We start from the raw sequence: 112,817 nt of genomic DNA, 5'->3' as shown, positions 1-112,817 counted from the left end.
GAAAATAATGGCAGAATCGGGATCTTCCATCTCTAAAATGGGACGCAGGGCGCGGGACTTGTTCCAGCCACGGGGCAGCACATAGGCGACCTGATTGATCCGAGTAGGAGCTGCTTTGGGCTGCTCAACGGTGACGGTGATGGGCGATCGCAGAAACTTAGCGGCCAGTTCCCGTACGGCAGTCTCCATCGTGGCGGAGAAAAAGGCGGTTTGGCGCTCCGAAGGCGCCTGGTTCAAAATTTTCTCAACGTCTTGAATAAAGCCCATGTTGAGCATTTCGTCGGCTTCATCCAGTACTAGCCAGTTAAGCTGGTTAAGCTGCAGCGATCCCCGCTGCAGCAGGTCTAAAACCCGCCCTGGGGTACCCACGACAATCTGGCAGCCTTTGCGCAGACGGGAAATTTGGCGATCGATAGACTGACCGCCATAGATTGCCAAAGTGTAGACCCGTCGATCTTCGCTGAAGTTGCGAATAGCCTGACAGACCTGAACGGCTAGCTCGCGCGTGGGCGTCAAAATCAGAGCCTGAACCGCTGAATTTTTGGGATCAACCTGCTCTAGAATAGGCAGCGAAAACGCAGCGGTCTTACCCGTACCGGTATGGGCCTGACCCACAACGTCCCGGCCTGCTAGCAGATGGGGAATAGCCTGAGCTTGAATCGGCGTCGGGGTCGTAAAGCCGATCTTTTCAAGTTTGTTAACTTGCGTCTCAGATAGGCCGAGGCTTGTAAAAGAAAGGGTCATTGAATCTCCTTGTGAATCGGTAATAATTTTTGAGGACAAAAGCGTTTGAGTTAGGGGACGACAGAGCCAAACAAGTCGTAGGTATCCGCTGCTTGAATTGCCACAGACGTTAGCTGCCCTAATGCCGCTGCGCCTTTGACATAAACTAGACCGTCCACATCAGGAGCAAAACGAGCCGATCGCCCGATTAGCTCACCCGTTGCGGGATTTTCTTGCTCAATGAGAACATCGACAACTTTGCCAATTTCGGCCTGATTGCGCCGAAATGAAACTTCTTGCTGAGCCAGCATCAGTCGCTGACGACGCTCATCCATCACCGCCTGGGGGATCTGGTTGGGCAAACTGTAGGCAGGCGTCCCCGCTTCTGGTGAAAAGGTAAACACACCCACATGGTCAAACTGATGCCGCTCTACAAACTGCAGCAGGTGCTGAAAATGGGCCTCAGTTTCTCCCGGAAAGCCAACGATGAAAGTCGTCCGCATCACCGCGTTGGGCAGGGCCGTTTTCAGTCGCTCAATCAGGGTGTCATTCACCCGTCCCTGCCAGGGACGATTCATTGCCCGCAGCATGTCTGGATGAGAGTGCTGCAGCGGCAGGTCTAAATAGGGGAGGACGTTGGGCGTTTCCTGAATAGCGGCAATCACCGCCGGAGTCAGCCCCGTGGGATAGGCATAGTGCATCCGAATCCAAGGTACGTCCACTTTGCCCAATGCCCGCAGCAGCTCAGCTAGCTTTGACTCTCCGTAGATGTCGGCCCCATAATTAGTCGTGATTTGGGAGATCAGAACAATTTCCTGAACCCCTTCTGCCGCTAGCTGCTCAGCTTCAGCCACGATAGACTCAATCGGACGCGATCGCTGATCCCCGCGCAGATGAGGAATGATGCAAAAAGCGCAGCGATAGTTACAGCCCTCAGCCACGCGCACGTAGGCCACGCCCTCTGAGGTCGTGCGATAGCGGGGTACGGTTTCGTCAGCAATGTAGGTGGGTTCTGCCGAAACAACTTTGACCCGCTCTCCAGCTTCGGCCCGCTCAATCACTTCCACGATACGGTGGTAGTCGCCTGTGCCCACGAGGGCCACGGCTTCCGGCAGTTCCTCTAGCAGATCATCCTTGAAATGCTGAGCCAAACAGCCCGTAATCACTACTTTTTTATCGGCTTCAGCTAGCTCTACTAAAGTCCGCACGGACTCTTCGCGGGCGGATTCAATAAAGCTGCAGGTATTGACAATAACGTAGTCGGCTAGCTCCTCACTTGTATCGACGCCGTAGCCCGCTTTCACTAGCAGACCTAGCATATGTTCAGTATCCACTCGATTTTTCTCACAGCCCAAGTGAGCAACCGCAATCGTCGGCTTATGACCCATAAAAGAACCAATACAATAATCGAATTCTTGATCCCAGCGCTGCCCCAAATCAGCCAATATCTGAAACAAAATCTTGGCCGAGTTTGAGACTCAGAAGCGGATAGCGCCTTGCAGAAGTGTTTGATACCCTTTGGTTCAACACTCTATTTATAAAATGCGGCAGTGTTTGCCGGCGCCTTAAGCTGCCTCGAAGCCAGTTAAAACTGCTTCACAAGCATAGAAGGCAAGACTATCCAGCCTTGGTGCTTCATCATAACATATCTAAACATTATCGCGGCGCGAGTGAACTGAATTTGTTGACTACTGGGCGGCCAAACGAAAGCTTCTGGGGATTGAGCAGTTGCAGAAATTAGAGTCTACCGTTGTTAAGGTAAATTGAGATTGAGAGAAAAAGGCGCTTTTTGCCCTTCTTCTTTGTTTATGTCATTAAGATTCAGTGCCAAGTCCGAAATTTGAAGACACCAGTGGACTTAAACCAGATTTTTTATACTCCCAACCCAATCATTGGCGTCGTTCACCTTTTGCCGCTGCCAACCTCGGCGCGCTGGCAGGGAAATTTGCAGACCGTCATTGCTCGCGCTGAGCAGGAGGCAACTGCTCTGGCCTCCGGCGGGGTTGATGGCTTAGTCATCGAGAATTTCTTTGATGCTCCTTTTACAAAAGAGCAGGTTGATCCCGCCATTGTCAGCGCCATGAGCCTGATTGTGCAACGGCTGATGCAAATTGTGGCCCTACCTGTGGGAATCAACGTGCTGCGCAACGATGCCCGCAGCGCGCTGGCGATCGCTACCTGTGTTGAAGCAGCCTTTATTCGGGTCAATGTTTTGACCGGGGTAATGGCCACCGACCAGGGACTGATCGAAGGACAGGCCCATCAGATCATGCGCTACCGGCGAGAGCTGGGGAGCGATGTCAAGATTTTAGCTGACGTTCTCGTAAAACATGCCCGGCCACTGGGGTCGCCAAATTTGACCACGGCTGTGCAAGAAACGATTGAGCGAGGGCTAGCCGATGGCGTAATTTTATCGGGCTGGGCCACGGGCAGTCCGCCCAGCCTCGAAGACTTAGAACTCGCTAAAGCGGCGGCGGGTGATACGCCCGTCCTGATTGGCAGCGGGGCTGACTGGGAGAATATTCCCAAGCTGATGCAGGCCGCAGACGGCGTGATTGTTTCGAGTTCTCTGAAGCGCCACGGCAAAATTGATCAGCCGATCGATCCAATTCGGGTGAGTCAGTTTGTGGAAGCTACTCACCGCAGCATTGCCATGAAGCAGGAGACGAATACGCTATCGGCTGTGCCAATTGGTTCTGAGCTTTAGCAGGTGGGAGAGTTTGCTAATCTTTGGAGAACTGGCAAAACCCTATTTTTCCGGCCTAAACTGGTTAAGGCAGAATAGAAACAGTCAATATAGAGTGCTACTTTGATGGCTCAGGGTTCAATTGAATTTGCTCCCGCAGATTCAAGCCGCTGCCGCCGTTTCAGACTGAAATTTATCGGATAGGACGCTAAATTTTTTAGGTGATTTTGATATGAGACGCCGCCGTCAGGAAGATCGCTGGATACACCGCTGGGCTAGACCCCTAATCGCTACGATCGCCGCGATTGGCGCTACGGGAACAGCCTATTTAACCGTCGTTAAATTTATGGGCGGCGAGGCAGCCTGCCCGACCGCAGGCTGCGATCGCGTTCTCTCTAGTCCCTACGCAGAGATTTTCGGCCTGCCGCTGACGCTTTTTGGCTTTGCCGCCTACTTGAGCATGGCGATTCTGGCGATCGCGCCTTTGGTCATCAATCCAGAGTCGAATAAGGAACTCCGGCAAAAAGTCCATGACTGGACTCGCTTCTTGCTTTTTGTCGGTGCTGTCGGCATGGTAATTTTCAGCGGCTACCTGATGTACCTGCTGGCCTTTGAAATTAAAGCCTTGTGTCTGTACTGCCTCACCTCTGCCGTATTTACGGTTTTGATGCTAGGACTGACGCTGTTGGGGCACCGCTGGGAAGATACCGGGCAGCTCATGTTTACCGGGCTAATTGTGGCGGTAGTGGCCTTGGTCGGAACCCTGGGAGTTTATGCACCCGTCAACGGTGGCGGCACTACGGCTTCTGCAGCCGGAGAAGCAGGCCCCGCTGTCACCACCACTTCTGGCGAGGCAGAGCTAGGCTTAGCCCGTCACCTGACGGCGATTGGAGCCAAGAAATACGGTGCCTGGTGGTGCCCGCACTGTCACGACCAAAAGCAGCTCTTTGGTAAAGAGGCAGCCGCAGAAATTCCCTATGTTGAGTGCGATCCCCAAGGGGTGAATCCCCAAACTGATCTTTGCCAGTCAGTTTCGCAGATCCAAGGATTTCCCACCTGGGAAATCAACGGTGAGTTCTATTCGGGTACTCAGAGTCTAGAAACGCTGGCCGATGCCTCCGGCTATGAAGGCCCTCGGGACTTCAGAAACCAGAGATAGCGGTTCTAGGCTGTGACTGATATCTGCGTGGCTGTGATCTTGATTACGCTAAACTTTCTGGCTGATCACGGGAATGCTTTTCCATCTGAGGCATAACTGGGGGAGATTCCTCTAGCGGCAGCTTTCATGGCAAAACTTCACAGCCTGCGCTTTACAACCATCCTTCATGCGATCGCCTTTACTGCCATCTTCTACTTTCTTTCTAGCTATCTACAGACTGACTTTTTTGAGCTAGGCGAGCCGCTGACGTCAGACCTACAGACTCTGGAGTGGCCTTTGCCCTAAGCCGGTAAATCAGGCGCTATCGGCTCAGAGCGCCAATAGCGATCGCCTTGAACCAGCGTATGTGCTTGCCAGTCTGGGGCTGCCTGCGGAAAGTCACAGCGATAGTGACCGCCCCGGCTTTCAGTCCGAAAAGCGGCGCTGCGCAGAATTAGCCAGGCAATATCTAGCAGATTACGCAGTTCGCCCCACTGCCGCAAAAGCTGCCCCGCTTCGGCTGAGAGCTTGAGGCCCTCGCCCGGCTGGAGCTGGGCCATGAAGTGACTTAGCTCGGAATGGATAAGCTGCTGGCGCCAGTCTTGCACCTGGGCGATCGCCGCCGCTAGGGTTTCCTGCTCGCGCGAAATTCCGGCGCTTTGCCAAATGAGGGCGGGCAGAGCCTGACGCCAGTGCTGTAGCTGTTCGGCCTGGGCCTGAAAATGCTGAGGCAATTTTTGATAGCTGGGCTGGGGGCGATCGCCTAGCTGGCTTGGTAGCTGGAGGTTTCGGAGCTGCGCCCCAAAGACAAGGCATTCCAGTAAAGAGTTACTGGCAAGGCGATTGGCCCCGTGAACCCCCGTGCTGGCATTTTCTCCCACCGCATAGAGACCAGTCAAAGTCGTGCGGCTATCCAGGTGAGTAAAGATGCCCCCCATCCAGTAGTGGGCCGCTGGGGAAACCGGAACTGGCTGCTCAAACACGTTGATATCCCAGTGCTGGCAGACCTGAATGATGTTGGGAAAACGATGGCGAATACGCTCAGCCTCAATCGGTCGTAGATCTAGCCAAACCACTGCTTCTGCTGGCTGCGCTTCGGTTTGCTGCAGATGACTAAAAATGGCGCGACTGACCACGTCGCGCGGGGCTAGTTCCCCTTTGGGATGATAGTCAAAAGCAAAGCGATGACCTGTTTTATCGACTAAATGCGCCCCTTCTCCTCGTACGGCTTCGCTGATCAGGAATCGAGGTGCTCCGGCTTTGGTCAGCGCCGTCGGATGAAACTGGACAAACTCCAGATCCCGCAGCAGCGCCGCCGCCCGCCACGCCATTGCTACGCCATCGCCGGTACTGGCTGAGGGATTAGTGGTTTGGGCAAATACCTGGCCGCCGCCCCCGGTTGCTAAGACCACAGCCCGGGCGGCAATCCAGCACACCTGGTCCTGCAGCAAAACGCTGACGCCCCGGCATGTACCGCTTTCAGTCCACAGGTCTAAGACAAAAGTTTCTGAAAAAATTTGAATGTTAGGCCGCTTAATCACCTGCTCAGTCAGCGTCGAGACTACAGCCCGGCCTGTAGTGTCGGCAGCGTGGAGGACGCGGTGCCGGGAATGGGCTGCCTCTAAGGTCAGCGCTGGCCGACCCTCTTTCATATCAAAGGCGACCCCCATCTGCAGGAGTGCCTGAATACAGTCAGCCGCTTCGGCCACTAGCAAATTGACCGCGGCTAGATCGCACAGTCCAGCGCCTGCTCGCAGCGTATCTTGAACATGAAGCGTAGGCGAATCCTCGGGAGCGATCGCGGCAGCAATGCCTCCCTGCGCCCAATCACTAGCCGACAGGGACAACGTATCTTTGGTAATCAAGCCGACCTTGTAGTGGGCTGGCAGACACAGCGATGCATAGAGTCCCGCGGCCCCACCACCAACGACCAGCACATCAAACTCATCTATACATAACGAATTAGCAGAATCGTAAGACAAGAAACGCTCCTCAGGGTAGGTCAGATGGCATGGCTGCCTTTGATTTAACCTACTCCATAAAGAGCGTTCTGGCTGGAGATTTTAGAGACGAATCAGTTTAGACGGCGGCTCTGTTACTTGTAAACGCCGTTATTGAAGCGATCGGCACCTTCCACTAGAGCCGGATCTGGGGGCGTCACGGTGAAGTTGTCTAGGTTAGCTTTAAGCCGATCAATTTCGCGATCGCTAAGTCCCGGCATATCCAGCACGTCTTCAACCGTATCAAAAGGCGAATTGGCTAAAATTTTGCGGGCAATTGTGGGATACAGGCCCGGATACTTAGTAAATGCAGTGATATTGGCATTATTAAGATCGATTTTGGAGCCATATTCAGTCCGCAGCTTATCGTCTACTGCATTGCGCGGATTGCCCTTAACGGCATCTCGAAAGATTTGAGCTAACAGCGGTGCTGGAGCAGAAACTGTCGCATTAAACTCAGCAGCCAAAGCCGCTTGGGTTGTGCCCAAGCCCATCCAGCCGCTTACTAAAATACCCAGTGCCATCAGCACGCCTAATAGTCGTTTCATCAACCCATTCCTCTCGTCAAATTAAACGAAGATTTATACACAGCATCTATTAGAGACTACCATTTTCGCTGTCACAGATGGGCTTCGATTAAATTCGATTAAAACAGGAGCTGCGAGCCTGTCTGCAACAGAACCAGCCGAGCGCAGCTATTGACAGTTCTTATGAGAGAGCCTGACTGTGCAGCTTCAAGAATCTATCTAAATCGGAGAACGTCCCAGCATGGGTTTGAATCGGATCGTCGTATCCCTTCATGCTGACCGTGTAGCGCTTAAAAACCTGTTCGTTGGCGCTGCTGCCAGAGAGGTATTCGTAGGTTGTTTCTCCCAAAGCAATGTCAAGACCTAGCTGCTTAGTGGAAGATTCAAACCGAAAAGCGGCATTGACCGTATCGCCTAGCGCCGTATAGTCAGGGCGGTCACCCGTTCCCGTATTGCCCACCATTGCATAACCCGTGTTTAAACCTGCCCCAATTCGAATGGGAAAAGGGAGCGGATAGCGCTCATGCAGATGGCTAGTCATTTTATGGAGGGCGCTAATAGCACGGGCAATTTGCAGCATTTCTTCTGAATCAACGCCCTGAGTGCCATGAATCCAAACGGCCATGACCGCATCACCAATGTATTTATCTACCCAGCTACCGTACTCGCCGATAATTTCCCCCGCACAGCGAAACCAGGTGCCAATCACTTCTGAAAGCACTTTTTCGTCAAGCTGCCGCGTCATGATCGTAAAGTCACGGATGTCTACGACCATAACTGAGATCAGGCGGCGAACGTGCAGCGTGGCTGTAGCCGTGAAGTCTTGAGAGTCTAAGCTATTGATGCCAGAAGTCGGCTGGGGTTCTACGGCAGGACAGAAAAATTTTAGCTCGGTTTGGCCGAAAGTTAGCGAATCCCCGTTGTGTAGAGTCACAGGGACGCTGACTCGTCGCCCATTGACGAAAGACCCATTCCGGCTGCCTAAATCGATCAGGTAGAACTCTCCTGTTTCCATGCACTGCAGCATGGCATGGTTACGAGAAATCCAGCGATCGGGGAGCACAAAGTTATTGTCATCGCTGCGGCCAATCGTCCAACAGTTACTACCAATCAAAGACAGGTGACGACTACCTGACTCGGTTTGTAACACCAGATAAGGACCAGGTTGTGTAGTCACCACGGGCTTGGAACTATTCATCGACTGCTGGAGAGGGCTACTTAGATCGATAATGCACTCTCACATCCTTTAATGAAAGCTAGGGCAATCATACTCTCTTAAGCATTGAATTTCTGCACCTATTATGCCAAAGAAACTTGTGAAAGTTACTGAGCATTATTGCTAGCTTAAATCTAATCGAATCCTGAGCCTTTTCAAAGTTGCTGAGCAGTCTTCTTCATCATCCTTTCGCATTTAGCCTGCATGAAGCAAAGCCCCACAGGACAAACGACAGCAGACCTATGCGATCGCGGCTACCAGCAAAAATAGGCTATCCACAATAATAGTGCTGAAGACAGCGCCGCCAAAGGCCCACCAGTGAATACTGCGGCTGGTGGCTAAAGGCAGACAGCCACAAACAACCAGCACACACAAAAGCAGTAAGGCATGGCCGAGTCCACCACTGCTCTGCAGCTGTACCAGCGCCCTATGCAGAATGTCAGCCGCCTGATCGGAGGGTAGCTGCATGAGCTGACGCCAATAGGGAATTAAATTAGTCCAATAAAAATAAAGATCTGTCAGCGCTGTGCCGAAGAGAGATCCCAAATAAAAATAGCTGCCAACCAAGCCGCGTCCAGCCAGCAAACAAGCAATGACAATGGGCAGGCCAATCGCTTCAATGGGTAAATGAATTAGGGGTTCCCAGCGAAACCAGCCCCAATAAATAGATCCTGCTAGCCAAGTCCAGGTGAAACCGACCAGCAAATCACCCCACGGCCTAGCGTAAGACAGCTTGCTCATCGCTAAGCTCAACCCGGCAAAGAACCAGCCGCCAGAAAGCAGCAGGCTCAGCCAGGGCAGCGATCGCACCAACGGTGCCTGAAAGAAAACCGGCACTACAACTAAAAATATCGCCGCTGCCAAAACCTGCCAGCGCTGCGGAATTTTGATGAGCCGCTGCAGGAAAGGGGAGGCTGTCGTCAGCGGGCGATAAGACGTTGAAGTGCTGTAGTAAGACAAAAGCTTTCCTGAGAAAAAATTAACTATTTTTAACAATAACACACTTTTATCCCCTGGGGGGGGATACGGAAGCGTTCATAATCATAGTTTAATTTTTCAGATTCAGCTACAGGCTGGCGGCTTATCTCATCCGGTTACTTTGCTAGAAGTTCAAAAACTTTTATTTATCTGGCAAACATAGAAGCAGCGGCAGCGACGCGGTTCAGTCAGTTTGCGATAATGTCGATGACATTTTGACAGATGGCCCTTTATTAGCAGTTGCCAGTTATTTATGGATCAGCTATTCCTTGAATTGATGTCTGGCCTTGATTGCCTGCCAATGGCGCAGGCAGTGCCATCTCAGGAGCTAGGACAGCTCAACTTTTGGCAGGCGATTGTGGTGGGTATTGTGCAGGGACTGACGGAATTTCTGCCCATCAGCAGTACGGCCCACGTCAAGATTGTGCCGGTGGCTTTGGGCTGGGGCGATCCGGGGATCGCGTTTACGGCGGTGGTTCAGTTGGGCAGCATCGGCGCTATTTTGGGCTATTTTTGGGCAGATGTGCGCCAGGTCTGTGTTGGGACGGTGCAGGCGCTCAATAAGGGCGACTATCAAAGCAGTGATTTACGGATGGGGGTGGGGATCCTGCTAGGGACTCTGCCGCTGGTATTGCTGGGCCTGTTGGTTAAGCTGTTTTTTGCGGCAGAGTACGACGCTTTTGGTCGCAGCTCATTGACCATTGCAATTACCTCAATCGGTTTGGCCCTGCTATTGGGACTGGCGGAAGCGGTTGGCAAACGGCAGCGGGGTTATGAAGCAGTTGGCCTCTGGGACGGCATTCTGGTGGGGCTGGCTCAGGCGCTGGCCTTGATTCCGGGTGTTTCCCGTTCTGGCTCTACGATTACCGCCGGATTGTTCATTGGGCTTGATCGGCCAACAGCAGCTCGCTTTTCGCTGCTGTTGGGTATTCCGGCGATTCTAATTTCAGGGCTGGTGGAAGCGACCGATCTGCTAGAAGTTGAGGCGGGAGATGTGGGCTTACTGGCGATCGCGGCGGGCGTGATTGCTTCAGCCATCTCCTCTTACCTAGCGATTTACTGGCTGATTCGCTTTTTGCGTGACCATACAACCTGGGTGTTTGTGTTCTACCGCATTGGCTTTGGTCTGGCAATCTTGTGGGCGATCGCCACTGGGCGAATGCCGAATATTTGAGAAATGATTCATCATGGGATTGGCGTCATTGCGTATCTCTTGTGAGCAAGTCTGCGATTCAGCCAGCGACCATTACCCGCGTGCTGCCCGGATCAATTGCGGCGGAAATTGGCTTTGAACCGGGCGATCGCCTGGTTTCGATTAACGGTCAGTCACCCCGCGACCTGATTGACTATCAGTTTCTCTGTGCTGACGAAGTACTGGAGTTGGCGGTGCTAGACGCGGCCGGTAAGCTGCACCAGGTTGAAATTGAAAAAGACTTTGATCAGGCTTTAGGTCTGGAATTTGAATCGGCCCTGTTTGACGGGCTAATTCAGTGCAATAATCGCTGCCCCTTCTGCTTTATTGACCAGCAGCCGCCCGGCAAGCGACAGACCCTTTATCTCAAAGATGACGACTATCGCCTCAGCTTTCTCTACGGCAGCTATCTCACCCTGACCAACTTACCGCCTGCCGAATGGGAACGCATTGCCCAAATGCGGCTTTCGCCGCTGTATGTCTCAGTTCACGCCACGGAACCAGCGATCCGCAGCCACTTACTCAAAAATCCGCGAGCCGGGCAGCTTTTGCAGCAGCTCCAGTGGTTTCAGGAACATCGGCTGCAAATTCATGCTCAGGTAGTGGTGTGCCCCGGCATCAATGATGGAGTTCATTTAGAGCGCACCCTGAGAGATTTGGCCCGCTTCCATACCGGGGAGATTCCAGCTGTGGCCTCGGTGGCGGTGGTGCCGGTGGGCTTGACTCGGTTTCGGCCTGACGCCGATGAGCTGGTGCCGGTGTCTACCGCGAAGGCCCGTGAGGTGATTGCGCAGGTGCAGGCTTTGCAGCAGGAGTTCGAGCAGCGCTTTGGCTCTATATTTGCTTGGCTAGCCGATGAATGGTTTTTAATTGCGCGGCAGCCCCTACCCCCAGAATCTCATTACGAAGACTATCCCCAAATTGGCAACGGGGTGGGGTCGATTCGTCAGTTTCTCAGACAGTTTGAGGACTGCGCTCAGACCCTGCTGCCGCCGAGGGTGCAGCCTCGCAGACACTTAACCTGGGTGGTTGGCAATGCTGTAGAGGCGGCCTTTGACCCTGTTGTCAATCGGCTAAACCAGGTGGAAGGGCTGACGGTAGATTTAGCGGCGATCGCCAGCGACTACTGGGGTCAGGCAATCACCGTCACGGGTTTATTAACCGGTCAGGACTTGCTGGCGAATCTGGCAGAACGGGACTTAGGCGATGGCTTGCTGCTGCCGACGCTGATGCTCAAGCAGGGCGATCAGAAACTTCCTGCAGATAGCTACTTCTTAGATGATATGAGTGTGGCAGAATTGGAGCGGCAGCTAGGCCGCAAAATTTGGCTGGTAGAAGATATTCCAGCTTTGATCAGCGCCTGCATTCAATCTGAGCGACCTGCTTCCCTGGAAACCGCCGATTTAACCCAGCGTTAGCTCTAGGTTCCAGTATTCTAGAGTTGCTGTAGGCTGGGCCTAAGCCCACCTCTCCATACAGCGCTTTTGGCAGAATCCCTAATTTTGTAAGCAAGTTTGTATGCGCATACTTTATCTCTACCGAGTTGCTTCAGTCTGTTTGAGCGTGGGAACTGTGATCAGCCTGTCTCCCAGTACAGCTACGGCAATTGACGAGACGACTCATACAACCGCCGGAGCTAACTCAGTAGCGATCGAGCCGCTGAATCCTGCCACCGCAGCGAATGCTGTGCTGACAGAGAAGGCAGCGATCGCTGCCAGCAAAAATCAGGCATCTACTCCAGAGGCTTCTAGGCTATTACCTGAGTCACCGCCGCTCTCAGAGGGAACACAGCCGCGACCAGCCGCCTCAGTGATGGCGCAGAGTGAACCTGAGTTTTCATCTCCGGCGGCAGTAGCTGATATCGCCGCGAACCAGTTACCTTCTCCGGCGGCAGCTCAGCCAGACTCCGCCGATTCCAGTTTCTCAACAATTCCCCAAACAGCGGCTCTACCAGCCCCAACTGACGAAAATACGACAACCGTAGACGCAGACGAGGCGGCGCCAGCAGCGGTGACTTCGGCTGTAGACCCTGACAGCCACAGCGCCCCCACAGTGGCCCAGAATCTTCCAGAGCTTGAGCCTGTGCCGTCTGAGCCAATCGACGGCGAGATTGAGCCAGAAATTGTGCCAATTGAAGGTGATTTGCTACCGGATGAGCCATCTATAGCCGAGCCGGGTGAAGCGCCTGAAGCCCTCTATGCCGATCCCAATCCGCTGCTGTATCCCACTCAAACCGACGAGGTTGAGATTATTGGCACCCAGCCAATCACCCTAGATCAGGCTATTGAACTGGCTTACCGAAATAACGAAGATCTGCAAATCGCCCTTTTAGAGCTAGAGCGAAGTCAGGCAGCGCTGCGGGAAGCACAAGCAGCTCTTTATCCAACAGTGAGTGCCAGCGGCGATATCACCTCGCGTCAGGCCACAACAACTTCTTTAGGCTCCACAGGTACCACAGGTGGGGTCATTGGAGGAGGTCAATTTTCTACCGACGAGGAACTGCAAACCACAGTCAGTGGCAACCTAGATGTCAACTACAATCTCTACACGTCAGGACGCCGCGCCGCCAACATTCGTGCAGCAGAACAACAACTGCGCTTTAATCAGCTAGAAGTTGAGCGCCGCCGGGCCGAGCTGCGGCTAAATACTGCTACTGACTACTACGACTTGCAAGAAGCTGATGAGCAAATTCGGATTAATCGCTCGTTTCTAGAAGAAACCCAGCGCAACCTGCAGGATACTCAGCTACGGGAGGAAGTCGGAGTCGGCACTCGCTTCGATGTGCTGCGAGCTGAGGTACAGGCGGCCAATGCTCGCCAAAATTTGATCCAGTCGCTCAGTCAAAAAGAAATTGCTCAGCGTCAGCTAGCTAGACGACTCAATCTGCCGCCTGTGCTAGAAGTTGACTCGGTTCCCCCAGAGCTAGCGAATGTCTGGCCTTTGTCTCTAGAAGAGAGCATTATTCTAGCCTTTCGCAATCGAGCTGAGCTAGAGCAGCAGCTTGCGCAGCGCGAAATTAGCGAGCAGCAACGCCGCATTGCCCTCTCTCAGCTAGGGCCTCAGGTCAGCTTGTTTGCCAACTACAACCTGCGTAATACCCTAGACGAGGGCGAAGGCTTTGATGATACCTACTCCCTGGGAGCAAGAGTCAGCATTGACTTGTATGAAGGAGGGCAGGCCGTGGCTCAGGCAGCTCAGCGGCAGCGAGACATTGAAATTGCGGAAACTCGCTTTTCAGAAACCCGCAATTTAATTCGCTTTCAGGTGGAGCAGGCATACTTCACTCTAGAAGCCAATCTGTCTAATATTCGTACGGCTGAGCTGGCTGTGGAGCAGGCGGAAGAAGCCCTTGAGTTAGCTCAGCTACGCTTTAACGCTGGGGTAGGAACCCAGCTTGACGTACTCAGTGCGCAGTCAGAGCTAACTGAAGCCAGAGCTAACTTAGTGACAGCCGTTTTGGGCTACAACCGGGCTTTGGCTTCTATAGAGCGGGCTGTAACCAACTTATCGGAATCAGCCAGCCCGGATGAGCTGTTTTAGAATCGACTTTTAGAAAGACGCTAAACCGCCCGTGAAACGGCCTGGAACTCTCTCAAAGTTAGCTACGAAGAGGGCGGCGATGGTCAATGACACAAAAAGCCGGAAGGGGGGAACAACGCCAGGAGATAATCCCACACGTACCAGGTCTCAGGCTTAGAAGCTTCTGGGGCTGAACTGACTACCTGGGGTTCAGCCGTTTAACCCTGGGTCGGCAGCAGGTGGGGCGATCGCTGCTTTATTCTGTATCTTTAAGATTGGCGAGGGTTTCTGCATCGCACAGACGAGCGATCGCCTGTTCTGCTGAGATTAGCCGCTTGAGTACCACCTGTCCAATCGATTGATGATGATTGGCGTCAGTGGGTCTAACTTCTACCATTAGTACAGCTTCTTCCACCTGATAGAGCCACAATTTTTCTTGTTGCTCTTCAATAAAGAGCGCCAAGCGTTGAATGTGGGGCCGGCGCTGCCAGGCAAGCTCATCCCACAGACCGCCGAACTCCCAAACTCTTGCGACTCTCCAGCCGTCTGATAGAAAAAAATACTTCACAGAGCTGCATAATATTTCAACCTATGAAATTATCCACTGTCTTGACTGATTTAACAGGACAACGGACTTTTTCTTATTTTTGAAATAAATTTCTGAGAAAAGATAGGGATGTGCCCTGAAGCACATCCCTTAGCAGAGGCTGAAAGAACATAATTAAAGCCGTTAGGCTCTTGAGGGCTAGCCAATCCGCAGCAGCTCAACGTCAAAAAGCAGGGTGGAATTGGGCGGAATAACGCCGCCAGCGCCCCGGCTGCCATAGCCTAGCTCAGGCGGAATAATGAGCTGACGCCGACCGCCAACATGCATGTCCATCACGCCTTCGTCCCAGCCTTTGATCACCTGTCCCACGCCAATGGTGAAGCTGAAAGGCCGATTGCGATCGCGGGAGCTGTCAAATTTAGTCCCGTCTTCTAAGGTGCCCGTGTAATGAACCGTCACTCGCTGGCCCGGCTGGGGCGAAGCGCCCGTACCTTCAACCAGTTCAACGTACTTTAAGCCGGATTCCGTGGTGACAACGTCGTCGTTGGTGGGAGCAGTCTCTTCTGAAGGCATATTGAGGGTTAAATCGTCGGCAGATTGAGCAAGTCTAGTCTCTTCGGGCTGAGCAATGGCGGGGGAGCTGGCTTGGAGATTGGCGGCGATCGCCTCACTGCGGCCAGAGGTAACCTGGGCCGTAATCAGCACCACACAGCAAACCACCAGAACACCAAAGCTAATTAAGATTTCTCGCACAGCTTTTTTCCTAAATAGCAACGATTTGAGCATACTATTTCCATAGCTGATTTTCGATTTCTCTCAGCTTACGCTCCAAGCGATCCAACCGGCCCCGCAGCTCATCCATTTCTGACTGCTGCGGTACGCCTAAATCCTGCATGGCATTGCGCAGCTGCCTTTGCATCTGCTCTTCAAACTTGCCCTGCTCGGTATTAAGCTGCCCCATCAGGTCATCTACAAACCGTCGGGCCTGATCAGAATTGAGCCGACCATCTCGGACCCACTCATCGGTAACTTCTTTGAGCTTTTCGGCCACGAGAGAGGTCGTGCCCACGCCGATCATAATTAGCTGCCTAAGCAGATTGTTGGTGTCCATCCTGTTTTCCCGCTGCGAACTTAGAAGCGCCTGTGGCCGATGCTCAGACCCAGCCTACCGCTTTATTCTGACAAAAGATGGAGCAGCCCGCAGAAATTTATAGGCGCGGAAGTCCGAACCTGCCGCGCCTGCTAGTAAATGCTATGGCCCAATCGCAGCTATCGGCGGCGATCGCCTCGCCGCTTGCCCACTACCGGGTCTGCTGCGTCGGCAGAGCGCCCGGTCGAGCCGTGATTGTAACTTCGCGGCCACCCCGGCGGATATTCAAGCGGAGGTCATCTCCAACCTGCACGGCAGATACCTGCTTTTGAACAGCCTCGGAATCGACGACCCCTTCACCGTTCACCCGGCGAATCACATCGCCAGCCCGTAGTCCGGCTCTAGCAGCAGGTGAATCTGGCACAACGCTGACAATCAGAATACCTGTCTCCTCGTCAACGCTAAAGCCGACATTAGGATTAGCGTCAATTTCGGCCTTGGTTTCTGGATTTAAGGTGACCATCTGAATCCCCAGGTAAGGATGCTCTACTTTGCCATTGGCAATCAGTTGATCCGCAATCTCCTTAGCAGTGTTGATGGGTACGGCAAAACCAATCCCCTGCGCCCCTTGAATAATGGCGGTGTTTACGCCAATCACTTGACCTTGCTCATCTAGCAGCGGGCCGCCGGAGTTGCCGGGGTTGATGGCCGTATCAGTCTGGATAAAGTCTACGCGCTTGTCTGAAATGCCGACGTCGCCGCTAGAGCGTCCGGTAGCACTGATAATACCGGCGGTAACGGTATTGTCCAGGCCGAGGGGATTGCCAATGGCGATCGCCCACTGTCCCGGTCTAATTTGGTCAGAATCGGCAAGCTGCACCGTGGGTAGATCGGCCCCTTCGACGCGAATCACGGCAATGTCTGTCACCGGATCGCTACCTAAAACTTCTCCGGCCAAAGAGCGTCCGTCTTTGAGCGTTACCTGCACCTTGTCCGCGCCGTCAACCACGTGGGCGTTAGTCAGCACGTGTCCCTGATTATCCAGGATAAAGCCGGAACCAACGCCGCGCTGAATCCGCTCGGAGGGCTGCATGGGAATTTGATCACCGAAGAAACGGCGCAAGAAAGGATCGTTAAAGGCTTCCGGCACTTCTTGTCGCACAGTTCGGGAAGCATTGATCCGCACCACGGCAGGCCCGGCAGCATCGACTACCTGACTGACAAAGTTACCTCCGCTGCTAGAACCCCCTGGAATAGCCTGAGCAACGGCGGCAGATTCAGTTGAGGTGATGGCTGTTTGAGCAACGGCCTGCTGGTTTAGAGGCGACTGCGGACTCCAGGCAAAGTAGCCTCCCGTAGCGGCCAGTCCTGCACCCAGCAGAACACAGGAACTGCGGGATAGCCATTGTTGCCAGCCGGACTGAACTGTTTGAGAAGAATTGTCTAACTGCATTCTATTATTCACCTCTATCTGCGATAAGCTGTCTGGTTTTTCTAATCACTTTGCTTATAGTCCTTACTCTAATGAGCGGATATGGCGGCCATGTGGAGCTAGTGTGAAAATACTGCAACGGGGAAAATCTATGAGAGGATCAGCTACAGCAGCAAGCGATCGCAGCAGATATGGTAATTGAGTGGCTTAAATTTCGCGTCCCGGCGGAGCAGCGGGAAAAGTACGTGCAGATCGATGCCGAAATTTGGAATTCAGCTTTAGAAAAATATGATGGCTTTATGGGCAAGGAAGTTTGGATCTCGCCAGACGATACCTCTGAGCTGATCTTGGTGATCCGCTGGGCCAGCCGAGAGCAGTGGAAAGCAATTGATCAAGTTGGGCTAGACAAGATTACCCGCGCATTTGATCAGGCTCTGGGCTTTGAATACGAGATGCTGGAGTCTAAAGAGTATCAGGTGCGTCGCTTTCTCAGTAGCTGAAAGCGGTAAGGTCTAAAATCTCGCTAGGATAGCAGTACGCCTACTCTGAAGTTACTATGCCAGCCTGTCCTCGCTGCCAGCAGCCTGTTCAAGCTAATGATTTGCAATGTCCACGCTGTAGGCTAAAGCTGAAAGCTTACGGTCATCCGGGCATTGAACTTTACAGAGCGGAGGAAGGTACTTATTTATGCTCGGACTGTGTTTATGACGCAGACGATACCTGCAACTTTCCTCAACGTCCGTTTGCCCAGTCCTGTACCCTCTATCAGTCCAAGGCGGCTCCTGTGGCAGACTCTGTCACCCAGCCTGCTGTCTTCCCCAATCGAGCCTGGTTAAGACGTAACTTACCCTGGCTGACCCTGGTGGGATTGTTGCTTATTAGCCTGCTGATTGCAATATAGGGGAGGTTGACTGGGCCCCTTCTGAACTGCTGGTAGCGGCTGTTCCCTCGTTTTCGATCGCAGCGGTATACAGGTTGAGGTCAAACCAGAAAGTGGTGCCTGTTCCCACTTCGCTGACCAGATTGACGCGGCTGCTGTGCTTTTCCACAATGTTTTTGACAATGGACAGCCCTAAACCCGTCCCCTCCAAGGTGTGAACCCGGTTTTCTACTCTAAAAAAGCGATCGAAAATAGCGGCCTGATCCTCAGGAGCAATACCAATGCCCGTATCGGCAATTTCAATGCGCACGGCGCTGACGGTATTGTGTGCAGCTGGCTGCGGCGATCGATAGGCTCGAATCATAATCTGGCCGCCCGCCGTAGTAAATTTCAAAGCGTTACCGACGAGGTTGACTAAAACCTGAAGCAGTAAGTCATAGTTGCTTAATACCAAGGGCAAGTTAGTCTCAATATCAGACAGCAGTTCAATCTGCTTATCGCGGGCATTAAGCTGATAGGTGCGCAGGGTCTGTTCAATCGGCTGCGTCACGTCCACGCCGCTGAGCTGATAGCGACGATTCGACTCTAAGCGCGATAGGTCAAGCACGTCGTTGACCAAGCGGGTGAGGCGATCGGTTTCGTGATTGGCGGTTTCTAAAAATTCGCGGCGTTCTGGCTCGCTGAGATCTTCGCCGTATTCGTGCAGCGTTTCAATAAACGACTTGATGTTGAATAGCGGCGTTCTCAGCTCGTGGGAAACATTGCTGATGAACTGGCTTTTAGCTTCGTTTAGAGCCACTTCGCGGGTAATGTCTTGAACGGTTATGGCAATGCCTTTGACATTTTCCCTGGCCTGATCGAGCACTGTGTTGAGCAAAATTCGCACGGTGCGACTAGAAGGCTCTGGCAAAATCAGGCGAAATTCCATCACCTCAGCGTCTCCCGCAGCCGCTTCGTAAAGGGGACGGGTGAGCTGAATAGCGACAGAACTGGGCAAATGCTCTAGAACAGTCTCCGTCTCTAGGAATCTATTTTCCCAACCAAAAAGACGCCGGGCGGCAGGATTGACCAAAACAATCCGCATTTCTGTGTCTAGCAGAATAGCCCCGTCAGCAATGGTTGAAACCAGAGTTTCCAGCTTGGCTTTTTCTGCCGTCAGTTCTTCAATATTTTGTTCTTCATAGCGCTCTAGGCGCTCGGCCATGTCGTTAAAGCTGTGAATCAGCTCGCCTAGCTCTCCGCCCAAAGGAAGATCAATTCGCTGCTGAAAGTTACCGGCGGCAATGTTTTTAACGCCGACCAGGAGTTCTTTGATGGGCTGGGTAATGGTGAGGGCATTGAAAACCGCGCCTAAGATGACCATTACCCAGATGGAGACAAAGACGGCGACGGTAACGTCGCGGGTGAGATGGGAGGAGGTGACAACCGTGGGATTGGGGTTGATACCCAAGGCAAGGACACCGAGATATTCGCCTTCATAGTTGAGGGGTACAAAGACATCGGTGACTTCGCCCAAGGGCGTGATGTGCTGTCGTACTAGCGGCAGATCAGCGCTGCGAACGTAGTTTTCCGGGAGCTGCATCCGCCGCCGAATGGCTAGGGAATTTTGCACCGCCGGCTCAGAGTAAGGAATGCCAAAGAAAATGTCGCCATCTTCGTCGGCATAGAGCATATAGCGCACGCTGGAGGTGCTTTGGTAAAAGCTATAGGAAAAGCGGGCTAGCTCAGTGCGATCGCCCTCATAGACCAGCGGTGCTACATTAGCCGCCAGTAGCAGCCCTAAGTCGCGGCCAAAGCGAGTGTCATTCAGCCGTGCATCCTGCTGAATTGTGTTGACCGCCCAAAAGGTCAGACCGCTCATGATCAAGGAAACTACCAGCGTTGCCCCTGCCATGAGCCGCGTCTGGAGGGTAAAATCGCCCCACCAGCGAACAATCAGTTCTCTGAGCTTGCCTAAAATCTTAATCAAAGCCGATTTATGCCGTAAGCCTTATTGCATTGGTTCAATAATATATGCCTATTTTCGCACGAACATTCCCCAGCAAGCGGGTTGCTTCACAGACTGCCTCATTGAGCCTATTTCGAGCCGCTTAGACCTGAACCAGCTGATAGCCGCCACCGAGGCCAGCGCTAATTTCATCAGGGGTGACTTTACCGTCATGATCGCGATCGAGGGCGTCAAACACCGCATCGGTGCCCATCCACTCTTCGCGGGTGATGAAGCCATCGCCATCTAGATCGTAGGCTTGAAAGACCTCTTCAGCCGCCTGATTGACCAGCTGTTCCCCTTGTAGCCGCAGGCGCAGGCGATCGGCCAGCATGGTTTCTAAAGTTTCTAGCGCCTTGCTAAAACCACGAATCCCTTCATCTAGCTTCTCTGAGGCCATGCGATCGCTCTGGTGCATTTTGTCAAAAGTCGCTTTGTCCATCGTGATTTTGGCAATGTCAGCCTTAGCGGCCTTTTCGGGCGTGAGCTGGCGGGGCAGGTCTGCTTCAGTGCTATCTAGCTGCGCCAGGAGCTTGGGTGAAATCGTCAGCAAGTCGCAGCCGGCAAGCTGGGTGATTTCGCCAATGTTGCGGAAGCTGGCCCCCATAACTTCGGTGCTGTAGCCAAACTTTTTGTAGTAGTTGTAGATTTCGGTGACGGACTGAACGCCGGGGTCTTCCTCAGGCGGATAGTCCTCGCGGCCTGTTTCCTTTTTGTACCAGTCGAGGATGCGACCGACAAAGGGCGAAATCAGGGTGACGCCGGACTCGGCGCAGGCGATCGCCTGATGCAGGCCAAACAGCAGCGTCAGGTTGCAGTGAATGCCTTCGGTTTCTAGCACCTTGGCGGCCTGAATCCCTTCCCAGGTGGAGGCAATTTTGATCAAGACGCGATCGCGGGAGACCCCAGCCGCTTCGTACTGAGCAATCAAATCTCGCGCCGTTTCAAGGGTAGCTTCGGTGTCGTAAGAGAGGCGAGCGTCTACCTCAGTAGAAACTCGTCCGGGAATAATCTGCAAAATCTTGAGGCCAAAGGCAACCGCCAGCCGCTTGAATGCCAGGTTGGCAATATCTTTATCACTAGCTCCAGAGCCAGCATCAGCCTTGGCTTTTAGCAGCGTCTCGTCCACAATTTCCTGATACTGAGGCATCTGGGCAGCAGCGGTAATCAGCGACGGATTAGTAGTCGCATCGCGCGGTTTAAACTGCTCGATCGCCTGAATATCGCCAGTATCAGCGACCACAATGGTCATTTCCCGTAGCTGCTCTAGCAAACTCTGCGCCATGACTGTTCCTCAGCGGTGCCGTGATTGCTTTTATTGTAGTCAGCCTGGCCTGATTTACTGTTAATCGGAGATTAAAATCGAGAGGGCAAGATTACATCCGGGTCAAAGCCTTTACCTTGGCTAGCTTGGCTTCGTCTAGACCCGCCAGCTCATTGACCTGTAGCCAGCCTTCTTTAACCAGTTGGGAAAATACAAAAACGAGAGAGGATTCCCTATCGTCGTACTTGCCGTCAATCTCGTACCTTTTGGTGCTTAAAAGGTCATGAAGCTGCCAAATATCTTCCAGCGCTGTAATATCGCCCGCCCTTGCTCGAACTGTTGAGATTAAAGCCTGAACCTCTCGGTCATAGGCGCTTTTTAGGGCCGCTTGAGCAATTTCCTTTTCAGCCAGCGACCACTCAGTATTACTCACCTGCATTATTCAAATCTGATATTCTCGAAATTTTTGCCTTACATATCTTAACAAAATGTCTCATTTTCTGACGCTGAAAGCGCTCTGAGTCTCCAGAGCGCTTTCAGTTAAGGGGTAACTTTTCGGCCTACAGAAATTGGCTGGTTGGGCTTATCGGGCGAGATTCAGCAATTCCTTCGGGGACGCCAGCAGGTCAATTGCCACAAAGAAAATCTTGTTTTCAGAGTTCAGCAAGAAGCGCCAGGCCATGTTCATGCCGACGTTGGCCCCGAACCAGGGTGTCTGCACTTTTCCGGTGACCTTAATTTGGGTGTAGTCGGCCTCTGCTTGCTCTGAAACGCCGCGCTCAGGCATCAGCTTCAGATTTTGGCACTCTTCCCGGAAGAATCGCAGAATGGCTTCTTTACCAACGATTGGCCGCTGAAAAGGTGGCTGCAGTGCTCCATCAGCCGCAAACAGTTCGATCAGGGCATCAAAGTCATTGGCATTCAGGTTGTTCATGTAGCTCAGCACCGTGGAGTTGCTGACGCCTTCAATCGAAACCTGAGTCCGCTGAGCAATTGATGTGGGGGGTACCACAGGCTCAGCTACGCGCTTGTAGCTGCCCAGTTTGCTGGTATCGAAGCCCATATCCACTACGGCATTGCGCAGAACCGTAATTTGCTGACCAGAATCTAAGTTCTTGATGGCCTGCAAGACGGCTGAAGCATTGGCAGAAAGCTGATACCCTTCAGGAATGGGGGCGACGCTTCCCTGATCCATCCACTGACCAAGCTGGTACCAGAAGCCCAGCTTCAGGTTAGGTGTCCAAGTGGCATAAGTCCGGCAGATGGGCGTATCCGCGTGATTGGCCAGATCGCACATGGTCTGGGACTGCTCTTGCGGCGACATCTTCTGAATTTCTTCTAAGGTTCTCTCCGCAAACTGCATATTCGCTGCTCCAGGAGCCGCCACGGTAATTGTGTTACCCATTTCTAGATAAGCGAACCAAATCAGGGCTAGCTGATCTTCGGCGCTGAGCTGGTTGAACCTGGCAACCGTTGCGGGTACGGCATCAGCCGTTAGAGTACTCGGAAAGATGCCGCGAGCCGAATCAATCGTAAATGGCATAAAAATCCCTCAGTAAAATTATTAATTTAGAAAACGCTGGGTCAGACATGGCAAAAACCTGTAGACATTGCCGCTGCCCAAGCTCACATTGTTTTTATGGAAAACGTAACAATGTAAAACAATATTACAAAAAGTTGACTTTTATTTCAATCTTTCATTTGCGCTGAAGGATAGGCATTGCTAATGCCCTTGATTAGTAAGTTGTTGGGCGCTGCTGTCTAGGTTTATCTGTATGGCGGGGAGGGAGGAGCGGCTGGTTCTGAGAAGAGACCTAGCAAAGGGCCGAGGACAATGCCAAAGATGAAGCCGCCCGCATGGGCCCAGTAGGCCACGCCGCCCGTACCCATATCAGCCGTTGCCCCCAAGCTGGCAATGCCGTAGAGGGCCTGCTGCACAAACCAGAAGCCCAGGAAGAACAGAGCAGGAATGCGAATCGTGGTGATGAAAAAGAAAAGCGGAATCAGGGTGAGGATACGGGCCTGGGGAAATTTGAGGATGTAAGCGCCCATCACCCCGGCGATCGCGCCGCTAGCGCCCACCGTGGGTACGGTAGAGCCAGGTTCAAAGATCCACTGGCTCAGGGCGGCTAAAATACCGCAGCCTAGATAGAAAATAATGAATTTGACCTTGCCCAAGCGGTCTTCAATGTTGTTGCCAAATACCCACAGGTAGAGCATATTGCCGCCTAAGTGCAGAAATCCCCCGTGCAAAAACTGAGACGAAATCAGGGTGAACCATTCCTGTAGCGGGTTGGGACCAGCCCCCTGAAAGCTGGTGCTGAGCTGAGCTGGAACAACCGCCCAGCGATCGAAAAATAGCTCTAGTGCCTGGGGCGATAGGCCAATTTCAAACAGAAAAATAGCAATATTTAGACCGATGAGGCCGTAGGTAATATACGGCGTGCTGCGAATCGGATTCTCATCACGTAAGGGAACCACAGGCGCTGCTGGCGAAGGAGTACGTTTTTGATTGTAGGCGCTTATTGCGGGCGGGTGCTGTAGGGCTGTAGCGATTCAGCAGCAGGCTCTCTATGCGGCAGGCAAAATTGTCAAGACGCCCTGATCGCCGTCGATTCTGGCCGGAACGCCCACCGGTAGCGCCGCATTAACCCCGTCATGCCCAAAGGGTAAATCCGACACGATCGGAAGGCCCAAATCGCCCAGGCGATCGCGCAGCACCTCAGTCACGTTAAAGCTGGGCAGCTTTTTGGCTTCGCACTGGCTAAAACGCCCCAAGGCAATTCCCCGAACGGCTTGAAGCCGGCCCATCATGCGCCAGTGAGTCAACATCCGATCGATGCGGTAGGGCGCTTCCGACACGTCTTCAAAAGCCAAAATCACGTTGTCTAAAGCCGGTTCGGCTGATGTCCCTAGCAGACACGTTGCCACCGTCAGATTGGCAGGCATCAGCTTGCCCTCGGCGCTGCCGCCGCCCCAGCCGTTACCGTGCAGTGGCCCAATGCCGCGACCTTCTATCCAATTAAACAGGCGCTGCACTGAGCCGTCAGGTTCATCCGCCAGCGTGGTCAGCAGCGGCCCGTGTATGCCCGCAATGCCGCGCTGACTCAGGCTCCACAGCAGGCTAGTGACATCAGAAAAACCCACCAGCCACTTATTAACGTCCGGCCACTGCCAGTCTTCTAGCAGCCGGGTGCCGCCATAGCCGCCTCTGGCACAGAGAATGCCTTTGCAGTCGGGATCTTGCAGCGCTTTGTAGAGCTGCTGGCGGCGATCGCCGTCACTGCCTGCCAGATAGCCCCACTGAGCGTCATAGCCAGGAATCAGCTCAATTTCGTAGCCCCGCGATCGCCAAACATCGACTCCCTGCTGAAATTTTTCTAGTTCCCGCAGCGCTCCACTGGGGGCAACAACGCAGAGGCGATCGCCTGGCGTTAGCGGCGGTGGTGGTTGGCAAAAAGCAAGTTGCATAAGCGACGGTCACGAAGTATGAAGCGATAACTGGGACCCCCGTGGGGATTCTTATCCTAGCTGAAACCTCGGTGCTGTCAGCCGATCTTAAGCTGTTGTAATGACATCAACTGCGCTAGCGTAAACGTATCTTCCCTGTTTGGATACGAATAATGTGGGCGTGGTTATTTAGGTTTAAGACTCGTTTAGCTGGGCCAATTTTTATTCTGCTGGTGGCAACTGGCTGTGCGGGCGGGCCGCTGAGTCAACTGTTTGAGCGATCGCTAGAGGCCGATCCGCAGCTCAGCCAAAATCCCCCGTTTGGCACCGAGGCCAGTACACCTAATACCGAGGCAGACCCCAGCGACTCAGAATCGACTGCTGTAGACGAACCAATGGCAGAGGCACCGCAGCCGGGCGAGCCTGACTTCATTGGCCCAATGCCGCCGGAGACGGCTACGGCTCCTGAGGAAACAGCGGCGCGATCGCCCGTTCGTAGCCGTCAAAGCTTTAGCGATTTAGATCAGGCCCCAGCAGAATTACAGTCCTATGTAGAAGATCTGGCTCAGGTAGGACTGATTGATACCGCTCCCAGCGAATCAGGTGAGGCCACCAATCAGTTTCAGCCGAATCAGGCTATTACCCGCCGCAACTATGCCCGCTGGCTGTTTAATGCCAACAATCAGTTTTATAGCGATCAGGCCAGCAAAAAAATTCGTCAGGGCGTTGCTAGCGCCCAGCCCGCGTTTCAGGACGTGCCTACTGCCGATCCAGACTTTGCTGCCATTCAAGGACTGGCAGAAGCCGGACTGATTCCCAGCGCCCTCACGGGCAACTCTACTGCCGTCAATTTTCGCCCCGATGCCCCCCTGACGCGCGAAGATCTGATTTTGTGGAAGGTGCCTTTGGATACGCGGCAGGCTTTGCCCAATGCCTCGATTGAGGCGGTGCAGGAAGCCTGGGGCTTTCAGGATGCGGCTAAAGTTGAGCCGCTGGCGCTGAAAGCGGTGCTGGCAGACTATCAAAATGGCGAATTTTCCAATATTCGCCGCGCCTTTGGCTATACGACGCTGCTGCTGCCGAAGAAGGCGACCACTCGCGCCGAAGCGGCGGCGGCCCTCTGGCGCTTTGGTACTCAGACTGAGGGCATTTCAGCTTCGGATCTAGCAGCGGGGAAACCGCCTGCCAGAACAACACCTGATGCTTCTGCACCGGAAGAGGCGGATGAGTCTTAGCTCAGAAACTTTTCGCAGACTAGAGCGCGGCTCACGGTAAATGTTCACCAGGCAGACTCATCCTGTCTTCTACGTAAGTTCTGACTGAGACTAAGCCCTATTCCAGCCGCACGCGCTTGACTAGCAGGCCCATCACCTCACCCGGAACGGGGGTGATGATGACGCGGCCGTCGGGAATTTCAATCGGGTGCGTCCAGCTGCAGGTTTCGGCGTAGCGGGCCTGGTGAAGCTGGTGAATGGTACGCTTGACCAAAGCGGGAGAACCGATCAGGATATGGCGGATGGTTTGGGAGTCGTCGGAGCTGTCGGCGGCGATTTCGGTAAGTGAGGATCGCGCTAACGCCTGCAATCACCGGGCCGCGACGAGTGATTGTCCATTTGAAAACGCCCGACTTCGCGGCTCCGGTGCATTGCTTTGTTATGCCACTATTTGCGGTGTCGTTCGATTTTCGATCTGAGTTCGGCAATCGAAAGCGGAGGGAATTGAAGGTGAACTATACGGTGACAGTTAGCGCACACAATTGCCAAATCGTCGAGCGTTGTTTCAGTATCTTCGGTCAAGTCGGCCAACGGAGTTAGGTGATGAACTTCGCAATAGTCGTCGCCGTAGTATTCCACAAAGCAGAAGCCACAAGCTTCGCATTTCGGAATATCAACAGAGGTCTTTTTTTGTTTTACTAGTTCGCGGTTCCGTTCTCGGACAAGGTGAATTACCAGTTTACGTCGGCCTTCGACGGCAGAAAAAGTTGATGCGTGAATGTCAACGTCTGGCACCAACGCCAAACCATCAGTTTCAGGTTGTACGATTCCGGTTTCGATCAGCGCATTAGCCAATTCAGGCCGCATGATCCAAATAAAGTGCTCTCCGGTTCCGTCGCCCGTTGATAACGACTTCCAATAGCGTGTGCGGGCTGAACCTTTTGGTTCGGTTTCCATCGGCAAAGCGGTTGCAAACTTGTTACCGAGTTTCCCATAGAGAAGGTTTGAAGCGCCGATTCCGCCATATGAGAAATGGTCTCGGATATCTTGCGATGTTACTGACCGACCCGGTGATTGAAACTGGAATCGTAGAACGTCGAGGTCACGTTCTCCCAATTCGTCACGGATTGCATTGATGGCCGCAACGTAATCATGTCGTTTCGGTGGATCAGCAGGCGTAAACATTTAGTGGCATAACGGTGAAGTGCAGCGGCGGCCAGTAATTTTCATCACGGCATCAAGTCTCTATTCCGTCCGCTGCAAGGGGGTTGTTATGCAGCCTTTCAGATGTGATTACAGCAATGCTAAATCACTAAAGCACCGACGTGTAATTTCCATTCGAGCAGCAGCATCTTCTCCACTACGAATCTCTATATTTGTGGCAAAGTAGTAAACATTACCTTCCTTTTCCAAATACCCAACTAACCAGCCGATTTGAGGACTGGCATCATCGCCAAACCCAACCCAACCTGACTTTCCTCGGATGGTGTATTCTGGGGTTTGCTCTAGAAGCATGATGTCTTTGACGATAGAGATCGAGCGCTCAGAGAAGGGTAAATCACCCTCGTAAAAACGCCGAAGAAATTGAATTTGCTCTTGAGGTGTAATCCGCAATTCTCCCTGTAACCAAAACTGATCAATGTCTTCGCTACTACCAATCTGTTGGTTGCCGTATCCTACCTGAGCCACCCAGTCTCGCATCCGTTCATGACCTATTCTACGGGCGAGAACCTGATAAAACCACACAGCAGAAAGCCTAATGGCCTCTTTCATGTTCAGATCTCGGTTCCACTGTGGTACCGTTCTCTGAATGCCGTCCCACGTCAGAACAGCAATTTCATCTGAAATGACACCTGTTTCTAGCGCAATTAGGGAATTTAAGATTTTGTAGGTAGAAGCTGGAAGGAAGCCAGTTGTATTGCGTTCTGGGTTGTGCTGAAAGGTACGATCGTTCTTCGAGTCGTATATCATAATTGAGCCTTCGACTCCCAAATCTTGGAAGTGTCGCCCAAAATCTAAATTTTGAGCAATGTTTGCAGCGGACGAAGCCTCAATTGTTGACTGCGAGAAGGACAATACAGGTTGTGTTGTTTGAAATAGGGTGAAAACAATGCAACTTAACGAAACCAAAGTGATGCTTGTAAAACGAATTGCTCGGTTCATAGCCTTCTACAGCGTAGTGAATTTCTAAGCAGCTATAAGATACAGTAGAAAACTCATGAATTCCAGAACCTGAGATTTAATTCAATCTCTAGAGTATGAGTGACAACATATAAACTCCAAAGTACTTCACGAATTATCAGCTTTGCGGCATAACATTCCGGTTCGGCGGCGGCACGCCGTCCGCTACAAACGGTTGTTATGCTTCGCATACATCCTTGAAAAGCTGGAGTGCTTGAGACCACACGTTCATCATTTCTTCAAAAGCCTCATCAGCTAGCATGACAACATCAAGCGTCGTAACATCATCTCCTTCTCTCTTGAAGTAATAATCTTCTCGCGAACCGATCCACTTTCGCATCATCTCGTCAGTTAGTGCCACTTCAATATTCTGAGGATTGACCATAGCCACATGTTTCATCCTGATAGTCTCATTGGGCACAACATGTTCGACTAATGCCTTTGTGCCACCTTGAGTTTCGTCAAAAAATGAAATGTGCTGCCCCTCTTTCCACTCTCCCTCACAGGTCATACCTTCACCCCAGGCTTTTGCCCAAAGTGGGTACACCGATTTGTCCGTAAGTTTTGTGAATACGAAATTGACAGGCTTATTGATCGTAATTGAATAAGTTAATTTCTTCATGACGTTTCCTCCAGTATTCTAGGCTGCACAACATTCACTACGAAGCTTATTGCAGATGGGCTCATGAATCATTGAAGGCAGCCTCTAGAGCTTTGATATCGATCTTCGACATTTTCAACATTGCCTGAAATACCCGATCAGCAGCTAGTCGATCAGTCGCACCTAAGAGCTTCGGCAAGATCTGCGGAACAATTTGCCAGGATACGCCAAAGCGATCCTTTAGCCAGGCGCATCGACCTTCTGAACCACCATCAGCTGTGAGTGCGCTCCAGAGTCGATCAGTGTCTTCCTGGGTCCTAGTGCTTACGACGATTGATGATGCTTCGGTAGGTTTGAACTGTGGCCCACCATTCAACGCCTGAAACGGCACCCCATCAAGCGTAAAAGTCACCATCACGGGTGAGATGTTCGTGACTTCAGAGTTGGGGATTAGTGACGTGTAGAGCCGTGCCGCTTCTTCGGCGTTGCCATCGTACCAAAGGCAAACAGATACTGTAGATGGAATACTCATTTTGTTGAACTTCCTATGCTTGGTTTTGCCGCATAACGGCTAAGTTGAGCGGCGGCTAGTATCCTTTGTATCCTCATTAAGATCTCTCGCCCGCCCGCTCCAACGTGTTGTTAGACCGCGCTTCCGCGACAAATTCACAACTTTTCTGCCGCTCTCAGCTTGTTGCTTTTGCAGATCAGCGAAAAGTACTTTCAAGTTATGGTTGAATGATCGTGAATACTCTTCACGAATTCTGTGAATTTCTTCCACAATTGCATCTTGATACATAGTTAACCTCCAAGCAGTTCATAGGGTGTACAAAGAATCGGCAACTCATACCCAGAATCGAAACTAATCTCTGCCAATTTCTTCTGAATTTGGGCATTAGCTATGTGCTTGCAGTTCCACGTGAGTAGATAATTCATTCCATGAATTGTTGCGGCTGCGATATGAACAGCGTCAACATCGGCTTTTGAGGGAAGACTGCTACGTTCTAAGAATTGCTCTGCTAAGTCAAGGACAGATTGATTCAGTTCGAGCAATTCAAAGTCGCGGATGATTTCAAGCCGCTGGGTTGCAATTTGAGCATCGCCTTGAGAAGTTTCTCTTACGACTGCTTGAGATGTATAAAGTCGAAAGTCACTGCGACGTGTATCCCACCACTCTCTGGTTATCTCACTATTGGCAGCCACAACAAGGTCTCTGCTGGGGCGAGCAGTGAGGTAGCCTAAAATACTCGTTTCTATGTAAACAGTTTCACTCATGCAAACACTAGGCAGCATTTTATGTATCTTAGCTTGCCCTTTAGCTTGCCAACTTTCAGGCTAGGTCAGACCGCTTCCACAAAACTCTGATTATTTCCTCCCACCAAAGCCAATTTCACTCTTTGTCCGATTCGATTTCATCGTATCCATAGTCAGAAGTCAGATGAGTAGACGAAAATCGGTCTGCAGGGGTTCACTTCACCCCCCAACCGGGAGCAAAGCCCACACCCTCTGAACTGGTGTTTAGACTAATTCATGGTTGTCACTTACAATCGCCAGCACCTGTTCCAGAGTGACAAAACCGTTCAGCTACTCCGGCAAGCAATCCACACCGTCAAACAACGCTATCCGTTTGATATTGATGCCATTGTCCTTTTACCGGATCATCTCCATTGCATTTGGACATTACCCGAGGGAGATGCTAATTTCTCTACGCGCTGGCGGCTTATCAAAACTGATTTTAGTCGTCATTGTCCAGAAAACTATAAATGCCAGCGCTCACTAGCTCGCTACAAGAAAAAGGAGCAGGCTATCTGGCAACGACGTTTTTGGGAACATCAAATCCGCGATCAAGAAGATTTTGAACGGCATGTTGACTATATTCATTACAATCCCGTCCGTCATCAATTAGTGGATGCTCCTCGAAAATGGCCTCATCCGAGTTTTCATCGTTATGTTGAGCAGGGTTGCTATTCAGATGATTGAGGAGCTGATAGGGAAATGATATTTTCGGACAAGGTGGGTTGGGAGTAAGAAGGTCTTTACTGTTGGGTTTCGCTTTGCTCAACCCAACCTACGGGAGATCGGCGATCGTACTGACATTGCAAAGTCGGAGGATTGCTAACGCTCGCAATCACCGGACTTAGATAACCTTCGCAGCAAACCAACCATATTGAGATGTTCCGGTGCATTGCGGTTGTTAGGCAGAAGTCATACACATCTTAGAAAGATACCAAACAATACTAGACCTTAAACTTCTCTAATAGATATGGTCGGGAGTCAACTATTTTTTTGATCTTTTCAATGGGCCAGTATTCAATTCTTAGCGCGGAAGAAGATTGATTGTGGTTTTCCATAAACCTCACTGAATCAGAAGAAAAATATCCTGTTGTTGCAATGATTAATACATCCACTCTGGGTGGCTCCCATAGCTGAAGCTGATCCTTCAGATAGCTTATATCTTTTACAGATAAACTCTTATCTGGCCGATGCTTACACTGTATGATTACTCTATGTCGGATTGAGCCAAAGAAACTATCCTGATAGACTCTCCATACTGAAATATCTCTACCACAGTCAGGAGCATTTGTCCGCATTAAAAATTCTGCATTCTCATAAGTGATATCTGGAGATGAAACCACCTGAAAAATTAATCTTTCAAATTCTTCTGAGCTAAGTTCTTTCCAGCTAAATTGATTCCGATTCGCTACATGCTTAACTAGGCTTCTCAATTCACTGATACTTTCCCCATCTAAAGAAGCTATATCTCTCAATCGAAAGAAACTCCTTAAGATACCTTGCCTTACACTTGGCCAGTCGCAATTTACAATATCATCCAAATCATGAATTTCACCAAAAGCAAGGTGCCGGTTTAGATCTGTCCATCTTTGAGGCTGAGAAATACTCTTTCCGAAACATGTTTCAATGTCTGAAACTTGCTCTTTTAATTTAGGAAGACTGGAATCTTCAATTTTTTGGGAACTAGGTAAGTTTTTCCCAAGATAAATATCTTGTAATCTAGCTAATAAATCTTCAATTTCCTCAATTATATTTAGCAAAAAGGGTGGCGTAATCTTCATTCTTTTTGTGTAAATTATTAAACTATATTCTTCTAAAATTTTTTGTACAGCATCCAACTGTTGATCAAGATCCAAAATCAAATTATTTGAACTAGCCTCAAGCGAAGAAAAGCTTGGCGTGTAGTTTCCTATGATGGGCAAAAGAGTCGCCTCTTTGATGCATCTGCTTCTAGTTTCCTCAATGTCAATATATTTACTTTCTGCTATCAGTTCCCTTGCCTGGTTGATAAATTCTTGAACTTCCGAAACTTTATTCTCGGCAGAATTGAGGATTAGTAAATCATCCTTGATTGATTTGGTGCTCATTCTCTCAAATGAAGTACGGTACAAAAGGATTCTAAGTTTAGCAGTATTAAAACTAAAGTCAAAGAGCTATTCTGCCTAACGTTCGCAATCACCGGACGCGATAACCTTTACTACTAAACGACCAAATTAAACCGTTCCGGTGCATTGCGGTTATTATGCTGCGTAAATTTCGATTTCTTATGTTCTTATTACCTTGTTTTTCTGCCCTGAGTCTTGGACTTGAAGATTTTCATATATTAATCTGTTAGCGTATATTTGATTCCCCACGCCACTCAGATTCAATACAATAAAACTTCCGTATGGGACAGTCAATGTTTTTGAGGAGTCCATACCGCTTATAGAAATAAATCTACTGCTTACCGGGACGTTTCCGTAGACTAGAGTAATCTTATTGTCCATTCCGCTGATGGAAATGCGAAAAGGTTGTTTAGAGTTGTCAGGGATAAAGCGGTGTGAACTAGAAGATGAATAATCTTTGTTCGAAGATTCAATTAATTGAGCGGGATTAAAAGAATAAACTAGAATGAACAACGCTATAGCACCTCCTGCTCTAATTACGATTCCTGCAAAGTCGGTGGTGATCGATAAAAAGCCTGGAATAGTTGCTCCAACTCCCGCTGCTGACAAAGCAAACACTGTACGAAACACAAATAGCTGATAGGGAGTAGGATTAGGAAACTTAATTGCTAAAAGAATTGAGGAAACAAAAAATACAGTCCCAAACACCGATACCCAGATAATATTCCAGTCCATAGTTGCCCTAGCGATAGTTTAAGCATCTTTATCCGGTCGAAATAATATTCTACAAACGCCCACCCAAATTACGAGCAATTTCACTGGTTAAGTCTCTTGAATAGTAAACTTATATCCTTTAAAACCACAAAAAATAGTTGGTAGTCCACTAATGTAAAGGATAGAGAATAAAGGTGACCTATCTACCGTGTTCTGAGGCATGAGCGCGATGGCGATCGAGATGACCTGCCCCACCTGCGGCTCCCACGACATCTCAAAGAACGGTACAACGCGCCGGGGCAAGCAAAACTACAAGTGCCGAGACTGTGGACGTCAGTTCGTCGAAGACCCGCAATGGAAACCCAAAGACAAAGACACTATCGGTCTCGTCACCTTACTTCTATTGGAGAAGATTCCCTTAGCCGGTATTGCCCGAGTCACTCAGGTCTGCCAGAGGTGGCTCCAGGAGCACGTCAACAACGCTTATGCCCAGGTGGTCCGAACCGCGCCGGTTATCCCTAAGGCCAAGGGTAAGCTGACGGTACAGATGGATGAGTTGTGGTCGTTTGTCGATGACAAGGGCAATAAGCAGTGGGTCTGGTTAGCCATCGATGCAGACACCCGAGAAATTATCGCCTGTCATGTCGGCGACCGTTCGAGAGTATCAGCCCGGCAGTTATGGCAGTCGCTACCGGCGGTCTACCGACAATGCGCCAAAGTCTACACCGACTATTGGGAGGCCTATGAAACCGTTATTCCGAGCAAGCGCCACGTGGTAGTCGGCAAAGAGAGCGGGTTGACGAGCTATATCGAGCGGTTGAACAACACGATGCGACAGCGGGTATCGCGATTAGTCAGAAAGACCCTGTCGTTCTCAAAGAAGCTAGAAAACCATATTGGCGCGATCTGGACGTTCATCCACGAATACAATCGCTTAATCAGAAAACGACTCATCGAATCGGGCCATCCAGCTATTTCCTCTGTCCTTTACTAAAAGGCACTACCAAATAGTTTACTCATTTGAGCAACGGGTCTAGCTCCAAGACTAGCGGCATAACTATTATTAGAGGGAAAGTTTCCATCTAAGATCCTGATATGGGATCTTAGGTGGAAATATGTCTGCCTAAGATCCTTTCTGAGGTAAATAGGTAGAATTACGTCCGCCTAAGATCCCTATATAGGTAAATGGGTGGAATGATTCAGTATAATAATCCCCCCGATTCCAGGTTGAATCTGTTTAGAGTTTATTCATTATCTCTTTTCAGACGATCTATGCCAGCAGAGCTTCGTCTTAGAGAATTACTCGACCAGGTTAAAAACGCTGTTCGTTGTAAAGCATGATTCCTTGGACGCATAGCTTCACACCACTGTTGACGCCGATCGCCCGATATTCTAAACTCACTCATTAAGCTGTTGCGATGCAATCGTTACAGCCGTTCACACAGACTCAAAAACCTAGCGGCCCCTGAAGGTGCTGACAACACCGACAGGAGCCTAAACCCCCCAAACTGGACCGCAGTTCGGGCAGGTCTAGGGGCGATTTTACCCTTAGCCACCCTATTTTGCGCTGCAATCTTGTGGGGTGGCTATGTTTTTGGGTTCTGGGGATAGGGGAAAGGCAGGAGAAAAGTCAGAGGGCAGAAGGCAAAGGGCAGAAATTACAGGGTGAGGGGATAGAGGCTGAGCGCCTTTCACTTCATCGTTCTGCCTTCATCCTTCCTCCTTTACTTCCGCCTTTCCCTTCCCAGATACCAACCCAAAAGAGGAAAGATCATGTTTCAAGCAAACCATGCCAGCGATCGCCCTTCCCCCGCGATCGCCGTTCCCAACCGCGAACAATCCAGCAGCGGCGACCAAGTGCGCATTCTCATGTTTGGCCCCCTGCCCTGCATCCGGTTAGAAATCCATCGGCTACACGTCCTGGGCTATGCCGAAGCCAACGCCTGGAGCAAACCCATGCCCACCGACCAGCCTAATGAAGTCATGGTGATTTTGACCAAGCGTTGTCGGCTGGAGTAGGAACAGAGATAGGGAAATAGGGGCGGCAGGTTGATGGGCGATCGCCTGCCTCTGCTGCCCCTGAAGCAGTCTGAATCCAAATAAGAACGCTGCCGGTTTGCCTATCAGGGTTGGGCGATCGCCCCTCCTCAAAAAAGTCCATCACGAGATACAAGCCTGAAATAGAGCGATCGCATAAACTTGAGCAGAATTCAATCAGCCCTGCGGTTCGGATACGCGATCGAATTAGTGACAACGCTCAAGTTTTAGCCATGCCCTTTAAGAAAACGCTCATTGCAGCAGGCGCACTGCTTACCCCACTGCTCACCCCTTTAGCAGCTCCGGCGGCGACCTTTTCGCAAATGTTCGTCTTTGGCGATAGCCTGTCGGATACGGGCAATCTCTACGCTCAGACCAACGCTTTGATTCCGTTCGTGCCCTCCGGTATCCCGGCTTCGCCGCCCTATGCCCAGAGGTTTTCCAACGATGACCTGTGGGTGGAATATTTGGCCGACGAATTCATCCCCGGCCCCGACGCCCTCACCGTCAGCAACTTTGCCGTCGGCGGTGCCACCACCAGCGACTTGAATATCATCAACAACTTTGATGATGTTTTGCCATTCCCGGTGGCGCCTGATTTTGACGGCTTAGAGGAGCAGGTTGAGGACTATCTGGGCCTGAGTCCTATGATCGATCCAGATGCGCTTTACACCCTTTGGGCCGGGGCCAATGACTACCTCGGCGGCGGCATCACCGATCCAACAATTCCAGTCGGCAATCTGGCAGAAGCGATCAATGCCTTCGTCAGCGCCGGGGTGCAAAATCTCTTGGTTTTGAACCTGCCTGATTTAGGCCGCGTCCCTGCCAATGCGGGCAATCCGGCTCAGTCAGCCGCACTGAGCGCGATCGCCAATCAGCACAACACGCTGCTGGCTCAGACGGTGCAGGGGATTGAAGAGGTGACGCTGTTTGATGTCAAATCCCTCTTTGATCAGGCGCTTGCAGGCGGCTTTGGCTTTACCAATACGACCAGCCCTTGTCTGCAAGGTTTCGTCGCCCCCATTCCCGGCCTCGCGGGCGTACCCTGCAGCAATCCTGATGAAACGCTTTTTTGGGATGATATTCACCCCACCACCAGAGCGCACGCAGAAATTGCTCAGGCCGTTTTTGTGAAACTGCATGAGAAAGAGCCGGTTGCCAGTACGCCAGAACCAGGTTCTGTACTGAGCTTGCTAGCGTTAGGGGCGATCGCCGCTGTGATTGAGCTGAAGCGACGACAACGTCCGGCCCAGCCCGTCAGGATTCCAGTAGAGCCGTTAGGATAGAAGGCTAGTGATCATAGCTCTATCCTATGGATACTTTCGATCGCCTGTTTGACACGATCTCAGAGCTGGTGCTTTGCCACTCTCCCAGCGGCGCTGAAACCGAAATTAACCAGTGGCTAAGCCAGTATTTAGACTCCTTGGGCGTCAACTACTGGCAGGATCGGGCCGACAACTTGATCATCAAGATTGCGGGGAAAAGTGCGGAGCGGGCGATCGCCATTACGGCCCACAAAGATGAAATTGGCGCCATCGTCAAAACCATCAACAAGCAGGGGCAGGTATCGGTTCGCAAGCTGGGAGGCGCTTTTCCCTGGGTGTACGGGGAAGGGGTAGTTGACCTGCTGGGCGATCGCGCTACGATTAGCGGCGTTTTGTCATTTGGCTCGCGCCACGTTTCCCACGAATCCCCCCAGAAGGTGCAGCAGGATAACCGGCCGGTCTACTGGGAAGCAGCTTGGGTAGAAACGAAGCGATCGCCGGAAGATCTGGCAGCGGCAGGTATCCGTCCCGGTACCCGCGTGGTGGTAGGCAAACACCGCAAACGGCCCTTTCGCCTGGGCGAGCATATCGCCAGCTACACCCTGGACAACAAAGCCTCGATCGCCATTTTGCTATCTCTGGCCGAGCAGCTCAAAGAGCCGCCCATCGATATCTATTTAGTTGCCTCTGCCAAGGAAGAAGTCGGCGCGGTGGGAGCGCTCTATTTCAGCCAGCGCCAGACGTTAGACGCTCTGATTGCCCTAGAGATTTGTCCCCTGGCCCGTGAGTATCCGATTCAAGACGGCCCGGCTCCGGTGCTGCTCTCCCAGGATGGCTACGGCATTTACGACGAAGACCTCAACTGGCAGATTCGCCAAGCCGCCGCCGCTGCTGAAGTGCCCCTTCAGATTGCCGCTATTTCCGGCTTTGGCAGCGATGGCTCCATCGCCATGAAATTCGGCCACATTCCCCGCGCCGCCTGCCTGGCTTTTCCCACGGAGAACACGCATGGTTACGAAATTGCGCATCTAGGGGCGATCGCCAACTGCATTCAAGTTCTAAAGCAATACTGCCTAGAGCACACCGCCAAAGACTAAAACCCGCCCCAACTTCCCTATCTCCCCCAACTCCCCCATCTCCCCTATCTCTCCCATCTCCCCTATCTCCCCCATCTTCCCTAACTCCCCCACCTCCCCCACCTGCCCCAGACCGTGCGTGTAACAACCTATAAAACCCCAACCGCCCAAGCTGCCTAAATTCCCTACAATGAAAGCAATATCACTGTAATAGCCGTGCTTGCAGCACGCGACAAGGAGAAAATTATGGCGACAACGGTAGCTGACGTGATGACTCGCGAGCTGTTGACTGTTCGCCCAGATACCCCCGTGCAGGAGGCTGTGCAGCTTTTAGCCGAGAAGCGGATCAGCGGCCTACCTGTCATTGACGAGCAGCAGCGGCTGGTTGGCGTTCTGTCTGAAACTGACCTGATGTGGCAGGTGACTGGAGCGCAAGTTCCGGCCTACATCACGCTGCTTGACAGCGTTATTTATCTAGAAAATCCTGCTCGCTACAACCAAGAACTGCACAAGGCTTTAGGCCAAACCGTCAGCGAACTGATGACCAACAAGCCCATCACCGTTGCCCCTGATGAGTCGATTCGCAAGGCAGCGCAAATCATGCACGATAAGCAAATTCGACGGCTAGTAGTGATCGATGAGGCTAAGACCGTCGTTGGCGTGCTGACGCGGGGCGACATCGTGCGGGAAATGGCAAAAAACTATAGCGAGCGCAGTCAAACTGCTTAGCAGTTCGTTAACTAAGCCGCTCCCCCTTTACTGATAAATTGAAACAAATCCTTTAATTTGCGATCCCTGACATTGCCTAGGCTGTTTAGGGATATGAAAAAGCTGTGTTGAGAAAATTCAAAAGCAAAGCCTCATGGATACTACTCCCGATAGCGTCAAGCAGCTCTTAGCCTCTGAAGACTACGGCGATCGCATTAGCGCCGTTAATCAGATGCGACAGCTTGAGCCAGCCGCAGCCTTTGAGCTGCTTTGTCAGGCCGCAGAAGACAGCCATGCCAGAGTGAGATATGCCGCAGTCAGCCAAATCTCCAACGTGGGCGATCAAGATCGAGAGCGGGTTTTGGCGCTGCTGAAAAAGGCATTGCTCACCGACTCAGAAGTAGACGTTCGCGCCGCGGCGGCTGACTCCTTAGGTGCGCTCAAATTCACCGAAGCCTTTGCAGAACTTAAAACGGTCTATGAGCAAACCTCAGACTGGCTGCTGCAGTTCAGCATCTTAGCGGCCCTGGGTGAACTGGGCGAGCCGCGCAGCTTTGAGCTGCTAAAGGATGCCCTCAGCAAGGACAATCCCCTGTTTAGGACAGCCGCCATTGGGGCCTTGGGTGAACTGGGCAACGAAGAGGCTATTCCCCTGCTGCTTCCCTTTGTAGATGATCCAGACTGGCAAACCCGGCACCGTCTAGCTCAGGCACTCAGCCACTTTAGCCAGCATCCGGAAGTGAAGCAGGCCATGCAAAAGCTGGCCGATGATGACACTGAAGCGGTGGCCCAGGTAGCTCAAGCTCATCTTTAGGATAGATTCTTGTGGGGCAGCAGCAGGTTATCGGCATTGATTTAGGCGGCACCGCCATCAAGCTGGGGCGGTTTACGGCTGAGGGCGATCGCCTGCAAACTTTGACTATCCCCACACCGCAGCCTGCCTCTCCCCCAGCGGTCGCGGCGGCTATGGTGGAAGCGATCGCCCAGCTTGACCCCCACCGAGAAGCCCTAGCCCTGGGGGTAGGTACACCGGGGCCTGCCGATAGGACCGGGCGGGTAGCGAGGGTGGCAATCAATTTAGCGGGCTGGCGGGACGTGCCGCTGGCGGACTGGCTGGAGACGGCCACCGGGCGACCGACAGTGCTGGCTAATGATGCTAACTGTGCCGGGCTGGGGGAAGCCTGGCTGGGGGCCGGGCGGTCGTTTAGCGACCTGATTTTGCTGACCTTAGGTACCGGCGTCGGCGGCGCGATTATTTTTAACGGTAAGCTGTTTGTCGGGCGAGAAGGCACTGCCGGAGAGCTGGGGCTGATCACCCTAAATCCGGAGGGGCCACCCTGCAACAGCGGCAACCGGGGTTCTTTAGAGCAGCACTGCTCAGTGCAGGCTATTCGCCGAGCGGCGGGCTGCGAGCCGAGCGAGCTAGCCCAGCGGGCCGCCGCCGGAGAAGCGGAAGCGATCGCCTTTTGGCAGCAGTATGGCCGTCATCTAGGGGCGGGGCTGGCTAGCTTAATCTATGTCCTGACACCGGAGGCTATTGTGATTGGCGGCGGCATCAGCGCCGGAGCCAAGCTGTTTTTACCCAGCGCGATCGCTGAAATTGAAACCCGCGTTTTGCCCAGTTCTCGCAGCAACCTGCAGATTTTGCTAGCTGAGTTAGGCAACCAGGCTGGCATGGTGGGGGCGGCGAAGCTAGCCCTGCAGCAACTGGGGCTGTAGTGGTCTGTCAGCTTTAATTTTGCGAGAGATTGTAGATTAGGTTGAACGGAGTTAAACCCAACAGCGGCAAGGGTTTTGTTAGGTTACGCTATCGCTAACCCAGCCTACAAATTCAAGCTTGACGCTGCAGTAAGCGCGGCTATTTCGGGCTGGCAGGTTGTCTGGCTTTTAGGGTGGCAATCGCGGCCCCGCCGATAATCAAAAGACAGGCGATCGCCACGTTCCAGGTCAGCTCCGCCAAGCCACAGAGAATCAGCATCAGCGTCGAGAGCAGCGGCGCGGCATAGGACAGTACGCCCAAAACTTTAATATCTCCATGCTTGACCCCGTAGTCCCAGGTGAAAAAGGCCAGCCCCACTGGGCCAAGCCCCAGCCCTAAAACCGCCAACCACGCCTGGCCCGTCGGCCAAACCGTCGGCTCTAGGGCGAAATGGCACAGCCAGGCCAACCCCGCCGTTACGCCGCAAAAGCCACCTACTGCGTTAGTGGGAATCGTTCCCCACCGCCGGGACAAAACCGAGTAGCCAGACCAGGTAAAGGCGCATAGCAGCGCTAGCAGATAGCCGAGGCTGTACTGGCTCTGCAGCGTGAAGCCCTGGCCGCCCGTGACCAGCAACCCCGCGCCGATGAAGCCGAGAGCCGACCCTAGCAGGTGCGATCGCTGTAGTTGCTCACCCGGCAGCAGCGATGACAGCAAGACAATCAGCAGCGGCCACAGGTAGGCAATCAGGCTAGCTTCAACCGGCGGAGCGTGGCGCAGAGCCATAAAGTACAAAAAATGATAGCCAAATAGCCCGGTAATCCCTAGCATCCAGACCGGCCAAGGCAGCTTGAGGTAGCCCAGAATATTGCCGCCGTCTCGCAGCCAGAGGGCAACGCCGATGCCAAAGGCGAGGGTGAAGGACAGGGCTGTGAGCTGAAAAGGGGGAATCGCGCCGCTGAGGGTGGTGAGGACGGCTAGGGTACCCCACATCAGAACCGCGCTGAAGCCGATGAGCGTAGCCGAGAAGTGGCGAGTAGACATAGCTTGAACAGAGCCATTAAAGAGATGTTCAAATATTGAGCCTAGCGAAAATTGGCGATCGCCCCTAGACTGACTAAACGTTTCGCCTTCTGTAGCGGCCCCGTTCATGTATCTCAAAACGCTTCACCTGAGGCACTTTCGCAACTATGGCGATCAGCACGTCGAGTTTTGTGCGCCTAAAACTATCCTGGTGGGAGACAATGCCCAGGGCAAATCAAATTTGCTAGAGGCGGTGGAGCTGTTGGCAACGCTGAAATCTCATCGCACCAGCCGCGATCGCGACCTGATTCAAGACAGCGAAGCCCTGGGGCAAATCAATGCCGCCCTAGAACGCGAACTGGGTCTGGCGGAAATGGCCCTTATCTTGCGCAACGGCAGTCGGCGGACAGCCGTGCTCAACGGCGAAAAGCTGCGGCGGCAGATGGATTTTCTCGGCACGCTCAACGCCGTCCAGTTCTCTAGCCTAGATTTAGACCTGGTGCGCGGCGGCCCCGGTGAGCGGCGCATTTGGGTAGATACGCTGCTGATTCAGCTAGAACCGATCTACGCCTATATTCTGCAGCAGTATACAACCGTCTTGAAGCAGCGCAACGCCTTGCTGCGGCAGTGGGGTGAAGAAAACGGCGGCACCGTCGATACTGCCCAACTGGCAATTTGGGATGCCCAGCTTGCCACTTTGGGGTCGCGGGTAATTCGGCGGCGATCGCGGGTGCTGAAGCGCCTGACTCCAATCGCTCAGGAATGGCACACGGCTATCAGCGGCGGCACCGAAGAACTGCAGATTCGCTATGCCCCCAGCGTCCCTCTCACTGCCGCTGACCCGGCCACGGTGCAGCAAGCCTTTCTAGCCAAAATTCAGCAGCGGGCGATCGCGGAGCAGCACCAGCACACGACCCTGGTTGGCCCCCACCGCGACGACATCGACTTTACGATCAATGACACCCCAGCACGCCAGTACGGCTCTCAGGGCCAGCAGCGTACCCTGGTTTTATCGCTAAAGCTAGCTGAGCTAAAGCTGATTGAGTCTGTTGTTGGGGAGCCGCCGCTGCTGCTGCTAGATGACGTACTGGCTGAACTCGATCTCAACCGTCAAAACCAGCTCCTCGACGCCATTCAAGATCGGTTTCAAACTCTGATCACCACCACCCATCTGGGCTCTTTCGACGCCCAGTGGCTCAACTCATCGCAGATTTTACAGGTAAAAGCAGGTCGGGTGGCAGCAGATTGACCGCAACTTTGACAGCCTGTCTTTTGACAAGTTTGGGCTGGATCTCTAAAGTGGGACAGCTATCTCATGCTTGAATACAGTGGACTCTGCCGAAAAGCTTAAAAAAAGAAAGTGGCTCTCTGTTGGAATTGAGGCCCACGGGCGCGTAGCTATTGGCGTTTCCGCCCACGGACTGGTGGCTATTGGGATTTCTACTCATGGCATTATTTCAGTAGGCGTCATTTCAATGGGTGTTTTTTCTATTGGCCTGGTTTCGATGGGCGTTACAACTCTGGGGCTAGTTTCGATGGGCGTTGCCAGCTTCGGTCAGCAAACAATGGGTCTATTGCGTCCTCACGCTCATACCCTAGAGGTACCCAACTCAGAAATGTCGCCCGACATGCCAATGGATCACTAATTTCAGATTTTCGCGCGGTCTTTGACTCATGGCTCCCCTTCCTTCCCGCCAGCCCAAGCGGCTGTCTCTAGGCTCTCTGGAAACCGAAATTTTAGAAATCCTCTGGCAGCGGGGACAGGCGACCGCTCGTGAAATTCATGAGCAGATTCTGGCCGATCCCGATCGCGAGCTAGCCTGTGCCTCGGTCACCACTGTTCTCAACCGCTTAACTGAGAAAGGCTGGCTGGCAAAGCAGCGACGGCAGCGCTCCTTTGTCTGGCAGCCCATCATCTCTCAGCAAGAGGCGACAGCGCTGCAGGCCCACCATCAGCTCAAAGCCTTTTTAGCGGTGGGCAATCCTGATACGGTAGCTGCTTTTGCCGATGAATTGGACGCCACCAGCATCAGCCAGCTCGAAGCGATTATGCAGCGGCTTAAAACTGTTCGCCAAGACCGGGAGGCTCGCTAAATGCACTGCTTGCTTTTGTTACTGGCGATCGCGTTTGCTTGGCTTCTGCGTCAGGGCATCTCCTACGGCATGGGGCTGAACACCGGACAGCCGCCAACCTGGAGTTTTCGCTGGCAGCTAACGCTAGCTAATTTCCTGCTGCCGCCGCTGGCGATCGCCTTTACTGCCCTAGCCGTTCTCTACATGGGCAGCCACGGGCACATGCTGGGCGCTCCCGTAGGCAGACTGGGCTATGGACTGGCAATATCTCTGCTGGGGGGAACGACCGTCCTGTTTGCCTACCTGAGCTGGCAGAGTCTGCAATCGCAGCGGCAGATACAGGCACTGCCGACAGTAGTTTTACAGCAAAGTCAGGTTAGACAGCTGGAAACAGCGGTTCCCTTTGCAGCTCAGATTGGCCTGTGGCATTCAGAACTCGTGGTAAGCCAGGGACTGACTGAAACGCTGACGCCTGACCAGATAAAAGCGGTACTTGCCCATGAAGCCGCTCATCGCTACTACCGAGACACCTTTTACTTTTTCTGGCTGGGAGGGCTGCGTCGCCTCACCGCCTGGCTGCCTCACACCGAAACGCTGTGGCAGGAGCTAATTTTTCTCCGGGAGCTACGAGCCGATCGCTGGGCGGCCAGCCGCGTCGATCCATTGCTATTGGCTGAGTCCTTAGTGCAGGTGGCGCAGGCGGCTGTTACGCCGCCGAGTGACTGCTGGGCCATGCTGACCGATCGCACCCAGGTTGAGCGATTGGAAGAGCGCATAGAAGCATTGATTGCTCACGCCCCCACTGAAAGCTCATCCCATCTCCAGTGGCTCTGGCTCAGCGGCCTAGCCGTTGGCCTACCGCTGCTGACCATTCCGTTTCACACGTTCTAGGCTTGAGAATACAGGGGTCTGACAGGCTTTAGCTTGGCCTTGAGTAAGTCAATAAAGGCAAAAGCAGCCGGAGTCAGCATGGCATCGGCAAAAATGGTGACGCTGATATGACGCCAGAGGGGCACAGGGAGACTGTGCACTTGAACTGCGGCTGGAATTGGCTCTGCGGCTAGACGCGGACTGATAGCGGCTCCTAACCCCTGAGCCACCATGTTGACAATCGTGGCATCTGAGCGGATCTGATAGGTGGGCTGCAGGGCAATGCCATACTGAGCGCAATGAGCATACACAATAGCGTCGCAGACATCTCCGGCTGGAGCCATAATCAGCGGATATTGGGTCAGGGTTTGCCAGTCTAGGGGATGGGCTGACTCAAACTGCGGCGGCATCAGCACCACAAACTCATCCTGCAGCAAATCCCAATGTTCAAACTCTGGCTCCGTCGGCAAGTAAGTAATGCCAATGTCAGCCCGCCCTTTGCGTAAGTCCTCTTCGACTTGAGGGCTGTCATCATATTCAGTCAGCCGCACCGCGATCGCCGGATAGCGGCGACAGTATTCCGCAATCACCTCCGGTAGCAGATGGGTAGCAGCACTGCGAAAAGCCGAAATGCGAATTTGGCCGCCGCGTAGTCCCTTCGCCAAATTGGCCTGATTGGCAATATCGTCCATCAGGTAGGTAATCTGGCGCGAGCGGTTGACCACCTGCTCTCCCACCGGAGTCAGATGGGCACCATAGCGCCCCCGTGACACCAAAATCACGCCCAGTTCAGTTTCGAGAGTAGCGATCGCGTAGCTGATGGCCGACTGAGACAGATTGAGCTGCAGAGCCGCCTCGCTAAAGCTGCCGCTGTCGGCTACTGCAATGAGTGCCTGGAGCTGAGAAAACTTCAGATTTTGATGGTTGTAACCCACAGCCCTAGTCTCACTCTGTCTGTGGTTAAGATTAGCGAGAAATTCTGTCCCCATCCATCAGGTTATTCGATAGATGCGATGTAAGCGCCTGCTGGTTTAGCGACATCAGCCCGATTAGGGTTAAGAAAAAAGAGGATTCCACCATGAAAACGCCCTTAACTTCTCGGGAATATCAGCGCCTAGAGCTGGTTAATCCCGCCAAAGCGTGGCGACAGGTAGCGATCGCCAGGCTGCAAGCTTTAGCTCAGCAACTAGCGCAAGCCTGGCAGGGCGGCCTGTCTTCCTCCTCGCAATTACAGGTTTGGCAGCGCCGCGATCGCCGTGGTCAAGTTTGGTGGTATGCCCGCGATTTAACCACCGGGCATGTCCTCAACCACGCCACTGAAACTGAAATGCGCCGCTGGCTGGAGCAGCGCTATTCGCTCTAGCCAGCGGCTGCCCGCTAAAATTAGAGGGGTCAGCGAGCGACACAAACTGAGTTCATGCAGCGCAGTCACCTGCGACATCAGCTTCACAGAGCCTTACAGGTTTCTAGACTAACCAGCCTTTGGGGCAAGCTGGCGATCGCTCAGCTCGTGATTATAGGGCTGCTCTACTGGACGTGGGCACCCGTATCGCTAACGCTGGTAGTCCCGGCAGCGGAAATTCCCTACTGGTCAGACGTGGTTGTCGCCTTTGAGGCCGAGCATCCTGATATTCGCCTGCGCCCCATCGGCCTCAACAATCCGCAGGGGGATATCACCGTCAACCTGAAAGAGCTGTGTACTTTAGAAGTCACGCGGCGATCGCTCTGCGACATTGTCTACTTAGACGTCATTTGGGTGCCAGAACTGGCGGCGCGGGGCTGGCTGCAAACTTTAGATGACAAGGTATCTGCTGCCGAGCTGGCCCAGTTTGTCCAGAGCGACGTGGCCGCTGGGCGCTATGAAAATCAGCTTTATCGCCTGCCCTTCCGCGCCGACTTTGGCATGTTGTACTACCGGAGTGACCTGCTGCAGGCAGCCCCCCCACCCAGCACTTTTCAAGCGCTACTCAATATCTCGCAGTCGCTTCAGGCTGAGAATGATCTGCCCTGGGGCTATCTCTGGCCGTCCCAGCGAGAGGGGTTAGTAACGACCTTTGTAGAAGTGCTACAGGGCTATGGCGGCTTCTGGATTGATCCGGCAACTCAAACGGTGGGGCTAGATCAGCCAGCAGCGATCGCCGCCGCTGAGTTTTTGCGTCGAACCATTGAGCTAGGCGTCTCTCCTCCCCTAGAAACCTACACGGATGACGAAATGCTGGCCGCTTTTCAGCGGGGAGAGGCCGTGTTTATGCGCAACTGGCCTTACGTGCTGCGTCAAATTGAGGCGACATCTTCGCTGGCGATCGCTTGGCAACCGATGCAGTTCCATACCGCCGGAGAAGCAGGAGCCGCCTGCAAAGGCAGTTGGGGATTTGGCATTGCGCAGCGATCGCGGCATCCCCGGCAGGCATGGCGAGCCATTCAGTACCTCACCAGCGAATTAGCGCAGCGCCAGTTTATGCAAAAGACGAGCTATATTCCCAGCCGTAGATCTCTGCTCTCCGAGCCGACCCTCACCCAGGCCGCCGAAGCAGCTATTCTGCGACCTTCAATTGCTCAGTATGCAGATGCCTCCTTGATTTTACAGACGTACCTGAGTAAAACCTTGGGTCAACAGCTTTCTGCTGAGGCAGCAATGACAGCCGCTGCCGAGCAAACGCGAGAGCTACTACAAGGTGATTGAGCGCTGGCAGCAACAGATCCAAGGCACTAACTCAACCGCAATCAGCAAAATAGCCAATCAAGGACTGGTTTTCAATTTCCAAAGATCTACAGCAGCTCTAGAGATGATTTTTAACTGACCTAACTGATTTCAATCTGGGCAAAATTACTGAAATTAACGTTTCCAATTTTTTACTCTCAAAAAATTAAGATTATTTTCTATCTTTGGAAAGAGGTAAAAACGCTACAGAAGTATTCCTCAAAGTTTTTTAGATTTAGCTAGTCTGCGATCTCGGTAATGTATAAGTACTTTATTGATCCCCGACAATGAGGATTTAATCGCTTTTAGTAAAGCAAACTTACGGAAAGATAAAGAAACTATAAAGGCAAGGCTGGGATCTAAGGCTATGAAAGCACTTCAGCCATAAAGGTTTAGGGCTATTGATCTAGATAAATAGAGTTTGCCATCTTAGTTGAGAATAGCGTTCAGAACTCATCTTTATAGGTGTCATATGAGAACCGCAAGGATTGGAACTTCTAGTTGCTGCTGCTGTCAGTTTTATACGCCTGAAGGGCGTCGCGGCGGCCAGTGCAGCAAGCTCAGCGTTCCTGTACGCAGTTCTTGGAAAGCCTGCTGCTTAGCGATCCCAGCTTTTGCCGCAGAAATTCCCTTGAAGCGACAAATTGAGATCTGGTCACAGGACTTTTTGATGCCTCCGGCTGAGATCCCCGATTTAGAAACATCAGATAATGCCTATTCATCGGCTCGCTGATAACTGATGCAAATTTTTGATCCCAGCGTTTAATAGCGCTGGGAATTTTGCTGACAACAAACAATTTAGGAGATTCTACGGTAGCCAAGGATACTGACTAAAGTCTGGGGAGCGTTTCTCTAAAAAAGCCTGTTTCCCTTCGGCACCTTCTTCACTGAGGTAATACAGTAAGGTGGCATTGCCAGCCAGTTCTTGTAAACCAGCTTGACCATCGCAGTCAGCATTAAAAGCTGACTTTAAGCAGCGAATTGCCAGAGGACTTTTCTGCAGAATTTCTTGTGCCCATTGCACTCCTTCTGACTCAAGCTGCTCTACTGGAACAACGTGATTAATTAAACCCATTTCTAGAGCCGCTTGAGCCGAATATTGGCGGCAAAGAAACCAAATTTCTCTCGCTTTCTTCTGCCCGACAATTCGAGCCAAATAGCTAGCGCCAAACCCACCATCAAAGCTGCCTACTTTGGGACCTGTTTGACCAAAAACGGCGTTGTCTGCGGCAATCGTTAGATCACAAACGAGGTGTAAAACATGCCCGCCGCCAATGGCATAGCCTGCCACTAGAGCAATTACAACTTTAGGCATAGAGCGGATGAGACGCTGCAAATCTAGCACATTCAGCCGAGGCACGCCATCTTCGCCGACATAGCCTGCCTTGCCGCGCACGCTCTGATCGCCGCCAGCACAGAAAGCATACTTACCATCAGTGTGGGGGCCTGCTCCAGTCAGCAGCACAACGCCAATGCGCGTATCTTCTCTGGCATCAGAGAAAGCATCATACATTTCAAACACGGTTTTAGGCCGGAAAGCATTGCGCTTGTGGGGACGATTAATCGTAATTTTGGCGATGCCTTCTGTCTTCTCATAGAGAATATCTTCGTAGGATTTAGCGGTCTGCCACTGAGCGTTCATAGAATTGCGATCGCAAATTGAGTTGCATAAATAATGTTGATAGCGGCAACGGATGACTTGCTGATAGGCGGTGCTGCTGTATCCGGCTCTCTCAAGAACTCACCGTCACGCTGTCCCATAGGTTACATCACTGCTGCGGATAGTTAACCTAGTCGCTCTCTGATTTACCGGGCTCAGCCCTGTTGCCGATTACGGGGCTGCCGCTAGAAAAGCTCAAAAAGGCTAGGATCTAAAGCGGAGACAACTGCTGCTAAACGTTAAGATCCACTTCAAATCAGCTCAGGACTGTCTCAGAATAGACAAAGCTTCTTAGTCGTTAATCCTTGTTACAGCACCCAAAGCAAATACTCATGGCTTACTACTGGTTTAAGGCGTTTCATCTCATTGGCGTTGTCGTTTGGTTCGCTGGGCTGTTCTATCTAGTCCGTCTCTTCATTTATCACGTTGAGGCCGAAGCCGAACCTGAACCAGCCCAAAGCATCCTCAAGCAGCAGTATCAGCTCATGGAAAAGCGGCTGTACCACATCATCACCATGCCCGGCATGGTTGTAACGGTTGCTATGGCGGTAGGAATGCTGGTGCTGCAGCCAGCCCTGCTGCATGACGGTTGGCTCCATGCCAAGCTGGGACTCGTGGGCCTGCTGCTGATCTACCATTTCTACTGCGGCCGCTTAATGAAGCAGCTTGAACGCGGCGAGTGCCGCTGGTCTGGGCAACAGCTTAGGGGCCTGAACGAAGCGCCCACCCTGCTGCTGGTGCTGATTGTGATGCTGGCTGTCTTTAAAAATAGTTTTCCAACCAGTGTGGCCCCCTGGCTGATCTTCGGACTGATTGTTCTAATGCTGGCGACGATTCAGCTCTATGCCAAGAAGCGCCGTTTAGACAAAGAAAGAGAGCAGTCTGCAGCGATCGCCTCCCAAGGCGATCAGGCCCTGCAAAACTAAGATCTAGCCAATTATTTACCAGACAAACTGCTGTGGCTAGCAGTAAGCTGCCTATTGCCCCTAGCCCTTAATCCATTTTTCTCAGGATCCATCTTGCTGCAGACTGATTGCGTCTTCAAAAAATTTTAGTTACGATTTATTTACAAGGACTTGACTGAAGTCCGAGCGAATGAAGTAACAGAGGTCACAGTCATGGAAGAACAGCAAAAGTTTGGTTTTACTCGCTTTGCCGAAAACTGGAACGGTCGTCTAGCAATGCTAGGCTTCACCATCGGCATCATCACTGAGCTGATTACGGGTCAAGGTATTTTGTCTCAGATTGGCTTGATGTAGCTTCAGCAGATAAGCGCTGCTGGTTTCGCTTAGTGTCCAGCGGCGTCATCCTGCCTATGTATGAGCGTGTTTTAGGCGCGCTCATTTTTCAAGTTAAGGCTAACGTTCAAGGTGGGCAATGCTCACCTTTTTTGTTTAAGCCAATCCGGAGCCAGGTCACGAGGCTGAACTTTGCCAGGTTGAGACTGTTCGCAAGGCGGCTGGAATCTCAGCGTCAGGCGGAAATTCTAAAGTGGTTTCTCGGTAGCCCAAATAGCCCGACTCAGTAAACGAAGTCAGCATACGCACTAGGGCAATCCAGACCTGCTCCTCGTATTCCCAGTCTTTACCCCGATAGGCTCGATCGGCAATGGAGCGCAGCGCCCAAAAATAAGTATTGCGAACAACACCCCCTTGGCGGCTGTACTGCGGCACATCATCCTGATGTAGATAAATAACTTGGTTGTTAATCCTGGCTCTCATGTCCGTTTGCGGTCACGGTTTTGGCGGCGTCAAGGCAAGCTAGCTGAAAAAGACCTCAAATTTATGCTCTGATCGAAGGACTGCTACATCAAAACTGCTATGGTCGCCGCTGTTTCACTGCAAAATGTGCACAAGGTCTACAACAATATTCACGTAGTGAATGATTTGTCACTGACCATTCATTCCGGCGAAATTTTTGGTCTGCTAGGCCCCAACGGTGCTGGGAAATCGACTACGCTTCGTATGTTAACAACCCTAACGCAGCCGACGCAGGGGGATGTGGTGGTAGCAGGTTATGATGTCTGCCGGCAGCCTCAAGAAGTGCGGCGGCAGATTGGGGTGGTTTTACAGCAAACCAGCGTCGATGGCGATCTCTCGGTTTGGGAGAATATGGAGTTTCACGGACGTATGCACCATATTCCCAATGCTCAGCGTCGTCAGGGGATCCGGCAGTGGCTGGACTATGTTGAACTGAGCGATCGCCGCGATAGTAAGGTCAAAACCCTTTCTGGCGGCATGAAGCGTCGCCTCCAGATTGCGCGGGCGCTGCTGCACCAGCCTAAAATCCTGTTTTTGGATGAGCCGACTGTGGGGCTAGATCCGCAAGCCCGCAGGCGACTCTGGGAAATTATTAAAGGGCTAAATAGCCAGCAGGGTATGACCCTATTGCTGACTACTCACTACATGGAAGAGGTCGAGTATCTCTGCGATCGCATCAGCATTATGGACAGTGGTTGTCTAATTGAAACGGGTACCCTCAGCGAACTGCGTCACCGCCACGGCCAGGGCATTGTGATGAAAAAAGAGGGCGATCGCTGGCGGTATCAGTTTTTTGCCACGCTGGAGGCCGCTAACCAGCACCTCAACCAGCAGGAAGATAAGACTGACATGATGGCCAGAGCGTCTAACTTAGAAGATATCTTTGTAGAGCTAACCGGCCATAACCTGGACTAGCTCTGATAAAGTTAGAAGTTACGCCGTTCAAAATTCAAGACACTAGGGGTAGTGATAAGCTTCCCCCTGTCCTTATCATCAATAAGGGGGGCGGCGACAGCCGGGGGGATCTTGCAGTTAGTTAAAACCTCGTCAAGTGCGTAAGCCCTGAAAGTCTTACTCACTCAATTTAATATCTTGGCGCTATGTCCCGGCTTGCTAGCAAAATTGAAGCCATTCTCTATCTCAAAGGCCAGCCCCTCTCAGTCCCTCAGATTGCCGAATATGCTGGCTGCGAAAAAGGTGAAGCTGAGGAAGGACTAATTGAGCTGATCACAGACTATGCTCACCGCGATAGCGCCTTAGAAATTACCGAAACCCAATCGGGCTACAGTCTCCAGCTCCGGCAAAGCTTCAAGTACTTGGTAGATACCTTAATTCCGCTCGACATTGGGGTCGGGGCGCTGAGAACTCTAGCCGCGATCGCGCTCAAGGGGCCGCTAAGTCAGACCGATCTGGTCGATCTCAGGGGGTCGGGGATCTATCAGCAAGTGTCCGACTTAGTGGAGCTAGGCCTAGTGCGTAAACGTCGTCAGACAGATGGACGTTCTTTCTGGCTACAGGTGACCGATAAGTTTTATCGCTACTTTGAAATTGATCAGCTACCCCAAATTCAGCCGCGAAATCCGCTGTCCGATCCGTCAGACGATGAGCCGATTGAGGCAGGTGAGCCACCAGACTCCTGAGGATCTGTCACACTTCACCCCGCCCTCACTAAATGATTAAGCTATGATTAATCTCCAAAGACATGGGCAAACGTCTGCCGGATTTTGACCCACCCTGAAAAAAGCAGCCATTGCCCTCGACAGGTTTTTAGCTGAAAAGTGGATCAAAACCCCGCATCGGATCTAAGGTAGAAAAGGAAGTTAACCTAAGTTTCTATGGTCTTCAACCCTGAAAACGCCGATTTCATGAGCGTCAACGCCGAAAGCGCCCAGGCTAATCAACTGTTGAAGTATCTTCAACATCAGTCACCGGAAGTTTTAACCCGGGTGGCGCAGTCGGTCAGCTCAGAAATCAAGCAAATTATTTCTCAGAATGTTCAGGGCTTGGTGGGCGTTTTGCCAGCCGATGGCTTCAACGTTCAGGTAACTACCGATCGGGAAAACCTGGCAGGGCTATTGGCCTCAGCCATGATGACCGGCTATTTTCTCCGCCAGATGGAGCAGCGCATGGAGCTAGAGGAAAGCCTAGCCTCTTCTCTATCTATTGGTGAGTTTGAAAACGATTAGTCAAGCTTTAATCTCGCAGGTCTTGAGGCAGTGAAGTCGGCTTAACTTCAATCGTCTCTTCTTCGCCCGCGCGATCAATTTCTACAGAGAGGGTTTTGCCAATTTCGCTGGCCTCAACCTGAGCCTGTACCTCAGCCGCGTTACTGACCGGCTGCTGGTTAACCTGCTTAATGATATCGCCTCGCCTGAGTCCTGCCGCCTCGGCCGGTGTACCCTCCATGACGCGGACAATAATTACCCCTTCGTCCTGGTTTACCTCTATTCCCAGTTCTGGGTCTTCGTTGATGCGCTGCCGCATCTCCGGCGTAAGGTTGACCATCTGTACGCCCAAATAGGGATGCTGGACTTCACCTGTATTAAATAGCTCATCGGCGATCCGCTTGGCGGTCTCAATGGGAATCGCAAAGCCTAAGCCCTGAGCATTGGCCCGAATCGCCGTGTTGATGCCAATGACCTGACCGCGATCGTTGAGCAGTGGCCCGCCGGAGTTACCCGGATTGATCGCCGCATCGGTTTGGATGAACTGCACCCGCTTACCGGGAACCCCTACCTGGTAGCTACTGCGGCCAATGGCGCTAATGATGCCCGCCGTCACCGTGTTGTCTAAGCCTAAGGGATTGCCAATCGCGATCGCCCACTGCCCTGGCACCAAATCCTCAGTACTGCCCAGCGTGACTTTTGGCAGATCGGTCGCCTCAATTTTAATCACGGCCACATCGGTAACTGAATCGGTGCCAATCACCTCCCCCTCAAAAGTACGACCGTCCTTGAGCGTGACAGTGACTTCTGTCGCCCCATCGACAACGTGAGCATTGGTGATGATCTTGCCGTTAGCATCTAGGATAAAGCCCGACCCCGTTCCCTGCTCGATTCGCTCTGGTAAAGACGACGGTGGCGGCATGTCATCGCCAAAAAATCGCTTAAAGAGGGGATGCTGAAACGCACCCGATAGCTCATCAGTGACCGGACGAGCCGCATCAATACGCACAACAGCAGGGCCAATTTTTTCTACGGCCTCAGCAATAAAGTTAGGATCGCTCTGAGCGGGAACTAACGGAACTGCTGCCTGAACCGCCGTCTCCAAAGGCGTCTGCAGCGCTGCAGAAACTGTCCCCGAAGAGTTACCAGCAGATTGCTCTGGCCCAGCCTCCTGCGCTAGGTAGTAGTGCCCTGCAAAACCAACTCCGCAGCCTACCCCCAAAAGGACGGTATACAGTCCCAACCGTTGAAATGAGAAACTCATGTCAATTCCCTATGGCAAAAGAGCAACTCTATATAGACGCCTGTTTAGCAGCGCTCATCTTTACTGTAGCGAATCGGCTTGAACAATTTTGCTTCCCCTGCGTCTTCATTGAGAAACAGCCGTTCAATTGTGCGGAAAGCCAGATTCAGTGGATGAATCTTTAAGAGCACGCTTAGATCATTGTAGAGGAGCAAACGTTTTCAATTCACTGATAGACCTGTGCAAATTTTGAGATTAGCTGTTCCTACCCCTAGAAGTTATCGCCGATGGGTTTTCATAATGGCTGGCCTGCTGCTGGCTGGCCCGCTTTGGGTAATCCCAGCGATCGCCCAAAGTAGCGCCTCCTTGTGCCGTCCCCCGGCAACTGAGCGATTTGAGCGTCACCGCGTTGTTGCGGACGACACCCTAGAAAGTATTGCCCAGCAGTACAACTTAGTTCCTGCGACCCTCCTGGGCTTAAATCCGGCGTTGCGCCAGGGCGGCTTGACCCCTGGCACCGATATTTTGATTCCGCCTTTCAACGGCATTCAGGTGCAGGTCGCCGCTGGTCAAACCTGGCAGGACGTGGCTGCAGCCTATGGAGTCCGCGCCGATGTGCTGTTTGAGGTCAATGGCTGCCAGGCTCAAGTGCCCCCAACTATTTTTGTGCCAGGGATCAACTGGTTTCCGGGACTCGCGACAACCAGTTCTGCAGCAAGAGCCCCTAGCCCAAATCATGATTTACGCGGTTATCCTCTCCCCAGTCAGGCAGCCCTAATCATGAACTACGGCTGGCAGCCTGACGCCAACCGGGAAAAGCTGGCTTTTAGCAACGGTATTGCCCTCGCGGCGGCCCCGGATACCCCTGTCCTCGCGGTAGGAGATGGCGTTGTTGCTTTCGTGGGTCAGCAGCCAAGCTACGGCAATCTGGTGGTCATCAATCACCGCCAAGGTCTGCAGACCCGTTACGCCCACCTCAATACGCTTTCAGTCTCTGTCGGCCAGCAGATTCGCCAGGGAGATGAAATTGCTACTATTGCCGCAGCTGAGGTAGCCAATGAGACTTCTTATCTGTACTTTGAAGTTCGCCTAAATTCCCAGTCGGGCTGGGTGGCCCAAGATCCTAGCCGTTACCTCTCATTGGTTGATCTACGGCAATAAAAATGTGCCGCTTTTAGCAGAAGCGCCTACAATTTTTGTAGCCGTTGTCTGTGGCAGCGCTGCTGGGCCTAGAAAATGTTATGACACAGAATCAGCGTCACGACTCAACCTATTCTAATCTCAACCTGTTTCCGTCAGAGGCTGTAAAGACAACGACTGAGAGTGCCTCTGATACAACCAGAATTCATCGTTTAGGCCAGCTCGCGCTGCGCTATCCCCTGTTTTTATTAGGGGGTATCTGGCTCATCTCCGTGCTGATTGCTGTCTCGGCTTTTGGGGGTCTGATGGATCCCGGCGTTGATCGCTCGTCCCAGGTAACTGCGCCCCCAACTCAGCAGCCGAGCAAATCGCAGAACTCAAAGCCATCGCCGTCTGCCACTGACACAGACGCTCCTGCAGGGTCTGCCGCTGCATCATCAACCAGCGCGATCGCAGCCACCGCTCAATCTTCAGCCGCAGAGCTGCCTGGGTGGTCACTACTGTTCTTGGTAGGCACCTGTGCCGCGGGCTGTTTTGTCTTGTCCCGGCTGCTGCAGCGTCCCGTCTCTAAAAGCACTGCACCTCAGCCCCGCCGCTCCCAGCGTCAACCCACTCCGCCTAAACCGCCCGTCCCTGCCGCAGGGCCTAAGCGGCTTAAACCATTTTCGGTCCCCCTGCCAGAGACTCAGCCCTTAGCCGCGCCTGCACAACCCTCTCCTCAATTCACGCCGCCTACTCAGATAGCCCAATCTGCGCCAGCTCAGGCAGCCGCCGGGCCGAGCACCTACCCGGCTAGCTCCGTCGTGACCGTTCTGCCGGAACAGGAAGATCATCCGCTAGACTGGCCAGAAGGCAGCTTGGCTCACCAGCTTGATATGCGTCAGCAGCGATCGCTGTCTTCTTTCCTCTGAGCTGCCCTTGAGTTTTCCCCCCGTTGTCTATCACCCCGACTATGTAGTTCCTTTGCCCACCGAACATCGGTTTCCAATGGCCAAGTTTGGCCTGCTCTGCGAGCAGCTACTGGCTGAGGGAGTGGTGACTAAAAACCAGATTTATCAGCCGGGGCCGCCGCCGCCTGACTGGATTGAGCTGGTGCATACAGCCGCCTATACCCAGGCTTATCGGCAGGGGACGCTATCGCCAAAAGCTCAGCGCCGAATTGGATTGCCCTGGAGTCCGGCCTTGGTGCAGCGGACCTGTACTGCCGTAGGCGGCACAATCCTGACCGCTAAGCTAGCGCTGCAGCAGGGACTAGCCTGTAATACGGCAGGCGGTACGCATCATGCCTTTCCAGACTATGGTTCTGGTTTTTGCATTTTTAACGACTTGGCGATCGCAGCCCGCGTTCTGCAGAAGCAGGGGTTAGTAAAACAGGTACTGATTGTAGATTTAGACGTGCATCAGGGGGATGGTACGGCGCAGATTTTTCAGGGTGACGCCAGCGTCTTCACCTTTTCTATGCATTGCGAAGTCAATTTTCCTAGCCGCAAACAGCAAAGCGATCTAGACCTGCCCCTGGCAGAGGGGTTGGAAGACGATGAGTATTTAGGGCAGCTAGCCGCTATTTTGCCAGACTTGCTGAGTCAGGTACGGCCTGATCTGGTTTTGTTTGATGCGGGAGCCGATACCCACAAGGGCGATCGCTTAGGTAAGCTTGCTCTCAGCGATCGGGGCCTCTATCGGCGAGAGTACTATGTGCTCAATACCTGTTTGGCGGCTGGGTATCCGGTTGCCAGCGTCATTGGCGGCGGCTACGCTGAAGATATGGCGGCTTTTGTCAACCGCCACGCCATGCTGCACCGAGCGGCCGCTCACGTTTACCGTCAGCATCGGCTATAGTTGAAGACCTGCTGTTGGCGCTTAGAGTTCATGACTACTGTTGCCACTTTTTACAAATTTGTTGCGCTTCCTGATTATGCAGACCTGCAGAGGGGGCTTCTAGACATCAGCCAGGCCAATCAGATTAAAGGCACGATTTTGCTGGCTGCAGAAGGGATTAATGCCACTATTGCAGGCTCTCGTCAGGGCATTGAAGCTGTCTTAGCCTTTTTGCGGCAAGATTTGCGGTTAGCTGATCTAGAGGCTAGAACGTCAACGGCGTCCGCGCCACCGTTTGAACGCTTGAAAGTGAAGTGCAAGCAGGAGATCGTCACCTTCGGCAATCCTGCCGCCAATCCGTCTCAGCAGGCGGGTACTTACGTTGAACCGCAAGATTGGAATCAGCTCATTAGCGATCCTGAGACTCTGGTGATCGATACCCGCAACGACTATGAAGTCTCCATTGGCACGTTTCAAAGCGCGATTAATCCACAGACTCAGTCCTTCCGGCAGTTTTCTGACTATGTACAGCAGCGCCTCGACCCTCAAAAGCACAAGCGGGTAGCGATGTTCTGCACAGGCGGTATTCGCTGTGAAAAAGCTTCAGCCTATCTGCTCAATCAGGGGTTTGAGCAGGTCTACCACCTGAAGGGTGGCATCCTCAAATACCTAGCGGAAGTGCCTGCTGAAGAGAGTTTTTGGCAAGGAGAATGCTTTGTCTTTGATGAGCGGGTTGCTGTCCGCCACGGTTTAGCCCCTGGCAGCTACGAGATGTGCCGTGCCTGCGGTCGTCCCCTTGATCAAGCCGCCAAGTCATCCCCTCAATACGAAGCGGGCGTTTCTTGTCCGGCTTGCTACGCACAATCAACGCCAGAAAGACGCGATCGCCTGCGACAAAAAAGAATTCAATCTTTTCCAGGTCAATCAGCCTGATTGAGGTTCCAGGCTCCGTGTTAAGCTGTCAAACCAAAGGCATTGTCGCAACTAGAGAGAGCGCTATGGAGAAAGCTGCCACGATTAGCTACGAGGCCGGAATTGCGGCTTTAGTGGGGGCTGGCATTGTGCTAGCCGGATTCGCTTTTGCTGGTCAAAAGCTGATTGGTGAATCTATTTTTCCGCCTCGTTCTAATAAACAGCAGCAGCAGTGGACTCAAGTGCATAAAGCGATCGCCGTTTGGGATATCCAGACGGCTAAAGCCAACCTCGTCCCCCTGACTCAAAGTAGGGATAGCTGTACCGCAGAGTTTGCTGAGCGTCTTAACGATCAGCTTGATGAACAGGGGGCAGAAGCTTTTCGAGCGGTCAACACCATTAAGCGATCGCTCAACGGTGAGCGAGGCTGCAAGCTGGAAATAACGCCCTATGACTTTGCCCCTTAGGCTTGAGGTTCAGTTAGGCTGCCGCTGCAAAGCGAATTTTTAGGTAGTCATCCTCCATTTTGGCACCGGCAGGCTGAAGTGCCGCCAGCGCTTGGGGTAACACCAGATTGCGGCGATGATTGCCAATGCGAATATTGAGTTCGTCAGAGGTTTTGCTTAGCTCAACTTGATCCTTAGGAATACCGGGCAGATAGACCTCTAAGCTGTAGTGACCGGATTCTTGAATGACGCGCAGCGTCGTTTCCTTGTAGTAAACCTGGGCTGGATCTTCAGACGCATAGAGGGTTTCCTTAAGGCGGTGCAGGGCTTCGATGCCGCACATTTCCTCTGAGAACAGCGGCACTTCTTTGACCGGCAGGGGGCGAAAGTTCTCGTGAATTTCGTGGCGATAGGTTTGTTGCTGATCTTTCCAGCGCTGGAAGAACGGATCCTGGACACTGTCAGGAATGATGCGGTTTGCGATCACAAGATCAGTGCCAACGTTGTAAAGACTCAGGTAGGCATGTGCTCGCAGAGACTCCTTAATCACCATCTTTTCGGGGTTGGTCACCAGCCGCACCGAAGTTGTAGCAGTGTCAGTCAGGACTTTTTCTAACGCTTCTAGCTGCTCGTAAAACTCATAGGGCGCATCCATAACTTCAGTCGTAGGCAGCGAAAACCCGGCCACGGGCCGAAACAGAGGCTCTACTAAAGGCCGCAGCGCTGCCGAAACCGCCTGAAACGGCTTGTAGAGCCGCCGCATATACCAGCCCGCCACTTCAGGCAGGCTGAGCAAGCGCAGGGCCGTACCTGTCGGCGCAGAGTCAATAATCAAAACGTCATACTCACCTTCATCATAGTGTCGCTTCATCCGCACCAAGCTAAAGATTTCGTCCATGCCCGGTAAGATAGCCAGTTCTTCCGCTTCAACGCCCTGCAGTCCCCGCGCCTGCAAGACTTCTGTAATGTATCGCTTCACTGAACCCCAGTTACCTTCTAGCTCCATCAGGGCATCTAGTTCAGCCCCCCAGAGGTTAGGCTGCACCTGATAGGGCACATGACCCAGTTCTACATCAAAGCTATCAGCTAGAGAGTGAGCCGGATCGGTGCTGAGAACTAGCGTCTTGTAGCCTAATTCAGCGCAGCGTAGCCCTGTAGCGGCGGCTACAGAGGTCTTACCGACACCTCCTTTTCCAGTCAGCAGGATGACGCGCATAAAAAGTTCTCGCCCTATCTCATAAATGTTACATTCTTTTACTTTATCGGTTTTATTGAGAAACTGGGTAGGATTTTAGTGCTTGTAACGCTTTTTATCGGTTGCCGTCAGAAATTTTCTCTCTGAAATAGTTCCGTTTACTAGGGAAGGCAGCAGAGGCGTATTTGCTCAGCCAATTCGATTCACGGCTTTTCTATGCTCGTTTGCGCCTCTTTTGGGCTATTGCACGGCATTTCTGCTAAGGCTGTCCGTAGTTTCTGACACGGGACAGGCCGCCGTTAGCGCTTATGATAGAAAAAGCTTATACCGATTGCCGGATTAACTTTTCTCGACCTCAAAATATAATTAGAGAGCTTCTAACCGTTTAAGAAATGCTCACACTGCCTGACCCCAAGGTGAACCTTCCCATTTCCGTTCAAGAAAGAAAACTGACAGCAGAGCGGATGCACGATGTACATCTGATTCTGGAAAACCTTTTTATGCGGGAAGAAGCAACAGTGAAGCTGGTTCTAGATTGCCTCTACGATGTTGGCTCAGTCAACCTGATTAACGAGAGATTTACCAATCGGCCGCTGAATCGGGTGATGAAAATGATTGCCAAAATGACGAAGCCAGCTTTTCGCTTTTTTGCTGTTCGCTGGTTTCAGAAAAACTGTCCTCGCCTCATTTCCGATTGGCTTTATACCCAGGTTATTTTTTCCGGTGATTTTTTAGAAGCTTCGCCAATTCCGACCCCTGACGCTGAAGGGTAGGGCAAAGCTGTAAGCCTAAGATCGCAGACAAGTTCATTAAGCCAATAGTTTTTCACCCGCTTCAATATTTGGCGTTGTTGAATCAAGGGATGAACCTGGTGTTTTCCGGTCGTGAGCGAGACGCTCACACTCCCTCGCCTATCATTCAGATAGGTTAGTGCGAGCATCTTGCTCGCGTTTTAATTCATACCCAAAATCAGCAATACCCAATATTTTTCTAAGCTAAGCTGAGCGCCGATCGATATACTCTCGCCAGTAGACAATTTGTTGCTGGTTGTTCAGCTGAATAATAATGGCATCGTCAGCCTGCTGCTGCTGGCCAGTTTGCAGATTCGTCTCGTGCCACTGCCATTCCACCGCCACAGCATTCTCCTGTGAAATAACTCTCTGCACCGTAATTTCAACTCGGTTATTGGCGGCAAAAAATTCCGTCGCCGCTTGGTAAACCTGCGATCGCCCCAAAAGGTGCTGACCCGGTGCGATGAACTGACAGTCTGTGGCAAAATCAGCCACAATCTGGTCCGGATCGGCATTTCCCCAGCCCTCAGCCTGACGGGCTACGAGCGCTTGGGCCGATGCTGGAGAAAGGGTCATGAGTACAGGCTCCCCGCTTGAGAAATCGCCGCCGAAAGTAACCAGCTCGCTATGACCTAGGGGGCTAATCCAAATAGCTAATGGAATCAAGCTGACGCTGAGGGCAGCCCGAAGAATATAGCTGATCATAAGCACCTCTAAAGCGAAGGGAGACGCGCCATTGACACGTCCCCCTTCGCTTTAGATCAGCCTGTAGCAGTTATCCTTCCAGGACAACCTTCCCGACCATGCCAGCTCCACGGTGAGGCGCACAGTAGTAGCTGTACTCTCCGGTAGGCATGTCAGAGGTAAAGGTGGTGGAGTAAGACTCGCCAGGAGCAAAGGTAAGCTGCTCATGAGAAATCTTGTCTGCCAAAGCCTTGTCTCCTGGGCTGTTTTTCTCATCAAAGATGACGTTATGAGGAGCCATCTTGTTGTTGACCCAGGTGACCGTATCGCCAGGCTTGACGCTGATGCTTGCCGGCTGGAAAACCAGCAGACCTGCGTCTGAACCCATTTTCACTTCATAGTTTTCTGCAGCAGCAGGGGCCGCCGTCAGAAAAACAGTCCCAGCAACAATAGCGATCGCCGCGAGAGCGATGCTAAGACTGCGGGAAATTCGAGCAATCAATTTCATGTTGACCTCTAAAGGTTGCATCTCAAAGGTTCTCCAAGGCAATATTTTATCTTGGATTCTATTAATTACCTTAACGAATCTAGGCGTTAAGACGGAGCTTTTGGCTCCCTGTTAGAAAAATTAGCGGATTTTTGCAATGCGCCTAGCCGACTCAGGGGTTAGGCTCCGTTAGCAAGCGGAGCTGCCGATCTAACCTAGGTTTGATGAACCATCATGATCAAGACCGCCCCGCTACGACAAACGCTAGCTAGCTTGATAGAACCTAACCTAAATAGATTCCGTTTCTTCTACAACTGCTGGTGCGGAATAGCGAGCTTTACCACCGCCCCACATGTCACCAATCACTTTCGGCTGCAGTAGGATATGGCCTGCGATCGCTACCAAATCATCCTCCGTTAAGCTTCGCATCTTGGGATAGATGTCAGTGCTTTTCAGGCTGGGGTGAATCTCAGCAATTTCCTCCAATCCATCGTAGGTGGTTGGATTTTCCATATAGTCCACAAGGGCCTCAAGATTGTTGCGAGGAGGCAAAGCTCCGGCAAGAGCCTCAGGATCCAAGCCCACGTCGGGGTTAGTCTTGGTGATTCCCGAAACGTGACAAGATCCACAAGCGTAGTTAAACTGTCGGCGACCCCGGTTCACTTCTTCTAAGCTCAAAACGTAGGTGTCTCCCTGCTCGTTTAGCTTGACCGTACGGGTTGCTTCATCTAGCTCAGCGGCAATTGCACTGGCGGAAAATAGGTGGCCTGAGAAAAATAAGATAGCCGCAAGAAGCCAAATGCATCTCTTAAACATGGTTCTCCTCAAAGTGGCTCGATTATTGTTATGCATCATTCAACACAGCATGACCCATTAGGACTGAGTCATTCCAGTATCACTATCATGCCACTGAAAGGGTCATTCCCAAAGTGTTCTATTCGCTTTCACCTACAACTGCGGTGGAACAGCTGAGGGCTATTAGCCAAAGTGCATCGAGGGCTGAACGCTAATTTGATTGAAATGAACGGCTTCGTCTAAAGGCTTAGACTTAGCATCTTCCGCCAAAGGCTGATGCAAACGAATCAGTTGGGCAAGGGTCTGCTTTAGCTGAGTTCGCGGCACGATGATGTCAACAAAGCCGTGCTTCAGCAAATATTCGGCTGTTTGAAAATCTTCAGGCAGCTTTTCGCGCAAAGTCTGCTCTACCACTCGCCGCCCTGCAAAGCCAATTGTAGCCTGAGGTTCAGCGATAATGATGTCTCCTAACATGGCAAAACTGGCAGTGACTCCCCCGGTGGTGGGATGGGAAAGTACTGGCATGTAGAGCAACTGCTGGGAACGATGGCGCTCTAGGGCAGCAGAGATCTTAGCCATCTGCATCAAGCTCAGCATTCCCTCCTGCATTCTAGCGCCGCCAGAAGCGCATACAATGACCACCGGCAGGCGATCGCGGGTACTCCGCTCGATCAGGCGCGTCAGCTTTTCGCCCACAACTGATCCCATGCTGCCCCCCATAAAGCGAAAATCCATCACGCCCAAGCCAAAGGCAAGGCCATCAATTTCGCCAACGCCAGTCTGCACCCCGTCATTAAGTCCGGTTTTACTTTGCATATCCCGCAGGCGATCGCGGTAAGCTTTGCGATCGCGAAACTTCAGCGGGTCTTGCGGCCAAATGTGAGTATCTAGAGGCTGCCAGGTGTTGGTATCGGTAAGCTGCTGAATCCGCTCATCGCTAAAAATGCGATGATGATGCCCACATTCCGGACAAACTTTTTGATTATTTTGCAGGTCTTTAGTGTAGGTCAAAACACCGCAGGCCTCACACTTTGTCCATAGGCCATCGGCAATTTCGCGCTCTTGGCGATCTTTGCTAATGGGGCCTGACTTTCTTCGATTTGCAAACCAGTCGAACAGGGACATGAAACTTTCTACCCTACTGCAATCACTAAAGCTCTATCTTGCTTGTTGGAGCTTTCTCCCAAATTTGTAATAGAACTATGATTTTAATCCTAATAGCTTCGATCCACGCTGCTGCCTAAGATCGTAATTTTTGTTTTGCGATCGCAGGGATAAACCCTACACCGCTAAAAGTCAAAAGACTTTTATAATAAGGCCCACACCCAGTTTGTAAAAATTAGTGAAGCCCACAGCCTTTTGTCTCTGGCTACCGGAATGGACAGGCCACAAATTTACTGAACTCCAGCGGCGCTGAGGGAGGTCAAATATTTGCAGGCATTCCCGCAGATTTACGGACAACAGCCGGTAGCGCCTAAAACCTAAGTGAATACTGCGAGGCGCTCAGGTAACGATTTGTTTATGCTGCAGAGAGTAATGGGGCGAGATTCTATCTACCAAGATGACTTCTTTAAAATTGGCCAGCTCTTCTAAGTACGATGCGATCGCAGACGATGCTCTTAAAGACGAAGATAACGCAGCTTGGTTAGTTCATTTAGCCCCCGATATTCAGCAAGCCTGGATCCAGCGTCTATACTGGCTGCGCTGGATTGATCGCCTGGCCGAGCAGGATCAATTGCTGCAGCATAGTTCAGAATTTGAGAATTTCTATCACGCCTGGAAACGTCTATTTGAGACGGGAGAAATTGCCGCTGAACACCAGCACTGGCAAATCCTCAACTATCTGGCCCAGCTAGGCGTGACCGAGCAGGACGAGGCAAATGTCTCACTGCGGGTATGGGATCGATATATTGAAGCGATGCGTGATTATCACCAGCCTAATCTGGCGATCGAAACGCTGCATGATTACGAACAGATGCTCGAACGCATTGCCGGGTCTTTTTTCCAGTGCTTCCCCTTCATCTCGGCTCAGCACCGGCAGGCGATCTGCTATTTTGGCCTAGTCGATCAGTTTTACAACAACCTGCGCGATCTGCGCGAAGATGCGCTACAAGGTGTTTGCTACTTCCCAGAAGAGGTCTTGGCTAACTTCGGGGTGAAGCGCTCAGAGATTTTGTCCATGACCTGTTTTGATCGCCCCGGCTACTTTCAGATGATGCAGTTTTGGACGGAAGAATATCTGCCCAGAGTGCGGCAGCAGACAGTTAGCCTCATTCTGGCCCAAGATCTACATCCCTCCTGGGAAATGCTGAGAGACTGGTGTATTCATCGCTACAACCGTGTAGAGCGAGTCCTACAGATCTGCCATTACGACTTCCAGCAGTTTCCCGAACGCTACTGGTTTGAAGTCCGACGCGACCTGGCTTATCAACATATCCCAGTTGCGGCTAGCAGGATTCAAAAAAGCTATCGGCTTTCAGAAATCTCGCGCTTTCTCAGATTAAGCCCCACGGTAATTAGAACCATGCAAACAGGGCTGCAGGTTCTCAACCGTTGGCCGCTGCAGACAGAAGCAACGCAGTTTTTGCGCTTTAGGAAAGCTGCTTACCGCTTTCCGGCAAAAAACCTATCCCAATCTTTTTTTGCACCAGTGCCAAAATCTCAGAAAGCCTGAAGCCAGCGCAACTTGTTGAAATGACAGCTTTTTAGACAACAGCTTAGGCAGCGGCTGTATCTAAGACGGTTTGTAGGCGTTGACGAAACTCGCCCTTGGGATGCCCGCCTTTAACCTCCCCCAAGATTTGAAAATCTGCGGCTGGATTTTCGCAGATCAGGTAGGTTGGCCAGCCCATCTCAGCCTTATCGGGATATTGGGCCAGCAAAATTTTGCGATACTGCCGGTAGGTTGTCGTATCCTGCATTTTGACATCAATGAAGTCAAGCCCTAATTCTTGAGCGACTTTCTGATCGTAAAAGGACATTTTGTGGCAAATACCGCAGTCTTCAGAAGAAAACTTTATAACGGCTACAGTCATGCTGTTCGCTAGGTTGAGACAACAACTAAATCCTACCTTGACCTGAATCCGACCAGTTGAGGAGAAATTTGCGGCTTTTGGACGGATATGTGGCGATCGCCGCTGATTTTAGGACTGCAGAGCGGACAGCACCGGACTTGGCTGAGCGGCCTGGAGATTTTCAGGTTTGCTCCAGCTAAAAGGAGCCTGTTGAGCCGCCGAAAGCCAAAGTAGGCGCTTGGCCCGCGTCATCGCTACGTAAAGCAGCCGAAATTCCTCAGCCTGTTTTAGCTCAGTCGCCGCCTGCCAGGCCGTCAGCACATCGGGCATAGCGCTGTCTCCTGCTTCTAAGTTGTGAATAGCGGCGCGGACTTGTGCCCGAGCGACTTCAGCCACGGCGAAGTCACCTAAGAATCGAGTTTGAGGCGGTATCCAGATGTCGCCGGGAATAGTTTGCCTGTGCAGAAAAGGAATAAAAACGATATCCCAATCTAGCCCTTTAGCCTTATGCATGGTCATCAGCGTTAGCTGCCCGGGGCGGGTATAGATAGCATCGACATCCTCTGTCTCTACAGCCTCAAATCGCTCAGAGTCTACCGTTTCTCGTAAAGCCTGAAGCATTGAGGCTAAACTGCTTTCACCCAAGGTTTGCTGAGCTATGCGAGTGGCTAACTTATCGGCGGTGGCCAGTTCGCTTTGGTTGTACTGCAGGGTTAGCCCCAAAAAGGAAATGAGGTGATAGGGCGGCAGTTCTAAACGCGATCGCAAAATTCCCTGGCAGTAGCGACGTGCTTGCCTAGCAGCTTCACTGCTCAGCACCGGATCTAGCGGCCCTGGATAAAGGAACTGCTCTGGTTGACTCACTAACTGATTGAGATCTTGGGTGGGAATACGCTGCCGCTTGACCAAAATTTGCAGCGCCGCTTTAAGTCGATCTGCCGAGTGGGGCCGTTCGATAAACTGCAGCATGGCCAGCATTTCAGCCGGAATGTCAGACTGGCGATCGCGTTCTCCCACGTCATATAAGTTAATCCCACAGGACTCTAAATCAACTCCTAATGTAGTTGGATCTTGCAGTAAGCGTCGGACAAAGCGACCCTGGCGATACTCACGTACCAAAATGGCTGCATTTCGGCTGGGATCTTCAGCTAGCAGAGCCGCAACCCGCTGAGCTATCAGCCGTACAGTCTGTTCAACATTTTCAGGCTGATAGATTTCAACACCCCGGCCAATAGCCGCTGGATTAGCGTCAGGCTGAGGATCGTCAGCGCTAACTGCCTGAATTGCCTGCGGTCTAAAAGGCGGATCGCCCACATGGTTCTGGTTTACCCAAGTCAATAGCCGGTTGGCAGCCTGCATGATCGTGGCCGTACTCCGACCGGCCTGCTCAATGGTGGCCAGTCGGCCCTGCTGCTGACAGTTTTGGCAAAACTGATTGAAAAAGACCGGATCGGCAGGTGTAAAGGTTGAGTTGATTGCCTGATTGGGATCGCCTACGCGGACTAGATTTGCTGCCTGAGCCGAGTTTTGACCCTCGCTGGCCAAAATTTCTAGGAGACGGGTTTGTAGCGGTGAGGAATCCTGGGCCTCATCTTCAAAAATGGCAAAGAATCGAGTTTGCCAAAACTGGCGCATTGCCGGATCTGCCAATACCCGCAGCGCTGCCAGCACCATATCATCATAATCAATGAGCTGACGCTGCTGTAGCAGGGTTTGGTAGCTAGCATACAGACCGGCTGCAACCGTCAAAATTTGATAGTCTCTCAGCCCGACTGGCAGGGCTTTCGTTGAATTGGCCTCTATCTGAGCCAACATCGCTGGTGTCAGGCCTGAGCTTTTTGCTTCATGAATTACGGTGCTGGCTAGCTCAGGTAATATTTCAGTGCGCAAAACCGATTGCCGTCTGAGCCGTTCGGTTTCTTCGCCGTCAAACTGCTGGCCTTCGAGTAGCTGCTGGTAAAGCTGGGGATGACTGACAATCCACTGCTCAACGCAGGCCCGAATCAGCCGATGACCCCGGCTAGGGGAGATGAGCGTCAAGGTATCTAAATGAATGCCCGATAGATCAGGGCTGCGAGTGGCAATGTTGAGGGCCAGTCCGTGCAGCGTAAAAACGACAAAACTGTTTTGCGGTAGCGCTAGTTCCTTTAAGTAGTAGCGAACCTTGGCTTTAAGGTTAGCGGCAGCAGAGCGAGTAAACGTGACTAAGACCAGTTGACGTCGCCCATGAAGCTGATGCCGGGCGATCGCGATCGCAGCGCCCACAGCCATGCCGGTAGATTTGCCAGAGCCAGGAACGGCAGAAACGGCTAGAGGTCCGCCTGACCAGTCAGCGAACGCCTGCTGTCCGGGCCGGAGCTGGCTGCGCCAGCGGTCAATTTGAGATTGGCGATCAAGGCGGGTGAGCATAGCACTGAATAAGCATGAGGGGAAAATCAGTCGCCGGGAAGCGCGGGCCGCAGGGGACTGCCGCTAAATTTCAAAGCAATCCTTTTTCACTACGCGGCATTGCGACAGAGGCCGACTCGGATTTGACAAATAGTTCAGGATGGGCCTGCCAAATTTGCTTAATCAGATAGTGTAGCTGCTGTAAGCCGCGCCGCTGCTGGTCAGCAGCGGATAAGCTTTGGGCCTGACTGAGCAGCGAAATCACTTCTAAGTCCAAAGCAGCCTGAAAGAAGTCCAGCGGCCAAAGCAGATCAGGGGCCTCTTCTAAAGGATAGAGTTGGGCAATATCGGCCTCCCCAACCGCTAACATTTCCAGTTCCGCTGCTGAAGTACAGACAATCAGCATCAGGGGTCTAGCCCAGCAAAGCTGCCGCGCCGGCACAACATCAATTGCCTCTGCGTAAAGTCGCACAGCTTGATGTTCTAGGAAAATAATCTGATGAGGACGAATTGACCCAGGGTTTTCTTCATTCATAGGTAGCAGCCACCCAAAACCTCTTGACTCAGACAATCAGTTATCAGGTATTCGGAGTCCAACTTCTTCTCTTTAAGTATGCGTCGATACATCAACAATCGTGGTTGTCAGGAACTGAAGTCTTCGTTTAGCCTGAGAGAAAAGTCAGTGCAGTTGCGACTACGCAGGCAAGCTTGCTAATCGCAAATGGATTTCCTGCTGACATGAATCGCTCATAACGTTCTTTAGCTATTTCAGGAAGGAGTATTCATAGTGTCTGTTGAAACGATCGAAAAGCGTTCAACGACTCGCAAGCTAGCACCGCGCTATCGGGTTCTCTTGCACAATGATGACTATAACTCAATGGAGCATGTCGTCGAAGCCTTGATGAAGACGGTTTCTAGCCTGACCATGCCTCAGGCTGTCGATATCATGATGCAGGCACATTCTAAGGGCGTAGCGCTGGTAATTACCTGTGCTTTAGAACATGCTGAGTTTTACTGCGAGGGTCTACGGGGACACGGTTTAACCAGTACGATTGAGCCAGAAGATTAGGATTTACTGATTGAAAATTAACTGGCCAGCGATCGCTCGCCGAGGTGCGCCTCTTAGAATCGGCCTTTTTTTGGCTATCTTGATGCTGCTGTGGGGGCCAATTGCGATCGCAATTGGTCTGCTAGCAACCTGGTATCAGTCAGAGCGCATTTTTATTGTGGCTCTGATTCTGCTTTATCTCATATTTATGGGGCTGCTGCGAGGCTGGGGGCGGCGCGTTCATGGTCTGCCGCGCCCGCTGTCTTATTATGGCCTGACTTTTTCAAGGCGAACGGCGCTCTGGTTCTTGTGCTCTTTCTTAGTAGGGGCGGCTGGAGTCGGCCTCCTGTTCACGCTAGAAATAGGGCTAGGCTGGGCTGAAGCAGAGCCAATTAGTCAGCTAGGACAAACGGCTTTAGCCGGTTTGATTACGGCCATTGGCATTGGCTGGGCGGAGGAGATTTTGTTTCGCGGCTGGCTGCTGAGTGAGCTAGAGCAGGACTATTCCCCCGCGATCGCCCTCTGCAGCAGCAGCCTGCTGTTTGCCTTAGCCCACTTTATTCGTCCTTGGGCGGCCATTTTAGAAACCTGGCCGCAGTTTTTGGGTCTTTTTCTTTTGGGGCTGGCATTGGTGTGGGCTAAGCGGGCTACCACGAGGCGATCGCAGCTACCTGCCGGTGATTTGGCCGCACCTGCAGGACTACATGCCGGACTGGTCTGGGCTTATTACGTTGTAGACGTGAGCGACTGGGTAACTGTCTCTAACCGTGTTCCGGACTGGGTGACGGGCATCGGCGGCAATCCGCTAGCTGGCGGACTGGGGTTACTGCTGCTGAGCGCGATCGCCTTAGGCTTTCGCAGTATTCGCTGGCAGGGAATTAATCGCTAAAAGTCACGCATAGAGCTGTTAATCGAGCTAGAATGGTTAACAAATATTAACTAACGCCATCATGACCCAACCCAATAAACCCACCAATTTAATCGGATTTACGCCAGCGGCAGAGCGCCTGAACGGTCGCCTTGCCATGCTGGGCTTCGTCACTGCCGTCGTGATTGAGCTTGTCTCCGGGCAAGGCGTTCTCCAGTTTCTCGGCATTCTGTAAAAATCTGGCTGCGCTTCAAGGGCCGCAGCCTCAAAATCAACCTGAGATGAGCTGGAGGCCGCGGCCTCCAGCTCTTTTCTTTTAGGCCACGCCCAGTAGAGCCGTCAGCAGCGCTTTTTGCGCGTGCAGCCGATTCTCGGCCTGATCCCAAATCCGAGACTGTGTCCCCTCAATCACCTCATCCGTGATTTCTTCTCCCCGGTGGGCTGGCAGACAGTGCAGCACGATAGCCGACTTATCAGCTTGCTTCACCAAACCAGCATTGATCTGATAGGGCTGAAAGATAGGAATACGTACATCAGCGGACTCTTCCTGGCCCATGCTGGCCCAAACATCGGTATAGAGAACCTGAGCGCCAGAGACAGCCGCCTGAGCATCCTGAGTCACAACGACCTGACTGCGATTGCCAGCCAGTTCTTGAGCCTGCTGGGTCACAGTTTGATCGGGTTCGTAACCAGCCGGAGTAGCCACAACTATGTTCATTCCCACCAGAGCGCAGCCCAGCATCAAAGAATGAGCGACGTTATTGCCATCTCCCAAATAAGTCAATGTTAGTCCCGCTAAGTCGTCAAACGTTTCCTGAATGGTTAACAAGTCAGCCAAAATCTGACAGGGATGCTCTATATCCGTTAGGGCGTTGATCACCGGAATGTCGGCATATTGAGCAAATTTCACCAGCTCTGCTTGGGCAAACGTGCGAATAGCGAGGACATCTAAGTAGCGATCGAGTACGCGGGCAGTATCGACGGTAGGCTCGCCCCGGCTGATCTGGGTAACGTTAGCATTGAGGTCAATAACCTGACCGCCTAGCTGATACATCGCCGCTGAAAAGCTGACGCGCGTTCGCGTAGATGCCTTTTGAAACAGCAGTCCCAGGACTTTTCGGGGACACCGCAGCTCAATCTGACCGCGCTTTAAATCGGCGGCTAGTTTTAGCAACAATCGAATCTCACCTGGATTCAAATCAGCAATACTCAACAGGTCTCGCCCTTTCAAAGACTCCATACTTATCCCTGGTGCCGACGGTAAAAACTAAACCTATCAGATTTCAGCAGACCGAATCTAACTTTTTGGCAGCTCTCGCCAAATTCCGCGCATCAGAGCTTGACAATAGCCCCTTTAAATCGTCATACTGGCTAACTGTCTGTCTAAAATTTTGGCTCGGATCAGGTATCACTCAAAAAGCTGCGATTAAAAGCTACTTTCAGGACAGCTACCTGTACGGCAAGGAGAACATATTTCAGCATGGCTTACGCAATTATTGAGACGGGTGGCAAACAGTTGCGGGTAGAACCCGGTCGATTTTATGATGTCGATCGCCTATCTAGTGAAACTGACGAGCAGCTCACAATTGACCGCGTCCTTTTTGTGGCTCACGATGACGGCGTCAGCATTGGTCAGCCCTTAGTTGAGGGGGCCACCGTCAGCGCAACGGTAATGAGTCAGCTCAGAGGACGCAAAATCATCGTTTACAAGATGCGTCCCAAGAAAAAGACGCGTAAAAAGCAGGGCCACCGTCAGGAGCTGACCCGGCTGATGATTGACTCTATCAGCCTCAACGGTAAGACTTTTGGTACAGAGTCTGCTCAGCCAGCAGCAGGCAGTGCTGACACTGATACCGATGAAGCTGAACAGCAAGCTGAAGAGTAGGCTTTTTTAGGCTAACTGGCTGATATCTGTTTTAAGATTGAGTTCTAGGTAAAAGGGAGAAATATGGCTCACAAGAAGGGAACGGGAAGCACTCGCAACGGCCGCGACTCAAACGCGCAGCGGCTAGGGGTCAAGCGTTTTGGCGGGCAGGCTGTGCGCGCTGGCAATATTTTGATTCGCCAACGGGGTACCAAATACCATCCGGGAAATAATGTTGGTCGCGGCGGCGACGATACCTTATTCGCCCTGGTTGACGGCATGGTTACTTTTGAGCGCAAGGGCCGCAGCAGCAAGAAAGTCAGCGTTTACCCTGCAACCTAGACCCCGCCGAGGCTAGGTTTGGCTTAATGAGAAAGGGGAGCGGTTGTAAAAACTGCTCCCCTTTTTGACTAGAAAAAACTGCTGGATCTTGATAACTAAATTTAATCTAGATATCCCATCAGCGCCGTCGGATCTTCGTCGATGTCGTTGGAGGCAATGGGGCGATTGCCGGGCAGCATACCCACATCAGAAATCACTAGCTTGCTGACAGCAACGGGCCGATGTCCGGGCAGGGTGTCTAAGTTGGCAATCTCAAAGGTATCTTCCATGACGGGGCGTCTGCCAGCAACCGTCAGCATGTGAGCAACATGCTGGTTGGAAGCGGTAATGGGCCGATTGTTGGGTAACGTGTTGGTTGAAAGCAACCGCGTGTTGTCGGATAAAACTACGATTTCTTCATGCTTGATGTCGGCTCGGACAAGGCCGCCCTTATTTCCTTTTTGCTTTTCTTGGTCCTGTTCTGGTTTGCCGTTGGTTGATGTATCAGTTGTGTTACTCATGCGCTGTCTCCCCCCGTCTGTAATAGTTTATACCGCTCAATAAAATTGTCTTTTAAGAGTGAGTTTACAAGACTCTGCCTACCCGTTTTCAATAAATTAAGGCTTGGCTGACAAGAGCGAAGCTTAAGAAAATATTATAGGTGAAAACCTCCGCCATTTACTTTACGAAAGCTAATTACCGTAATAACTCAGGGCTTATCTACGGCGATCGCGGCCTTAAAAAAGTGGGTGACACCGTCTAGGGGGGCTGCGCTATGCCCGCTGTGGCATCTCTCGTTTTGCCAAGCCTCCGGGGCTAGTGGCAGCCCACTCAGCCCAACGATTCTACTAAGATGTCCTTAATGCAACTGCTGTCTGTAGGATGCGGAAAATTTCATGAACTCATCTGGTATATCTTTGCCGCAAGTAGGTCAAACTTTACAAGACAGCAAGTATACGCTCAAGCAGCTCCTGGGTACGGGCGGTTTTGGGGTCACCTTTCAGGCATTTCACCACCTGCTCGGTCAGCCAGTTGTCATCAAAACGCTCAACCAGAACAGCCTTAATTCCCCTGACTTTCAGACCCTCAAGCAGCAGTTTCAGCACGAGGCCCAGCGGCTGGCTCAGTGCATACACCCCAACATTGTGCGAATTAGCGATTACTTTGTTGAGGCTGGCCTGCCCTTCATGGTGATGGACTACATCCCTGGTCAATCTTTGGGGGAGATTGTTTTTCCTCAGTCGCCGCTGCCCGAATCTACGGCCATAGAGTATGTGCGGCAGATTGGGTCAGCCCTCACAGCGGTACATGAAGCTGGACTGCTGCACCGAGATATCAAACCGCACAACATTATTGTGCGGACGGGAACGCAGTCGGTAGTTCTGATTGATTTTGGCATTGCCCGGGAATTTCAGGCCGGACAGATTCAAACTCATACCAGCTTGATTTCAGCAGGATACGCGCCTATTGAACAATATATGACCCAGGCCAAGCGGACACCCGCTACGGATGTCTACGGGCTAGCAGCGACTCTCTATGCATTAGTGACTGCTCAGATACCTGTGGCCTCTATTCTGCGCGATCGCCAACCACTGCCTGCTCCCCGCGATCTCAATCCTCAGATTACGCATCAGACCAACGACGCTATTTTACGAGGCATGAAGCTAGAGTCCGAGGATCGCCCTAGCACTGTGGAACAATGGCTCAGGCTACTGCCGGAGTCTACAGCCGCCGCGATCGCCCCTGCCGCTACCAGTGCCCCGGCTACACCAACTACCGCAGCGACGATGGCGGTGGCGCCTCGGCGTTCAGCTACGACTCATCCGACCAGTGCTGAGCCTGCTGCCGCCAAAGCAACCGCTGCTGCCGTCCAGCCATCTCGCCCGCATCCACCTTGGCTGCTGTGGAGCGCGATCGCCAGCGCCATTATCGTAGTCGGCGGATTAGCGGTGACAGCCGCCCAGCGCTCATTCAACCAGACTAACAACCCGGTTTCTCCCCCCCCAACTTCTGAACAACCTGCTGATCTTGAACCTGCTGATCCCGACCTCACCCTTGATCAGGATAATAGCGATGACAGCGATAGCGACCCGGAGTCCTCAGAAAACTCAGAGCTGGAAGAGACAGATACTGCCGATACTGACCAAAATGATTTGACCTCCTCTTCCGATAGCGAATCTGCAGCGAATATTAGCGTTCCTGTATTCGCCGTTGGTGCGAGAGAAACGCAGATAGAAAAGCAGCTCGGCAGTCCTGACTCCTCTCGCAGGGGATACTGGCCCAATACGGAAGCAGTGCTGTACGAAATTGAGCCTGAGCAAGTGACTTTGGGATATCTCTATGACACCGAATCGCGCCGAGTGCGTCAGACAGAAGCCGCCTTTGCCCAAAGCATACCGCTAGCAGTGATGCAGTCAGCCTTAGATGAAATGCTGGAAGTTCCAGCAACCGTTGTGGTTCAGGGTAATTTGGCTAAAGTACAGTCCCGTCAGCTCGATCGCTTTACGTTTGAACAGGGGGCTCTGAAGGGCTTGGTAGAACGCAACGACCGCGATCGCATTTACATAGGCGTGTGGGAGCGGGAGCTACACCCGTAACCCGTCATGATTGATTTGAGGAATAGCCCTCGGCAATCTCGGATTCTCTAAGCTATACTAAGAAGCACATATCTACAAGGGGCTGTAACGGTTTCGACGTACTGACGAAAGTCACTTTGTGATACAGGCCGAGAGTGAGTCACCTCTCGTAAATCCAGGCTCAAAACAAAAGTAAGTGCGAATAACATCGTTCCTTTTGCTCGCAAGCAAGCAGCAGTAGCTGTAGCTTAAAAACTCTTTCGCGAGCGTTCACGGTCTGACTCCGTTAAGGACTGTGGACCTAACCCCAACGGATGCGCTAATGCGTTCCCTCTGGTGAATTCATTAGCAAAGACCTTTACCAGAGCATCCTACTCTCAGGGATAAATGAGAGTCCCCGCCTCAAGGGTTAAAGAGGCTAAGCCTGTGAATGAGTGAAGTGTTAATACTCAGGGCGGACACGGGTTCGACTCCCGTCAGCTCCATTTTAAACTTTTCTTCTAAATATTAAATATTTTTCTACCCTACTGCTGAGTACAGGGGAAGCTGCTTTGGGCATGCTTATACTGAGAGTAAACCTTGGTATTTACCTTTAGTGCTTTAGGGCGAATTTGCAATAAAAAGCACGCCTCTCATACCTGCTTTTTGTGATGACTTCGAGACATAAGAAAATGGAATTTCCGATTTGGCAGTACCTCAAGCAGCCGGTTTTTAGCGCCAACTACAAAACCATCCTCAACCCCCGTCGTTTCTGGCGTTCATATCAGATCAACTATTTAGAAAAATGCTGGCATAAGGCTTTTCGACCGGAAGAACGTTTTCACTGAAATTTACAAAAATTTTCAATGTAAAGCGGTCTTATTTGAAGTTTTAGTCAAGCTTAGATGTTGATTGAAAATAGAGGTATTAGACAGCGCTGAACGCAGTCAATCTCAGAGAAGTCAGGGGTGTTTAGAGGGCTAAATATAGCTCCTCTAACGGGTTTAATCTCTGAAAATAAGCCGTCATAAACGATGAATTGCCGCACCAGAGGCAAAACCATGTACCCTGAGGAGGGTGTTTATGGCAGCGCTTGGGCCGTGACGATTTCTCAGCAAACTGACTTGCCCATTCTTGGCTGGCGAGAATGGCTTGCACTTCCTGACTTGGGCATTGTCAAGCTCAAAGCTAAGATCGATACTGGAGCCCGCTCTTCAGCGCTCCACGCTCTAGAGATTGAGCCTTTTAGTCGAGCCGAACGCAACTGGGTTCGGTTTGCGGTGTTCAGCAACTACCAGCAACCCAATCAGCCTTTGAGGGTTGAAGCTGAGCTGTTAGATCAGCGTCACGTGCGCAGTTCCAGTGGTCAGGCGGAACTGCGCTCCATTATTCGGACTCACGTAGCGATTAAAGCATGGCGGTGGCCGATTGAGCTAACGCTTACTGACAGAACCCAGATGGGCTTTCCCATGCTGCTGGGGCGTCAGGCCATCAGGAGGCGATTTGTGGTGGATCCTGGACAGTCATTCGTGCAAAGTGCTACTCATTCCCCTCACCTCAGTTCAGGTTCAATTCAGTAAGTTAGGCAATGAAATTTGCAATTCTTTCTCAAAAAGCATCTCTCTATTCTACGCAGCGGCTGAAAGAAGCGGGTGAGCAGCGCGGCCACGAGATGCAGGTCATTGACTATTTGCGCTGCTACATGAATATCACCGCCCATAATCCTAAAGTGATCTACTCCGGCAAGCCTTTGGAGGGATTAGATGCCATCATTCCCCGGATTGGCGCGTCTAAAACGTTTTATGGCACAGCAGTGGTGCGGCAATTTGAGATTATGGGTGTCTTTTCCGCCAACGAATCTCAGGCAATTTCGCGATCGCGCGATAAGCTGCGCTGTTTACAAATTTTGGCCCGCCGTGGCATTGGCCTGCCCGTGACTGGGTTTGCCCATTCCACTAAAGACATTGAGGGACTGCTGGACATCGTAGGGGGAGCGCCTTTAGTGATCAAGCTGCTGGAAGGTACTCAGGGAATTGGCGTGGTTTTGGCTGAGACGAAACAGGCGGCAACCTCGGTGATTGAAGCTTTTCGGGGCTTAGATGCCAATATTTTGGTGCAAGAATTTATCAAAGAAGCAGGCGGTATGGATATTCGCTGCTTTGTCGTTGGAGACAAGGTGATTGCGGCCATGAAGCGGCAGGGCGCACCGGGGGAGTTTCGCTCTAATATTCATCGCGGCGGTACTGCCGCCAAAATTAAGCTCACGCCTGAAGAACGTAGCACAGCCGTACGGGCTGCCAAGGCTATGGGGCTGCGGGTCGCTGGCGTCGATATCTTGCGCTCAAATCACGGGCCTGTGGTGATGGAAGTGAATTCGTCGCCGGGATTAGAGGGGATTGAGGCAGCTAGCGGTATTGATGTTGCAGGCAAGATTATTGAGTTTTTGGAAAAGAATGCTGCAGCAGGTAATACCCGCGATCGCATCAAATATTAGCTGCCTGTCAGCTTTCGGGCGATCGCGGCATAGAGCTATAGAGCTACAGGATTGATTCTGGAGCTGCTAAAAAGGCTAATCTGGGGCTGATCCGGGATAGCATACCTGATGCTGCAGCTAGACCGTCAGCAGCTACTCGAAGATTTCTGTTTGGAGGGCAAACCAGTCAGCGATCGCTGCTTCCTGCCATAGCCAGTTTCTGGACAGGGAGCGGTCGCTATTAAAGTCGTTCGGAGCGGCTTGAATCACGAATAGATAATGCTTTTTGGCGGTATTTAGCGCCCGTTGGCGCTGTTCGAGGTTGGGCTGCAGATTGGCAAGCTGCCGCATAGCCAGCGAGAGTCCAGCATAGGCACTGAGGGTTACGGGATTAGCGACTAAAGCATCATTGTCGGTGCCGATGAAGGGGGCAATATTTTGCTGCTGCAGGTCGAGGGCGACCGCTTCTTCCCAAGCGGCTATGGCCTCTTGATATTGATTTTGGCCGTAGCGAGCAAACCCTAGAGCAACCCAGTACTCAATCTCGCTAGGACGCTGCTCAACGGCAGCGTCCCATGAACGAGCGGCGTCATTGGCACTGTATTCAGGAATGCCAGCAGCAAGTCCCTGCCACTGTAGCCGACCGAGCAGATAGAGATATTCGCTGCTGTTTTTCTGCTTTTCCGAGGCTGCCTGGATCACTTCTGCCGCAGCTGAGAACCGATTCTCATCTAGGAGTCTTTCAACCATCTTGAGCGCTAAGGAGAGCTGATCTTGGTTGAAGGCTACCGTGGCGATCGCCACTGGATCAATCGTTTCATCTAGCTCATCTAGCTCGTTTAGCAAAGCCGGATTTTCTAGAATCTGTTCTGCTGTGAGACTGGAGTTACCGAGGCCATTCTGTAATACGCTAGCGCTGCCGACGGCAATAATCAGAGCCGCCGCCCCAACAAGCGGTAGCCACAGCTTAGGCTGCCGCTGCCAGGACAAAGCTTTCAGACTGAATCGGCTGGGCTGAGCAACGGCTGGCGAGCTGGCCGTCTGACCATTCGCTAGGACAGCGGTAGCCACAGACTCTTTTTCTGCCGGAATTGGCGTCTCTGGGCTGTCGTCCGACAGGGCTGCGGCCTCTGAGGTAGAAACAGCAGGTGCGCCTGAAACTGCCGTGGCCGACTGACTCTGCTCTGGGTCTTGAGGAGAAAGCTGCTGAAGTAAATCAGCCACAACTGCGAAGTCTTCGTCATAGTCGTCATCGGCTTCTAGAGCGGCTACTAGATTGTCGGTATCGGCTGGGGGAGAGGCATCAGGGCGATTGGCCTGAGCAGAAGCCGGAAAAAGCAGGTTATCTAGGGCCATGACTGGGTTGGCTAGCTGGCTCGTCAGGGCTCCGTTGAAGCGCGGATGCATGTAAAGCACGGGTAGCGCCCAGTAAAACTGATGGGAACCGTAGGCTGAGATCAGTCCTTGACGAGTTCGGTTGAGGCTTAAGTCAATCGAGTAACCTTGTCTGAGATTGCGATAGAGCAGGCGCGTAAAGGTAATGGCTACCTCATCCGGAATCCGCTCAGCCATAGCGATGACGCCGGGAACCCCGCGATTGATCAAAGCCTGCGCCAGATTTTGCTCTTGTCCGCCGTGGGTGTCGGCTTCAGAATAAGCACCTCGACATGAGTTGAAAACAGCCAAACGAACCCCATTGTTGACCAGGAGTCCCGCTAGGTCTTCACCGCTGAGCTGTTCTGACAGGCCGGTTTGCTGACTCACTAAATAAAGATCGCCGCCGGTCTTGCCTAGATTGCTGTGTCCGGCATAGTGCAGTATCTGAAATTTGCCCTGCTCTAACGCCTGTACCAGCTCTGTTCGACCAGGCTGCTCTAGCAGGGTAACTTCAACTTGGAGGGGCTGAAAATCATCGGCGGGTTTACTGGGATCGGGCACGGCTGGCGGCTGCAGTTCAGCCTGTAGCTGCTGTACCTCCCGCTTGAGCGCCAGTTTTTCTTGGTCATCAGGGGCAGAAACCACCATCAGTGCTCGTAAGGGCGTCTCAGATGCGGTGGTGGCCGCGCTCATGGCACCTGGACTGGTGGCAAAGGCAGAGTGATAGCGACAGAACGTGAGATCGGTGCCTGTGGCTAGTGGGCGATCGCCATCGTGTAAAACCTCCCAGGGTAATTTTTGTAGTTTAGGATCCTTAATGCCCAAACGGAGTCGTAAAACCTGCTGGCTGTGCTGGGCAATTCCCTGAGCTGTCAGCCAGCTATCTCGAATCATGCCTTGAAAAAGAGCGCTGTAGAGCTGTTGCCCCAGCATGACTAATCCTGGCGCGTTAGCTGAAACCGCAGCGGCAGCGGCAGCTTCTTCAGCCTCTTCTGAGTGAGCGGCCACGCGAAAAGGGGGGTGACCGGCCAGCAGGGATCTCAAAGGTTCATGCATAAGCTGCTGAGTTTGCTGGAGCCAGTCAGCCAGCGGCCAAACTACCTGCTCCTCTGCTAGGGGAGTTCCAGGAGCAACCTGTTCTGTGCGTATTAGATACCGCTCTGCTCCCACAGATGTAATCGAAATGTGAAATTCTTGGGTCACTGCCTTCACCCTGTTCGATTAATTGGCTTAACACAACTCTAGCGGCTAGTTCCGGCTAGGCTATATTAGTGCTTGCTTAAACAAAGAAACTTGATAGCGCATTAACTAAAACATCAAGCCGCAACCATAGCAGTTCATGCTTCATTCAGTTGGCTTCAATCACTGGCTCAGAAGCTACCTGTTCCCCATTGTAAGCGCCTCAAAACGCTTATATTGAAGCAAAGACTGCTGACAACTTAACTTGCGAACAGAGAAAGCTGTTAGGCAACTATGGGACAGTCATATCTAGATCAGACCCGACAGGGCAAAAACGGCTGGTGGCGATATGTTTTAGGCGTCATCGTGATTGCTTTTGCCTGGATCCTGGTGGGAGGAATAGTGGCTGCGATCGCGGCGATCGCTTGGCTAACCTGGCAAAGTAGGCTTACCGGCGTCCCAATTGACGATATTGGGCAGGCCCTCATCGATTTGCTGCAGTCTCCCTCTCTAGCGGCCTACATCTTTAACAATCTTCCTTTTATCTGTTTCTATGGCGGTATTTTTATTGTTATTAGAGGATTGCACCACCGCCGTCTCAGCTCTTTACTGAGCGCAGATGGCAAATTTAGGAGCGATCGCTTTTGGCTGGGTTTTGGTCTGTGGTTTTTGCTGCTAGGGATTCCTTCCCTAATTGATTACGGTCTGCACCGAGAGTCCTATCAGCCCATTGCTGCCCTCATGGACTGGCTCCGATTCATTCCCTTTGCTTTGGTGCTAACCCCATTACAAGTCGCTGCCGAAGAACTATTGTTTAGAGCCTATCTGCTACAGGGTCTAAGCTTAATTTCGCGCAACAGTTTTTTCCTAGTGAGCGTGAACGGCGGCCTTTTTTTTCTGGTGCATTTGGCTAATCCAGAACTACAGCGCGGCGCTCTTTGGCTATGTTTGATTTATTTTTCTCTTGGCGCTTTTTTAACGCTGGTGACGCTGAAAGAAAATCGTTTAGAAATGGCTTTGGGTATTCATAGCGCAAACAACATTTTAGTCGTCGTCTTTGTCAATAGCCTGGATTCAGCCCTGCCAGCCCCCACGCTACTGACAGCGCAGGAAACAGGCGATCCGCGTTTGACCCTGATTTTACTGCTGGGGCAAATGCTAATTTTTTACTACTTGTGCTTTGGTCGGCAGCGAACTAGGCAGCTTTCGAGCTAACCGAGCTATCCTGTGCGGCAATACAATTGCGGTTGTAAACAATACGCAAGCAGCAGCGTTTACACCCAGGAGTAAACCAGTCAACACAGCGCAAGAAATTGTTTAGAGACGCTACTATCACTCATGCCAGCGCTAATGCTACCTAGCTCAAGCAGCCTCAGCAGCAAGCAACAACGCAGCTATTTTAGAAACTAGGCACGAGCTGAATCCGACCGGCATCCATTTCAGCCATGAGCAGTTCTAAGGCTTCATAGTCCACATCGGAAACATAGCCTAAGCGAGTTAGCACGTAGTTAATCTCATTTTCGATATCGGGAGTAAGCTTACGGCTGTAAATTGCTCGCTCCACCAGACGACGAATTGAAAAATCAGGATTCATATCAAGGCACTCATGACATCGAACCTAGCAGCCAGTTCCGCACTTTAAATTGTCGGTGGCTATCGACGCCTTACCTGTGATCTGAACAATCGCCTACAGGTGATCTTGATCTGGGTCAAAAGGTGATCAAAATCACTTCATCAGTGAAAGCACTTTTGTATTCTGAGGCACCTTAAGTAAAAACGCTTACTAGAATCTTTAAACAAAGCCTGATAGAAGTTAAGTTTCGACGAATCGTTTAGGCGGCTCTGGGCATCTCGAGCTGAAAAGTCTTAAGTTCGGGGCATCTACGGTAGCTTTTCTACAAAGTCTAAGAATTTTTGTTCAGTTTTTGTAAGTTGTCGCCAAGTTGGGTGGAGAAATGACTAAAAATATGTACCAAACAGATTCTTCTATGACGGTTGTTCAGCCCAGCGGCGTGCTTAATGCGGCTAATGCGGCTGAAGTGCAAGCTCAGTTGGTCAAAGCGCTGGGGGCTAGTACAACAGGCTTGGTGGTTGATCTAAGCTGCGTTGACTTTTTGGACAGTGCTGGCCTGGCAGCCTTGGTTGTGGCACTGCGAACTGCTCGTCGCTCTGGTAAGCGCCTCAGCCTCTGCGCTGTTCCCCCCTCTATCAAGATCGTTTTTGAACTCACTCAGCTCGATCGCGCTTTTGAAATGCTAGAAGCACGTCCGGCTCAGATGGCGATCGCGGCTTAAATTCATCCTATATGAAGATAGCGGCTAATCATTCAGACAGTGTCGATTAGACTTAGTTTTGTAAAGCGTCTTTGAATTACGGCTGTCAGCGGTTAGGCCAACTGTCTGCCAGATCTCCATAGGTTCAGCTCAGGCAAATTTTCGGTTTGAGCTGTTGTTAATTTTTGAGTGTCCCTGTCCGGCTACGGCAGGGACATTTTTAGCTATGGGTGCAGGCTCAAGCCTTAGGAAATAAGGGCAATCCGCTATAGTGAAGGAGTAATTTATTCAGCAGATCTGGCTGGCTATTATTGTGGCGATCGCCGTTGAAACCCTCTTAAATTCAGAAATTTCCCGTCCGGCTCGCTATCTCGGTAACGAGCAGGGGGCCGTGCACAAGCCCTGGGAAGCAGCCACTATTCGCTGGGTGCTGACCTATCCAGAGGTGTATGAAGTCGGTGCCTCGAACTTAGGCCACATCATTCTGTACAGCGTTCTCAATGCTCAGCCACGCCAGCTTTGCGATCGCGCCTATCTGCCAGCGGCTGACCTAGCAGCCAAGCTGCGCCAAAGCCAAACTCCCCTGTTTGCGGTGGAATCGCGGCGATCGCTGAGCGAATTCGATATTTTAGGCTTCAGCCTTAGCTATGAGCTAGGAGCCACGAATATTCTAGAAATGCTTTCCCTAGCCGGGATTCCCCTCACCTGGCAGGAGCGTTCCGCCGCAGAGAGCTGGCAGGTCGGCGCGGGTAGCTGGCCGCTGATCTTTGCTGGCGGGCAGACCGCTACCTCTAACCCAGAACCCTATGCTGACTTTTTTGATTTTATAGCGTTGGGCGATGGCGAGGAACTACTGCCCGAAATTGGCTTAGTGCTGGAGGAGGGCAAAGCCGCTGGCCTATCTCGCACTGAACTGCTGCTCGATCTAGCGCAGGTGCCGGGGGTCTATGTGCCTCAGTTTTATCAGATGGCCGCCGACGGTTCGGTACAGCCTATTCGCCCCGATGTTCCGCCTCGCATCCTGCGGCGGGTTGCAACACCGATGCCAGAATATTCCATTGGCTTAGTTCCCTATGTCGAAACCGTTCACGATCGCCTCACGGTAGAGATTCGGCGCGGCTGTACGCGGGGCTGCCGGTTTTGCCAACCAGGGATGCTGACCCGGCCCGCGCGGGACGTAGCTCCCGATGCAGTGATGGATGCGATTGAAGCGGGAATGCGGGCAACGGGATACAACGAGTTTTCGCTGCTGTCCCTGAGCTGTTCTGATTACTTAGCTCTCCCCGCAGTCGGGGTTGAAGTGAAGAACCGGCTCAAGAACGAAAATATCTCGCTTTCGCTACCGAGCCAGCGTGTCGATCGCTTTGATGAAAATATTGCCCATATCATTGGCGGTACCCGGCAGACAGGGCTGACCTTTGCGCCTGAGGCGGGTACGCAGCGGATGCGGGACATTATCAACAAGGGCTTGACGAATGAAGAACTGCTGCGCGGTGTTAAAACTGCCCACGAGCAAGGCTGGGACAAGGTAAAGCTTTACTTCATGATTGGCCTGCCGGGAGAAACCGACATCGACGTTCTCGGCATTGTCGAAACTGTGCGCTGGCTGCGGCAGGAATGCCGTCTGAAGAAGCGTAAGCCGCTGAATTTCAACATTACAATTTCCAACTTTACCCCCAAGCCCCATACCCCTTTTCAGTGGCATTCGGTTTCGACCACGGAGTTTGAACGGAAACAGTCCCTGCTAAAGGCGGAATTTCGTCTCCTGCGCGGCGTCAAAGTAAATTTTACCGACGTGCGGATCTCGGCGATGGAGGATTTTGTGGGCCGGGGCGATCGCCGCCTCTCTGCCGTCGTGCGCAAGGCTTGGGAGCTAGGCGCGGGAATGGATGCCTGGTGGGAAAGTTTAGAGCGAGCTTTTGCCGCCTGGAATCAGGCGATCGCTGCAGCGGACCTATCTTGGAAATATCGTCAGGTAGAGAGCGGGGAGTGGAACGTGATGGACACAGCGGCAGATGCCGCCGATCTAACCGCACCGCTGCCTTGGGATCATATTGATACGGGTATTGATAAAGCCTGGTTGCAGGCTGATTTGCAGCGGGCCTTGGCAGCGGCGACGGTTCCTGACTGCTCCTTTGAAGGCTGCTCCCACTGCGGCATCTGTGGGCCAGATTTCGGGCATAACGTAGTGGTGGCTCCCCCGGAAATTCCCGCCTTTGCCGGACATTTCCAGCCGCCCCAACAGCGGGTTCAGCGTCTGCGAGTCCGTTTAGGTAAGCTGGGCGAAATGGCGCTGATCGGTCATTTAGACTTTGCCCGACTGCTAGATCGGGCGGTTCGGCGGGCCAGTTTGCCGCTGGCTTTCACAGGGGGATACCACCCCGGCCCGCGCATCTCTCCGGCGATGGCTCTACCATTGGGGGCAACTAGCACAGGCGAAGTTGTTGACTTCGAGCTGACCGAGATTCTCGATACTGAGGCGTTTCAGCAGCGACTGCAGGCTCAACTCCCGGCTGAAATGCCGATTTATCAGGTGGAGTCGGTATCGCTGCAGTCGCCTTCTGCCACCAAGGTACTAGAACGCGCCGAATATTGGCTGCTGATCCAGACGGTGGATCAGGCGGCTCCTACCCCGGAACAGTGGCAGATCTGGCTGCAGGCCGTTAGCGAAACGGCTGAAATTTGGGCCGAACATCGCACTAAATCAGGCAAGCCTAAGCGAGTTAATCTGCGCGATCGCCTGTTTGAGCTAGCGCTGCTGGAACCTGAGCTAGCCGTTAGCGCGTCGGTTAAACTGCAGCCGACCACAGCCGAGCAAACGGCTTTGCGGTTTATGGGTAGCTGCCGCAACGACGGTACACTGCTCCGCCCTGAACAGGTAATCACCATGCTAGAGCAGGTGACCCAGCAGGCATTTCAGCTCTTGCATGTTCATCGTCAGCGCTTAATTTTATCCACCTTGAACTGAGACAGCTTTGGGGCAGAGAGCTTAAACATATGCAGCAGAGAGCTAATCTTTTTCAACTCGGCAGAACCAGCCTAGCCATAGGTCTGACCTACCTGGGCCTGACTTCAGCTCCGGCCCTAGCTCAGGCCAACTTCCCCTCCTCTCCCAGCTACGAAGACCTAGTGCAGCTTCCCCTCACTGTCGATCCTGACGAAGCGCTGTTGGCAAGCGGGCAGGTGCTCACTGAAACGACTATCTCAATGACCTCTCTAACACCCCCTAGTCTCTGGTGGCAGCAAGAGCAGACGAGCACGAGATTTGGCGCCCCCCAGCTTTTGAATACCTGGATCGCGTTTTCAGGTAGCCCGCAGCAGCCACGGCGGATTGATATCGTCGTGAATCCGCAAATTTGGGAAGCGTTGACCTACTTAGAACGCTACGTTTTACTCAATCAGTTCGGCACTTCTGCCAAATCTTTTGGCTACAGCCTCCGCGTTTTTGCCGGTGGACGCTTAGTAGGACTGAATCTGTGCGATTTTTCTGCCGATGCCCCGCCGCTAAATCCTGATACGGTGCGCTGGCCAGAGCCTGACCTGGTTGAGGAAGTTCCCTGTACGGTTGTTCTAGACTATCTAGGGCGTAACGAATTGCCAAGACCCTAGCTGGCCTGTCGCATCTGCGCCCAGAGCTGGGTATAAGCCTGCTCGCTATCGCTCGGTAAAGGCTTTAAAAACTCGCTTTTGGTCAGTACTTCTGCGTCAGGAAGCAGCAGGGGGCGATCGCGCAGGGAGGCGGGCAGAGAAGCGGGCAACAGGCTGGCGAACCGGGGAGAGGCTCCATAGGTAGAGAGAGAAAGCTGCGTCGCGACATCGGGCCGCCAGCAGAATTCTAGCCACTGCTGCCCGACATCTGGCAAAGGCGCTACCTCTGAACTGTTTTTGGCGATCGCCGTCATTGGCCGTGCCCACAGATCTGCTGTCAACAGCGTGCCTGAGAGCGGAATTGCTGCTTTGAGCTGCCGGTAGCGCTGCATTACCGGCAAAACATCGGTAGACCAGGCAACCGCCAGCCAGGTATCGTTGCTGACCAGTGCCTGTAAAGCATGGGTAGAGCTGTAAAATTTGACCTGCCGCTGAAGTGACTGTAGCTGCGCTGCTAGTTCAGGCAGCAGCGGGGTCAAGTTTGAAGAATTGCTGGACTGCCCCATCTGCTTGAGGACAAGACCGATGACAAGGCGAGGATGATTAGGCAAAGAGATTCTCCGCGCCAGTTCTGGCCGCCATAAATCTTGCCAAGACTGAGGCTGCCAGCCCAGGGCTTCAAAGGGACGTGTGCGATAAACCATCATCAGACTGCCCCAGCGATAGGGAACCCCCCAAATTTCTCCCTCAGGTGACGGGCGGCCTTGGCGATCGCGCTGTACCAGTTCAGTCCAGCGCGATGAAAGCTGCGGCCAGGTTTGTAATTGTAGGGCCGGAAAGGGCTGAACGAGCTGCTGTTGAATAGCGCTGGTCAGCCAGTAATCGCTCAGCGTCACTAGATCAGCCGGTTTTGCAGTGGCGGGCTGCCCAACAGGATTTCTAATCCCCCAGCGGGATGGCTGCTTTGGAGCCTGTTCCCATTTCTGTAGCTGAGCATAGATTTCACTCAGCTGCTCTCGACTGTCGAATTCACAGTCACGGGCTAAGGATAGCTCTTTGCGAAAAACCCGCAGCAGTTGGGGGGGAAACGAATCTTCTAACAGCTCAACCCTGAAGGCGTCTGGGTTACGCTGACTACAGCCAGAGAGTAGAGCATTGGCGGCCAAAGTAGCCGTTGCAGTTAGCAGCATTCGTCTTTTCATACCTTTTATTTTAGAGCTGAACTGCCAATGACTGAAATTGGCTCAAGCAGCTCAGCAGGTAGGTGTAGTTAAACATGAGTCAATGCAGGTTGCGGTTGAGGAACGTTGGCGTAGCCTTGCCTGAGGCAATGAACAAACACCCATAGGGGTTGCGCTATCGCTTTAGCGCAGCCATGCCTGGAGAGCTTTACCCATCTCGCCAATAATTAGGTCCACCTCCTTAATAGCGACGCCGACCCGAACGTATTGTTTTAGTTAGGAATAACTGTCAGATTTTAGTGACCTATTCCTGAACAGCTTCAACTGAGCTGCTGATAAGTTTGCTTAGAAAAAATAAAAGGGAAAATCAGATTAGAGTATTCAGACTCGCATCCGTAATTGGATAGATTAAACAGTTGTTTTCACTGTAAAAGTGCAATTGTCGGATAGCGATCGCAAACAGCTAAACCCCTTAATTATCAACACTTTTAGGCTTATTTATTGCATCAAATTCAAACAGTTGTATATTCTTTGACGCTAAGAACCAGCAACTGTCACAGTTGACATGACTATAAGTCTTTAAACCTATTCAAGCCAGTTAATAGATAGCTTTATGAGCCTGCTTGTAAACTTTCCTACCGCTAACATCAACAAACATTAAATAATTTCGTAGTAATCTCACTCATTCCAGCAAAGTCCCTAGGATGGAGTTGGAAATAAATTGTTCTATTTGGGATCGAAGAATTTATGGATTTGCTCCAAGAGCAGGTAGTTCTGCTAACTGACAAAGTGGATGCTCTGCACCACATGATCGATCAGATAAATCTACGCATTGCTGAAATTCTATCTGGTCAACAAGCCTGTTCTGCCAAAGACGAGAGCAACCCACAGTTTGGGATTAATCCTGCAGTCTCTGCTTACTCAGGTGCGATTATCGGCTCTAACAATGTCAGTCACAAAGATATTCTGACCGACAACGCTTACATGAATCCGGAAAAATCAGGTTCTGGCAAAGAAATTACGCCAGAAGTTCAGATTCAGCGTCTTACGGCTCAGCTCACAGCTGCCTATAACCGAATTGCGGCGCTTGAAGAACAGCTCCTAGCCTCCCGCGCCCATCATTAGCAACTCAGGGATAGCTAGTCTGCTCAGCTTCTAGATGACCGACTGTTTAAGTCCTTTAAAATTGCCGTGTGAAGCAGCTTATGTGCTTTGCTGACAATCAATCAGTGCTTCGACGGCCTGTAATAGCTGAGGCATTTGCCACTGCTGAGCTAGATGCGCGGCGATGGCACACCCTCCTGCCCCGACGCCTTCTTTGACGTATCCCTGCTCATACGCCCGTAGCTGTGAGTAGTGAGCGTTGGCAAAGTCTATCTGGGCCGCTAGTAGGGGTACTCCTCCGATTGCTCGTGCTAGCCCAATCGTGTCGCCGGTAGCGTCTTCGACCACCCAGCGCGTTGTGCCAACAACTATGTTTTGGGGCTGCCAGATGAGGTGCCGGTGCTGCGCGATCGCGCGGCTGAGAGCATAAACCGCCAGCATTTGAGTCCCCCCCGCCAGTAAAACGCCCTTCGAGCGGCTCAAAGCAATACTCATGCCCGCTACGGCTATCTGCATAGGATCGCCCACAGCCGCAATCAAATCTAATGGATCAGCCGGTAGGCGATCGCCCACCAAACATAACTGACGCCACTGCCTCAGCCCTAATGCCGCTAGGCGCTGCTTTTGCTGATGATTGCAAACGGGGTGGCTACTGTTAATCTTGCCAGCAGCCGCAAAGCCTAGACCCAGCAGCGCTGCCAGAGCCGTAGTTGTGCCGCCGACGACGCACTCCGACAGCACAACATAGGGATTGGGATAGTCTACTGCCATCTGTGTGCCCCAGCGCAGTCCCTGTTGAAAGAGGAACTGGGCCTGCGCTAGCGTCATGGCTTGTCCTGTACTCAAACAGGCGGCAGACTGTCCCTGGAGGTCAAGATGGGGGATTGCCGGTGGCAGGGGCAGACCGGCATTGATAATTTGAAGCGGCATATTTTGCGCTGCTATAACCGCTCTTGAAATAAAAACGGGCGAAGCGCCAGCAATGAGAGGAGGTAAAGGATGCTGGCTATAGCGCCGTGGCCCGTGGTAAAGGAATTCTGCATCAGCGATCGCGGTGTAGCGGCGATCGGTAGGCGTAGCGCCTGCGGCTGAAATACCGGGGATCAAGGCTGTCTCCGTAAATCCCAGCACGCAGACCATCAGCGGCAACTGCTGCCGATAGCGAGCCAGCCAGTCCTGAGCCTGCTCTCGATGAGTGCAAATGCGAATCATTAAAGCTATGGCGTCAGGCTATTCATCTAGAAGCACCTGCACCCAATCCGGCGGATCAGGCATGGCAATGCCTAAGCGCTCAAATAAGAACCAGGCCGCCAAATGCACCGTGAACAGATAAAGGATACTGCTGAGAAGCACCATCAGCGTCGCCAGAATTTGAATAATAGCCAGATCCGGCTGACCTATTGCCCCCAAACTGATCAGGCCAAAATCTACTAAGCGATTGAGGCCCCAGTCCAGCAGTTGGGTAATTTGCGTTGTTAAATAAACCCACAGATCCTCACCCAGCATGATGGAAAGCAGCCAAACCCGAAAGAAAAACCCCAAGGTGCCAATCAAAGCGCCCACAAAGATGGTGCTATACCAGGTGGCACCCCGCACCCACATGAAGCCTAGCTGCACCCCCAAAACCGCATAGGGCATGACAAAAAGCACGCTGCGGGGTGGTCCCATCAGCACTGCTAAAAGCAGCCCTGAAACTAGGGCAGACATCCAGGCAGCGCGGCTGCCCCAGCGCAAATAGACTAGAGCCGTCGGCAGCGGAAAAAAGATGCGCAGGAGGGGGCCAGGCGGGAAATAGTAGTTCACCAGCCAAATCAGGCTGGCTGTGCTCGCTAGGAACGCCGTTTCTACCATCGCTACCGGGCCATTCGTTGGCAATGGTCGCGATCGCTTGGCTGACTTATTGGCGATCGCCTCCGGCAGATCTAAGCCTAGGTCTTCTTGCCAATCTGAAGCATTTGAGCGGGAAGGCTGCCTAGCATCGGGCAAATTCGACATAACTTTTAAATCACTTAAAGCCCAACAGCTAGACTAGCAAACGCTCCAGAGCGTCAATGTCGGGAATACAGACTGTGTCCCGATTGCGCGTAATTAGCTCTTTGCGCTCCAGCTTACTGAGGACGCGGGTGACAGTTTCACGGGCTAAGCCGCTAAGACTGCTCAGCTCCCGGTGGGGTAGGTTGGGGATTTCAACGCCCCCTTCGCCCACTGTCCCCTGACCGTCTGCCAGAAAAAGAATAATATCGGCCACGCGAGACATGCTATCAGACTCCCGCAGCCGCAGGCGGCGGTTAACCTGGCGCAGGCGGCGGGCCATTAGCTGGGCAAGACGAATACCGGCCATAGGTTCGGACTGAATCAGCGTCACAAAGTCATTGGCGGGCATATTGCCAATCACCGTTGGCACTAGCGTAATCACGTCGGTTGAGCGCGGTACCTCATCGAGGGGGGCCATTTCGCCAAAAAGTTCACCCTTGCCTAGAATATTCAGCGTGACTTCTTTACCATCTAGGTTGTAGGTACGAATTTTGACCCAGCCTTCCAGAATAAAATAGACTGAGCTGCCCCAGTCATTTTCTAACAAAATCACCTGATTGGCAGGATGGCGACGTGTTACCACCTGGGCAGTTGCCTTTTCAACCGCCTCCTGCGGCAGCTCCGCAAAAAAAGGAGCGGCCTGGATTAAGGCGCTGTCAACGTGATGATCTCTGGAAGGGTAACGAACGTCCATTGAGGCTCAAAAAACACGCTTTGGCATCACATAATTCGGATACGGCGGCTTGCACACTGGCCAAGGCTGCCTCGGTCAGCGCAAGCCGCAATAGCTAACTGCAGCCGACTAAACGAGATATATTACAAAACTAGCAGTCTAGACCCTCAAGCGCTAGCTGTAGCGCAGCCCTCTTCCTGATGTTATCGGAGTTATTAACTATAGCATCCCCCTTAAGACTTCAGATATTTTCTCAGATTCTTATCGGCTGCCGGAGAGAAATTTGTTGAGAAACGTCATTTTGGGGGTCGCCTGCTCTACACTTTGAGCAACAGATTGACTGAGGCAAGCTAATCTTTAGCAAGGAGGTCTGTTTGAGGGGTGCACGCTGTTTCGGCGATCGCCTTAAATAGCTTCCATCGCCGCATCATAGCGACATTGTGTTCAGGGTTTTTGGTGTGACTTCTCAGCAGGATAAAATTCGACAGCTGATTGCTGAAATTGACGCTGTACTCGGCGAAGCCAGTCCGCGCCTGCCTTGGGAAAAGTCAGGCGAGATCAATCAGCAGCGCCAGACCCTAGAGAAAATTCGCGCCTATCTCAATTCACCTTCAGCCCTGTCTCAGGCGCCGCTGGCCGCGCAGAATATCGGCCCTGAGACAGCCCCGATGTCCCCTGAAACCTCTGCCCAGCAAGTTCTGCAGGCGCTCTTACAGGAGATGGACTATCTGCGCACCCAAATGCTGCAGCCTATGCGGACAGAGGTTGATGCCCTGCAGCAGCAGCGAGACAGCCTGCTACAGGAAGTACGTCATTTAGAATTAGAGCGACTGCGGGGAACTGTCGATCGGGAACTGCCACCGTCGCTAGCGAACTTTCTACAGGTCCTCAATGAGCAAATGCAGGAAGCGCTAACGCAGCGCTTAACCCAGGCTATAGAGCAGTCAAATCGCGATCGCCTGCTGCAGGGAGACACGACGACCGACTTACTGGGAGAGGGCAGCGGCCAACAATTAGCTCAGATTCAGCGCTTACAGGCCCAAAGCGATCAGCTTTTGCTCAGGCTTGACTCGACCCTAACAACGGTTTTTGAAGCCCTGCAGAACAGCATTGACAGCTATCAGGAATCGCTGTCCCAGGGACTTAAGAATATGCACAGTTTGGGGCAGCAAGGAGAAGTTGTCGTGGCTGCGCTGATCAATCATCTGGCTGAACGGCTCAGCCGCGAAGCTTCTGCCTATTTGACCTCAGAAGCGCGATCGCCTGAAATACAGCGGCTGCTAGCCGCCCAGTCAGATACTTACGAGACAGCCGCGACTACTGAGATTGCAGACATTGCCGCCTCGGAGGCTAACGCCGAAGTTTCCCCTGATCTGTCAGCGGCTGCCCTTGATCTAGAAGCGCTTGACCTAGATTTTGACTTCGACGAGGACGAAGATATCACGCTGCTGCAGCTAGACCAGGAAATTACTCAGCTCCAGCTTGACGATGAGTCACCCACCGAGAGTCTAACTGCCGACACAGAAGCGACCGACACAGAAGCGACCGACACAGAAGCGAATCTAACGCCAGAAGAACCAACCGCCTCGGCAGTTACGGACTCTGAGCCGCTAGACTTTTTAGCCGCAGCGACTCCCACCGCTGCGGCCCGGCCCGATTCTCCTCAAGCTGATATCGATACGCTTTATGAAAGTCTGTTTGGTTTAGAAGACATTACAATCGCTGAGGATGAACCTCAACCGCTAGCGCCCGATGAACCTGTGTCATCTCAAACGGCGGCATCTGCCGAGAGCAGCAACCTCGCACCCGGCAAAACGGCAGAAACCGAAGATCTGGCGGCTGAAGCGGCAGCGGCAGACCTGCCAGAACCAGGAACGCAGCAGTCACAGGATCTAGATGCGCTGCTTCTGGGCGAGATGTCGGCATCGACGGAAACGCCGTCAACACCTATCACCCTGGATTCCTTTTTTGCCAGTGACGATGAAGACACGCTGATTCAGGCGACAGATACAGTGCCTGAAACTATTTCGTCTCTAGCTGAGCTGCTGCCAGAGAGCGATCGCTCTCGTCCCGCTGATAGCTTTTTAGGCGCGCTAGATGAAGAAACGAACCTAGCTGCAGAGCTGCTTGCTGAAGATGCCTATGTGCCAGCACCGCCTAATGAAGATCTGCTGGTGGATGAAATCTTGCCGGAGTCAGACAGTTCGGAGCTGGAGTTGGATGCGTCTGTACTGCAGCAGCTTAGCGCTGATCTATCGAGCCTAGAAGGATTAGACTCTGATGCGCTCAATGACACGGTTGATTTGATGGGCGATCACGCCGAGAATGCCCCAAATTTCGCGGCTGACTCGGCAGAAAGTGAAATAGCGCCTGATCCGACAACGACAGGACCGCTGAGCGACTGGAGCGCCTTGGCGGATGAACTGCAGGCTGAGAATGCTGAGAATATCGAAGCGGTCGCAGAAACAGGGGCTACGCTGGAAGATCTAATGTCAACTGCAGCCCGGCAGTCAGCCGCTGCTGAAACAGCAGCTTCACTCTCACTGGCGGCCCTCGATGATCTTGATTTAGAGAATTTGGATTTAGATGAGGATGACGAGGAAGACAGAGAACCCTCATCCCGATCCGCCAATGATGCCACCCTGTTTGATACCGCCGATGACGCTGAAGCTGAAACGGCTGCCGCGCTCGATGACCTAGCAGCAGGCCAAATCGATGACCCAGCAGAGTCAGACCCGTCATCGGCAGAGCCAACCGATCTGTCCTCAGCATCTTTAGCATCTCCCTCTCCCGCAGCCTCATCTGCTGAGACGCTTCAGCCAGAGGCATCTGCAGCAGCGTCGCTGGCTGAGGCTGCCGATCAGTTTGCAGCAACAGCTTCAGCACTGCCGCCAGAGACGCCCAATCCTGTTCAGCAGCGGACGTTTGCGGCTGAAGCAGACGATTCTTCACCTGAAGCTGAGCTATCAGCGCCAGAATCTGCCGTTAGACCAGATATTCCAGATGCTGACCCGCTATCATCGCGAGAAGATAGCTTGACGGCAGAAACCGAGGCAACTGACTTACGGGTAGATTCGCCAGAGGAAGCTGCCGCCACCAAGCCGCTCCCTGCGACAGATGCCCCTGTCGCCGCAGCGACCGTCTTGCCGACTGGCCCTGAGACGACATCTGCAGAGGAACAGCTCGGCTCGGCTACAATCGATGGCGGCCTGCCGCCTGCAGAGGATGAGACTGAGCCAGCACAGCAGTGGTTTCTCAGCCTTGATCTAGGCACTACGGGCCTCTCTGCCGTGCTGATGGATCGCCTGAGCAACCAGGTCTATCCGCTTTATTGGCTAGCCGTAGATACCGCTACGGCGGCAGACGAGCGTAATTTCCGACTGCCCGCGATCGCTCAAGTGCGCACCCATTCTGCTGCTGAGTCAGCGCAGTGGCAAGTTGAGGCAGTGGGTCTATCAGCGCTGACGCGATCGCAGTCTTCCAGCGCAGCCACTCCCAGCCCTGATCAGCTCATGCTGCGCCACTTTAAGCCGTTGCTCAAAGTAACGGTGCCGCTGGACGAAATGACTCCGCAGCTACAGTGGTCTGAGCGTCATCAGCTCCCGCTTGCCTCTGTGCAGGCGGTTTTACAGCAGCTATTAGCGAATCTGCGCGATCGCGCCTGCGCAGCCTTGGGCCTCACCCAGCCGTTAGCTGACGTCCTAGACCAGCTACAAGGCGTTATCGTAGGCTATCCGGCTAACTGGCCGGACACTTACAGCTTCAATATTCGAGAAGCGGTTTTAGCAGCCCAGCTCGTCAGTCAGCCAGAGCAGGTCTTTTTTGTGGAAGACGCGATCGCTGTTGTCCTTTCCGGCCTACCCCAGCCTACTGCTGACACCGAACCCACTGCCACTGGTGTGACTCGTCAGCAAACCCTCTATCAGGCTCGCTGGCAGGGAGGCACGGTCGTGATTGATGGCGGCGCAACGCTCACTGAGCTAGCAGTTGTAACCGTTCCAGCAGACTTGATGGCGCTCAACCACAAGGACTTTACCCTGCGCAGCTTCGCCTATGGGGGAGATGCCATTGACCAAGACATCGTTTGTCAACTGCTCTATCCCAGTCACACCTGGCAGATCCGCGATCGCGCGGCTCAGACTACAGCTAGTGGCCCTTCCCAGTCGGCTGGCTGGAATTGGCAGGCTGCCTCGCTGATTTCTACCGCTGATTGGCAAGATTTGCAGTTAGAAAACTTAACGCTGCCTCGCCCCGGTGAAGCCGACTTAGAGCATCGGCACCGCCTGCAGCAGAGACTCAACAGCTCACTGGTCGGTCAAAGCCTGCTGGAAGCTGCCCGTCACCTGAAGCTAATTCTGCAGCATCAGGGCCAGTTTCAGCTTAACCTCGGCAATCGCCAGTTGACAATCAAACGCCGCGAGCTGGAAAGCCGGATTTTCTTGCCCTATATTCAGCGGGTCAATCAGCAGCTCAATATGCTACTTAGCCAGACCGGCTTATCGGCACAGGCGGTCAATCAGGTTGTGTGTACCGGCGGCTCGGCTTCTCTAGCCGCTTTTGCCCGCTGGCTGCGGCAAAAGTTTCCCAACGCTACTATTATTCAGGACACTTACCCAGGCGATCGCCCACCCAGTTGTAGCCGCGTGGCTTACGGATTAGTCAACCTGTGTCGCTATCCGGAGGTGCTAGAGATAGCCCGTCAGCAGTACAGCGATTATTTCTTGCTGGCTGAACTCTTGCGCGTTTTTCCCGACCATCCTTTGCCCGTCAGCGGCATTATGCACCGCCTAGAAGAACAGGGCATCAATACTCAGGTCTGCCAGATGCATATTTTAGCTCTGCTAGAAGGCCACCTACCCCCCGGATTAATTCCGACCGAAACCGATGCGGCTCTGATTACGGCTGAGTCAGCCCAGCAGGCAGAATACGCCGCGTTAGCAGCAGCGCCGCTGTTTACCAAGCAGGGCAACCAGATCTACGTGCCGAATCTGGAACAGAGCGAACGACTAAAGCAGCACCTAGAAACTCTGCTAGCCAATAAGCAGCAAACACTTGACGAGCCGCTTATTACCAACCTAGTCGCTGAGATGCCCTAAGCCCTTTGTTGACAAAGGCTCTACGGCTCAGCTTCTGGTCATGGGCTTTTTGCTGGTTGTTCAGCGCTCTTAGGAGACAAAGCTTCTTGAGTAACGGCTCTAACGCTCAAGAGAAAAATTACTGGATAAATCATAGACTTTTAACACTATAACGCCGTTTGTTGATAGAATTTAATCTATAGAAAGTTTCCCGGAGGCGTACCGTTGATTCACGCAACGCTACATCAGCTTAAGGTTTTCGAAGCGACGGCCCGACACGGTAGCTTTACCCGCGCTGCGGAGGAACTGTATCTGACGCAGCCAACCGTTTCGATTCAGGTCAAACAGTTGACCAAGGCGGTAGGTCTGCCACTGTTTGAGCAGATTGGTAAGCGTCTCTTTTTGACTGAGGCAGGCCAAAAGCTGTTGGATACCTGTCAGGAAATTTTTGAAGGGCTATCTCAGTTTGAGATGGCCGTAGCTGATTTGAAAGGGATGAAGCAGGGACAGCTCAGTCTCGCCGTCATTACTACTGCTAAGTACTTTGTGCCGCGTCTGCTGGGGCCTTTTTGTCAGCGCTATCCCGGCATTGATATTTCGCTGAAGGTGACGAACCACCAGCATATTCAAGAGCGGATGGCTCATAACGAAGATGACCTGTATATCATTAGCCAACCGCCAGAACAGCCCGATCTAAAGATTCATCCCTTTTTAGAAAATCCGCTGATTGTGCTAGCACCTAAGTCCCATCCGCTAGCAGGGCAGGCCAAGATCCCAATCACGGCTCTCAACGATGAGTCTTTCATTATGCGGGAACCCGGTTCGGGAACCCGGCAGGCTGTTCAAAAGCTGTTAGAGCAACACAAAATTGATGTCAGAGTTCGCTTAGAGCTAGGCAGTAATGAGGCAATCAAGCAGGCGATCGCGGGGGGTTTAGGCATTTCTGTCCTTTCCCAACACACAATTATCTCAGAAGGCACTGCCGGAGAGTTTGCCATTCTAGACGTTGAGCATTTCCCCATCGAGCGTCACTGGTACGTGTCTCACCTGGCGGGCAAGCAGCTTTCAGTCGTCGCCGAGAGCTTTTTGCAATATCTGATGGAAGAAAGCCACGAGATTGCTGAGAAGTTTTTGCCCAACTTAGGCCGCGATTCTCTCAAACAGCAGTTGGCTAAAACGAGAGCAGCAGTTGGCTAAAACGAAGGTTTCGAGAGCCGCCTAGAAACTTACGCCAGACAGGCTACTGTGCCTTCATAATCTACAAGGAGGCTTTTGCCACCTCACATCCCACTGGCAAATGTTTTTGCCTCAAGACGGTTTTTGACGGCGCTAATCGCTTATTTTGCCTCCATCCAGTTAGCTCCAGCGTGAGCTTCCACTTTGAGCGGCACTTTCAGATCAACAGCGGTTTCCATCGTCTTGGCAATTTGAGGCTGTAGTTCTGCCCACTCATCAGGGGGAACTTCAAAAATGAGTTCATCATGCACCTGCAGCAGCAGGCGGGCCTGATAGGCTTTCAGCAGCTCATGCAGATGAATCATGGCCACTTTAATGATGTCAGCGCTCGAACCCTGAATCGGCGCGTTGGCAGCAGCCCGCAGATAAGCGGCGTCATAGCTACGGATTTTGAGCTGATCTAAATCAATCTCGCTAGGATCGCTGTCTTTGAGACTTCTAAGGGTGCGACTGTCAAAGTTGAAATAGCGGCGGCGGCCCATGATAGTTTGCACGTAGCCCCGGGCGATCGCCTCTCGCTGCATCTGCTGCAAATAGGCAAATACGTTGGGATAGCGCTGGTTGAAGCGATCGATAAAAACCTTGGCATCGGATCGGCTAAAGCCGGATTCGCGGGCAAAGCGGGAAGCCCCCATACCGTAGATAACACCGAAGTTAATAATCTTACCCAGACGCCGTTCTTCGACGGTAATCTCATCTTTTTCAAACAGTAACCGGGCCGTCAGCGTATGCACATCCTCCTGACTGCGATAGGCTTCCACCAGGACAGGCTCGCCGCTGAGGTGGGCCAAGATACGTAGCTCAATCTGGGAATAGTCAGCCGCCACTAGCAGCCAGTCCGGCTGCGGAATGAAAGCAGCCCGAATCTGACGGCTGAAGGCGGTGCGAATAGGAATATTCTGCAGGTTGGGATTGGAAGAAGATAGCCGCCCGGTGGTAGTAATCGCCTGATTAAAGTCCGTATGAACCCGCTGGGTATCCGGTCGCACTAGAGCTGGCAAAGCATCCACATAGGTCGATTTGAGCTTAGAGAGCGTGCGGTATTCCACCACTAGCTGCACGACTTCGTGATCGTCCTGTAGCTTTTCCAAGGTCGCCGCATCAGTCGAATAACCACCCGATTTCAGCTTGCGAGACTTGCGCTTGTCTAAGCCCAGTTTGTCAAACAGCAGTTCGCTGAGCTGCTTGGGGGAAGCCAGGTTAAAGGTTTCTCCGGCTGACTGATAGGCTTTCGCCTCAATTCCCTGTAAATCGGTTTCTAGCTTCTGAGAAAATTGCTTTAAGTAGTCCTGGTCGATGCGAATGCCCTGGTACTCCATCTCGGCTAAAACAGGTTCTAAGGGCACTTCCACCGCGTTAAAGAGCTTTGCTAGCTGCGGAATTGCCGCCAGCTCTTGCCGCAGTTTGGGCACGAGATGATAGGTGGTGTAAACATCGGTGCCGCAGTAACGAGCAACCTTCTCAATGCTCAAATCAGCAATAGATTTGCCTTTAGGCACTAGATCGCTGTAGCTCTGACTGATGACGTTGAGATATTTCAGCCCCAGATCGCTGAGATTGTGGGCTGACTCTGGATTGAGCACATAGCTCGCCAGCATGGTGTCAAACACGACGCCTTTTAGCTCAATCCCCTGACAGCGCAGCACTAGACGATCAAACTTGGCATTTTGCAGAGACTTGGGATGGCGATCGCTCTCCAAAATTGGCCGCAGCGCCGCCAATACCTGATCGACTTTTAGCTGCTCGCCCTCTAGGTGCCCGGTAGGAATATAGGCCAGATCCGAGAGCTCTGGCCCCCAGCAGCAGCCAATGCCAACCAGCTGGGCATCTCGCGGCTCGATCGCAGTTGTTTCGGTATCCCAAGCCACCGGGCGATCGCCGTCAGTCAACCGCTGCAATCGCTCTACCAATGCCGCTAGCTGTGCCTGGGTTTGAATAATCTGAGGCTGAATCGAGGGCGCTTCGATCGGCTGAAACTGAGCCTGCTCGGTTTCTTCGGCGCTGAAAAAAGCTAAGTCTGGATCTTCGTAGCTATCTTCGGGTTCAGCCGCGGCAACCGGGACGGTTTCAACTGCTTCACCCCCAAAAGCCACCTGCAACTGCGGCAGCCGCCCTAGAAAATTAGTAAACTCTAGCTTTTGTAAGATCGGGGCAACTCGCTCAGCGGCAAAGCCCGCTAGCTTACAGTCTGCGAGGTTGGCCTCTATAGGCACGTCGAGCACGATGCGGGCCATGTGCTGGGAGTGGTAAGCATTCTCGCGATCGGCGGCCAGTCGCTTGTGGACAGCGCCTTTGATACTGTCTAAATTGGCATAAATCTGATCTAGCGACGAATATTCGTCTAGCAGCTTTACGGCTGTTTTGGCGCCAATCCCCTTGACCCCTGGAATGTTGTCTGAAGGATCGCCGCAGAGAGCCTTGTAATCGATTACCTGAGACGGCAAAATGCCTAGCTTCTCTTTGACAGCAGCCGTTTTGAACTCTTTAGAGAGCGACTGCTTTGGCCCTTTAGCAAAGGCGCTACCCAGGTGAATAACTGAAATTTGCTCGTCTGGATCGATGAGCTGAAATAAATCTTGGTCGCCGCTGAGAATTTTGACCCGGTAGCCTGCCGTCTTGGCCTGGACTGATAACGTACCAATGACGTCGTCGGCTTCATAACCGGGAGCCGTCAGAACGGGCAAATCAAAGGCTTGGAGCAGCGCTTTGAGGTTGCGAATATCTTCTAAAAATTCTTCGGGCGTTTCAGGCCTGCCCTCTTTGTACGAATCATCAAGCTGGTGGCGAAAGGTCGGCTGTTCTAGATCAAAGGCAACAGCCGCATAGTCAGGTTTTTCAGCCTCCATAGTGTCTAGCATTGACTTGAAAAAACCATAGCAAACGCTAGTAGGAATGCCTGTAGACGTCCGCAGTCCACCATCACGGCTTTTCGCAAACGCAAAGTAAGAGCGAAAGGCGAGGGAATGCCCATCAATGAGCATTAGCGTCGGCTGCAGGTTTTTGCTAGAGGCTGTCACAGACTTACCGCACAAAGGACTCTATCAATTGTAATGGCAAAAAAAATCGGCTCTGAATTCAGAGCCGACGGATTAAAATGCTTAGCATTACGTTGTTCTCTCAAATTGGAGGAAACCCGCTGTTCGTTCCCACACGACAGCAAGTGACAGATGGTTTTATCTGCTCTCCGGTTACTTATTGTATCAATGAGTACCGAAATTTTTCATAAAACTTTACAGGCTTTCTGCCCAAAGGCATAACCTTTTCTGATGAGTAAGTGCTAACCGCTGGAAAAACGAGGCTTAAAAACTACGAAACAGGCACAGGGGCTGGCGCGGCAGAGTCAAAATGCTGGGCGATCGCCTGGGGTTGTCCCCAAAGCACCTGCTCGCGCTTGTAGATCACCATGCCGGGCTTAGACCCTTTGGGCTTATAAACGTTTTTCGGCTCAGTGTAAATCACGGGCACCTGATCGGCCTGACGGGCGCGGCTGAAATAGGCGGCGAGATTGGCCGTGTACTGTAGATCGGCCTCATCGGGCACGGCACCCGGTTCTAGACGCAGCAGCACGTGGCTACCAGGGATTTCCTGAGTGTGAAACCAGAGGTCGTAGTCGGTAGCGGTGCTGAAAGTAAGCTTGTCGTTTTGGCGATTATTACGGCCCACCAGCACTTCAAAGCCGCTGGGGGTTCGATAGCAATGAAACTCTGTCTGTTCGGGCGATCGCTGGCTGCCTTCTCGCTGGGCCGGATCGCTGAGATAGCCCTGAGCGATCAGCTCTTCATAAATTTCCTGCAGCGCCTGCAGGTCTTCTATCTCCTGGTAGCGATCTAAGTGCAGCAGCGCCGCTTCCACCTGCTCTAAATAGTTCATCTCTGAGCGCACTTCGGCAAGTAAAGGCTCAACGGCCCGGCGAGCACGCTTCAGCTTCTGATGCTGCTTATAAAGTGCCTGGGCATTTTGAATCGCATTTTTTTCCGGATTCAGCTTAATTTTGACTGGCTCTCCGGTTTCAAAGTCGGCTAGCTCCATTGACTGCATTCCCGGCTGCCACTGGTAGGCGTAGGCCATTAGCAAGTCGGCCTGCTGCCGCTGCTGATCTGCCTGGTCAGACTGCTCTAAGCGGGTGAGAAACGTGGCTTCTTTTTGCCGCAGCTTTTTTAATAGGTTTTGCAGCTTTTGGATCATGCGGTGGTGGAGCTGCTTAAAGAGCTGCAGATTCAGCTCATAGGTATAGTACTGCTGCAGCAGGCTTTGCCCGGTTTCTACTGGCTCTATCAGGCCCAACCCGGTGACGGTGTAGCCTGTTTCCGTCCAGCCGGGCTGAAACTCGCCCGCTTGGAGCTGCCGTAGCCAGCGTTGCCAAGCCTGAAAGAGCCGTTGCCAGTCGCTGGCGTTCAGGGTTTCGGTAGACTGGCTGGGACTGAGATCTGCTGCTTCAATCAGCGATCGCACTAAGGCCGAACTCAAGCCACCATACACCTGCATCATCATTTTTTTCAGCCCACCAGGAATCAGGCTAATGCGCTCCTGCCAGTCAGCCTGGGATTCGTCTAAGCTGGGCAGCGGATCGGTAATTGCAGGCGGCGGCTGGTAAATATCGCCCGTCTGAATCGGACGCACGCTGGACTGGCTCTCGCTCACCTGATGGGCGGCGGTGACAATCTGCTGATTTGCCGTAGTCAGAATGACGTTGCTGTACTTGCCCATAATTTCGGCATAGAGGTGCCACTGCACCGGATCGCCGGGGCGCTGGGCAAACTGTAAGTCCAGAACCCGCTCCCAGGGGGCGATCGCCTCAATCTGCACCAAAGCCAAACCGCCCAACTGATGCTTGAGCTGCTGGCTGAAGGTAAACGTATCTGGCAGGCGCGGCGGCGGCGCGTCTATATGAGTGCGGGCGGCTTGGGGATGCCAGGCGAGGGTGAGCCAGCCCCGCCGCTTCAGGGTGCGCAAGGCAATACAGACGGTGTAGCGATCGCGCTGATACACCTGCTCGCAGCGGGAGGGCAGCCACTGCGACCGCAGCTCGCTACAGACCGCCATCAGGGTAGTGAAGTCAACAGGTTGCATTTTCAAGACCGTCCGAACAATATAGGTAAATTAAAAAAATATGGGCGATATTCAGGCTTTATTCGGACTCCATGACCCGCTAGCCCCGCAACTCGCCGCGAGTCTCCATCCAGCGCGATCGCCTTAATTTTTTTTAGCTACCATTAAGTCTAAAGGATCTCTTTCTTAACGTCCGACTCGGTTCTCCACGCAAGTTATTCATGGACATTAAGCTGATAAATATTGGGTTTGGCAATATTATTTCTGCCAACCGAGTGATTGCCATTGTCAGTCCAGAGTCGGCCCCGATTAAACGGGTAATTACCGATGCTCGCGATCGCGGTGAGCTAATTGACGCTACCTACGGTCGCCGGACACGAGCCGTGGTGGTGATGGATTCAGGTCACATTATTCTCTCAGCTATTCAACCAGAGACAGTGGCGCATCGATTTGTTCCCAGCAAGGAAGTTACTAGCGACACTTAGGCGAGCACACTTAGGTGACTACACTTAAATATAACAGTATCTTTTCAGGCTAAAGATTGATCTTTTTCGGTATAGTCACTTATCTGAGCGGGCCAATATTACTTAAGCTAAAGTCCTTTAAACCCTGGTACATATTAGGTTATCTGAACCTGAGGTTAAATTTATTTTTATTTTCCGGATACGTATCTAAATTTGCTGAAGCATTAAGCAGTTCCTGGATTCTCTCTTATCTTCTTGAAAGGGGTACTGCTACCCATGCAGCGATATCAGTATCTACGGCAAATTCAGTCACTTGATCCGGTCACGCAGCACAGTCAGATTTGCTATTTATCAACTAGCTATGATTTTCCCTGGGCCACTAATCGCGCCTTAGAAATTGCCTTGTTGCGGACCTTTTGTGTCCCCAGTATTGCCGCAGTCCTCCAGCAGACAGGCAAGTTCGTTCACCGTTCGCAGCGGCGCTATGACGATACCGGCTTGCTGATCAGCAACCTGCTGCGCTGGGGCTATGACAGCCCTCAGGGAACAGCGGCGATCGCCCGCATGAATGCGATTCATAGTCGCTATTCAATCAGTAACTCAGACTTTCTCTACGTGCTGTCCACGTTTATTTATGAACCCGTGCGCTGGAATGCCCGCTTTGGCTGGCGTCCTTTCTGTGAGCAAGAACGACTGGCGCTGTTTTACTTTTGGCGAGCAGTGGGAGAGCGGATGTATATCCGGCAGCTTCCTGACACCTATGAAGCCCTAGAGCAGTTTAATTTACAGTTTGAGCAGCACCATTTGCGCTACTCGGCAGCCAACCGTCTGATTGCAGATGCGGTGCTGAAAATGCTGGCAGGCTGGTTCCCGGCAGTTGCCCGTCCCTGGGTGCGATCGAGTGTCTATGCCCTGCTTGATGACGCCATGCTAACGGCGCTCAACTGGCCGCAGCCCTCTGAGCGATCGCGCTTCTTGGTCACTAAAGCTCTAAAAATGCGGCAGCAAGCTCTCCGGTGGGCACCTCCTAGAAAACTCCCAGGTTTTGATCCTGACCCGATTTCAGAAGATTTGTTGACTGCCGAGCCTACCGATCCTTTTTCTGCAGCCTCAACTCCACCGCGATCGCGCTGCCCGTTTCACCAGATTTTGCAGCTTTCTCGCTAGCCCTGTAATCCTCAGCAGTCGCGGTGAGAGATAGCTTTACAATGGGGATGTAGCCGCCTGTAGGCTGTGCCGTCTAGCGACCTGTAGAGTATGTCTGCCTCCCCTTCTCGCCCTGCTTCTGTTGAAAAAATCGTCAAGCGCTTTCAGCGAACCTCCGATCCGAAGCGGCGCTACGAGCAACTGCTGTGGTTTGCCAAAAAGCTAGAGGCGTTTCCCGAAGCGGAGAAAACGCCGGAGAACAAGGTACCGGGCTGTGTTTCTCAGGTTTACGTCACGGCGGACTTAACAAATGAGGGAACGGTGGCTTTCAAGGCCGACTCCGATGCCCAAATTACTAAGGGGTTAGTAGCGCTGCTGATTCAGGCCCTAAACGGCCTCAAACCAGCTGAAATTGTGGCACTTTCTCCCGACTTCATCAAAGAGACGCAGCTAGATGTCAGCCTCACCCCCTCTCGCGCCAACGGCTTTTTTAACATTTTTAAGACTATGCAGAAAAAGGTGCTGCCCTTTATCGCAGACCCGGCTGAAACAGCGGCTATGACGGATTGATGAACTCAGATTCTGCCTATCCCAGAGATCTTGTCGGCTACGGTCGCACACCGCCCGACCCCCAGTGGCCCCAGCAGGCCCGCGTTGCCCTCCAGTTTGTCATCAACTACGAAGAAGGGAGTGAAAACTGCATTCTGCATGGAGATGCGGCTTCCGAAGCTTTTTTGTCAGAGAGTGTAGGGGCGCAGCCGCTGCTGGGCGTACGCAACCTGAACATGGAATCGATGTATGAGTACGGCAGCCGGGCTGGGTTCTGGCGCCTGCATCGGCTGTTTACCCAGCGGGGCTTACCTGTCACTGTGTTTGCGGTGGCGATGGCAATGGCCCGTAATCCAGAGGCGATCGCCGCCATGAGCGAAGCCGACTGGGAAATTGCCAGCCACGGCTACCGCTGGATTGACTATCAGTACGTGGGTGCGGAAACGGAGCGAGCACACATTCGCCAGGCCGTCGAAATTCATACTCAGGTGGCCGGAGCGCGACCTTTGGGATTTTATCAAGGGCGCGTCAGCCCTCATACCCGCTATTTAGTCACTGAAGAGGGCGGCTTTCTCTACGACTCGGATAGCTATGCTGATGACCTGCCTTACTGGGTACACGACTACGGCAAACCTCATTTAGTGGTGCCCTACACGCTGGACAACAACGATATGCGCTTTGCCACCTATGCCGGATTCAATGCCGGCGATCAGTTTTTTACCTACCTGCGGGACGCCTTCGATACCCTGTACGCAGAAGGGGCTGACGCGCCCAAAATGATGAGCGTAGGGCTGCACTGCCGCTTAGTCGGTCGTCCCGGACGCACCGCTGCCTTGGCCCGCTTTCTAGACTATGTGCAAAGCCGCGATCGCGTTTGGATTTGCCGCCGGGTGGATATCGCCCGCCACTGGCACACCCATCACCCTAGCGGACAAACTTGAGCTTGCGGCAGGCATAGGCGCACATCCGCAGTAGCACCAACCCCTCTTTGACATGGGCAATGTTGGATTCGCCGTAGCTGCGGGGCTGATAGCGAATCGGCACTTCTACAATGTGCAAATTGAGCTTGGCCGCGCCAAACAGCAGATCAAAGTCGCCGAAGGGATCAAATTCACCAAAATAGGCCCGTCCGGCAGCAATCCGCTGGTAGTCGCTGCGCCAGAGGACTTTAGTGCCGCAGAGGGTATCTTTCAGCCGCTGCTCTAGCAAAAAGGAAAACAGCAGGGCAAAAACCTTGTTGGCTAAAGTGTTGAGCCAGGGCATGGCCTGCCGCGATCGCGGGTAAACCAGCCGGGAACCGTTGATAAATTCGCCTTGCCCAGAGGCGATCGCCTCCAAGAAGTGCGGCAAATCCTCTGGCGGCACCGTCAAATCTGCGTCCAAAATCATCAGCACGTCTCCGGTGGCCGCCCCAAACCCTACCCGCACCGCATCGGCCTTACCTTTCCCGGTTTGCTGCAGAGCCTTGAGGGTAAACGGGCCGCGATAGGTTTGGCTCAGGTCCTGAATCGCCTGCCAGGTGCGATCGCTGGAGTGGCCTTCGACAAAAATTACCTCCGTGTGGCAGCCAAGCTGAGGCAGACGGGCGATCGCATCTGAAATATTGCCAGCTTCGTTCCGGGCCGGAATAATCACCGAGCAGCTTGGATTTAGCGGTCTTTCCCCTAGTCCTGGCTGGGGACGCGCTACGACGTAGTTGGTCAAGGCCAAATGCTTCACCAGCGGCAGGGGAGCCAAATAGCGATTTGCCAAGTCCGACAAGACCGGAATCCGCTTAGGCATCAGCAAACGGCGGCCGCGCTTTAACGGCGCATAGCCTGTAATCGACACCAGGTTGACAATATCGTCCATTGATAGCCAGCTTTGTACTGGCTGAGGGCGACGCTGACCAATGGATTCGGCAAACCGCAGCAGGGGTTCCCACAGATAGTTGTGAAAGGTTAGAATCAGCCGGGTTTTGGCATGGCAGAAGGGCTGGAGCCGCTGCAGGACGCTTTGAATGTCGCTGAGATAACCTAACACCCCGGACAGCACGATGTAGTCAAAGGGGGCCGAGTCACCCCCCAAGTCGTCAGGCGTCAGGGATTCGGCATCGAGACAGTAAAACTGTAGGTGGGGATGTTTGTGCTGGGCGATGGCGATGACGGTTGGGGAGAAGTCAATGCCGACGCCAACTGCCGGGGCCAGCGATCGCAGCAGATCTCCTGTACCGCAGCCAATTTCCAGCACTCGACTTTCAGGGGGAATCAAAAACTGGTGCAACCGTTCTAGATCGCGGTAGTAGTAGCGGTTGCGATCGCTCCAGCGATCCAGATCTGGGGCCATGCGATCGAAATAGGCTTTAATCTCGGCTTTAAGCAGATGATTAGAGCGATTGACGGTCTGGGACGACGGCGCTTGAATCACGATCTCTCACACTGACACACTGGGCTATTTTGCCACAGCACGAACGTGATGATTCTCAGGCCATAGGCCGAAGAAGATTAATTAGAGGGGCTGTAAATGGGCGGTACTGGACTCGAACCAGTGACATCCTGCTTGTAAGGCAGCACAGAGCGTATTTTGAAGGCTGTACTTACTGATTTTTCGTTGGTGATTACCCGTTTTTGGGTATCACTTGGGTATCAGAGAGAATGAATAACAGAAACTACAAAATCTCGATAGAGCAACCTAGAGGCATATACAGACTGAGATTTAGAGTAAAGGGTAAGCGCTATAGCTTAAGCACTGGAAGCAGCAAGCTTAGAGACGCTGAGAATCTTAGAGAGACATTGCAAGCAGAATTAAGGCTTGATGATTCAGAGCAATCGATCTCTAGAATTCTTGAGAAGTATGCACCTAGAACCAAGCAATCTCATTTGCCTACTAAATTGCTTAGTAAACAGATAGAGCTATGGAAGCAGTATGTAGGGCATAAGATCGCTACGGGCATCAAAGAAAAAACCGTAAGGGATACCTACAACGTAATTGAGCGCTACATATCTCTATGTCCTCATCAATCCCTTAAGCAGCACCAAAAAGCCTACAAATGGTATCTAGGCAACTGTAAGGGCAAGCAGGCTAGACGGGTATTCATGCACCTTTCAGCGGCTCATAAGTGGGGATTGAAGCAAGGCTTAGTAGAAGCTAACCCCTGGGATGGCTTATATAGAGATCTGCCTAAGCCTGATTACGAGATCGAGGATCAAGCTAGGCCGCTTTCACCGAGCGAACTTACAGCTATCCATGAAGCACTAGAGCACGCTCCACATAGCCGCTATAAAGACTTGGTGCTATTCATGCTTTACACGGGCTGTAGACCTTCTGAGGCTATAGGGCTACGGCTGAGAGACATTAAGCATGATCACATCCGGTTTTGTAGAGCGATTACCCAGTCAGGCGGCAGACTCATCTACAGCGACAGCACCAAAACTAAGCGCGATCGCATATTTCCTGTATCGGGTAAGCTTTCTGATTTACTAAGTAATTTAGCTAGCAATTCAGAACAGACAGACTCAGACGCTCTGTTGCTGAATCAGGCAGGAAAACCCATCAGCTACAACAACTTCAGTAGGCGATGCTGGAGCAAGATAGCACCAGCAGATACAACGCCTTACAGCCTTAGAGATACATTCATCACACAGCAGCTTATAGCGGGCTACAGCGCGACCGTGGTAGCGAACTGGGTAGGCAACAGCACTCAGACTATTGAGCGCTCCTACATGGGCAGAGCGCAGCTAGCAGCACTGAAGCCCGCTTACTAGAGTAGGGCTAGAAGGATAGCGAGGAGAATAACCGTAGTAACGCCCTGTAGGCACAATAGCTTAGCGAGTAGATCGTGAGTGGACTGATCATTAAGCATCTAGATGTATCGCTCCAATAGAATTACAGGTTTCATCATCCCATGTAGGTGTAGATCTGCTCGTTTAAGCTTCACTGTTGCAATAGGGCGTCGCTTTGGTAACTGATACTGCTTGCCTAGTATCTGTTTACGCTCAACTTTATTGAAATTCTTTCCTGAAACTGATTCAGACAAGAACTCTTCATTAAAGGGAACTTCGGGACGTACATCTAAAATGCGCTTGATAAAGTCTAGCCCTTCAGCCTTTGTGTAAGGTGCGACTACAAGTTCTAAGCCGTGTTGCTTATCTTTGTAGGAGAGTTTCAATCTGCCAGTTTTGAACTTATAAGAGATAGGAAATTGCTGATTTATAGCATTAGTTACCCTAGTTTTTTCAGCGCTACTAAAGCTCTCTGCGGTTGCATTCATGTATCGAAAGCTAGCCCGTACCCGCTTACGTCGCGGCTTAACGTTTCCCGCTGCAACTTCCTTAGCTGCTCTAGGATCGTAAAGGCTTGTAGGTTCTTCAAAGTGTAAAATTACCTGCGGTCTGTAAGTGACTACTTCGTCATACATTCCAGCGGGAATACCATAGATAATCTCATCAAGCAAGCCTCTATTCTGCCGAACCATGAAAAAATTCAGCATTTTTATAGTCATGATCGCAGCAGTATCATTGTCTTTGATTAAGCAGTTATTTCGTAACACTGCTTCCGGCGATGCGTAGTCATCATCGCTAATATCCTCTCTAAAAGCTTTACGAACTTCTCGATTGTAGTAAAGCATGAGAGAGCTTTGTAAATGCTCAAATTCGCTAGGCGGTACAGGCATCTTAAGGCGCTCCTATAGTTTGAGGATCAAACTCAGGCTCACCCATGTTTATAGGTGCTTCTGAGTCAATTTTGTTTTCGGTTTCAGCAGTGGTTATAGGAATACTGTATGTATCGTTATCCCCGTAGCCTGCTTCTGCAATCAACCCGGTTAGGTTTGTGCGCTCATTACCTAGTTCCTGAATTGTTGACTGGATACTGCTTACTTCTCCAGCGATCATACTTACTGAATCGGTAGCAGTTTCAGCGGCTTCAAGCTTGGTAAACATCTTATTCCACGAGCTAGACTGCTGGTAGATTTTGTCCATCCTTTCAGACATCCAGCCATAAGAGTTCTCCAAAACAGAACCCGATCGCCGTAAACCATTGCCTATCCTCGCTACATATTGCCCTGTAACCTCTGCAATGGTTCTAGAGCTATCTAAAACGGCATAGGTCAGATAAAACAAATTAGTCGCGGATTGATAGATCCTATTAGCTTTCTCTAAAGTTTCTTGAATTCCTGATATATTCTCTTCTCCTACCATATTAGTAATTAGATTCGTAATCTTATCAGTAATTAAATTAGTTACTGATATTTGATTACCTGCATTATCTTCTAATTGAACTCCAAAGATGTTAAACACACTATCCACTGCCCATAAGGCCGATTCCCCGATATTTCGGGATAAGAAGTAGGCATTATGCAAAGTGATAGCGTAGTTAGCAACATTTAGGAATCTATCAATTTGCAAGAAATCCCATGTCTTGTTAAGCAATGCGCCTGAAGCCTGAACGGCTGTAAGGATTGCTGTAGTGGTTGTGCTTAAAAAACCTAGCTTGCCTGTATGACTTGTGGTAGTTGCATCGATCTTCCTAAGCAATGCTTTTGATTCCTGATCCACTATTTCCTCCCTGATAATTCTGGTTACTCCGTTCTTACCGTCTTTACCATTGATGCCGTTTTTGCCGTTTAGTCCTGGCAAACCTGGTAAACCTGGTAAACCGCGATCGCCCTTTAATCCTGGTAAACCTTGCGGGCCTCTATCACCTTTCTGTCCTGGCGCTCCATCCTTACCGGGTAGCCCTCTTATTCCTGGCTCACCTTTATCGCCTTTCGGCCCCGGTATGAGTGCCCTACTAGCAGCGCCACGGGCAACGCTTAGCGCTGTGTTGGCTGTGCTTTGAGCTAGGTCTACAGCGGTTTTCACTCCGTAAACGACAGCAGCAGCGGTTAAAGCTTGGTTAGCAACACTTAGAGCTTTTTGAATGTTTGTCTTGTTTTCTGCCGAGCGGTTAGCCGCTGTTATGGCGGCGTAGGTTGCGTCGTTAAGCTCTTTATCGAATGCTTTAAGAGCTTGTGTAGCTTCATTAGCTTTCTTGAGAGCGCTTATAGCATCCTCGCTAGCTGTTTCTGCCTTACTTCTCGTAATACCCATAGAAGTAAGGATTTTATTCACATTGTTTTCTAATAGCTCAAATCGTTTGTTAATAGCTTCTAAACTTTTCTTTACTCCTATAGAATTTAATAGATTAAATACGATATCAACAACAGCAGCGATAGACGCTACCTTTCCTGCTAAATCTAATACTTTGCCGCTAATTCTCCCTACCTTTCCTGCTAGCTCATCGCTTACCCCTAAAGCCCTTCTGGCACTGGTCACAGCATTATCAATTCTCCCTGATAGCCTAGAACTTATGTTCTTGGCATCCCTGGCAGAGAGCAAGGCATCAGACGAATTCCTAATAGCCTGAGAACTATTCATGATAGCCTCAGTGCTTTTTGCCGTCGCGCGTTGAACTTCGTTTCTTACGGCGAATATCTGTCTATCATTCCTTCTAATAGCATCAGTTAGCGGCCCTGTTCTGAGGTTAACGAATTGCTGTGTTGCAAATGTTCCTCCCAGCAATGCAACAAGCTTTCTTTTATCAAATCCACCGGATTTTTCAAGCTTATCGATTTTTCTCTCTATTCGTCTAAGCTGTTTTTCTAGCTCGTCACATGTTGTCATATTTTCCTTGCTATTCTTAGGAGATTCTTACAACATTTGCATTGCCCGTTAGGGTTTTGCTCTGGATCATCTTCTCTGTTACCAGGGGGGATAATTACTTCATGGCAACTTTCTGGAGATCCATAGAAGGAAGCAAGAATTAAGTCACCTGAGTATATGTCGGTTATGCATTGCAGTTCCCCGCAAGCATCCAGCAGTCCATCCGGTCTAACTATTGGAGTGTGACCTAAGAATCTTTGCCTCTCTGCTGTCGCCGGATTGGTACTCGTTCCCTCGCCTATATCTAGCCAGTCTAAAAGGCTATTTCCGCTTCCCCTGCTATGAATAAAAACCCCGTATCTTTGGTTAGGTGGATATCTACCTAAGCCTCTAAAACCGATTTGATATACAGGGCCATAAAACCCAAACTTTCCAGTCCTAACGCTTCCATTAGAGCGCCTGACAGACGTAGTGGTTTGATAAAAAGCTCCCTGACACTGCCCCGGCCTAAAACCAATTCGGCGTTCTACTCTAAGCTTTCCAGCACTGTTAAAGGGTGTTGCTTCTTTAGGCTGGAAAATCTCTTCTCCAGCCTGCTTGATGTAATACTTCAAGCTCATTAGACAACCTCATCAGGGTCAGTGCTAATGTTTCCAGCGCTTCTATAAAAGCTCACAGCATACTGTTGCTCAATCTGGGTATTGTTTCGAGCAAGCGCAAAAAACGGAGCGTCGCCAACGTAAACACCTGCTTCTGAATCATCCTGCTTTCCTGCCGTGTTAGTTTGCCAGTGCTTTACTAACGCTGCTGCTACCTGAGAGGCTGAAGGACTAGCGCCATCTAAGCCAGTCGCTGCAAGATCGGCAAGGGAGATTGTCAGCGTTGAGCTTGTTAAGGTTGCACTGCTGCCGAATAGCTGAGAAGCGGTTAAAGCTGACATAAAAAATCCTCTGAGAAAAAATGAGCCTAGCCTAACTCACTCCCTCAGAGGATTTCAAATTGCTAACTAATTTAGTTAGCAAATGAATTTTGACAGCCTTCAGTAGATCTTCACTGACTCTCAGAATTCACTCGATAGGCTAACAACGCGACCGTATTAGATAAGCCTATGACTTCCTTTCTTGTTTCGTGCAGTTCCAGCCGTAAAGCTTCGTCTGTTTTCTTGCTTTCGATATCAGCTAATCTAAGCTGATCTGTTGTTAGCTCTATCTTTTGAATGCGTAGATAGACAGCTAACAGGCCGCCAGTTATAGGCGTTGCTGCTGCTATTGACGCTATCACAATGGCTAGTATCTCACCCATTCTTATGCCCCTTGGTATGCTCCTATATTGCTGCTGTAAGCATTTCCGTATAGATCAAATGGCTCATTGTTGCCCGCTACCGTAACGGCATCTAGTAGGGGTGAGCCTGCAAGTGGTCTGTATTGCCAGATTGACTTAAATGATGCATTCGCACCTATGAATAAAGGATCTGCCTGAATACCTGTATTAGCTGCATTGCGCCGTTCGTGATTACCCGCTCTAAAGTTAGCCAAACCATTAAGGCTTGAGCCGTTTCTATTAAATACAGGATTACCACTGCTGGAGAAATACAGATTATCGTTAATTCTCATGTTTGACGTATTGTTGCCTACAACCCTCAAAACAACGTGATTAGCAACCGTGTAGATAACATTATTGCGAATGTCACCCGTGTTAGCTGAGTTGCCCACTTCAATGCCAGCAGCACCAGGAATAGTGGAAGCAGGCATGATGATTGTATTAAAGGCAACCTCACAGTCTAATACAGGTACAATTCCAGCGCTGGAGTCACTACCGTAAACCTTGATGTAAGCATCGCTTCCTGTTACATCCTGAGTGCAGCAATTGATAAATATGTTGCCAATTACCTTATGGCCGCTACCGCCGATAATCAAAGCGCCATAGCCGTAACAATCAACCGCAATGTTATTGATAATTGCGCAGTTGGTACACGTAATGTCGATGTCATATGCGCCGCAATCTGTATCACTCAAATTGCCTCTAGCGCCTGTTACAGTGCAATTTGAAATAATCCCATCATTACAGCGGTATAGCCAAAATGCATTGTCGGCCTGAGACGTTACCAAGCTGCTGTTATGCCCGCTAAACGTGCAATTGTCGATCAGAACTCCGGTAGCATTGCCGACTACAATTCCGTTGCCCTCTTGCGGCTCTACATGGCAATTTCTGACAATTGCTTTATGGCCTCTATGGGCATCATTGCTTGAGTAAATCAGAATATCCCGCTTGTGAGCCGAGCAACGAACGCCGATAACTTCAGCATCAATATTTACAGTGCTGCTTGAGCCGCTGCCTATCGACACGGGGCGATCGAAACCTTTGACACTGCAATTCAAAACCTTAGCGGTAATATCCGCATTCGTAAGGTTTGAATAAATCTGAATTCCGTGAAAATTTGTGGAACCGCTAATGATATCTAGGTTTTCAACCCTTGCAGATCGGTTGTAGACATCAAAACCTAAGTTGTTGCCGAAGACTAACTTTGCTCTGCCATTGCCGTAGCTACCAAAGATATAAGGCTTAGTGCCTGTATCTGCTGAAGTACCGCTATGTATTCCAATTTTGCCAGCTAGCTGCAAAGTGTCGCCGCCACGAAACAAAACTGTATCGGGCTGGCTATTAGTTTCCTTCAAACCAGTATTAGTGAGAAATGCTTCAAATTCACTAACACTAAATGCATTAGCAGGCGATAAGCCATTCCCACCAGCACCAGGAACATTAGCTACATAGTAGGTGTTCCCTAGTAATACGCCGCTGATAGACTCTTCAGCTAATTCAATGGGGAACGAAGCAGAATCGCTTGCTTTGGCAATAACAGGTGAATACTTTCTAAGAGTGGCTAGGCCATTAAAGGAAGATGAAGGATCGAAACTTTTCCAGCTTCCATTTACTAGGCTAAACACTACCTTGAAATCATTCGCAGTGATTACACTAGCTGGATCGGCTCCATCCAATCCGAACCAAGGGGAACCATCTAAAGGAAAGTTGAATTCAGTTTTAGGCATTCCCTTTTTTACGCCTCTGCTACTAGGTTTACAGTGCCATCAGCGAAGCTGCCTAGATAGCTGGCACCTGAACTATTTAAGGTGAATCGGAATTGCTTACCCAGATAGCGTGTAGGCAAGTCGATCGCGCCTACCTGGGAACCGCCGATATACAGGTCTGTACGTGCTGGCAAGTCGCCGGAAGCAGTAGACAAGTTGAATTCCAACGTGTCGCCAGCCGTAGCGGTTAGCGATACTCCATCATCAGTTTGTCCACTGCTGATCGATTGCGTGAAACTTAGTGGAGCTGAGCCAGTACCGCCTAAGCCTTTATCGATTGTAGTGATAGTGATGCTATCAGGATCCACGTATTCTAAAGGTGACGCATTCTCATTGAAAAACTCAATGGTGATTGAGCCTTCACCTT

113 protein-coding genes and 1 other RNA gene (2 of these 114 running past the window's edge) are annotated in these 112,817 nt (G+C 51.9%); 58 read left to right on the top strand and 56 right to left on the bottom strand.

All coding sequences use genetic code 11. From position 1 onward, the window contains the following. Together QJQ48_RS13250 and rimO are read right to left on the bottom strand one after the other, a co-directional pair. A protein-coding gene (locus tag QJQ48_RS13250; RefSeq protein WP_346291712.1) for a DEAD/DEAH box helicase crosses the window boundary here: on the bottom strand, nt 1-744 show its 5' portion. 672 nt of this gene lie to the left of the window's left edge; the window shows 744 of its 1,416 coding nt (coding positions 1-744); its start codon is at nt 742-744; the stop codon falls past the left edge of the window. 50 nt (nt 745-794) lie between these two features. Beyond that, nucleotides 795-2,111, bottom strand: a complete 1,317-nt coding sequence (gene rimO / locus QJQ48_RS13245; RefSeq protein ID WP_346291711.1) for a 30S ribosomal protein S12 methylthiotransferase RimO — start codon at nt 2,109-2,111, stop codon at nt 795-797. Between the two features lie 464 nt (nt 2,112-2,575). On the opposite strand from rimO, the gene btpA reads away from it, so the two are divergent. From btpA to QJQ48_RS13230, 3 genes are all read left to right on the top strand, one after another. Continuing rightward, entirely contained in the window at nt 2,576-3,430 is an 855-nt protein-coding gene (gene btpA, locus QJQ48_RS13240; RefSeq protein ID WP_346291710.1) for a photosystem I biogenesis protein BtpA, read from the top strand. Between the two features lie 211 nt (nt 3,431-3,641). Further along, nucleotides 3,642-4,568, top strand: a complete 927-nt coding sequence (locus tag QJQ48_RS13235; RefSeq protein ID WP_346291709.1) for a vitamin K epoxide reductase family protein — start codon at nt 3,642-3,644, stop codon at nt 4,566-4,568. Between the two features lie 126 nt (nt 4,569-4,694). Beyond that, nucleotides 4,695-4,853, top strand: a complete 159-nt coding sequence (locus QJQ48_RS13230; RefSeq protein WP_346291708.1) for a hypothetical protein — start codon at nt 4,695-4,697, stop codon at nt 4,851-4,853. Here QJQ48_RS13230 and nadB read toward each other — a convergent pair. From nadB to QJQ48_RS13210, 4 genes are all read right to left on the bottom strand, one after another. Then, complete coding sequence (gene nadB / locus QJQ48_RS13225; RefSeq protein WP_346291707.1) at nt 4,850-6,529, bottom strand: L-aspartate oxidase; 1,680 nt, start codon at nt 6,527-6,529, stop codon at nt 4,850-4,852. The two genes, QJQ48_RS13230 and nadB, sit on opposite strands and share 4 nt — an antisense overlap. 113 nt (nt 6,530-6,642) lie before the next feature. Continuing rightward, on the bottom strand, nt 6,643-7,095 hold the full coding sequence (psbU, locus tag QJQ48_RS13220; protein ID WP_346291706.1) for a photosystem II complex extrinsic protein PsbU: 453 nt from the start codon (nt 7,093-7,095) through the stop codon (nt 6,643-6,645). A gap of 160 nt (nt 7,096-7,255) precedes the next feature. Next, entirely contained in the window at nt 7,256-8,272 is a 1,017-nt protein-coding gene (locus QJQ48_RS13215; protein WP_346291705.1) for an adenylate/guanylate cyclase domain-containing protein, read from the bottom strand. Between the two features lie 258 nt (nt 8,273-8,530). Further along, nucleotides 8,531-9,250 carry a DUF3120 domain-containing protein gene (locus QJQ48_RS13210; RefSeq protein WP_346291704.1) on the bottom strand — a complete coding sequence of 240 codons (720 nt, stop codon included), beginning with the start codon at nt 9,248-9,250 and terminating at the stop codon, nt 8,531-8,533. A 295-nt stretch (nt 9,251-9,545) separates the two neighbouring features. Between QJQ48_RS13210 and QJQ48_RS13205 the strand changes: the two genes are divergently transcribed. The 3 genes from QJQ48_RS13205 (at nt 9,546) to QJQ48_RS13195 (ending at nt 14,000) form a co-directional block, all read left to right on the top strand. Continuing rightward, nucleotides 9,546-10,442 carry an undecaprenyl-diphosphate phosphatase gene (locus QJQ48_RS13205; protein WP_428843047.1) on the top strand — a complete coding sequence of 299 codons (897 nt, stop codon included), beginning with the start codon at nt 9,546-9,548 and terminating at the stop codon, nt 10,440-10,442. A 41-nt stretch (nt 10,443-10,483) separates the two neighbouring features. Then, entirely contained in the window at nt 10,484-11,878 is a 1,395-nt protein-coding gene (locus tag QJQ48_RS13200) for a TIGR03279 family radical SAM protein (protein WP_346291703.1), read from the top strand. Between the two features lie 100 nt (nt 11,879-11,978). Beyond that, complete coding sequence (locus QJQ48_RS13195; protein ID WP_346291702.1) at nt 11,979-14,000, top strand: TolC family protein; 2,022 nt, start codon at nt 11,979-11,981, stop codon at nt 13,998-14,000. 235 nt (nt 14,001-14,235) lie between these two features. Here QJQ48_RS13195 and QJQ48_RS13190 read toward each other — a convergent pair whose 3' ends face one another. The 4 genes from QJQ48_RS13190 to QJQ48_RS13175 all read right to left on the bottom strand — a co-directional run bounded on the left by QJQ48_RS13190 (nt 14,236) and on the right by QJQ48_RS13175 (nt 17,069). After that, entirely contained in the window at nt 14,236-14,547 is a 312-nt protein-coding gene (locus QJQ48_RS13190) for a hypothetical protein (RefSeq protein ID WP_346291701.1), read from the bottom strand. A gap of 177 nt (nt 14,548-14,724) precedes the next feature. Next, on the bottom strand, nt 14,725-15,279 hold the full coding sequence (locus QJQ48_RS13185) for an FKBP-type peptidyl-prolyl cis-trans isomerase (RefSeq protein ID WP_346291700.1): 555 nt from the start codon (nt 15,277-15,279) through the stop codon (nt 14,725-14,727). 34 nt (nt 15,280-15,313) lie between these two features. Then, nucleotides 15,314-15,637, bottom strand: coding sequence for a phasin family protein (locus QJQ48_RS13180; protein ID WP_346291699.1), 324 nt, complete (start codon nt 15,635-15,637; stop codon nt 15,314-15,316). A 190-nt stretch (nt 15,638-15,827) separates the two neighbouring features. After that, entirely contained in the window at nt 15,828-17,069 is a 1,242-nt protein-coding gene (locus QJQ48_RS13175) for an HhoA/HhoB/HtrA family serine endopeptidase (protein WP_346291698.1), read from the bottom strand. Between the two features lie 170 nt (nt 17,070-17,239). On the opposite strand from QJQ48_RS13175, the gene QJQ48_RS13170 reads away from it, so the two are divergent. Next, entirely contained in the window at nt 17,240-17,548 is a 309-nt protein-coding gene (locus tag QJQ48_RS13170; RefSeq protein WP_346291697.1) for a TIGR03792 family protein, read from the top strand. A 56-nt stretch (nt 17,549-17,604) separates the two neighbouring features. Continuing rightward, complete coding sequence (locus QJQ48_RS13165; protein WP_346291696.1) at nt 17,605-17,949, top strand: zinc ribbon domain-containing protein; 345 nt, start codon at nt 17,605-17,607, stop codon at nt 17,947-17,949. On the opposite strand, the gene nblS is transcribed toward QJQ48_RS13165, so the two are convergent. The 6 genes from nblS to QJQ48_RS13135 all read right to left on the bottom strand — a co-directional run bounded on the left by nblS (nt 17,927) and on the right by QJQ48_RS13135 (nt 24,650). After that, a complete protein-coding gene (nblS, locus tag QJQ48_RS13160) occupies nt 17,927-19,822 on the bottom strand; it encodes a two-component system sensor histidine kinase NblS (protein WP_428843049.1) in 1,896 nt (631 codons plus the stop codon). The genes QJQ48_RS13165 and nblS overlap by 23 nt on opposite strands. A 196-nt stretch (nt 19,823-20,018) precedes the next feature. After that, complete coding sequence (locus QJQ48_RS13155; RefSeq protein ID WP_346291694.1) at nt 20,019-21,200, bottom strand: transaldolase; 1,182 nt, start codon at nt 21,198-21,200, stop codon at nt 20,019-20,021. A gap of 91 nt (nt 21,201-21,291) precedes the next feature. Next, nucleotides 21,292-21,618, bottom strand: coding sequence for a hypothetical protein (locus QJQ48_RS13150; RefSeq protein ID WP_346291693.1), 327 nt, complete (start codon nt 21,616-21,618; stop codon nt 21,292-21,294). A gap of 144 nt (nt 21,619-21,762) precedes the next feature. Further along, the gene (locus QJQ48_RS13145) at nt 21,763-22,722 is read right to left on the bottom strand and encodes an orange carotenoid-binding protein (protein ID WP_346291692.1); all 960 of its coding nucleotides are present in this window, start codon (nt 22,720-22,722) and stop codon (nt 21,763-21,765) included. A 224-nt stretch (nt 22,723-22,946) separates the two neighbouring features. Then, on the bottom strand, nt 22,947-23,660 hold the full coding sequence (locus QJQ48_RS13140) for a rhomboid family intramembrane serine protease (protein WP_346291691.1): 714 nt from the start codon (nt 23,658-23,660) through the stop codon (nt 22,947-22,949). Between the two features lie 90 nt (nt 23,661-23,750). After that, the gene (locus tag QJQ48_RS13135) at nt 23,751-24,650 is read right to left on the bottom strand and encodes a S66 peptidase family protein (protein WP_346291690.1); all 900 of its coding nucleotides are present in this window, start codon (nt 24,648-24,650) and stop codon (nt 23,751-23,753) included. A gap of 152 nt (nt 24,651-24,802) precedes the next feature. On the opposite strand from QJQ48_RS13135, the gene QJQ48_RS13130 reads away from it, so the two are divergent. Beyond that, entirely contained in the window at nt 24,803-25,864 is a 1,062-nt protein-coding gene (locus QJQ48_RS13130; RefSeq protein WP_346291689.1) for an S-layer homology domain-containing protein, read from the top strand. Nucleotides 25,865-25,961: 97 nt separating this feature from the next. On the opposite strand, the gene QJQ48_RS13125 is transcribed toward QJQ48_RS13130, so the two are convergent. The 7 genes from QJQ48_RS13125 to QJQ48_RS13095 all read right to left on the bottom strand — a co-directional run bounded on the left by QJQ48_RS13125 (nt 25,962) and on the right by QJQ48_RS13095 (nt 29,900). After that, entirely contained in the window at nt 25,962-26,117 is a 156-nt protein-coding gene (locus QJQ48_RS13125; RefSeq protein ID WP_346291688.1) for a hypothetical protein, read from the bottom strand. A 173-nt stretch (nt 26,118-26,290) separates the two neighbouring features. Beyond that, the gene (locus QJQ48_RS13120; RefSeq protein ID WP_346291687.1) at nt 26,291-27,028 is read right to left on the bottom strand and encodes an HNH endonuclease; all 738 of its coding nucleotides are present in this window, start codon (nt 27,026-27,028) and stop codon (nt 26,291-26,293) included. Between the two features lie 108 nt (nt 27,029-27,136). Beyond that, nucleotides 27,137-28,006 carry a class D beta-lactamase gene (blaOXA, locus tag QJQ48_RS13115; protein ID WP_346291686.1) on the bottom strand — a complete coding sequence of 290 codons (870 nt, stop codon included), beginning with the start codon at nt 28,004-28,006 and terminating at the stop codon, nt 27,137-27,139. A 196-nt stretch (nt 28,007-28,202) separates the two neighbouring features. Then, a complete protein-coding gene (locus QJQ48_RS13110; protein WP_346291685.1) occupies nt 28,203-28,646 on the bottom strand; it encodes an SRPBCC family protein in 444 nt (147 codons plus the stop codon). Nucleotides 28,647-28,707: 61 nt separating this feature from the next. Next, nucleotides 28,708-29,157, bottom strand: coding sequence for a VOC family protein (locus QJQ48_RS13105; RefSeq protein ID WP_346291684.1), 450 nt, complete (start codon nt 29,155-29,157; stop codon nt 28,708-28,710). Nucleotides 29,158-29,196: 39 nt separating this feature from the next. After that, the gene (locus tag QJQ48_RS13100) at nt 29,197-29,424 is read right to left on the bottom strand and encodes a hypothetical protein (protein ID WP_346291683.1); all 228 of its coding nucleotides are present in this window, start codon (nt 29,422-29,424) and stop codon (nt 29,197-29,199) included. A gap of 2 nt (nt 29,425-29,426) precedes the next feature. Then, a complete protein-coding gene (locus tag QJQ48_RS13095) occupies nt 29,427-29,900 on the bottom strand; it encodes a type II toxin-antitoxin system VapC family toxin (protein ID WP_346291682.1) in 474 nt (157 codons plus the stop codon). Between the two features lie 255 nt (nt 29,901-30,155). On the opposite strand from QJQ48_RS13095, the gene QJQ48_RS13090 reads away from it, so the two are divergent. Further along, a complete protein-coding gene (locus QJQ48_RS13090) occupies nt 30,156-30,605 on the top strand; it encodes an REP-associated tyrosine transposase (protein WP_346291681.1) in 450 nt (149 codons plus the stop codon). A 257-nt stretch (nt 30,606-30,862) separates the two neighbouring features. Here QJQ48_RS13090 and QJQ48_RS13085 read toward each other — a convergent pair whose 3' ends face one another. Together QJQ48_RS13085 and QJQ48_RS13080 are read right to left on the bottom strand one after the other, a co-directional pair. Further along, complete coding sequence (locus QJQ48_RS13085; RefSeq protein WP_346291680.1) at nt 30,863-32,005, bottom strand: restriction endonuclease; 1,143 nt, start codon at nt 32,003-32,005, stop codon at nt 30,863-30,865. A 177-nt stretch (nt 32,006-32,182) separates the two neighbouring features. Next, nucleotides 32,183-32,758, bottom strand: a complete 576-nt coding sequence (locus tag QJQ48_RS13080; protein WP_346291679.1) for a hypothetical protein — start codon at nt 32,756-32,758, stop codon at nt 32,183-32,185. Nucleotides 32,759-32,978: 220 nt separating this feature from the next. Between QJQ48_RS13080 and QJQ48_RS13075 the strand changes: the two genes are divergently transcribed. The 7 genes from QJQ48_RS13075 (at nt 32,979) to QJQ48_RS13045 (ending at nt 39,542) form a co-directional block, all read left to right on the top strand. Then, the gene (locus tag QJQ48_RS13075; RefSeq protein WP_428843048.1) at nt 32,979-33,731 is read left to right on the top strand and encodes an IS1 family transposase; all 753 of its coding nucleotides are present in this window, start codon (nt 32,979-32,981) and stop codon (nt 33,729-33,731) included. A 779-nt stretch (nt 33,732-34,510) separates the two neighbouring features. Continuing rightward, nucleotides 34,511-34,756, top strand: a complete 246-nt coding sequence (locus tag QJQ48_RS13070) for a hypothetical protein (RefSeq protein WP_346291677.1) — start codon at nt 34,511-34,513, stop codon at nt 34,754-34,756. A 251-nt stretch (nt 34,757-35,007) separates the two neighbouring features. Next, nucleotides 35,008-36,060 carry an SGNH/GDSL hydrolase family protein gene (locus tag QJQ48_RS13065; protein ID WP_346291676.1) on the top strand — a complete coding sequence of 351 codons (1,053 nt, stop codon included), beginning with the start codon at nt 35,008-35,010 and terminating at the stop codon, nt 36,058-36,060. 26 nt (nt 36,061-36,086) lie between these two features. Further along, nucleotides 36,087-37,136: a M42 family metallopeptidase gene (locus QJQ48_RS13060; RefSeq protein WP_346291675.1), complete on the top strand. Its 1,050-nt coding sequence runs from the start codon at nt 36,087-36,089 to the stop codon at nt 37,134-37,136. A 225-nt stretch (nt 37,137-37,361) separates the two neighbouring features. Next, nucleotides 37,362-37,844: a CBS domain-containing protein gene (locus QJQ48_RS13055; RefSeq protein WP_346291674.1), complete on the top strand. Its 483-nt coding sequence runs from the start codon at nt 37,362-37,364 to the stop codon at nt 37,842-37,844. A 133-nt stretch (nt 37,845-37,977) separates the two neighbouring features. Further along, a complete protein-coding gene (nblB, locus tag QJQ48_RS13050) occupies nt 37,978-38,637 on the top strand; it encodes a phycobilisome degradation protein NblB (RefSeq protein WP_346291673.1) in 660 nt (219 codons plus the stop codon). 11 nt (nt 38,638-38,648) lie between these two features. Continuing rightward, the gene (locus QJQ48_RS13045) at nt 38,649-39,542 is read left to right on the top strand and encodes an ROK family protein (RefSeq protein ID WP_346291672.1); all 894 of its coding nucleotides are present in this window, start codon (nt 38,649-38,651) and stop codon (nt 39,540-39,542) included. Between the two features lie 139 nt (nt 39,543-39,681). Here QJQ48_RS13045 and yddG read toward each other — a convergent pair whose 3' ends face one another. Continuing rightward, nucleotides 39,682-40,566, bottom strand: a complete 885-nt coding sequence (gene yddG / locus QJQ48_RS13040) for an aromatic amino acid exporter YddG (RefSeq protein WP_346291770.1) — start codon at nt 40,564-40,566, stop codon at nt 39,682-39,684. A gap of 106 nt (nt 40,567-40,672) precedes the next feature. Between yddG and recF the strand changes: the two genes are divergently transcribed. The 4 genes from recF (at nt 40,673) to QJQ48_RS13020 (ending at nt 43,509) form a co-directional block, all read left to right on the top strand. Then, nucleotides 40,673-41,794: a DNA replication/repair protein RecF gene (gene recF / locus QJQ48_RS13035; RefSeq protein ID WP_346291671.1), complete on the top strand. Its 1,122-nt coding sequence runs from the start codon at nt 40,673-40,675 to the stop codon at nt 41,792-41,794. 79 nt (nt 41,795-41,873) lie between these two features. After that, nucleotides 41,874-42,191 carry a hypothetical protein gene (locus tag QJQ48_RS13030; RefSeq protein ID WP_346291670.1) on the top strand — a complete coding sequence of 106 codons (318 nt, stop codon included), beginning with the start codon at nt 41,874-41,876 and terminating at the stop codon, nt 42,189-42,191. Nucleotides 42,192-42,219: 28 nt separating this feature from the next. Further along, on the top strand, nt 42,220-42,639 hold the full coding sequence (locus QJQ48_RS13025; protein ID WP_346291669.1) for a BlaI/MecI/CopY family transcriptional regulator: 420 nt from the start codon (nt 42,220-42,222) through the stop codon (nt 42,637-42,639). Then, nucleotides 42,640-43,509 (top strand): M56 family metallopeptidase, encoded by an 870-nt coding sequence (locus QJQ48_RS13020; protein WP_346291668.1) that lies wholly within the window; start codon nt 42,640-42,642, stop codon nt 43,507-43,509. Here QJQ48_RS13020 and QJQ48_RS13015 read toward each other — a convergent pair. Continuing rightward, nucleotides 43,506-44,423 (bottom strand): LysR family transcriptional regulator, encoded by a 918-nt coding sequence (locus tag QJQ48_RS13015; RefSeq protein ID WP_346291667.1) that lies wholly within the window; start codon nt 44,421-44,423, stop codon nt 43,506-43,508. The two genes, QJQ48_RS13020 and QJQ48_RS13015, sit on opposite strands and share 4 nt — an antisense overlap. Nucleotides 44,424-44,566: 143 nt before the next feature. On the opposite strand from QJQ48_RS13015, the gene QJQ48_RS13010 reads away from it, so the two are divergent. The 3 genes from QJQ48_RS13010 (at nt 44,567) to QJQ48_RS13000 (ending at nt 46,922) form a co-directional block, all read left to right on the top strand. Then, nucleotides 44,567-44,851 (top strand): hypothetical protein, encoded by a 285-nt coding sequence (locus tag QJQ48_RS13010; RefSeq protein ID WP_346291666.1) that lies wholly within the window; start codon nt 44,567-44,569, stop codon nt 44,849-44,851. Nucleotides 44,852-44,905: 54 nt separating this feature from the next. Then, on the top strand, nt 44,906-46,171 hold the full coding sequence (locus tag QJQ48_RS13005; protein ID WP_346291665.1) for an extracellular solute-binding protein: 1,266 nt from the start codon (nt 44,906-44,908) through the stop codon (nt 46,169-46,171). A 490-nt stretch (nt 46,172-46,661) separates the two neighbouring features. Then, nucleotides 46,662-46,922, top strand: a complete 261-nt coding sequence (locus QJQ48_RS13000) for a hypothetical protein (RefSeq protein WP_346291664.1) — start codon at nt 46,662-46,664, stop codon at nt 46,920-46,922. Between the two features lie 75 nt (nt 46,923-46,997). Here QJQ48_RS13000 and menB read toward each other — a convergent pair whose 3' ends face one another. Together menB and QJQ48_RS12990 are read right to left on the bottom strand one after the other, a co-directional pair. Then, nucleotides 46,998-47,831, bottom strand: a complete 834-nt coding sequence (menB, locus tag QJQ48_RS12995) for a 1,4-dihydroxy-2-naphthoyl-CoA synthase (RefSeq protein ID WP_346291663.1) — start codon at nt 47,829-47,831, stop codon at nt 46,998-47,000. Continuing rightward, nucleotides 47,828-47,950, bottom strand: coding sequence for a hypothetical protein (locus tag QJQ48_RS12990; RefSeq protein ID WP_346291662.1), 123 nt, complete (start codon nt 47,948-47,950; stop codon nt 47,828-47,830). Before QJQ48_RS12990 ends, menB begins: the two co-directional genes overlap by 4 nt. A 231-nt stretch (nt 47,951-48,181) precedes the next feature. Between QJQ48_RS12990 and hemJ the strand changes: the two genes are divergently transcribed. After that, nucleotides 48,182-48,775 (top strand): protoporphyrinogen oxidase HemJ, encoded by a 594-nt coding sequence (gene hemJ / locus QJQ48_RS12985; RefSeq protein WP_346291661.1) that lies wholly within the window; start codon nt 48,182-48,184, stop codon nt 48,773-48,775. A gap of 192 nt (nt 48,776-48,967) precedes the next feature. Beyond that, nucleotides 48,968-49,108 carry a chlorophyll a/b-binding protein gene (locus tag QJQ48_RS12980; protein ID WP_346291660.1) on the top strand — a complete coding sequence of 47 codons (141 nt, stop codon included), beginning with the start codon at nt 48,968-48,970 and terminating at the stop codon, nt 49,106-49,108. A gap of 156 nt (nt 49,109-49,264) precedes the next feature. Here QJQ48_RS12980 and QJQ48_RS12975 read toward each other — a convergent pair whose 3' ends face one another. Further along, nucleotides 49,265-49,570, bottom strand: a complete 306-nt coding sequence (locus QJQ48_RS12975; protein ID WP_346291659.1) for a hypothetical protein — start codon at nt 49,568-49,570, stop codon at nt 49,265-49,267. A gap of 99 nt (nt 49,571-49,669) precedes the next feature. Between QJQ48_RS12975 and QJQ48_RS12970 the strand changes: the two genes are divergently transcribed. The 3 genes from QJQ48_RS12970 to QJQ48_RS12960 all read left to right on the top strand — a co-directional run bounded on the left by QJQ48_RS12970 (nt 49,670) and on the right by QJQ48_RS12960 (nt 51,795). Continuing rightward, entirely contained in the window at nt 49,670-50,524 is an 855-nt protein-coding gene (locus tag QJQ48_RS12970) for an ABC transporter ATP-binding protein (RefSeq protein WP_346291658.1), read from the top strand. A 185-nt stretch (nt 50,525-50,709) separates the two neighbouring features. Continuing rightward, entirely contained in the window at nt 50,710-51,249 is a 540-nt protein-coding gene (gene scpB, locus QJQ48_RS12965; protein WP_346291657.1) for an SMC-Scp complex subunit ScpB, read from the top strand. A 195-nt stretch (nt 51,250-51,444) separates the two neighbouring features. Then, nucleotides 51,445-51,795, top strand: a complete 351-nt coding sequence (locus tag QJQ48_RS12960) for a DUF760 domain-containing protein (RefSeq protein ID WP_346291656.1) — start codon at nt 51,445-51,447, stop codon at nt 51,793-51,795. 7 nt (nt 51,796-51,802) lie between these two features. Here the strand turns inward: QJQ48_RS12960 and QJQ48_RS12955 are convergent, their stop codons facing one another. Then, nucleotides 51,803-53,038, bottom strand: coding sequence for an HhoA/HhoB/HtrA family serine endopeptidase (locus tag QJQ48_RS12955; RefSeq protein WP_346291655.1), 1,236 nt, complete (start codon nt 53,036-53,038; stop codon nt 51,803-51,805). 279 nt (nt 53,039-53,317) lie between these two features. On the opposite strand from QJQ48_RS12955, the gene QJQ48_RS12950 reads away from it, so the two are divergent. The 5 genes from QJQ48_RS12950 to QJQ48_RS12930 all read left to right on the top strand — a co-directional run bounded on the left by QJQ48_RS12950 (nt 53,318) and on the right by QJQ48_RS12930 (nt 57,354). Continuing rightward, the gene (locus QJQ48_RS12950; protein WP_346291654.1) at nt 53,318-54,178 is read left to right on the top strand and encodes a LysM peptidoglycan-binding domain-containing M23 family metallopeptidase; all 861 of its coding nucleotides are present in this window, start codon (nt 53,318-53,320) and stop codon (nt 54,176-54,178) included. An 80-nt stretch (nt 54,179-54,258) separates the two neighbouring features. Beyond that, nucleotides 54,259-55,068, top strand: a complete 810-nt coding sequence (locus QJQ48_RS12945) for a hypothetical protein (RefSeq protein ID WP_346291653.1) — start codon at nt 54,259-54,261, stop codon at nt 55,066-55,068. Nucleotides 55,069-55,075: 7 nt separating this feature from the next. After that, nucleotides 55,076-55,996, top strand: a complete 921-nt coding sequence (locus QJQ48_RS12940) for a histone deacetylase family protein (protein WP_346291652.1) — start codon at nt 55,076-55,078, stop codon at nt 55,994-55,996. A 30-nt stretch (nt 55,997-56,026) separates the two neighbouring features. Further along, complete coding sequence (trhO, locus tag QJQ48_RS12935; RefSeq protein WP_346291651.1) at nt 56,027-56,908, top strand: oxygen-dependent tRNA uridine(34) hydroxylase TrhO; 882 nt, start codon at nt 56,027-56,029, stop codon at nt 56,906-56,908. Nucleotides 56,909-56,973: 65 nt separating this feature from the next. Continuing rightward, on the top strand, nt 56,974-57,354 hold the full coding sequence (locus tag QJQ48_RS12930) for a hypothetical protein (RefSeq protein WP_346291650.1): 381 nt from the start codon (nt 56,974-56,976) through the stop codon (nt 57,352-57,354). A gap of 13 nt (nt 57,355-57,367) precedes the next feature. Here the strand turns inward: QJQ48_RS12930 and QJQ48_RS12925 are convergent, their stop codons facing one another. Beyond that, nucleotides 57,368-58,549, bottom strand: coding sequence for a TRC40/GET3/ArsA family transport-energizing ATPase (locus QJQ48_RS12925; RefSeq protein ID WP_346291649.1), 1,182 nt, complete (start codon nt 58,547-58,549; stop codon nt 57,368-57,370). 371 nt (nt 58,550-58,920) lie between these two features. On the opposite strand from QJQ48_RS12925, the gene QJQ48_RS12920 reads away from it, so the two are divergent. Then, a complete protein-coding gene (locus QJQ48_RS12920) occupies nt 58,921-59,301 on the top strand; it encodes a hypothetical protein (RefSeq protein WP_346291648.1) in 381 nt (126 codons plus the stop codon). Between the two features lie 222 nt (nt 59,302-59,523). Here QJQ48_RS12920 and QJQ48_RS12915 read toward each other — a convergent pair whose 3' ends face one another. The 4 genes from QJQ48_RS12915 to accD all read right to left on the bottom strand — a co-directional run bounded on the left by QJQ48_RS12915 (nt 59,524) and on the right by accD (nt 62,410). Next, nucleotides 59,524-59,895 carry a nuclear transport factor 2 family protein gene (locus tag QJQ48_RS12915; RefSeq protein WP_346291647.1) on the bottom strand — a complete coding sequence of 124 codons (372 nt, stop codon included), beginning with the start codon at nt 59,893-59,895 and terminating at the stop codon, nt 59,524-59,526. 199 nt (nt 59,896-60,094) lie between these two features. Further along, nucleotides 60,095-60,511, bottom strand: a complete 417-nt coding sequence (petE, locus tag QJQ48_RS12910; RefSeq protein ID WP_346291646.1) for a plastocyanin — start codon at nt 60,509-60,511, stop codon at nt 60,095-60,097. 267 nt (nt 60,512-60,778) lie between these two features. After that, nucleotides 60,779-61,306, bottom strand: coding sequence for a photosystem II cytochrome c-550 (gene psbV, locus QJQ48_RS12905; protein ID WP_346291645.1), 528 nt, complete (start codon nt 61,304-61,306; stop codon nt 60,779-60,781). A 162-nt stretch (nt 61,307-61,468) separates the two neighbouring features. Continuing rightward, a complete protein-coding gene (gene accD, locus QJQ48_RS12900; RefSeq protein WP_346291644.1) occupies nt 61,469-62,410 on the bottom strand; it encodes an acetyl-CoA carboxylase, carboxyltransferase subunit beta in 942 nt (313 codons plus the stop codon). 436 nt (nt 62,411-62,846) lie between these two features. Here accD and QJQ48_RS12895 point away from each other — a divergent pair, with 436 nt between their 5' ends. Further along, nucleotides 62,847-63,959 (top strand): squalene/phytoene synthase family protein, encoded by a 1,113-nt coding sequence (locus QJQ48_RS12895; RefSeq protein ID WP_346291643.1) that lies wholly within the window; start codon nt 62,847-62,849, stop codon nt 63,957-63,959. A 43-nt stretch (nt 63,960-64,002) separates the two neighbouring features. Here QJQ48_RS12895 and QJQ48_RS12890 read toward each other — a convergent pair whose 3' ends face one another. The 3 genes from QJQ48_RS12890 to QJQ48_RS12880 form a co-directional block, all read right to left on the bottom strand. Then, nucleotides 64,003-64,320 carry a thioredoxin family protein gene (locus QJQ48_RS12890; protein WP_346291642.1) on the bottom strand — a complete coding sequence of 106 codons (318 nt, stop codon included), beginning with the start codon at nt 64,318-64,320 and terminating at the stop codon, nt 64,003-64,005. A gap of 108 nt (nt 64,321-64,428) precedes the next feature. Further along, nucleotides 64,429-66,708: an ATP-dependent helicase gene (locus tag QJQ48_RS12885; RefSeq protein ID WP_346291641.1), complete on the bottom strand. Its 2,280-nt coding sequence runs from the start codon at nt 66,706-66,708 to the stop codon at nt 64,429-64,431. A gap of 70 nt (nt 66,709-66,778) precedes the next feature. Continuing rightward, nucleotides 66,779-67,222: a hypothetical protein gene (locus QJQ48_RS12880; RefSeq protein ID WP_346291640.1), complete on the bottom strand. Its 444-nt coding sequence runs from the start codon at nt 67,220-67,222 to the stop codon at nt 66,779-66,781. Nucleotides 67,223-67,474: 252 nt separating this feature from the next. Here QJQ48_RS12880 and clpS point away from each other — a divergent pair, with 252 nt between their 5' ends. The 3 genes from clpS to QJQ48_RS12865 all read left to right on the top strand — a co-directional run bounded on the left by clpS (nt 67,475) and on the right by QJQ48_RS12865 (nt 68,838). Further along, on the top strand, nt 67,475-67,756 hold the full coding sequence (gene clpS / locus QJQ48_RS12875) for an ATP-dependent Clp protease adapter ClpS (protein WP_346291639.1): 282 nt from the start codon (nt 67,475-67,477) through the stop codon (nt 67,754-67,756). Between the two features lie 10 nt (nt 67,757-67,766). After that, nucleotides 67,767-68,624, top strand: a complete 858-nt coding sequence (locus QJQ48_RS12870; protein WP_346291638.1) for a CPBP family intramembrane glutamic endopeptidase — start codon at nt 67,767-67,769, stop codon at nt 68,622-68,624. Between the two features lie 61 nt (nt 68,625-68,685). Continuing rightward, on the top strand, nt 68,686-68,838 hold the full coding sequence (locus QJQ48_RS12865; protein ID WP_346291637.1) for a chlorophyll a/b-binding protein: 153 nt from the start codon (nt 68,686-68,688) through the stop codon (nt 68,836-68,838). Between the two features lie 81 nt (nt 68,839-68,919). Here the strand turns inward: QJQ48_RS12865 and argF are convergent, their stop codons facing one another. Continuing rightward, nucleotides 68,920-69,843, bottom strand: a complete 924-nt coding sequence (gene argF / locus QJQ48_RS12860; RefSeq protein WP_346291636.1) for an ornithine carbamoyltransferase — start codon at nt 69,841-69,843, stop codon at nt 68,920-68,922. 240 nt (nt 69,844-70,083) lie between these two features. Here argF and rplU point away from each other — a divergent pair, with 240 nt between their 5' ends. Next, nucleotides 70,084-70,488, top strand: a complete 405-nt coding sequence (gene rplU / locus QJQ48_RS12855; RefSeq protein WP_346291635.1) for a 50S ribosomal protein L21 — start codon at nt 70,084-70,086, stop codon at nt 70,486-70,488. A gap of 63 nt (nt 70,489-70,551) precedes the next feature. Further along, nucleotides 70,552-70,809 (top strand): 50S ribosomal protein L27, encoded by a 258-nt coding sequence (gene rpmA, locus QJQ48_RS12850; protein WP_346291634.1) that lies wholly within the window; start codon nt 70,552-70,554, stop codon nt 70,807-70,809. Between the two features lie 101 nt (nt 70,810-70,910). Here the strand turns inward: rpmA and QJQ48_RS12845 are convergent, their stop codons facing one another. Continuing rightward, on the bottom strand, nt 70,911-71,309 hold the full coding sequence (locus QJQ48_RS12845; RefSeq protein ID WP_346291633.1) for a hypothetical protein: 399 nt from the start codon (nt 71,307-71,309) through the stop codon (nt 70,911-70,913). A gap of 375 nt (nt 71,310-71,684) precedes the next feature. On the opposite strand from QJQ48_RS12845, the gene QJQ48_RS12840 reads away from it, so the two are divergent. The 5 genes from QJQ48_RS12840 (at nt 71,685) to rimK (ending at nt 75,837) form a co-directional block, all read left to right on the top strand. Further along, the gene (locus QJQ48_RS12840) at nt 71,685-73,385 is read left to right on the top strand and encodes a serine/threonine protein kinase (protein WP_346291632.1); all 1,701 of its coding nucleotides are present in this window, start codon (nt 71,685-71,687) and stop codon (nt 73,383-73,385) included. 78 nt (nt 73,386-73,463) lie between these two features. Continuing rightward, nucleotides 73,464-73,852, top strand: a transfer-messenger RNA (tmRNA) gene (ssrA, locus tag QJQ48_RS12835). A 183-nt stretch (nt 73,853-74,035) separates the two neighbouring features. After that, nucleotides 74,036-74,191, top strand: coding sequence for a hypothetical protein (locus QJQ48_RS12830; RefSeq protein WP_346291631.1), 156 nt, complete (start codon nt 74,036-74,038; stop codon nt 74,189-74,191). Nucleotides 74,192-74,404: 213 nt separating this feature from the next. Next, complete coding sequence (locus tag QJQ48_RS12825) at nt 74,405-74,923, top strand: ATP-dependent zinc protease family protein (RefSeq protein WP_346291630.1); 519 nt, start codon at nt 74,405-74,407, stop codon at nt 74,921-74,923. A gap of 8 nt (nt 74,924-74,931) precedes the next feature. Continuing rightward, nucleotides 74,932-75,837, top strand: coding sequence for a 30S ribosomal protein S6--L-glutamate ligase (gene rimK, locus QJQ48_RS12820; RefSeq protein ID WP_346291629.1), 906 nt, complete (start codon nt 74,932-74,934; stop codon nt 75,835-75,837). 132 nt (nt 75,838-75,969) lie between these two features. Here the strand turns inward: rimK and QJQ48_RS12815 are convergent, their stop codons facing one another. Next, a complete protein-coding gene (locus QJQ48_RS12815) occupies nt 75,970-78,396 on the bottom strand; it encodes a CHAT domain-containing protein (protein WP_346291628.1) in 2,427 nt (808 codons plus the stop codon). Nucleotides 78,397-78,666: 270 nt separating this feature from the next. Here QJQ48_RS12815 and QJQ48_RS12810 point away from each other — a divergent pair, with 270 nt between their 5' ends. After that, a complete protein-coding gene (locus QJQ48_RS12810) occupies nt 78,667-79,587 on the top strand; it encodes a CPBP family intramembrane glutamic endopeptidase (protein ID WP_346291627.1) in 921 nt (306 codons plus the stop codon). A gap of 184 nt (nt 79,588-79,771) precedes the next feature. Here QJQ48_RS12810 and QJQ48_RS12805 read toward each other — a convergent pair whose 3' ends face one another. Next, nucleotides 79,772-79,966 carry a hypothetical protein gene (locus QJQ48_RS12805; RefSeq protein WP_346291626.1) on the bottom strand — a complete coding sequence of 65 codons (195 nt, stop codon included), beginning with the start codon at nt 79,964-79,966 and terminating at the stop codon, nt 79,772-79,774. 361 nt (nt 79,967-80,327) lie between these two features. Between QJQ48_RS12805 and QJQ48_RS12800 the strand changes: the two genes are divergently transcribed. From QJQ48_RS12800 to QJQ48_RS12790, 3 genes are all read left to right on the top strand, one after another. Next, a complete protein-coding gene (locus QJQ48_RS12800) occupies nt 80,328-80,666 on the top strand; it encodes an STAS domain-containing protein (RefSeq protein WP_346291625.1) in 339 nt (112 codons plus the stop codon). Between the two features lie 292 nt (nt 80,667-80,958). Next, nucleotides 80,959-83,613, top strand: coding sequence for a TIGR03960 family B12-binding radical SAM protein (locus QJQ48_RS12795; RefSeq protein WP_346291624.1), 2,655 nt, complete (start codon nt 80,959-80,961; stop codon nt 83,611-83,613). A gap of 29 nt (nt 83,614-83,642) precedes the next feature. Further along, complete coding sequence (locus tag QJQ48_RS12790) at nt 83,643-84,254, top strand: hypothetical protein (RefSeq protein WP_346291623.1); 612 nt, start codon at nt 83,643-83,645, stop codon at nt 84,252-84,254. Here QJQ48_RS12790 and QJQ48_RS12785 read toward each other — a convergent pair. Further along, on the bottom strand, nt 84,251-85,423 hold the full coding sequence (locus tag QJQ48_RS12785) for an extracellular solute-binding protein (RefSeq protein ID WP_346291622.1): 1,173 nt from the start codon (nt 85,421-85,423) through the stop codon (nt 84,251-84,253). The genes QJQ48_RS12790 and QJQ48_RS12785 overlap by 4 nt on opposite strands. A 738-nt stretch (nt 85,424-86,161) precedes the next feature. Between QJQ48_RS12785 and QJQ48_RS12780 the strand changes: the two genes are divergently transcribed. Continuing rightward, complete coding sequence (locus QJQ48_RS12780) at nt 86,162-86,539, top strand: hypothetical protein (protein WP_346291621.1); 378 nt, start codon at nt 86,162-86,164, stop codon at nt 86,537-86,539. Nucleotides 86,540-86,617: 78 nt separating this feature from the next. On the opposite strand, the gene cobT is transcribed toward QJQ48_RS12780, so the two are convergent. From cobT to QJQ48_RS12765, 3 genes are read right to left on the bottom strand one after another with little or no spacing between them, the layout of a single operon-like run. Then, entirely contained in the window at nt 86,618-87,730 is a 1,113-nt protein-coding gene (cobT, locus tag QJQ48_RS12775) for a nicotinate mononucleotide-dependent phosphoribosyltransferase CobT (RefSeq protein WP_346291620.1), read from the bottom strand. Between the two features lie 18 nt (nt 87,731-87,748). Further along, nucleotides 87,749-88,513, bottom strand: a complete 765-nt coding sequence (locus QJQ48_RS12770; RefSeq protein WP_346291619.1) for a DUF2232 domain-containing protein — start codon at nt 88,511-88,513, stop codon at nt 87,749-87,751. Between the two features lie 28 nt (nt 88,514-88,541). Continuing rightward, on the bottom strand, nt 88,542-89,246 hold the full coding sequence (locus QJQ48_RS12765; protein WP_346291618.1) for a Crp/Fnr family transcriptional regulator: 705 nt from the start codon (nt 89,244-89,246) through the stop codon (nt 88,542-88,544). Between the two features lie 437 nt (nt 89,247-89,683). On the opposite strand from QJQ48_RS12765, the gene QJQ48_RS12760 reads away from it, so the two are divergent. Together QJQ48_RS12760 and QJQ48_RS12755 are read left to right on the top strand one after the other, a co-directional pair. Beyond that, nucleotides 89,684-94,321 (top strand): hypothetical protein, encoded by a 4,638-nt coding sequence (locus tag QJQ48_RS12760; RefSeq protein WP_346291617.1) that lies wholly within the window; start codon nt 89,684-89,686, stop codon nt 94,319-94,321. A gap of 204 nt (nt 94,322-94,525) precedes the next feature. Further along, nucleotides 94,526-95,497, top strand: coding sequence for a LysR family transcriptional regulator (locus QJQ48_RS12755; protein ID WP_346291616.1), 972 nt, complete (start codon nt 94,526-94,528; stop codon nt 95,495-95,497). A gap of 140 nt (nt 95,498-95,637) precedes the next feature. Here QJQ48_RS12755 and polA read toward each other — a convergent pair whose 3' ends face one another. Then, nucleotides 95,638-98,517 carry a DNA polymerase I gene (gene polA, locus QJQ48_RS12750; protein ID WP_346291769.1) on the bottom strand — a complete coding sequence of 960 codons (2,880 nt, stop codon included), beginning with the start codon at nt 98,515-98,517 and terminating at the stop codon, nt 95,638-95,640. Between the two features lie 325 nt (nt 98,518-98,842). Beyond that, entirely contained in the window at nt 98,843-100,606 is a 1,764-nt protein-coding gene (locus tag QJQ48_RS12745) for an Rqc2 family fibronectin-binding protein (protein WP_346291615.1), read from the bottom strand. 200 nt (nt 100,607-100,806) lie between these two features. On the opposite strand from QJQ48_RS12745, the gene remA reads away from it, so the two are divergent. The 4 genes from remA to puuE all read left to right on the top strand — a co-directional run bounded on the left by remA (nt 100,807) and on the right by puuE (nt 103,685). Next, nucleotides 100,807-101,070, top strand: a complete 264-nt coding sequence (gene remA / locus QJQ48_RS12740) for an extracellular matrix/biofilm regulator RemA (RefSeq protein WP_346291614.1) — start codon at nt 100,807-100,809, stop codon at nt 101,068-101,070. 255 nt (nt 101,071-101,325) lie between these two features. Further along, complete coding sequence (locus QJQ48_RS12735) at nt 101,326-102,216, top strand: oxygenase MpaB family protein (RefSeq protein ID WP_346291613.1); 891 nt, start codon at nt 101,326-101,328, stop codon at nt 102,214-102,216. A gap of 90 nt (nt 102,217-102,306) precedes the next feature. After that, entirely contained in the window at nt 102,307-102,765 is a 459-nt protein-coding gene (locus QJQ48_RS12730) for a SufE family protein (RefSeq protein ID WP_346291612.1), read from the top strand. Further along, the gene (gene puuE / locus QJQ48_RS12725) at nt 102,765-103,685 is read left to right on the top strand and encodes an allantoinase PuuE (protein ID WP_346291611.1); all 921 of its coding nucleotides are present in this window, start codon (nt 102,765-102,767) and stop codon (nt 103,683-103,685) included. Before QJQ48_RS12730 ends, puuE begins: the two co-directional genes overlap by 1 nt. On the opposite strand, the gene QJQ48_RS12720 is transcribed toward puuE, so the two are convergent. After that, nucleotides 103,669-105,069 carry a glycosyltransferase gene (locus QJQ48_RS12720; protein ID WP_346291768.1) on the bottom strand — a complete coding sequence of 467 codons (1,401 nt, stop codon included), beginning with the start codon at nt 105,067-105,069 and terminating at the stop codon, nt 103,669-103,671. The genes puuE and QJQ48_RS12720 overlap by 17 nt on opposite strands. 281 nt (nt 105,070-105,350) lie before the next feature. Here QJQ48_RS12720 and QJQ48_RS12715 point away from each other — a divergent pair, with 281 nt between their 5' ends. Beyond that, a complete protein-coding gene (locus tag QJQ48_RS12715) occupies nt 105,351-106,487 on the top strand; it encodes a tyrosine-type recombinase/integrase (RefSeq protein WP_346291610.1) in 1,137 nt (378 codons plus the stop codon). A gap of 98 nt (nt 106,488-106,585) precedes the next feature. Here the strand turns inward: QJQ48_RS12715 and QJQ48_RS12710 are convergent, their stop codons facing one another. The 6 genes from QJQ48_RS12710 to QJQ48_RS12685 form a co-directional block, all read right to left on the bottom strand. Then, on the bottom strand, nt 106,586-107,395 hold the full coding sequence (locus QJQ48_RS12710) for a hypothetical protein (RefSeq protein ID WP_346291609.1): 810 nt from the start codon (nt 107,393-107,395) through the stop codon (nt 106,586-106,588). 1 nt (nt 107,396) lies between these two features. Continuing rightward, nucleotides 107,397-109,385: a collagen-like triple helix repeat-containing protein gene (locus tag QJQ48_RS12705; RefSeq protein WP_346291608.1), complete on the bottom strand. Its 1,989-nt coding sequence runs from the start codon at nt 109,383-109,385 to the stop codon at nt 107,397-107,399. Between the two features lie 598 nt (nt 109,386-109,983). Next, entirely contained in the window at nt 109,984-110,304 is a 321-nt protein-coding gene (locus tag QJQ48_RS12700) for a hypothetical protein (RefSeq protein ID WP_346291607.1), read from the bottom strand. 110 nt (nt 110,305-110,414) lie between these two features. After that, nucleotides 110,415-110,666 carry a hypothetical protein gene (locus tag QJQ48_RS12695; protein ID WP_346291606.1) on the bottom strand — a complete coding sequence of 84 codons (252 nt, stop codon included), beginning with the start codon at nt 110,664-110,666 and terminating at the stop codon, nt 110,415-110,417. 2 nt (nt 110,667-110,668) lie between these two features. Next, a complete protein-coding gene (locus QJQ48_RS12690) occupies nt 110,669-112,411 on the bottom strand; it encodes a right-handed parallel beta-helix repeat-containing protein (protein WP_346291605.1) in 1,743 nt (580 codons plus the stop codon). A gap of 8 nt (nt 112,412-112,419) precedes the next feature. After that, nucleotides 112,420-112,817: the 3' portion of a hypothetical protein gene (locus QJQ48_RS12685; RefSeq protein ID WP_346291604.1), read on the bottom strand. 268 nt of this gene lie beyond the right edge of the window; 398 of the gene's 666 nt are visible here — the last part of the coding sequence; the start codon falls outside the window, past its right edge — the gene reads right to left on this strand; its stop codon occupies nt 112,420-112,422.

The sequence above is a fragment of the Sphaerothrix gracilis Ecp01 genome (assembly GCF_030405905.1).
Classification (GTDB): Bacteria; Cyanobacteriota; Cyanobacteriia; order Phormidesmidales; family Phormidesmidaceae; genus Sphaerothrix; species Sphaerothrix gracilis.
Note: the sequence above shows the minus strand (reverse complement) of the source record. Positions and strands in the feature narration are given on the sequence as shown.

Excerpts from the sequence above, each read along its gene's own strand:
- QJQ48_RS13180 (WP_346291699.1), bottom strand. The coding sequence starts at position 15,637 with ATGGACACCAACAATCTGCTTAGGCAGCTAATTATGATCGGCGTGGGC.
- rimO (WP_346291711.1), bottom strand. The coding sequence starts at position 2,111 with ATGGGTCATAAGCCGACGATTGCGGTTGCTCACTTGGGCTGTGAGAAA.
- QJQ48_RS12945 (WP_346291653.1), top strand. The coding sequence starts at position 54,259 with ATGACACAGAATCAGCGTCACGACTCAACCTATTCTAATCTCAACCTG.
- yddG (WP_346291770.1), bottom strand. The coding sequence starts at position 40,566 with ATGTCTACTCGCCACTTCTCGGCTACGCTCATCGGCTTCAGCGCGGTT.
- rpmA (WP_346291634.1), top strand. The coding sequence starts at position 70,552 with ATGGCTCACAAGAAGGGAACGGGAAGCACTCGCAACGGCCGCGACTCA.
- nblB (WP_346291673.1), top strand. The coding sequence starts at position 37,978 with ATGGATACTACTCCCGATAGCGTCAAGCAGCTCTTAGCCTCTGAAGAC.
- QJQ48_RS12895 (WP_346291643.1), top strand. The coding sequence starts at position 62,847 with ATGACTTCTTTAAAATTGGCCAGCTCTTCTAAGTACGATGCGATCGCA.
- QJQ48_RS12980 (WP_346291660.1), top strand. The coding sequence starts at position 48,968 with ATGGAAGAACAGCAAAAGTTTGGTTTTACTCGCTTTGCCGAAAACTGG.
- QJQ48_RS13150 (WP_346291693.1), bottom strand. The coding sequence starts at position 21,618 with ATGCAGGTGAGTAATACTGAGTGGTCGCTGGCTGAAAAGGAAATTGCT.
- remA (WP_346291614.1), top strand. The coding sequence starts at position 100,807 with ATGGACATTAAGCTGATAAATATTGGGTTTGGCAATATTATTTCTGCC.
- QJQ48_RS13230 (WP_346291708.1), top strand. The coding sequence starts at position 4,695 with ATGGCAAAACTTCACAGCCTGCGCTTTACAACCATCCTTCATGCGATC.
- QJQ48_RS12770 (WP_346291619.1), bottom strand. The coding sequence starts at position 88,513 with ATGTCGAATTTGCCCGATGCTAGGCAGCCTTCCCGCTCAAATGCTTCA.
- QJQ48_RS13235 (WP_346291709.1), top strand. The coding sequence starts at position 3,642 with ATGAGACGCCGCCGTCAGGAAGATCGCTGGATACACCGCTGGGCTAGA.
- QJQ48_RS12800 (WP_346291625.1), top strand. The coding sequence starts at position 80,328 with ATGACTAAAAATATGTACCAAACAGATTCTTCTATGACGGTTGTTCAG.
- QJQ48_RS12705 (WP_346291608.1), bottom strand. The coding sequence starts at position 109,385 with ATGACAACATGTGACGAGCTAGAAAAACAGCTTAGACGAATAGAGAGA.
- QJQ48_RS12865 (WP_346291637.1), top strand. The coding sequence starts at position 68,686 with ATGACCCAACCCAATAAACCCACCAATTTAATCGGATTTACGCCAGCG.
- argF (WP_346291636.1), bottom strand. The coding sequence starts at position 69,843 with ATGGAGTCTTTGAAAGGGCGAGACCTGTTGAGTATTGCTGATTTGAAT.
- hemJ (WP_346291661.1), top strand. The coding sequence starts at position 48,182 with ATGGCTTACTACTGGTTTAAGGCGTTTCATCTCATTGGCGTTGTCGTT.
- QJQ48_RS12955 (WP_346291655.1), bottom strand. The coding sequence starts at position 53,038 with ATGAGTTTCTCATTTCAACGGTTGGGACTGTATACCGTCCTTTTGGGG.
- QJQ48_RS12730 (WP_346291612.1), top strand. The coding sequence starts at position 102,307 with ATGTCTGCCTCCCCTTCTCGCCCTGCTTCTGTTGAAAAAATCGTCAAG.
- QJQ48_RS12915 (WP_346291647.1), bottom strand. The coding sequence starts at position 59,895 with ATGACCCTTTCTCCAGCATCGGCCCAAGCGCTCGTAGCCCGTCAGGCT.
- QJQ48_RS12960 (WP_346291656.1), top strand. The coding sequence starts at position 51,445 with ATGGTCTTCAACCCTGAAAACGCCGATTTCATGAGCGTCAACGCCGAA.
- QJQ48_RS13165 (WP_346291696.1), top strand. The coding sequence starts at position 17,605 with ATGCCAGCCTGTCCTCGCTGCCAGCAGCCTGTTCAAGCTAATGATTTG.
- QJQ48_RS13170 (WP_346291697.1), top strand. The coding sequence starts at position 17,240 with ATGGTAATTGAGTGGCTTAAATTTCGCGTCCCGGCGGAGCAGCGGGAA.
- QJQ48_RS13195 (WP_346291702.1), top strand. The coding sequence starts at position 11,979 with ATGCGCATACTTTATCTCTACCGAGTTGCTTCAGTCTGTTTGAGCGTG.
- QJQ48_RS13095 (WP_346291682.1), bottom strand. The coding sequence starts at position 29,900 with ATGAGTGAAACTGTTTACATAGAAACGAGTATTTTAGGCTACCTCACT.
- QJQ48_RS12830 (WP_346291631.1), top strand. The coding sequence starts at position 74,036 with ATGGAATTTCCGATTTGGCAGTACCTCAAGCAGCCGGTTTTTAGCGCC.
- QJQ48_RS13080 (WP_346291679.1), bottom strand. The coding sequence starts at position 32,758 with ATGGACTGGAATATTATCTGGGTATCGGTGTTTGGGACTGTATTTTTT.
- QJQ48_RS12780 (WP_346291621.1), top strand. The coding sequence starts at position 86,162 with ATGGATTTGCTCCAAGAGCAGGTAGTTCTGCTAACTGACAAAGTGGAT.
- trhO (WP_346291651.1), top strand. The coding sequence starts at position 56,027 with ATGACTACTGTTGCCACTTTTTACAAATTTGTTGCGCTTCCTGATTAT.
- QJQ48_RS12745 (WP_346291615.1), bottom strand. The coding sequence starts at position 100,606 with ATGCAACCTGTTGACTTCACTACCCTGATGGCGGTCTGTAGCGAGCTG.
- QJQ48_RS13120 (WP_346291687.1), bottom strand. The coding sequence starts at position 27,028 with ATGTTTACGCCTGCTGATCCACCGAAACGACATGATTACGTTGCGGCC.
- scpB (WP_346291657.1), top strand. The coding sequence starts at position 50,710 with ATGTCCCGGCTTGCTAGCAAAATTGAAGCCATTCTCTATCTCAAAGGC.
- QJQ48_RS12890 (WP_346291642.1), bottom strand. The coding sequence starts at position 64,320 with ATGACTGTAGCCGTTATAAAGTTTTCTTCTGAAGACTGCGGTATTTGC.
- psbU (WP_346291706.1), bottom strand. The coding sequence starts at position 7,095 with ATGAAACGACTATTAGGCGTGCTGATGGCACTGGGTATTTTAGTAAGC.
- puuE (WP_346291611.1), top strand. The coding sequence starts at position 102,765 with ATGAACTCAGATTCTGCCTATCCCAGAGATCTTGTCGGCTACGGTCGC.
- QJQ48_RS12710 (WP_346291609.1), bottom strand. The coding sequence starts at position 107,395 with ATGCCTGTACCGCCTAGCGAATTTGAGCATTTACAAAGCTCTCTCATG.
- QJQ48_RS13205 (WP_428843047.1), top strand. The coding sequence starts at position 9,546 with ATGTCTGGCCTTGATTGCCTGCCAATGGCGCAGGCAGTGCCATCTCAG.
- QJQ48_RS12700 (WP_346291607.1), bottom strand. The coding sequence starts at position 110,304 with ATGTCAGCTTTAACCGCTTCTCAGCTATTCGGCAGCAGTGCAACCTTA.
- psbV (WP_346291645.1), bottom strand. The coding sequence starts at position 61,306 with ATGTTTAAGAGATGCATTTGGCTTCTTGCGGCTATCTTATTTTTCTCA.
- QJQ48_RS12790 (WP_346291623.1), top strand. The coding sequence starts at position 83,643 with ATGCAGCAGAGAGCTAATCTTTTTCAACTCGGCAGAACCAGCCTAGCC.
- QJQ48_RS13155 (WP_346291694.1), bottom strand. The coding sequence starts at position 21,200 with ATGGCGCAGAGTTTGCTAGAGCAGCTACGGGAAATGACCATTGTGGTC.
- QJQ48_RS13005 (WP_346291665.1), top strand. The coding sequence starts at position 44,906 with ATGCAGCGCAGTCACCTGCGACATCAGCTTCACAGAGCCTTACAGGTT.
- QJQ48_RS12925 (WP_346291649.1), bottom strand. The coding sequence starts at position 58,549 with ATGCGCGTCATCCTGCTGACTGGAAAAGGAGGTGTCGGTAAGACCTCT.
- polA (WP_346291769.1), bottom strand. The coding sequence starts at position 98,517 with ATGCTCATTGATGGGCATTCCCTCGCCTTTCGCTCTTACTTTGCGTTT.
- rplU (WP_346291635.1), top strand. The coding sequence starts at position 70,084 with ATGGCTTACGCAATTATTGAGACGGGTGGCAAACAGTTGCGGGTAGAA.
- QJQ48_RS13135 (WP_346291690.1), bottom strand. The coding sequence starts at position 24,650 with ATGCAACTTGCTTTTTGCCAACCACCACCGCCGCTAACGCCAGGCGAT.
- QJQ48_RS13145 (WP_346291692.1), bottom strand. The coding sequence starts at position 22,722 with ATGCCATTTACGATTGATTCGGCTCGCGGCATCTTTCCGAGTACTCTA.
- QJQ48_RS13010 (WP_346291666.1), top strand. The coding sequence starts at position 44,567 with ATGAAAACGCCCTTAACTTCTCGGGAATATCAGCGCCTAGAGCTGGTT.
- QJQ48_RS12950 (WP_346291654.1), top strand. The coding sequence starts at position 53,318 with ATGGCTGGCCTGCTGCTGGCTGGCCCGCTTTGGGTAATCCCAGCGATC.
- QJQ48_RS13025 (WP_346291669.1), top strand. The coding sequence starts at position 42,220 with ATGGCTCCCCTTCCTTCCCGCCAGCCCAAGCGGCTGTCTCTAGGCTCT.
- QJQ48_RS12845 (WP_346291633.1), bottom strand. The coding sequence starts at position 71,309 with ATGAGTAACACAACTGATACATCAACCAACGGCAAACCAGAACAGGAC.
- QJQ48_RS12840 (WP_346291632.1), top strand. The coding sequence starts at position 71,685 with ATGAACTCATCTGGTATATCTTTGCCGCAAGTAGGTCAAACTTTACAA.
- QJQ48_RS13020 (WP_346291668.1), top strand. The coding sequence starts at position 42,640 with ATGCACTGCTTGCTTTTGTTACTGGCGATCGCGTTTGCTTGGCTTCTG.
- QJQ48_RS12805 (WP_346291626.1), bottom strand. The coding sequence starts at position 79,966 with ATGAATCCTGATTTTTCAATTCGTCGTCTGGTGGAGCGAGCAATTTAC.
- QJQ48_RS12735 (WP_346291613.1), top strand. The coding sequence starts at position 101,326 with ATGCAGCGATATCAGTATCTACGGCAAATTCAGTCACTTGATCCGGTC.
- rimK (WP_346291629.1), top strand. The coding sequence starts at position 74,932 with ATGAAATTTGCAATTCTTTCTCAAAAAGCATCTCTCTATTCTACGCAG.
- QJQ48_RS12975 (WP_346291659.1), bottom strand. The coding sequence starts at position 49,570 with ATGAGAGCCAGGATTAACAACCAAGTTATTTATCTACATCAGGATGAT.
- QJQ48_RS13065 (WP_346291676.1), top strand. The coding sequence starts at position 35,008 with ATGCCCTTTAAGAAAACGCTCATTGCAGCAGGCGCACTGCTTACCCCA.
- QJQ48_RS12970 (WP_346291658.1), top strand. The coding sequence starts at position 49,670 with ATGGTCGCCGCTGTTTCACTGCAAAATGTGCACAAGGTCTACAACAAT.
- nblS (WP_428843049.1), bottom strand. The coding sequence starts at position 19,822 with ATGGCAGGGGCAACGCTGGTAGTTTCCTTGATCATGAGCGGTCTGACC.
- QJQ48_RS12690 (WP_346291605.1), bottom strand. The coding sequence starts at position 112,411 with ATGCCTAAAACTGAATTCAACTTTCCTTTAGATGGTTCCCCTTGGTTC.
- QJQ48_RS13070 (WP_346291677.1), top strand. The coding sequence starts at position 34,511 with ATGTTTCAAGCAAACCATGCCAGCGATCGCCCTTCCCCCGCGATCGCC.
- QJQ48_RS12785 (WP_346291622.1), bottom strand. The coding sequence starts at position 85,423 with ATGCTGCTAACTGCAACGGCTACTTTGGCCGCCAATGCTCTACTCTCT.
- QJQ48_RS13110 (WP_346291685.1), bottom strand. The coding sequence starts at position 28,646 with ATGAAGAAATTAACTTATTCAATTACGATCAATAAGCCTGTCAATTTC.
- QJQ48_RS13060 (WP_346291675.1), top strand. The coding sequence starts at position 36,087 with ATGGATACTTTCGATCGCCTGTTTGACACGATCTCAGAGCTGGTGCTT.
- QJQ48_RS13175 (WP_346291698.1), bottom strand. The coding sequence starts at position 17,069 with ATGCAGTTAGACAATTCTTCTCAAACAGTTCAGTCCGGCTGGCAACAA.
- recF (WP_346291671.1), top strand. The coding sequence starts at position 40,673 with ATGTATCTCAAAACGCTTCACCTGAGGCACTTTCGCAACTATGGCGAT.
- menB (WP_346291663.1), bottom strand. The coding sequence starts at position 47,831 with ATGAACGCTCAGTGGCAGACCGCTAAATCCTACGAAGATATTCTCTAT.
- QJQ48_RS13085 (WP_346291680.1), bottom strand. The coding sequence starts at position 32,005 with ATGAGCACCAAATCAATCAAGGATGATTTACTAATCCTCAATTCTGCC.
- QJQ48_RS12880 (WP_346291640.1), bottom strand. The coding sequence starts at position 67,222 with ATGAATGAAGAAAACCCTGGGTCAATTCGTCCTCATCAGATTATTTTC.
- QJQ48_RS12810 (WP_346291627.1), top strand. The coding sequence starts at position 78,667 with ATGGGACAGTCATATCTAGATCAGACCCGACAGGGCAAAAACGGCTGG.
- QJQ48_RS13215 (WP_346291705.1), bottom strand. The coding sequence starts at position 8,272 with ATGAATAGTTCCAAGCCCGTGGTGACTACACAACCTGGTCCTTATCTG.
- QJQ48_RS12930 (WP_346291650.1), top strand. The coding sequence starts at position 56,974 with ATGGAGAAAGCTGCCACGATTAGCTACGAGGCCGGAATTGCGGCTTTA.
- blaOXA (WP_346291686.1), bottom strand. The coding sequence starts at position 28,006 with ATGAACCGAGCAATTCGTTTTACAAGCATCACTTTGGTTTCGTTAAGT.
- QJQ48_RS13100 (WP_346291683.1), bottom strand. The coding sequence starts at position 29,424 with ATGTATCAAGATGCAATTGTGGAAGAAATTCACAGAATTCGTGAAGAG.
- QJQ48_RS13130 (WP_346291689.1), top strand. The coding sequence starts at position 24,803 with ATGTGGGCGTGGTTATTTAGGTTTAAGACTCGTTTAGCTGGGCCAATT.
- cobT (WP_346291620.1), bottom strand. The coding sequence starts at position 87,730 with ATGATTCGCATTTGCACTCATCGAGAGCAGGCTCAGGACTGGCTGGCT.
- QJQ48_RS12695 (WP_346291606.1), bottom strand. The coding sequence starts at position 110,666 with ATGGGTGAGATACTAGCCATTGTGATAGCGTCAATAGCAGCAGCAACG.
- QJQ48_RS13055 (WP_346291674.1), top strand. The coding sequence starts at position 37,362 with ATGGCGACAACGGTAGCTGACGTGATGACTCGCGAGCTGTTGACTGTT.
- QJQ48_RS13090 (WP_346291681.1), top strand. The coding sequence starts at position 30,156 with ATGGTTGTCACTTACAATCGCCAGCACCTGTTCCAGAGTGACAAAACC.
- QJQ48_RS12825 (WP_346291630.1), top strand. The coding sequence starts at position 74,405 with ATGTACCCTGAGGAGGGTGTTTATGGCAGCGCTTGGGCCGTGACGATT.
- QJQ48_RS12885 (WP_346291641.1), bottom strand. The coding sequence starts at position 66,708 with ATGCTCACCCGCCTTGATCGCCAATCTCAAATTGACCGCTGGCGCAGC.
- QJQ48_RS13075 (WP_428843048.1), top strand. The coding sequence starts at position 32,979 with ATGACCTGCCCCACCTGCGGCTCCCACGACATCTCAAAGAACGGTACA.
- QJQ48_RS12990 (WP_346291662.1), bottom strand. The coding sequence starts at position 47,950 with ATGGGACAGCGTGACGGTGAGTTCTTGAGAGAGCCGGATACAGCAGCA.
- petE (WP_346291646.1), bottom strand. The coding sequence starts at position 60,511 with ATGAAATTGATTGCTCGAATTTCCCGCAGTCTTAGCATCGCTCTCGCG.
- accD (WP_346291644.1), bottom strand. The coding sequence starts at position 62,410 with ATGTCCCTGTTCGACTGGTTTGCAAATCGAAGAAAGTCAGGCCCCATT.
- QJQ48_RS12720 (WP_346291768.1), bottom strand. The coding sequence starts at position 105,069 with ATGGCCCCAGATCTGGATCGCTGGAGCGATCGCAACCGCTACTACTAC.
- QJQ48_RS13105 (WP_346291684.1), bottom strand. The coding sequence starts at position 29,157 with ATGAGTATTCCATCTACAGTATCTGTTTGCCTTTGGTACGATGGCAAC.
- QJQ48_RS13000 (WP_346291664.1), top strand. The coding sequence starts at position 46,662 with ATGAGAACCGCAAGGATTGGAACTTCTAGTTGCTGCTGCTGTCAGTTT.
- QJQ48_RS12765 (WP_346291618.1), bottom strand. The coding sequence starts at position 89,246 with ATGGACGTTCGTTACCCTTCCAGAGATCATCACGTTGACAGCGCCTTA.
- QJQ48_RS12920 (WP_346291648.1), top strand. The coding sequence starts at position 58,921 with ATGCTCACACTGCCTGACCCCAAGGTGAACCTTCCCATTTCCGTTCAA.